This is a genomic window from Pseudomonas sp. B111 (genome assembly GCF_026428275.1).
Lineage (GTDB): Bacteria > Pseudomonadota > Gammaproteobacteria > Pseudomonadales > Pseudomonadaceae > Pseudomonas > Pseudomonas aeruginosa.
Genome location: NZ_CP097857.1, coordinates 2643706 through 2756558 on the forward strand (window position 1 = coordinate 2643706; position 112853 = coordinate 2756558).

At 68.4% G+C, this 112853-nt stretch carries 96 protein-coding genes and 1 pseudogene (2 of these 97 only partly in view); 44 read left to right on the forward strand and 53 right to left on the reverse strand.

Features of this window, described 5'->3' with window-relative positions:
* From M6E97_RS12265 to M6E97_RS12280, 4 genes are all read right to left on the reverse strand, one after another.
* Positions 1 to 366, reverse strand: the start of a protein-coding gene (locus M6E97_RS12265) for an aldehyde dehydrogenase family protein (protein ID WP_034005583.1). 1083 nt of this gene lie to the left of the window's left edge; only the first 366 of its 1449 coding nucleotides appear in the window; the start codon lies at positions 364 to 366; the stop codon falls past the left edge of the window.
* A 21-nt stretch (positions 367 to 387) separates the two neighbouring features.
* Positions 388 to 2025, reverse strand: a complete 1638-nt coding sequence (locus M6E97_RS12270) for a GMC family oxidoreductase (protein WP_033955833.1) — start codon at positions 2023 to 2025, stop codon at positions 388 to 390.
* Positions 2026 to 2129: 104 nt separating this feature from the next.
* Positions 2130 to 3062, reverse strand: a complete 933-nt coding sequence (locus tag M6E97_RS12275; RefSeq protein WP_003088848.1) for a LysR family transcriptional regulator — start codon at positions 3060 to 3062, stop codon at positions 2130 to 2132.
* Positions 3063 to 3098: 36 nt separating this feature from the next.
* The gene (locus M6E97_RS12280; RefSeq protein ID WP_079385790.1) at positions 3099 to 4235 is read right to left on the reverse strand and encodes an SRPBCC family protein; all 1137 of its coding nucleotides are present in this window, start codon (positions 4233 to 4235) and stop codon (positions 3099 to 3101) included.
* A gap of 125 nt (positions 4236 to 4360) precedes the next feature.
* Between M6E97_RS12280 and M6E97_RS12285 the strand changes: the two genes are divergently transcribed.
* The 4 genes from M6E97_RS12285 (at position 4361) to M6E97_RS12300 (ending at position 7339) form a co-directional block, all read left to right on the forward strand.
* Complete coding sequence (locus M6E97_RS12285; protein WP_003122789.1) at positions 4361 to 5266, forward strand: LysR family transcriptional regulator; 906 nt, start codon at positions 4361 to 4363, stop codon at positions 5264 to 5266.
* A gap of 147 nt (positions 5267 to 5413) precedes the next feature.
* On the forward strand, positions 5414 to 5842 hold the full coding sequence (locus M6E97_RS12290; RefSeq protein WP_003088837.1) for a nuclear transport factor 2 family protein: 429 nt from the start codon (positions 5414 to 5416) through the stop codon (positions 5840 to 5842).
* Between the two features lie 16 nt (positions 5843 to 5858).
* The gene (locus M6E97_RS12295; RefSeq protein ID WP_023099625.1) at positions 5859 to 6971 is read left to right on the forward strand and encodes a DUF2855 family protein; all 1113 of its coding nucleotides are present in this window, start codon (positions 5859 to 5861) and stop codon (positions 6969 to 6971) included.
* A gap of 125 nt (positions 6972 to 7096) precedes the next feature.
* On the forward strand, positions 7097 to 7339 hold the full coding sequence (locus tag M6E97_RS12300) for a DUF2790 domain-containing protein (RefSeq protein WP_034005580.1): 243 nt from the start codon (positions 7097 to 7099) through the stop codon (positions 7337 to 7339).
* A gap of 166 nt (positions 7340 to 7505) precedes the next feature.
* On the opposite strand, the gene ada is transcribed toward M6E97_RS12300, so the two are convergent.
* The gene (ada, locus tag M6E97_RS12305; protein ID WP_003132212.1) at positions 7506 to 8582 is read right to left on the reverse strand and encodes a bifunctional DNA-binding transcriptional regulator/O6-methylguanine-DNA methyltransferase Ada; all 1077 of its coding nucleotides are present in this window, start codon (positions 8580 to 8582) and stop codon (positions 7506 to 7508) included.
* Positions 8583 to 8773: 191 nt separating this feature from the next.
* On the opposite strand from ada, the gene M6E97_RS12310 reads away from it, so the two are divergent.
* Positions 8774 to 9757, forward strand: a complete 984-nt coding sequence (locus M6E97_RS12310) for a hypothetical protein (RefSeq protein WP_003132220.1) — start codon at positions 8774 to 8776, stop codon at positions 9755 to 9757.
* Here M6E97_RS12310 and M6E97_RS12315 read toward each other — a convergent pair.
* Together M6E97_RS12315 and M6E97_RS12320 are read right to left on the reverse strand one after the other, a co-directional pair.
* Positions 9742 to 10539, reverse strand: coding sequence for a putative hydro-lyase (locus tag M6E97_RS12315; protein ID WP_003132222.1), 798 nt, complete (start codon positions 10537 to 10539; stop codon positions 9742 to 9744). The genes M6E97_RS12310 and M6E97_RS12315 overlap by 16 nt on opposite strands.
* Positions 10540 to 10645: 106 nt before the next feature.
* Positions 10646 to 11599 carry a LysR family transcriptional regulator gene (locus tag M6E97_RS12320; protein ID WP_003088829.1) on the reverse strand — a complete coding sequence of 318 codons (954 nt, stop codon included), beginning with the start codon at positions 11597 to 11599 and terminating at the stop codon, positions 10646 to 10648.
* Between the two features lie 254 nt (positions 11600 to 11853).
* Between M6E97_RS12320 and M6E97_RS12325 the strand changes: the two genes are divergently transcribed.
* From M6E97_RS12325 to M6E97_RS12350, 6 genes are all read left to right on the forward strand, one after another.
* The gene (locus M6E97_RS12325) at positions 11854 to 13125 is read left to right on the forward strand and encodes an MFS transporter (RefSeq protein WP_003088828.1); all 1272 of its coding nucleotides are present in this window, start codon (positions 11854 to 11856) and stop codon (positions 13123 to 13125) included.
* A 24-nt stretch (positions 13126 to 13149) separates the two neighbouring features.
* Positions 13150 to 14379 (forward strand): OprD family porin, encoded by a 1230-nt coding sequence (locus M6E97_RS12330; protein ID WP_003132224.1) that lies wholly within the window; start codon positions 13150 to 13152, stop codon positions 14377 to 14379.
* Positions 14380 to 14411: 32 nt separating this feature from the next.
* A complete protein-coding gene (locus tag M6E97_RS12335; protein ID WP_003088826.1) occupies positions 14412 to 15155 on the forward strand; it encodes a 5-oxoprolinase subunit PxpA in 744 nt (247 codons plus the stop codon).
* A complete protein-coding gene (locus M6E97_RS12340) occupies positions 15152 to 15865 on the forward strand; it encodes a 5-oxoprolinase subunit B family protein (protein ID WP_003132226.1) in 714 nt (237 codons plus the stop codon). The genes M6E97_RS12335 and M6E97_RS12340 overlap by 4 nt, the downstream gene beginning before the upstream one ends.
* A complete protein-coding gene (locus M6E97_RS12345; RefSeq protein WP_023094076.1) occupies positions 15862 to 16803 on the forward strand; it encodes a biotin-dependent carboxyltransferase family protein in 942 nt (313 codons plus the stop codon). Before M6E97_RS12340 ends, M6E97_RS12345 begins: the two co-directional genes overlap by 4 nt.
* A 67-nt stretch (positions 16804 to 16870) precedes the next feature.
* Positions 16871 to 17347 (forward strand): DUF4142 domain-containing protein, encoded by a 477-nt coding sequence (locus M6E97_RS12350; protein ID WP_003121670.1) that lies wholly within the window; start codon positions 16871 to 16873, stop codon positions 17345 to 17347.
* Between the two features lie 18 nt (positions 17348 to 17365).
* On the opposite strand, the gene M6E97_RS12355 is transcribed toward M6E97_RS12350, so the two are convergent.
* Complete coding sequence (locus M6E97_RS12355) at positions 17366 to 19138, reverse strand: thiamine pyrophosphate-requiring protein (protein ID WP_003088823.1); 1773 nt, start codon at positions 19136 to 19138, stop codon at positions 17366 to 17368.
* Positions 19139 to 19308: 170 nt separating this feature from the next.
* Between M6E97_RS12355 and M6E97_RS12360 the strand changes: the two genes are divergently transcribed.
* Positions 19309 to 19707 carry a four-helix bundle copper-binding protein gene (locus M6E97_RS12360; RefSeq protein WP_003088822.1) on the forward strand — a complete coding sequence of 133 codons (399 nt, stop codon included), beginning with the start codon at positions 19309 to 19311 and terminating at the stop codon, positions 19705 to 19707.
* A 403-nt stretch (positions 19708 to 20110) separates the two neighbouring features.
* Here M6E97_RS12360 and M6E97_RS12365 read toward each other — a convergent pair whose 3' ends face one another.
* Genes M6E97_RS12365 through M6E97_RS12375 form a run of 3 tightly spaced genes read right to left on the reverse strand, consistent with a single transcriptional unit; the run spans position 20111 to position 23269 of the window.
* The gene (locus M6E97_RS12365; protein ID WP_003128610.1) at positions 20111 to 20869 is read right to left on the reverse strand and encodes an SDR family oxidoreductase; all 759 of its coding nucleotides are present in this window, start codon (positions 20867 to 20869) and stop codon (positions 20111 to 20113) included.
* Positions 20854 to 21810 (reverse strand): alpha/beta hydrolase, encoded by a 957-nt coding sequence (locus M6E97_RS12370; RefSeq protein ID WP_003128611.1) that lies wholly within the window; start codon positions 21808 to 21810, stop codon positions 20854 to 20856. The genes M6E97_RS12365 and M6E97_RS12370 overlap by 16 nt, the downstream gene beginning before the upstream one ends.
* Positions 21794 to 23269: a flavin-containing monooxygenase gene (locus M6E97_RS12375; protein WP_003128613.1), complete on the reverse strand. Its 1476-nt coding sequence runs from the start codon at positions 23267 to 23269 to the stop codon at positions 21794 to 21796. The genes M6E97_RS12370 and M6E97_RS12375 overlap by 17 nt, the downstream gene beginning before the upstream one ends.
* A 146-nt stretch (positions 23270 to 23415) precedes the next feature.
* Between M6E97_RS12375 and M6E97_RS12380 the strand changes: the two genes are divergently transcribed.
* Both M6E97_RS12380 and M6E97_RS12385 read left to right on the forward strand, forming a co-directional pair.
* On the forward strand, positions 23416 to 24450 hold the full coding sequence (locus M6E97_RS12380; protein WP_009315681.1) for an AraC family transcriptional regulator: 1035 nt from the start codon (positions 23416 to 23418) through the stop codon (positions 24448 to 24450).
* 148 nt (positions 24451 to 24598) lie between these two features.
* Positions 24599 to 25444 (forward strand): CmcJ/NvfI family oxidoreductase, encoded by an 846-nt coding sequence (locus M6E97_RS12385; protein WP_033938876.1) that lies wholly within the window; start codon positions 24599 to 24601, stop codon positions 25442 to 25444.
* Position 25445: 1 nt separating this feature from the next.
* On the opposite strand, the gene M6E97_RS12390 is transcribed toward M6E97_RS12385, so the two are convergent.
* The 13 genes from M6E97_RS12390 to kynR form a co-directional block, all read right to left on the reverse strand.
* Entirely contained in the window at positions 25446 to 26402 is a 957-nt protein-coding gene (locus M6E97_RS12390; RefSeq protein ID WP_003118512.1) for a FecR family protein, read from the reverse strand.
* Positions 26399 to 26908 carry a sigma-70 family RNA polymerase sigma factor gene (locus M6E97_RS12395; protein WP_003107976.1) on the reverse strand — a complete coding sequence of 170 codons (510 nt, stop codon included), beginning with the start codon at positions 26906 to 26908 and terminating at the stop codon, positions 26399 to 26401. The genes M6E97_RS12390 and M6E97_RS12395 overlap by 4 nt, the downstream gene beginning before the upstream one ends.
* Before the next feature lie 102 nt (positions 26909 to 27010).
* Positions 27011 to 28207, reverse strand: a complete 1197-nt coding sequence (locus tag M6E97_RS12400) for an MFS transporter (RefSeq protein WP_003121674.1) — start codon at positions 28205 to 28207, stop codon at positions 27011 to 27013.
* The gene (locus M6E97_RS12405) at positions 28194 to 29477 is read right to left on the reverse strand and encodes an MFS transporter (protein WP_003128631.1); all 1284 of its coding nucleotides are present in this window, start codon (positions 29475 to 29477) and stop codon (positions 28194 to 28196) included. The genes M6E97_RS12400 and M6E97_RS12405 overlap by 14 nt, the downstream gene beginning before the upstream one ends.
* Positions 29474 to 30553 carry an LLM class flavin-dependent oxidoreductase gene (locus M6E97_RS12410; RefSeq protein ID WP_023094750.1) on the reverse strand — a complete coding sequence of 360 codons (1080 nt, stop codon included), beginning with the start codon at positions 30551 to 30553 and terminating at the stop codon, positions 29474 to 29476. The genes M6E97_RS12405 and M6E97_RS12410 overlap by 4 nt, the downstream gene beginning before the upstream one ends.
* A gap of 12 nt (positions 30554 to 30565) precedes the next feature.
* Entirely contained in the window at positions 30566 to 33217 is a 2652-nt protein-coding gene (locus tag M6E97_RS12415; protein ID WP_033938878.1) for a TonB-dependent receptor, read from the reverse strand.
* 91 nt (positions 33218 to 33308) lie between these two features.
* Entirely contained in the window at positions 33309 to 34157 is an 849-nt protein-coding gene (locus tag M6E97_RS12420) for a class I SAM-dependent methyltransferase (protein ID WP_003128648.1), read from the reverse strand.
* Positions 34141 to 34797, reverse strand: a complete 657-nt coding sequence (locus M6E97_RS12425; protein WP_003128649.1) for a hypothetical protein — start codon at positions 34795 to 34797, stop codon at positions 34141 to 34143. The genes M6E97_RS12420 and M6E97_RS12425 overlap by 17 nt, the downstream gene beginning before the upstream one ends.
* Positions 34794 to 35696, reverse strand: a complete 903-nt coding sequence (locus M6E97_RS12430) for an alpha/beta fold hydrolase (protein WP_003088786.1) — start codon at positions 35694 to 35696, stop codon at positions 34794 to 34796. Before M6E97_RS12430 ends, M6E97_RS12425 begins: the two co-directional genes overlap by 4 nt.
* A gap of 10 nt (positions 35697 to 35706) precedes the next feature.
* The gene (locus tag M6E97_RS12435; RefSeq protein WP_003088783.1) at positions 35707 to 36216 is read right to left on the reverse strand and encodes an aromatic-ring-hydroxylating dioxygenase subunit beta; all 510 of its coding nucleotides are present in this window, start codon (positions 36214 to 36216) and stop codon (positions 35707 to 35709) included.
* Positions 36217 to 36243: 27 nt separating this feature from the next.
* Positions 36244 to 38076 carry an asparagine synthase (glutamine-hydrolyzing) gene (asnB, locus tag M6E97_RS12440; protein ID WP_033938879.1) on the reverse strand — a complete coding sequence of 611 codons (1833 nt, stop codon included), beginning with the start codon at positions 38074 to 38076 and terminating at the stop codon, positions 36244 to 36246.
* Between the two features lie 87 nt (positions 38077 to 38163).
* On the reverse strand, positions 38164 to 39438 hold the full coding sequence (locus M6E97_RS12445) for an aromatic ring-hydroxylating oxygenase subunit alpha (RefSeq protein WP_003088779.1): 1275 nt from the start codon (positions 39436 to 39438) through the stop codon (positions 38164 to 38166).
* A gap of 201 nt (positions 39439 to 39639) precedes the next feature.
* The gene (kynR, locus tag M6E97_RS12450) at positions 39640 to 40116 is read right to left on the reverse strand and encodes a kynurenine pathway transcriptional regulator KynR (protein WP_003088777.1); all 477 of its coding nucleotides are present in this window, start codon (positions 40114 to 40116) and stop codon (positions 39640 to 39642) included.
* 132 nt (positions 40117 to 40248) lie between these two features.
* Here kynR and kynB point away from each other — a divergent pair, with 132 nt between their 5' ends.
* From kynB to M6E97_RS12475, 5 genes are all read left to right on the forward strand, one after another.
* Entirely contained in the window at positions 40249 to 40890 is a 642-nt protein-coding gene (gene kynB / locus M6E97_RS12455; protein ID WP_003088775.1) for a kynurenine formamidase KynB, read from the forward strand.
* Between the two features lie 3 nt (positions 40891 to 40893).
* A complete protein-coding gene (kynU, locus tag M6E97_RS12460) occupies positions 40894 to 42144 on the forward strand; it encodes a kynureninase (protein WP_034005577.1) in 1251 nt (416 codons plus the stop codon).
* 155 nt (positions 42145 to 42299) lie between these two features.
* Entirely contained in the window at positions 42300 to 43706 is a 1407-nt protein-coding gene (locus tag M6E97_RS12465; RefSeq protein WP_003088769.1) for an amino acid permease, read from the forward strand.
* A gap of 285 nt (positions 43707 to 43991) precedes the next feature.
* Positions 43992 to 45866, forward strand: a complete 1875-nt coding sequence (locus M6E97_RS12470; protein ID WP_003088765.1) for a (7S,10S)-hydroperoxide diol synthase — start codon at positions 43992 to 43994, stop codon at positions 45864 to 45866.
* A gap of 39 nt (positions 45867 to 45905) precedes the next feature.
* The gene (locus M6E97_RS12475) at positions 45906 to 47810 is read left to right on the forward strand and encodes a 10S-dioxygenase (RefSeq protein WP_023101307.1); all 1905 of its coding nucleotides are present in this window, start codon (positions 45906 to 45908) and stop codon (positions 47808 to 47810) included.
* A gap of 36 nt (positions 47811 to 47846) precedes the next feature.
* Here the strand turns inward: M6E97_RS12475 and M6E97_RS12480 are convergent, their stop codons facing one another.
* Complete coding sequence (locus tag M6E97_RS12480; RefSeq protein ID WP_079381503.1) at positions 47847 to 48749, reverse strand: LysR family transcriptional regulator; 903 nt, start codon at positions 48747 to 48749, stop codon at positions 47847 to 47849.
* A 513-nt stretch (positions 48750 to 49262) separates the two neighbouring features.
* Here M6E97_RS12480 and M6E97_RS12485 point away from each other — a divergent pair.
* Both M6E97_RS12485 and M6E97_RS12490 read left to right on the forward strand, forming a co-directional pair.
* Complete coding sequence (locus M6E97_RS12485) at positions 49263 to 49472, forward strand: hypothetical protein (protein ID WP_003088759.1); 210 nt, start codon at positions 49263 to 49265, stop codon at positions 49470 to 49472.
* Between the two features lie 176 nt (positions 49473 to 49648).
* On the forward strand, positions 49649 to 51316 hold the full coding sequence (locus M6E97_RS12490; protein WP_033938883.1) for a hypothetical protein: 1668 nt from the start codon (positions 49649 to 49651) through the stop codon (positions 51314 to 51316).
* Positions 51317 to 51369: 53 nt separating this feature from the next.
* Here M6E97_RS12490 and M6E97_RS12495 read toward each other — a convergent pair.
* The 3 genes and pseudogenes from M6E97_RS12495 to fusA all read right to left on the reverse strand — a co-directional run.
* Positions 51370 to 51558: pseudogene (locus tag M6E97_RS12495) on the reverse strand (nitrilase-related carbon-nitrogen hydrolase); the annotation flags it as partial.
* Between the two features lie 159 nt (positions 51559 to 51717).
* Positions 51718 to 54312, reverse strand: coding sequence for a bifunctional diguanylate cyclase/phosphodiesterase (locus M6E97_RS12500; protein ID WP_033938885.1), 2595 nt, complete (start codon positions 54310 to 54312; stop codon positions 51718 to 51720).
* Between the two features lie 171 nt (positions 54313 to 54483).
* Entirely contained in the window at positions 54484 to 56592 is a 2109-nt protein-coding gene (fusA, locus tag M6E97_RS12505) for an elongation factor G (RefSeq protein WP_003088751.1), read from the reverse strand.
* A 275-nt stretch (positions 56593 to 56867) separates the two neighbouring features.
* On the opposite strand from fusA, the gene M6E97_RS12510 reads away from it, so the two are divergent.
* The 7 genes from M6E97_RS12510 to M6E97_RS12540 all read left to right on the forward strand — a co-directional run bounded on the left by M6E97_RS12510 (position 56868) and on the right by M6E97_RS12540 (position 66986).
* Complete coding sequence (locus tag M6E97_RS12510; RefSeq protein WP_033938886.1) at positions 56868 to 59510, forward strand: TonB-dependent receptor; 2643 nt, start codon at positions 56868 to 56870, stop codon at positions 59508 to 59510.
* Between the two features lie 179 nt (positions 59511 to 59689).
* The gene (locus M6E97_RS12515; protein ID WP_004349586.1) at positions 59690 to 61414 is read left to right on the forward strand and encodes a carbamoyltransferase; all 1725 of its coding nucleotides are present in this window, start codon (positions 59690 to 59692) and stop codon (positions 61412 to 61414) included.
* Positions 61415 to 61457: 43 nt separating this feature from the next.
* A complete protein-coding gene (locus M6E97_RS12520; protein ID WP_003109654.1) occupies positions 61458 to 62621 on the forward strand; it encodes an MFS transporter in 1164 nt (387 codons plus the stop codon).
* A 1-nt stretch (position 62622) separates the two neighbouring features.
* Positions 62623 to 63291 carry an HAD family hydrolase gene (locus tag M6E97_RS12525; RefSeq protein WP_003139646.1) on the forward strand — a complete coding sequence of 223 codons (669 nt, stop codon included), beginning with the start codon at positions 62623 to 62625 and terminating at the stop codon, positions 63289 to 63291.
* Positions 63288 to 63926 (forward strand): YdcF family protein, encoded by a 639-nt coding sequence (locus M6E97_RS12530; RefSeq protein WP_003088740.1) that lies wholly within the window; start codon positions 63288 to 63290, stop codon positions 63924 to 63926. The genes M6E97_RS12525 and M6E97_RS12530 overlap by 4 nt, the downstream gene beginning before the upstream one ends.
* Positions 63927 to 64074: 148 nt before the next feature.
* On the forward strand, positions 64075 to 65934 hold the full coding sequence (locus M6E97_RS12535) for a copper resistance system multicopper oxidase (RefSeq protein WP_034005053.1): 1860 nt from the start codon (positions 64075 to 64077) through the stop codon (positions 65932 to 65934).
* Positions 65931 to 66986 carry a copper resistance protein B gene (locus M6E97_RS12540; protein ID WP_079381502.1) on the forward strand — a complete coding sequence of 352 codons (1056 nt, stop codon included), beginning with the start codon at positions 65931 to 65933 and terminating at the stop codon, positions 66984 to 66986. Before M6E97_RS12535 ends, M6E97_RS12540 begins: the two co-directional genes overlap by 4 nt.
* 19 nt (positions 66987 to 67005) lie before the next feature.
* Here the strand turns inward: M6E97_RS12540 and M6E97_RS12545 are convergent, their stop codons facing one another.
* From M6E97_RS12545 to M6E97_RS12580, 8 genes are all read right to left on the reverse strand, one after another.
* Positions 67006 to 68229, reverse strand: a complete 1224-nt coding sequence (locus M6E97_RS12545; RefSeq protein WP_033938889.1) for a DUF2235 domain-containing protein — start codon at positions 68227 to 68229, stop codon at positions 67006 to 67008.
* Between the two features lie 202 nt (positions 68230 to 68431).
* The gene (locus M6E97_RS12550; protein ID WP_023095727.1) at positions 68432 to 69613 is read right to left on the reverse strand and encodes an aminotransferase class V-fold PLP-dependent enzyme; all 1182 of its coding nucleotides are present in this window, start codon (positions 69611 to 69613) and stop codon (positions 68432 to 68434) included.
* 145 nt (positions 69614 to 69758) lie between these two features.
* Complete coding sequence (locus M6E97_RS12555) at positions 69759 to 71369, reverse strand: ABC transporter ATP-binding protein (protein WP_033938890.1); 1611 nt, start codon at positions 71367 to 71369, stop codon at positions 69759 to 69761.
* 1 nt (position 71370) lies between these two features.
* Positions 71371 to 72387: an ABC transporter permease gene (locus tag M6E97_RS12560; RefSeq protein ID WP_079385776.1), complete on the reverse strand. Its 1017-nt coding sequence runs from the start codon at positions 72385 to 72387 to the stop codon at positions 71371 to 71373.
* Position 72388: 1 nt separating this feature from the next.
* Positions 72389 to 73462, reverse strand: a complete 1074-nt coding sequence (locus M6E97_RS12565) for a microcin C ABC transporter permease YejB (RefSeq protein WP_003139663.1) — start codon at positions 73460 to 73462, stop codon at positions 72389 to 72391.
* A 1-nt stretch (position 73463) separates the two neighbouring features.
* Positions 73464 to 75272 (reverse strand): extracellular solute-binding protein, encoded by a 1809-nt coding sequence (locus tag M6E97_RS12570; protein ID WP_015503012.1) that lies wholly within the window; start codon positions 75270 to 75272, stop codon positions 73464 to 73466.
* 3 nt (positions 75273 to 75275) lie between these two features.
* Complete coding sequence (locus M6E97_RS12575) at positions 75276 to 78233, reverse strand: TonB-dependent receptor (RefSeq protein ID WP_023084317.1); 2958 nt, start codon at positions 78231 to 78233, stop codon at positions 75276 to 75278.
* Between the two features lie 261 nt (positions 78234 to 78494).
* Complete coding sequence (locus tag M6E97_RS12580; protein WP_023094081.1) at positions 78495 to 79397, reverse strand: LysR family transcriptional regulator; 903 nt, start codon at positions 79395 to 79397, stop codon at positions 78495 to 78497.
* 140 nt (positions 79398 to 79537) lie between these two features.
* On the opposite strand from M6E97_RS12580, the gene M6E97_RS12585 reads away from it, so the two are divergent.
* Positions 79538 to 80923 carry an MFS transporter gene (locus tag M6E97_RS12585; RefSeq protein ID WP_044069207.1) on the forward strand — a complete coding sequence of 462 codons (1386 nt, stop codon included), beginning with the start codon at positions 79538 to 79540 and terminating at the stop codon, positions 80921 to 80923.
* Between the two features lie 6 nt (positions 80924 to 80929).
* On the opposite strand, the gene cynR is transcribed toward M6E97_RS12585, so the two are convergent.
* Positions 80930 to 81817, reverse strand: coding sequence for a transcriptional regulator CynR (gene cynR / locus M6E97_RS12590; RefSeq protein WP_003114874.1), 888 nt, complete (start codon positions 81815 to 81817; stop codon positions 80930 to 80932).
* A 114-nt stretch (positions 81818 to 81931) separates the two neighbouring features.
* Here cynR and cynT point away from each other — a divergent pair, with 114 nt between their 5' ends.
* Both cynT and cynS read left to right on the forward strand, forming a co-directional pair.
* Complete coding sequence (gene cynT / locus M6E97_RS12595; RefSeq protein WP_034005055.1) at positions 81932 to 82594, forward strand: carbonic anhydrase CynT; 663 nt, start codon at positions 81932 to 81934, stop codon at positions 82592 to 82594.
* A gap of 39 nt (positions 82595 to 82633) precedes the next feature.
* Positions 82634 to 83104 (forward strand): cyanase, encoded by a 471-nt coding sequence (cynS, locus tag M6E97_RS12600; RefSeq protein ID WP_003128725.1) that lies wholly within the window; start codon positions 82634 to 82636, stop codon positions 83102 to 83104.
* Positions 83105 to 83141: 37 nt separating this feature from the next.
* On the opposite strand, the gene M6E97_RS12605 is transcribed toward cynS, so the two are convergent.
* Together M6E97_RS12605 and M6E97_RS12610 are read right to left on the reverse strand one after the other, a co-directional pair.
* On the reverse strand, positions 83142 to 84095 hold the full coding sequence (locus tag M6E97_RS12605; protein WP_003088702.1) for a FecR family protein: 954 nt from the start codon (positions 84093 to 84095) through the stop codon (positions 83142 to 83144).
* The gene (locus M6E97_RS12610; protein WP_003088700.1) at positions 84092 to 84598 is read right to left on the reverse strand and encodes a sigma-70 family RNA polymerase sigma factor; all 507 of its coding nucleotides are present in this window, start codon (positions 84596 to 84598) and stop codon (positions 84092 to 84094) included. The genes M6E97_RS12605 and M6E97_RS12610 overlap by 4 nt, the downstream gene beginning before the upstream one ends.
* A gap of 328 nt (positions 84599 to 84926) precedes the next feature.
* Between M6E97_RS12610 and M6E97_RS12615 the strand changes: the two genes are divergently transcribed.
* Positions 84927 to 86921, forward strand: a complete 1995-nt coding sequence (locus M6E97_RS12615; protein WP_003111897.1) for an alkaline phosphatase D family protein — start codon at positions 84927 to 84929, stop codon at positions 86919 to 86921.
* Between the two features lie 57 nt (positions 86922 to 86978).
* Here the strand turns inward: M6E97_RS12615 and M6E97_RS12620 are convergent, their stop codons facing one another.
* Positions 86979 to 87275, reverse strand: coding sequence for an antibiotic biosynthesis monooxygenase family protein (locus M6E97_RS12620; protein ID WP_003088696.1), 297 nt, complete (start codon positions 87273 to 87275; stop codon positions 86979 to 86981).
* 581 nt (positions 87276 to 87856) lie between these two features.
* Between M6E97_RS12620 and cmrA the strand changes: the two genes are divergently transcribed.
* The 4 genes from cmrA (at position 87857) to M6E97_RS12640 (ending at position 92600) form a co-directional block, all read left to right on the forward strand.
* Positions 87857 to 88789: an AraC family transcriptional regulator CmrA gene (cmrA, locus tag M6E97_RS12625; protein ID WP_003088694.1), complete on the forward strand. Its 933-nt coding sequence runs from the start codon at positions 87857 to 87859 to the stop codon at positions 88787 to 88789.
* Between the two features lie 87 nt (positions 88790 to 88876).
* Positions 88877 to 90232 (forward strand): hypothetical protein, encoded by a 1356-nt coding sequence (locus tag M6E97_RS12630; protein WP_015503020.1) that lies wholly within the window; start codon positions 88877 to 88879, stop codon positions 90230 to 90232.
* Between the two features lie 58 nt (positions 90233 to 90290).
* On the forward strand, positions 90291 to 90551 hold the full coding sequence (yidD, locus tag M6E97_RS12635) for a membrane protein insertion efficiency factor YidD (RefSeq protein ID WP_023112455.1): 261 nt from the start codon (positions 90291 to 90293) through the stop codon (positions 90549 to 90551).
* Positions 90552 to 90725: 174 nt separating this feature from the next.
* The gene (locus M6E97_RS12640) at positions 90726 to 92600 is read left to right on the forward strand and encodes a DUF3857 domain-containing transglutaminase family protein (RefSeq protein WP_003088690.1); all 1875 of its coding nucleotides are present in this window, start codon (positions 90726 to 90728) and stop codon (positions 92598 to 92600) included.
* Between the two features lie 157 nt (positions 92601 to 92757).
* On the opposite strand, the gene M6E97_RS12645 is transcribed toward M6E97_RS12640, so the two are convergent.
* The 4 genes from M6E97_RS12645 to M6E97_RS12660 all read right to left on the reverse strand — a co-directional run bounded on the left by M6E97_RS12645 (position 92758) and on the right by M6E97_RS12660 (position 98401).
* The gene (locus tag M6E97_RS12645) at positions 92758 to 93660 is read right to left on the reverse strand and encodes an RluA family pseudouridine synthase (RefSeq protein WP_023095738.1); all 903 of its coding nucleotides are present in this window, start codon (positions 93658 to 93660) and stop codon (positions 92758 to 92760) included.
* Between the two features lie 120 nt (positions 93661 to 93780).
* Positions 93781 to 95010, reverse strand: coding sequence for a serine/threonine transporter SstT (gene sstT, locus M6E97_RS12650; RefSeq protein WP_003088680.1), 1230 nt, complete (start codon positions 95008 to 95010; stop codon positions 93781 to 93783).
* Positions 95011 to 95497: 487 nt separating this feature from the next.
* A complete protein-coding gene (locus M6E97_RS12655) occupies positions 95498 to 96868 on the reverse strand; it encodes an APC family permease (protein WP_003088677.1) in 1371 nt (456 codons plus the stop codon).
* A gap of 156 nt (positions 96869 to 97024) precedes the next feature.
* A complete protein-coding gene (locus tag M6E97_RS12660) occupies positions 97025 to 98401 on the reverse strand; it encodes a glutamine synthetase family protein (protein WP_003118546.1) in 1377 nt (458 codons plus the stop codon).
* A 553-nt stretch (positions 98402 to 98954) separates the two neighbouring features.
* On the opposite strand from M6E97_RS12660, the gene M6E97_RS12665 reads away from it, so the two are divergent.
* On the forward strand, positions 98955 to 99665 hold the full coding sequence (locus M6E97_RS12665) for an AzlC family ABC transporter permease (RefSeq protein WP_009315631.1): 711 nt from the start codon (positions 98955 to 98957) through the stop codon (positions 99663 to 99665).
* Positions 99650 to 99964, forward strand: a complete 315-nt coding sequence (locus tag M6E97_RS12670; RefSeq protein WP_033939467.1) for an AzlD domain-containing protein — start codon at positions 99650 to 99652, stop codon at positions 99962 to 99964. Before M6E97_RS12665 ends, M6E97_RS12670 begins: the two co-directional genes overlap by 16 nt.
* A 234-nt stretch (positions 99965 to 100198) precedes the next feature.
* Here M6E97_RS12670 and M6E97_RS12675 read toward each other — a convergent pair whose 3' ends face one another.
* Entirely contained in the window at positions 100199 to 100720 is a 522-nt protein-coding gene (locus M6E97_RS12675; RefSeq protein ID WP_031670850.1) for a class I SAM-dependent methyltransferase, read from the reverse strand.
* Positions 100721 to 101453: 733 nt separating this feature from the next.
* Between M6E97_RS12675 and M6E97_RS12680 the strand changes: the two genes are divergently transcribed.
* Positions 101454 to 103112, forward strand: a complete 1659-nt coding sequence (locus tag M6E97_RS12680; protein WP_003110678.1) for a thiamine pyrophosphate-binding protein — start codon at positions 101454 to 101456, stop codon at positions 103110 to 103112.
* Between the two features lie 7 nt (positions 103113 to 103119).
* Here M6E97_RS12680 and M6E97_RS12685 read toward each other — a convergent pair whose 3' ends face one another.
* From M6E97_RS12685 to M6E97_RS12695, 3 genes are all read right to left on the reverse strand, one after another.
* Positions 103120 to 103794 (reverse strand): class I SAM-dependent methyltransferase, encoded by a 675-nt coding sequence (locus M6E97_RS12685; protein WP_003100350.1) that lies wholly within the window; start codon positions 103792 to 103794, stop codon positions 103120 to 103122.
* On the reverse strand, positions 103794 to 104702 hold the full coding sequence (locus tag M6E97_RS12690) for a siderophore-interacting protein (RefSeq protein WP_003139694.1): 909 nt from the start codon (positions 104700 to 104702) through the stop codon (positions 103794 to 103796). Before M6E97_RS12690 ends, M6E97_RS12685 begins: the two co-directional genes overlap by 1 nt.
* A 134-nt stretch (positions 104703 to 104836) precedes the next feature.
* A complete protein-coding gene (locus M6E97_RS12695) occupies positions 104837 to 106261 on the reverse strand; it encodes a PLP-dependent aminotransferase family protein (protein WP_003100354.1) in 1425 nt (474 codons plus the stop codon).
* Between the two features lie 179 nt (positions 106262 to 106440).
* Between M6E97_RS12695 and M6E97_RS12700 the strand changes: the two genes are divergently transcribed.
* Together M6E97_RS12700 and M6E97_RS12705 are read left to right on the forward strand one after the other, a co-directional pair.
* The gene (locus tag M6E97_RS12700; protein WP_033939470.1) at positions 106441 to 106695 is read left to right on the forward strand and encodes a DUF1127 domain-containing protein; all 255 of its coding nucleotides are present in this window, start codon (positions 106441 to 106443) and stop codon (positions 106693 to 106695) included.
* On the forward strand, positions 106692 to 106949 hold the full coding sequence (locus M6E97_RS12705; protein ID WP_003088653.1) for a hypothetical protein: 258 nt from the start codon (positions 106692 to 106694) through the stop codon (positions 106947 to 106949). The genes M6E97_RS12700 and M6E97_RS12705 overlap by 4 nt, the downstream gene beginning before the upstream one ends.
* 74 nt (positions 106950 to 107023) lie before the next feature.
* Here M6E97_RS12705 and M6E97_RS12710 read toward each other — a convergent pair whose 3' ends face one another.
* Both M6E97_RS12710 and M6E97_RS12715 read right to left on the reverse strand, forming a co-directional pair.
* A complete protein-coding gene (locus M6E97_RS12710; RefSeq protein WP_003118549.1) occupies positions 107024 to 107323 on the reverse strand; it encodes a winged helix-turn-helix domain-containing protein in 300 nt (99 codons plus the stop codon).
* Positions 107324 to 107346: 23 nt separating this feature from the next.
* A complete protein-coding gene (locus tag M6E97_RS12715; RefSeq protein ID WP_003088649.1) occupies positions 107347 to 107820 on the reverse strand; it encodes an Lrp/AsnC family transcriptional regulator in 474 nt (157 codons plus the stop codon).
* Positions 107821 to 107952: 132 nt separating this feature from the next.
* Here M6E97_RS12715 and M6E97_RS12720 point away from each other — a divergent pair, with 132 nt between their 5' ends.
* Together M6E97_RS12720 and M6E97_RS12725 are read left to right on the forward strand one after the other, a co-directional pair.
* Positions 107953 to 108345 carry a hypothetical protein gene (locus M6E97_RS12720; protein WP_003088646.1) on the forward strand — a complete coding sequence of 131 codons (393 nt, stop codon included), beginning with the start codon at positions 107953 to 107955 and terminating at the stop codon, positions 108343 to 108345.
* Between the two features lie 152 nt (positions 108346 to 108497).
* On the forward strand, positions 108498 to 109499 hold the full coding sequence (locus tag M6E97_RS12725; protein WP_003128792.1) for a bile acid:sodium symporter family protein: 1002 nt from the start codon (positions 108498 to 108500) through the stop codon (positions 109497 to 109499).
* A 54-nt stretch (positions 109500 to 109553) separates the two neighbouring features.
* Here the strand turns inward: M6E97_RS12725 and gorA are convergent, their stop codons facing one another.
* Entirely contained in the window at positions 109554 to 110909 is a 1356-nt protein-coding gene (gorA, locus tag M6E97_RS12730) for a glutathione-disulfide reductase (RefSeq protein WP_003128794.1), read from the reverse strand.
* A gap of 144 nt (positions 110910 to 111053) precedes the next feature.
* On the opposite strand from gorA, the gene M6E97_RS12735 reads away from it, so the two are divergent.
* Positions 111054 to 111476: a VOC family protein gene (locus M6E97_RS12735; protein ID WP_003100368.1), complete on the forward strand. Its 423-nt coding sequence runs from the start codon at positions 111054 to 111056 to the stop codon at positions 111474 to 111476.
* 178 nt (positions 111477 to 111654) lie between these two features.
* On the opposite strand, the gene galU is transcribed toward M6E97_RS12735, so the two are convergent.
* Positions 111655 to 112494, reverse strand: a complete 840-nt coding sequence (gene galU / locus M6E97_RS12740) for a UTP--glucose-1-phosphate uridylyltransferase GalU (RefSeq protein WP_003088639.1) — start codon at positions 112492 to 112494, stop codon at positions 111655 to 111657.
* Positions 112495 to 112541: 47 nt separating this feature from the next.
* Positions 112542 to 112853: the final stretch of a UDP-glucose 6-dehydrogenase gene (locus tag M6E97_RS12745; RefSeq protein ID WP_033939472.1), read on the reverse strand. It continues 1050 nt past the right edge of the window; 312 of the gene's 1362 nt are visible here — the last part of the coding sequence; the start codon falls outside the window, past its right edge; it ends in the stop codon at positions 112542 to 112544.

The window sequence follows — 112853 nt, forward strand, 5'->3', positions numbered from 1 at the left end:
GGCGCCCCGTTCGCTGCGCGCCAGGCCGGCGTAGTAGCGCAGCTTGCCCGGCACCATGCCGACCTCGTAGGCAGCCTCGGGCTTGATCTTGCCGTTCTCCAGGGCAAGCAGGTCGATGAGCGCATCGGCATGCCGCTCGAAGGCCGCGGCGATTTCCTCCAGGGCTGTCGCGCGCAGCGCGTGGTCGTCCTTCCAGGGACCATCTTCGAAGGCGCGCACAGCGGCGGCGATCGCCGCATCGGCCTCGGCCCGCCCGCCGTCGGCGTAGGTGCCGATCGGCTGGCCGCTGGCCGGGTCGAAAGATTGTCCCCGCTGCGCGGAATCGAGCCATGCGCCATCGATCCAGTGTCTGGCGTGTCCGTTCATCTGCAAGTTCTCCTGGGTCGGTCAGGCGATGCGCTGCGCGAGGTGCTCGGCAACGGCGATGGTGGTGATGTTGGTGGCCACCGAAATGGCATCGGGGAAGATCGAGGCGTCGATCACCCGCAATCCTTGCAGGCCATGCACCCTGCCCTCCAGGTCGACCACCGCCCAGCGCTCGCCGGCGCGGCCCATTGGCGCGCTGGAGGTCGGGTGGTGGTAGGTATCGAGGGTGGCGCGGATCGCCGCTTCGATCTGCGCATCGCTGCGTGCCTCGGGCCCCGGCCCGAGTTCGGCGTGGATCAGCCCGGCGAGCGGTTCGCTGCGGCCTATCCGGCGCGCCAGCTTGACCCCTTCCAGCAACCGCGCGCGGTCTTCGGCCTCGGCGAGGAAGTTCAGGTCGATCAGCGGCGCGACGGCCGGGTCGCGGCTGGCCAGGCGCACACTGCCCAGCGATTGCGGCCGGGTCAGGGCCACGGCGAGGACGAAGCCGACCCCGGTTGGGCTCATCTCGGCGGGGAACAGGTGGGTGGCGGTGATGTGCAGGTCCAGCTCGCCGTTCTGCGCCCGCGAGCTATGGGTCCAGAGCTTGGCGCCGATCACCGGCGACTGCGCGCCGATGCGCTCCGGCCGGGCGGCATAGGCGTTGTAGTAGAACGGATGGTCCTTGAGCCGGCGGCCCACCGGCAAGTCGGCAAGCAACGGGATCGACAGCGCCTTCAGCTCGTCGGCCGGGCCGACACCGGAGCGCAGCAGGATCGCCGGGCTGCCGTAGGCGCCGGCGCTGAGGATCACTTCGCCGGCGTGGATTTCCTCGCCGGAGGCCAGGCGCACGCCCACCGCGCGCTTACCTTCGAAGAGCACCCGGTCGACCAGCGCGTCGCCGCGGATCGACAGGTTGGCGCGGCCGCGCACGGCGTTGTCGAGATAGGCCATGCCGGTGTTGACGCGCACACCGTTGACGACATTCATCGGGTACGGCCCGACGCCGTTGGCGTCGGCGCCGTCGAAATCGGCGATGGCCTTGAAACCGTTGGCCAGGGTGGCGTCGACGAAGGCCCTCTGCATCGGCGAGAGATCGGCGCGGCTCAGTTGCCGCACCGGCAGCGGTCCGTCCCCGCCGTGCAGGGCCGGGTCACCGCCCTGGCGGGTCTCCAGGCGGCGGAACGCCGGCAGCAGGTCGTCGTAGGACCAGCCCGGCAGGTTCCAGCGGGTGAAGTCTTCGCGCCGCGCGCGGATCGCCACCGCGCCATTGATCGCCGAGCTGCCGCCGAGGACCTTGCCGCGGATCGCATGGATCGGGTGCCCGATCGCCCCCGGTTGGGACTGGTAGCCCCAGTCGCTGGCGGGGTCGCCGCCGACGCTGTCGCTGCTGGCGATGATCCTGGGGTAGTCCCAGGCCGGATAGGCCTGGCCGGCTTCCAGCAACAGTACCCGGCGGTCGCCGCGCTCGCTCAGGCGCCGGGCGAGGACCGCGCCGGCGGAGCCGCCGCCGACGATCAGCACATCGATCCTGCCGCCATCGAAGGCCTTGCGGGGCGTTTCCGCCGTGGCGCTGGCCACGCCGGGCGCGCCGCCGAGCAGCGAGCCCAGGGCGAGCGCGGCGGAGCCGGCGACGGTCTGCGCCAGCAAGGTGCGGCGCGCCGGGTTTTCGGGTTGGTGCATGGGGTTCTCCCGTATCCAGATCGATTGACGGGAGCAACGCTATGCCCGGCGCGCCCTCGGCGACAGACAGCGGAAGGCGAACCGCTGGTTCGGTTTTTCCGAACTCAGCCCGGCGGCAACAGGCCACGCTCGATGAGCGCGCGGTCCCAGGGCGCCGGATCGCCGATTTCCTCTTCGAGGAACTGGCCGAGGACGAGGATCTTCCGGGGCGTCCGTTGGGTCTTGCGGTAGACCACGGAAACCTGCCCGCCGTCCGGCGAGTAGCCAGGCAGGACCGGCAGCAGCTCGCCGGCCAGCAAGGCATCGGCGGCCAGGAAGCTCGGCAGGATCGCCAGGCCGAGCCCGGCGCGCGCACCTTCGAGCAACTGGTGCCCGGAGTCGGTGCGCATCCTCACCCGGATGCGGAACGAGGCCGGTTCGCCGTCCACCGGCAGACAGAGCATGCCGCCGGGCTCGCGGTTGTAGTAGACCAGCCCGTCGTGCGCCTGTAATTCCTCGGGATGCTGCGGCACGCCATGCCGCGCCAGGTAGTCGGGACTGGCGCAGAGCAGGTGGCGGTTGGCGGTGATCGGCCGCGCCACCAGGCAGGAGTCGTCCAGCCGGCCCATGCGCAGGGCCATGTCGAAGCGCGGTTCCTGGAGGTTGACGAAACGATCGTCGGCCTGCACGTCCACCCGCAATTGCGGATGGCGCTCGGCGAAGCGCGCCAGCAGCGGCGCCAGGTAGCGCGGAGTGAAGGCCAGCGGCGCGGAGAGGCGCAACTGGCCGCGCAGGTCGTCGTCGGCGTCGAGCACCGAGGCTTCCGCCTGCTCCAGCTCCTGTAGCAGGCGGCAGGCGTGTTCGTAGTAGGTGCGACCGGGGTCGGTGAGGCTCAGCGGCCGGGTGCGGTTCAGCAGCACCCGGCCCAGGCGCCTCTCCAGTTGCTGGATACGCTGGCTGACTTGCGACTTGGTGGTGCCCAGGCGGCGGGCGGCTTCGGAGAAGCTACGGGCGTCGACCACGCTGACGAAGGTGGTCATTTCGGCAAACTTGTTCATCGGTGTCCTTCTGCGATCCGCCCCCGCGGCCCTCGATCATACGCTTTCCGCCACCGCTATCCGCGCCTCGGCGACCCGGCGCAGGCGCTGCATGGACTCCTCCGACTCGCGTTCGATGCGACGGCGCAGCAGGAACAGGTTGGCCAGGCGCATCGACCAGCCATCGAAGCGGTATTCCAGGGTGCGCACGAAGCGGGTGCCGGCCGCGCTCGGCTGGCATTCGTAGCTCAGGCGCAGGTGCAGCCCCCGGTCGCCACGGGCGTTGGCGCGCCACAGGTGTCCCGGCTGGTACTCGACCACCGTCCAGGACAAGTGCCCGGCGCGGCCGCCGGCGTGGATGTCCTCCTCGAAGCGCGCGCCGGCCGGCAGCGGGCCCGAGGCGCCGTCGACCCGCAACGACGAGGGATGCCATTCCGGCCAGAGTGCCGGGCTGGCGGCGTAGGCGAGGGTCGCCTCGGGCCCGCGGGCGATCTCGATTCGGTGCTGCATGCGGGTCATGGCGCGCTCCTCGGCGGTTTCCGCTTCCCAGTGGAGGGTGCCGTAGCACCAGTCCATCAGCGGGAAGACCAGGTTGAAGTTGTGTGTCTGCATCAGCTCGCGACGATGATGCAGTTCGTGCAGGCGGCGCATGTGGCGGATCCACGGCAGGCGGCTGAGCGGATGCTCCGGCGGCAGGTGTTCGCAGGCGTGGAAGATCTCGTAGCTGAGGTAGCCCAGCAGCAGGGTCGCGGCGAACAGCGCGGCGAGGTTGTCGTTCAGCAGGCCGAGCAGGCTCCAGGCGAGCAGCGCGCCGAGGCTGAAGACCACCACCAGCCAGGCCGGGAACAGGATCACCCGCCAGTCGCGGGCCTGTTCGTAGCGCATCTGGCCGGCGACGAAGAAGCTGTGGTGGTCGCCGGTATGGCGCTTGTAGAACATCCGTCCCAGCGGGTGCTTGTGGTGGCCGAGGGACTTGTGGATGCGGTACTCGCCCCAGTTGAAGAACACCAGCGCGGCCGGCACCGTCAGCCATTCCAGCAGGCTCGGCTGCTCGAGCCGGGAGAGGAAGAAGACGATCCAGGCGCCGCCGTAGGCGAGGACGAAACCGGCGTGCAGCCAGGGGTTGTAGCCGGGCCGGATGGCCGCGCGGTACTGCTGGCGAAAGGGTTGGGGATCGAAGGACATGGTCGGCATCTCGCGTGTGATTGTTATTGGCTGGGCCGCGAACCGGGCCGATCCGCCGGGGCGGAAGGGCTTGCATTCGAGTGTAGCGATGCCAGTCTTATCAGGGTAATGGATAAATAGAATGAGGATTATTCATGAAGCTGAACTTGCAGCAGCTCGACCTCAACCTGCTGCTGGTCTTCGATGCCCTGATGCGCGAACGCAACCTGTCGCGCGCGGCGATCCGCCTGCATCGCAGCCAGCCGGCGGTGAGCAACGCCCTCGCCCGCCTGCGCGAACAGCTCGACCAGCCGCTGTTCCGGCGCACCGCCAAGGGCCTGGAACCCACCGCCGCCGCCCTCGCCCTGTACGTGCCGGTGCGCCAGGCCCTGCATCTGCTGCAGGCCGGCCTTGGCTCCCAGGAAACCTTCGATCCGCACACTGCGCGGACCTTTCGCCTGACGATGAACGACTATGCCCAGTTGCGCCTGCTGCCGGGCCTGGTGACCCGCTTGAAGACCCTGGCCCCGCAGGTGACGCTGGAGGTGCGGCCCGACGAAGGCGCCTCGATCCCGGCGCAACTGGCCAGCGGCGAACTGGACCTGGCGATCGACTACCTGTACTTCGACGAGCCCGAGCTGGCCTACCGGCCGGTCGGCGAGGAACGCCTGGTGGTGATCGGCCGCCAGGGCCATCCGGCCTTCCGCGGCGGCCTCGACCGCGCCGCCTACGAGGCCGCGCAGCACGTCTCGATCCTGCCGCGGGTGGGTCGCGGCAGTCCGCTGGAGATCGTCCTCGGCTCGGCCAGGGTGCAGCGCCGGGTGCAATTGCTGGTGCCGCACTACCTGACCATCCCGGCCATCGTCGCCAGCACCGAGCTGCTCGGCACCGTGCCGCGCCGCCTGGCCGAGCGTTTCGCCGGCAGCCATGGTCTGCAACTGGCGGACGTCCCCTTCGAGATGGCCCCGGTGCAGGTCAACCTGATCTGGCATCGCCAGCAGGAAGCGACGCCCGGCCTGCAATGGCTGCGCGAGCAGATCGTGCAGATCGAACAGGGCTGAGTCGCAGGTTGCGCGCCAGGATCAGTCTTCCGTCACTTTCGATCATTGAGCGAGGCCTTTCCCGCGACCTATGGTGAGGCTGCGCCCCGCTGCCGGTCCCCGGCCACCCCGGGGATACAGTCCAGCACCCGCCAGAGGAGCCACCGTATGACCAGCCTGCCGCTCGAAGCCAACGCCGCCGCCACCCTCGCCGAATGGCACGGGCTGATCGCCCGCCGCGACCTCTCCGGGTTGCCGCGCCTGCTGCATCCCGACGCCGTGTTCCGCTCGCCGATGGCGCACAAGCCGTATGCCGGCGCGCCGGTGGTCTCGATGATCCTGAATACCGTGCTCACGGTCTTCGAGGATTTCGCCTATCACCGCCAGTTGGCCAGCGCCGACGGCCGCAGCGTGGTGCTGGAGTTCAGCGCGCGGGTCGGCGAACGCGAACTGAAAGGCATCGACATGATTCGCTTCGACGACGACGGCCGGATCGTCGACTTCGAAGTGATGGTCCGTCCCATGAGCGGCCTCCAGGCCCTCGGCGAGGAAATGGGCCGGCGCCTGGCGCCCTATCTGGCCGCGAGCAAGGCCTGAGGCGGAGGAACCTGCCATGACCCGCATCACCGAAGTCGTGGTCGAGCGTCGCCAGCTCGCCACCGCCGCCCTGCGTACGCGCAACCTGCCCGCCCCGGAGGCGCTGGCGGAAGGCCAGGCGCTGCTGGCGGTCGGCGAGTTCGCCCTGACCGCCAACAACGTCACCTATGCCGCCCTCGGCGATGCCCTGCGCTACTGGGAGTTCTTCCCGGCCGGCGAGGGGCTGGGCATCGTCCCGGTCTGGGGCTTCGCCGAGGTGCTTGCCTCGCGCTGCCCGGGGGTCGAACCGGGCGAGCGCTTCTATGGCTACTATCCGATGGCCAGCCACCTGCTGGTCGCGCCGGCGCAGGTCCGCGGCAGCGGCTTCGTCGACGCCAGCGAGCACCGCCGGAACCTCCCGTCGGTCTACAACCAGTACCTGCGCTGCAGCAGCGACCCGCTCTACCGGGCCTCCGACGAGGCCCTGCAGATGCTCCTGCGGCCGCTGTTCACCACCTCGTTCCTGCTCGACGACTTCCTCGCCGAGCATGCCTTCTTCGGCGCCACCGACCTGCTGCTGAGCAGTGCCTCGAGCAAGACCGCCATCGGCCTGGCCTTCCTCCTCCAGCGCAATCGTGCGCAACGCGGCCAGGACTACCGCATCGTCGGCCTGACCTCCGCGGGCAACCGCGCCTTCGTCGAAGGCCTGGGCTGCTATGACGAGGTCCTGGCCTACGACCGCCTGGACGCACTGGACACCAGCGGAGACGCGTTGAGCGTGGATTTCGCCGGCAACGGCGCCCTGCTCGGCCAGTTGCACCAGCGCCTGGGCGACCGCCTGCGCTACAGTTGCCTGGTCGGCGCCGCCCACTGGGACCAGCGCGGTGGCCTGCCGAAGGCGCTGCCGGGTCCGACGCCGAAGCTGTTCTTCGCCCCGGCGCAGGCGGAAAAACGCCTCAAGGATTGGGGCGGCGCGGCGTTCCAGGCGCGCCTGGCGGAAGTCTGGGGCGAGTTCTCGGCCTTCGTCGGCGGCTGGATCCAGGTCCGCCGCGGTGTCGGCGGCAGCGAGGTGCTGGAGGTCTACCAGGACCTGCTGGCCGGGCGCTCGGCACCGCAACTGGGCTACATCCTTTCCCTCGACGGCGGCTGAGGCCGCCGTTCTATACTGCTGGACGGAGGTGGCGAACCCGTCGCGACCGACGAAGCGGGTTCCACCCATGGCGTCGGCGGCGCCCTTGTGCCGTCGCTTCGCGGGGGGATGGAGAGATACCGTCCATGAACCGAGCCAAGCTCTACCTCTGCTGCGTTGCACTACTGCTGGTGCCGGCCATCGCCGGTGCGGCGACTGCCGACTACGTCTACGGCATGCCGCTGGACGTGGCCAGGGTGCTGAGCCTCGACGAGGCGCCCAGCGATACCTGCCAGGTGGTGCGCGCCACCCTGGTGTACCTGGACTCCCACGGCGAGCGCCAGGTGTTGCACTACCTGAAGCAAGCGCGTGCGTGCAGCGACGAATGAAACGACGGAGGAAAGGACGAACGGTCAGGGTTGTCGTTTCATTTCACGAAATTTTCACCGCTGACATGGATACTGGAACCAGCTGAAGGACCAGCGCCCCATTGCATAGAGCCCACCATCGAGTGGGCTTTTTGCATTCCGGGCCGCGTATCGCCTGGCCTTGGGCTCAATCCCGCTCTTCCCTGCGCAGCAGTTCGCGCTTGCGCTCCACGCCCCAGCGGTAGCCGGAAATGTCGCCGTCGCGACGTACCACCCGGTGGCAGGGAATCGCCACTGCGATCCGGTTCGCCGCGCAGGCCTGCGCCACCGCGCGCACCGCTCGCGGCGCGCCGATCCGTTCGGCGACCTGCGCATAGCTCGCCGTGCTGCCCGGCGGTATTTCCCGCAGCGCCTGCCAGACCCGTTCCTGGAACGCCGTACCGCGTACGTCCAGCGGCAGGTCCAGTCCCAGTTGAGGCGACTCGACGAAGCCCACCACCTGCGCCACCAGCCGTTCGAAGTCGGCGTCGCCGCCGAGCAGCTGGGCGCGCGGGAACTGGTCCTGCAACTCGCGCAGCAACGGCTCCGGCTCCTCGCCGAGGAGGATCGCGCAGATGCCGCGCTGGCTCTGCGCCACCAGGATCGCGCCCAGCGAGCACTGGCCGATGGCGAAGCGGATCGCCGCGCCGGCGCCGCCATCGCGGTAATCGCGCGGGCGCATGCCGAGGCGTTGCGACGAGGACTCGTAGAAACGGCTGTTGGAGTTGAAACCGGACTCGTAGATCGCCTCGGTCACCGAGGCGGATGCCTGGCCCAGGCGCTCGCGCAGGCGCCGGGCACGATAGGCCGAGGCGTAGGCCTTGGGCGTCAGGCCGGTTTCGGCCTTGAACAGACGATGGAAGTGGAACGGACTCATGCCCAGTCGGGCGGCCAGCGCCTCCAGTGCCAGCGGCGTCTCCGCCGTCTCGATCATCCGGCAGGCCTGCGCCACCCGCTCGGCGCGCTGCTCCGCCGCCAGGCTGCGGTCGCCGGCGGCGCGCCGGCTGGGCCGATAGCCGGCGGCCTCGGCGGCCTCGGCAGTGGCGAAGAACTCGACGTTCTCGCGCCTGGGCCGACGCGCCGAGGAACTCGGACGGCAATAGACCCCGGTGGTCTTCACCGCATAGACGAACGCCCCGTCCGCCGCCGCGTCGCGCGCCAGCACGGCGGCCCAGCGCTGTTCGTCGGTGTGGTAGGCGTTGCAAGGATCGGGCTGCTGGCTCATGGCGTTTCCCCTGTGGGAGCGGATGATGCCCGCAGACTAATTCGCCGTTCAAGCGCAAGAACTCCGGTTCTTGCGCTTGAATTCGAGCGAGGCCGTGCGCCCGGCTTCGGCAGGCGCGGGAGGCCGCCGGCTTGCCTACCCATCGCCAGGCGCCATAATGGCCCGCTCGAACCGGCGGAAGGACTGGGAACATGGCGTTCAAACGGATAGCACTGGCCTACTGCGTGCAACTGGAGCGAGTGATCTCCATCGCCAGTGCCCGCCGCGAATACTTCTCCCAGGCCGAGCCGCGCAAACGCTTCGACTTCCTCTGCTCCAGCGAAGCGTGCCGGGCACAGGGGATCAAGGTATCGGCGAGCAACTACGACAAGCTGCCGCAGGACACCCGCAAGGCCGCGCACTTCAGCAAGTTCCCGCATTCCACCCACCTGCCGGACTGCGAGTGGTTCGTCGAGGACGACGAGGACGCTCTGCGCCCGGGCGAATCCGCCGAGGAGGCCGGCCAGCGGCGCATCCGCGACAAGCTGGACGCCTACGTCGAGGAATTCGATCCGGCCATCGCCGAGGAAGCCGCGCCGCCACCAGCGGACCCGGACGCCGAGGAACAGCCGCCGGCCTCCGCCGCAGTGCGCGCCGACGCTCCCGCCGCGCCTCGGCAGAGAACGCAACGGCGGCGGCGCACCCGCGATTTCGAACAGCTCGTCGACACCTTCCGCCAGGCCCGCGCCGAACTACCGGCGGAAGAATTCAAGCAGTTGGACATCCACATCAGCGGCCTCGGCCGGATAGCGCTGCGCGCCTATTTCCAGCACATCGGCTATGCCACCCCGGGCAGCGCCGGCAAGGTGTTCTACGGCGGCGCCGACCTGCTGCCCAAGCGCTACGGCTCGCCGAACCGGCCGCAAGGCTTCCGCTTCAAGTTCCGCGACCGCATCGACGGCAAGCCGGTATTCCTCTACGTCGCCCCGGAAACCTTGCAGGCCTATCCGCATCGGCGCTACCTCGAAGACATCCTCGGCTGCGCCGAAACGGTGCGCTACTTCACCCTCTACGCCCTCGGCCGGCTCGTCGAGGCGCCGAGCGGCAAGAGCTACAGCCTGGAGCCGGACGCCCTGCGCCACCTGGCGATCATCCCCGGTCCGGCGAAGGACGACGCCTCTCAGAGTTCGTCGTAGAGTCGGTCGCTGACCAGCATGTGCCCCGGCGCGTGGCTGATGTACAGCTCCGGCTGGGCTTCGGCGAGTACCGCCTGGGGCGTGACCCCGCAGGCCCAGAACAGCGGGATCTCGTCCGCCGCGAGCGGCACCGGGTCGCCGTAGTCGGGTCGCGCCAGGTCGCGGATGCCGATCAGTGCCGGATCGCCCAGGTGCAGCGGTGCGCCATGGGTCATCGGGAAACGGCTGGTGATCTGGATCGCCCGGATCGCCTCGGCGGCCTTCAACGGCCGCATCGATACCACCGTGGGGCCGGCCAGGCGACCGCTCGGCCGGGTGGCGATGGCAGTGCGGTACATCGCCACGTTGCGGCCCAGCTCGAGGTGGCGCAGGCCGATGCCGGCGTCGAGCAACGCCTGTTCGAAGGAGAACGAGCAGCCGATGGCGAAGGCGACGAAATCCGCCTCCCAGAACGCGCCGATGTCGTTCACCTCGACGGGCTCCTGGCCGCGCCGATGCACCCTGTAGCGCGGCAGGTCGCTGCGCACGTCGATATCCGCGCCGAGCCGGGCGAAGTGCGGCGAGCCGGGTTCGCTGACGTCGAGCAGCGGGCAGGCCCGGGGGTTCAGGGCACAGAAGCGAAGGAACTCGTCGGCCCAGGATTTCTGCAGGATCACCAGGTTGGCCTGCAAGTGGCGCTGGCCGAGGCCGCTGGTATGGCCGGCGTAGTCGCCGCGGCGGATCAGTTGGCGCAGGACCGGCGGCGGCAGTTGCGCGAGTTCGTGGAAGGTCGGTTCGGGCATGGCGGCTCCGTGCGCTGGCGGACGTGGTTGTTGGCGGGTTTGTAGAAGCGGACGGCGGTCAGCGTCCAACGAGATTTTTCCGCCGGGGGCGATCGGAAAATCCGAATCAGCGCGAACGCAGCCGCCCCACTCCTTTCTTCAGCGGCGCCAGGAGCATGCACTCCGGGCCGACGTTGGCCGCGTAGTCGGCCAGCACCGTCTTGCTCAGCTCCACCACTTCGTCCACCAGCTCCAGGCCGGTGCCGCCGCGCCAGGACACCACCACCGGCAGGTTCGGCGGCGGCGGGCCGAGGCGCAGCAGGGTCAGTTCGCCGCGTTCCAGTTCCTGGCTGACCAGCGCCGGCGGCAAGGCGCCGACGCCGAAGCCGTCGCGCAGCAGGCGGGTCATCGCCGCCACCGAGTTCACGCAGTTCAGGCGCGGTGCCGCGACGCCGTTGGCGTGCAGCAGGCCGAGCACGTCCTGGTGCGGCCGCGAGTGCTTGGAGAAGGTCACCACCCGCTCCCGCGCCAGGTCCGCCAGCGAGGCGTAGTCGCGGTGGTAGATCGAGCCGGTGGAGACGATCCAGCGCAGCGGGTAGCTGCCCAGTTCCAGGTTGAGCACCGACTCGTGGCGCAGCGAGTCGGTCTGGAAGATCAGGTCCAGGTAGCCCTTCTGCAACTGCTCGGAGAGGTTGCGCGCGGTGTCCGCCATCAGCTCGATCTCCACCGCCGGGAAGGTTTCCGTGACCCTGGCCACCAACGGGCTCAGCCAGGTGTGGATGACCGTGTCCATGGCGCCGATGCGAATCCGTCCCTGGGTGCTGGCGCCGGTGTCGAGCGACTGCTTCAGCGCGTGCATGGTGTCCATCATGCGCTCGGCGTAGGCCAGTACCTTGTCGCCTTCCGGGGTCAGGGTCACGCCGCGAGAGTCGCGGACGAACAGTTTCACGCCGAGTTCGTCCTCCAGCACGGCGATCCGGCTGGAAATGGAAGCCTGGGTGCTGAACAGCTTCTCCGCGGTGAGGCGGAAGCTCTTCAGGCGCGCGACCCAGACGAAGGTCTCGAGGAATTTCAGGTTCATGTGGCGGGCACCGACGGGCAAGGGACACAAGGTGGCAGGAGCGAGCAGCTTCCATGCCAGCGCCCGCCTTCCGGCGGCACATGATCGACGCATGACGGCCTGCTCCGCCATCGAAATTTCTTATCCCCGGCGGCCGCATAAATTAGTTGGACGCTCGCTGGCCAGCCTCGAAGAATGCGACCACCGGGTGCGACGGCGCCCACCGAATCCTCATAACACCAATAACGACGATCGGTGCCCCCATGGAAAAACACATGACCCTCGACGCCGGCCCGGACGCTTCCCGGGACGGTCATTTCGGCTGGTATCGCGCCCTCGACAAGCAGGAACGCCGGGCCTTCTGGAGCTGCAAGATCGGCTACGGCCTGGACGGCATGGACACCCAGATGCTGAGCTTCGTGATCCCCACCCTGATCGCCCTGTGGGGGATCAGCACCGGCGAAGCCGGCTTCATCCACACCATGACCCTGCTCGCCTCCGCCGCCGGCGGCTGGATCGCCGGGATCCTCTCCGACCGCATCGGCCGGGTGCTGACCCTGCAACTGACGGTGCTCTGGTTCGCCTTCTTCACCTTCCTCTGCGGCCTCGCGCAGAACTACGAGCAGTTGCTGGTCGCGCGGACCCTGATGGGCTTCGGCTTCGGTGGCGAATGGACCGCCGGCGCGGTACTCATCGGCGAAGTGATCAAGGCCCGCGACCGCGGCAAGGCGGTCGGCCTGGTGCAGTCCGGCTGGGCCATCGGCTGGGGCCTCACCGCCATCCTCTACTCGCTGATGTTCAGCCTGCTGCCGCCGGAGGAGGCCTGGCGCGCGCTGTTCATGCTCGGCCTGTTGCCGGCACTGTTCGTCCTGGTGGTGCGTCGGCTGGTCAAGGAACCGGCGATCTACCGCGAGGCCAGGCAGCGCAACCAGGGCGCCGACAAGGTCAGCTTCTACGAGATCTTCGCCCCCGGCATGCTCAGCATCACCCTGCGCGCCTCGCTGCTGACCACCGGCGCCCTCGGCGGCTACTACGCCATCACCGCCTGGCTGCCGACCTTCCTCAAGACCGAGCGCGGGCTGACCGTGCTCGGCACCAGCGGCTACCTGGCGATGGTGATCCTCGGCTCCTACGTCGGCTACGTGGTCAGTGCCTTCCTCACCGACCTGATCGGGCGCAAGAAGAACTTCGTCCTGTTCGCCGTCGGCTCCTTCACCGTGGTCCTGCTCTACACCCAGTTGCCGGTAAGCAACGGCGCCATGCTCTGGCTCGGCTTCCCGCTCGGCTTCTTCGCCTCGGGCATCTTCAGCGGCATGGGCTCGTTCCTCACCGAACTGTTCCCGACCCGCATCCGCGGCTCCGGCCAGGGCTTCTGCTACAACGCCGGGCGCGCCATCGCCGCGCTGTTCCCGATGCTGATCGGCATGCTCGGCCAGAAGCTCTCGCTGGGCCTGGGGATCGGCGCCTTCGCCGCGGTCTCCTACGGCGTGGTGATCCTCGCCGCCCTCAGCCTGCCGGAAACCCGCGGCAAACAACTGGAACTCTGAGCCGTCGACCGAGGAAACCCCAGCATGCATCCCACTCCCCGCCTGGCTGCCGCGCTGCTCGTCGGCAGCGGGCTGGGCTGGCCGCTGCTCGCCCAGGCCGACCTGGTCGAGGACAGCCACGCCAGCCTCGAACTGCGCAACTTCTACTTCAACCGCGACTTCCGCCAGAGCGGCGCGCGCAACAACGCCGACGAATGGGCGCAGGGCTTCCTCCTGCGCCTGGAGTCCGGCTTCAGCGAAGGCACCGTCGGCTTCGGCGTCGACGCCATCGGCCTGCTCGGCCTCAAGCTCGACTCCGGCGGCGGCAGCGGCGGAACCGGGCTGCTGCCGGCCGACGGCTCCGCCGGGGGTTCCCAGGACGACTACGCCAAGCTCGGCCTGACCGCCAAGGCGCGGGTCTCCAACAGCCTGCTCAAGGTCGGCGCGCTGCACTTCAAGAGCCCGCTGGTCTCGGCCAACGACACCCGCCTGCTGCCGGAACTGTTCCGCGGCGCGCTGCTCGACGTGCAGGAGATCGACGGCCTGACCCTGCGCGGCGCGCACCTGGACCGCAACAAGCTGAACAGCTCCAGCGACTACCAGGTGTTCAGCGCCAACCGCATCGGCGGGCGCAGCGATGCCTTCGACTTCGCCGGCGGCGACTATCGCCTGACCCCGGCGCTGACCGCCAGCCTGCACCAGGGTCGGCTCAAGGACATCTACCGACAGACCTTCGCCGGCCTGGTACACACCCTCGACCTCGGCGGACAGCGCTCGCTCAAGAGCGACCTGCGCTTCGCCCGGGCCAGCGAGGACGGCGGCTTCCGCGAACTGGACAACCGCGCCTTCGGCGCCCTCTTCAGCCTGCGCCTGGGCGCCCACGCGGTGGCCGCCGGCTACCAGCGGATCAGCGGCGACGATCCCTATCCCTACATCGCCGGCAGCGACCCGTACCTGGTCAACTTCATCCAGATCGGCGACTTCGGCAACGTCGACGAGCGCTCCTGGCAACTGCGCTACGACTACGATTTCGGCGCGCTCGGCCTGCCCGGCCTGAGCTTCATGAGCCGCTACGTCTCCGGCGACAACGTCGCCCGCGGCGCGGCCAACGACGGCAAGGAATGGGAACGCAACACCGACCTCGGCTACGTGGTGCAGAGCGGGCCGCTGAAGAACCTCGGAGTGAAATGGCGCAACGCCACGGTGCGTTCGAATTTCGCCAACGACCTCGACGAAAACCGCCTGATCCTCAGCTACAGCCTGGCGCTGTGGTGAGGTCCGGCGAGCAATGACCTGAAGGAACCAGCATGAACAGCCTGTTGTTGAACTGCGATATCGGCGAGAGCTTCGGTGCCTGGAGCATGGGCCTGGACGCCGAGGTGATGCCGCTGATCGATTGCGCCAACATCGCCTGCGGCTTCCACGCCGGCGATCCCGGCACCATGCGCCGCACCGTGGCCCTGGCGGTGGAGCATGGCGTGCGCATCGGCGCGCACCCCGGCTACCCCGACCTGGTCGGCTTCGGCCGGCGCTCGCTGGCCTGCTCGGCGCAGGAAGTGGAAGACCTGCTGCTCTACCAGATCGGTGCCCTCGACGGACTCTGCCGCGCCCAGGGCGAACGGGTACGCTACGTCAAGCCGCACGGCGCGCTGTACCAGGACATGATGCGCGACCCGGCGATCCTCGCCGCCGTGCTGCGCGCACTGGCGGCCTACGACCGCACCCTGCCGCTGATGCTGATGAGCACCCGCGACAACACCGCGGCGCGCGCGCTGGGCGAGGCCCACGGCATCGAGCTGTGGTTCGAGGCGTTCGCCGACCGCGCCTACGACGGCGCCGGCTACCTGGTCTCGCGCAGCCAGCCCGGCGCGGTACACCACGACGCCGAGACGGTGCTCGCCCAGGCCCTCCTGCTGGCCCGTGGCGCGCCGCTGAGAGCCAGCGACGGCAGCGCCCTGGCGCTGGAGGCGCAGACCCTCTGCGTACACGGTGACAACCCCGCCTCGCTGGCCGCGGTGCGGCGCATCCGCGACGCCCTGGAGGCGGCATGAGCCAACCGCAACCGCGCATCGAGGTGGCCGCCATCGACAGCTTCGTCCTGCGCCTGTTCGAGCGCATCGACGAAGCCAACATGCCCTGGCTGCTGGCGGCGGAGGAAAACCTGCGGGCGGCGTTCGGCGCCGCCCTGCTCGACCTGGTGCCGTCCTACACCACCCTGCTCCTGCAATACGACCTGCTCCAGCTCGACCCCGGCGAAGCCCGCGCGCGGATCGCCGCGGCGCTGTCCGACTTGCGCCCGAAACGCCAGGACGGCGGCCGCCTGCACGTCCTGCCGACCTGGTACGACCCGCGGGTCGGCCCCGACCTGGAACCCCTGGCGCGGCGCAAGCAGCTCGGCGTCGCCGAGCTGATCCGCCGCCACAGCCAGCACGAGTACCGGGTCTTCGCCCTCGGTTTCAGCCCCGGCTTCGCCTTCATGGGGCTGGTCGAGGAAGCCCTGGCGGCGCCACGCCTGGCGACTCCCCGGCAACGCATCGCCGCCGGCAGCGTCGGCATCGCCGAGCGCCAGACGGCGGTCTATCCGCAGGCCTCGCCAGGCGGCTGGAACCTGCTCGGGCGCTGCCCGGTGCGCCTGTTCGACCTCACCCTGGACGGCTACAGCCTGCTGCGCGCCGGCGACCGGGTGCGTTTCGAACCCATCGGACACGCCGAATTCGTCCGCCTCGGCGGCGACGACACGCCCCTGGAGGTCCAGGCATGAACGACTCCATCCACGGCGGACTGCGGGTGTGCCAGAGCACCCCGCTGGTCCAGTTGCAGGATCGCGGCCGCTTCGGCTGCCGCCATCTCGGCGTGACCCAGGGCGGCGCCCTCGACTGGCTGTCCATGGGCTGGGCCAACTGGCTGCTGGGCAATCCCCTGGACGCCGCGGTGATCGAGATCGCCCTCGGCGGTTTCGTCGCCGAATGCCGTGCCGACGGCTGGTTGGCCCTGGCCGGCGGCGATCTCGGCGCGACCCTCGATGGCCAGCCGCTGCCGGCCTGGGGCGCGTTCGCCGTGCGCGACGGCCAGCGCCTGGCCTTCGCCCACCCGCGCCAGGGCGCCCGCGCCTACCTGGCGGCGCCCGGCGGCTTCGCCGGCGAGCGCCAGTTGGGCAGCCTGGCCACGGTGGCCCGCGAAGGCCTGGGCGGCCCCCGCGCCGACGGCAAGGCCCTGGCCGCAGGCGACAGCCTCGGCTGGCTGGCCGATGGCGCGCGACCGCGCGCGCTGCCCCTGCCCAGCGAACGGATCATGGACTGCACCGGCGAAGCGCGCCTGGAGCTGATCCTCGGCGCGCAGATCGGCGACTTCCCGGCCATGAGCCTGTTCGATGCGTTCAACGGCGACTGGCAGGTGGATACCCGCGCCGACCGCATGGGCGTACGTCTGCTCGGCCCGCGCCTGGAATGCCGGCAGCAATCGATGATCTCCGAAGGCATCGCCCTCGGCGCGGTGCAGGTGCCGCCGGACGGCCAGCCGATCGTCCTGCTCAACGACCGCCAGACCATCGGCGGCTATCCCCGTCTCGGCGCCCTCGCCCCGCTGGCGCTGGCGCGCCTGGCGCAATGCCTGCCAGGCCAGCGGGTACGGCTGCTGCCGACGGTGCAGGAGGCGGCGCACCGCGAGCATCGACGCCTGCTGGCGGCCTGGGACGCATAGGCGGTTTTTTTGAACGGCGCGGTATGGCGAGCGTCCACCGCACACTCGTCCCGTCCGGAGGTTCGCCATGCCCAGTCGCCTGTCACTGATCGCCGCCCTGCTGTTGCCCCTGGCCGTCCAGGCCGAACCCGCTGATACCCGCGCCCTGCTCGCCGACAGCCTGGCCGACAGCCAGGCCCAGGTGGAGGCAGCCGAGCAAGCCATGCGCCGTTCCGAAAACAAGGCGGTGCAGCTCTATGCCAAGCGCGTACTCACCGAACAGCAGGAGTTCGACCATCAGTTGCGCGCCCTGGCCGGGGAAAAGGCCTTGGCGCTGCCCTCGCCGCGCCAGACCGAACGGCAGGCCGCCGCTCCCGGCGGCTTCGACGAGCGCGGTTTCCTCGACGCGCAGATTCGCCAGCAGGACCGTCTGGTCGCACGCTTCGAGGGAATCGCCCGAAACTCCGCCGATCCCGACCTGCGCCGCTTCGCCGACGAATGGCTGGCGCGCTTCTACCACCACCGCGAACTGGCCGACCAGTTGCGTAGCGGCCGCGCCGACTGAGCGCCGCGACCGCCTTGCTCAGTGCCGCGCGAGGACCTGCCGGGCGCTCTGGCGAATCACCCCCCAGCGCTTGGGATCGTCCTGCAGCATGGCGCCAAGCAGGTGCTTGGCCTGCTCGAAACTGATGTGCGGCGGCAGCGGCGGCACGTTCGGGTCGGTGACCACCTCCAGCAACACCGGGCGGTCGGCGGCGAAGGCCTCGGCCCAGGCGGCGTCGATATCCTCCGGGCGATCCACGCGGATGCCCTTGAAGCCGAGCATGTCCGCATAACGCGCGTAGGGGAAATCGATCACTTCCTGCGCCGGGCTGAACTCCGGGTCGCCGGCCAGGGCACGCTGCTCCCAGGTCACCTGGTTGAGATCGCCGTTGTTCAGCACCAGCACGATGAAGGTCGGCGAGTCCCAGCGCTGCCAGTACTGCTGCACGGTGACCAGTTCGGCGTTGCCGTTCATCTGCATGGCGCCGTCGCCGACCATCGCCACCACCGGCCGCTGCGGATAGGCGAGCTTGGCGGCGATGGCGTAGGGCACGCCGCTGCCCATGGTCGCCAGCTTGCCCGACAGCGAGCCGAGCATGCCCGGGCGCATGCGGATGTCGCGGGCGTACCAGTTGGTATGCGAGCCGCTGTCGCCGCAGAGAATCGCATCGTCCGGCAGTTGCTCCGACAAGGAACGGAATACCCGCTGCGGGTTGATCGGGTCGGCTGGCTCTTCGGCCTGGCGCCGGGCTTCCTCGCGACTGGCCGTCACCGCCCGCTCGACCCGGCGGCGCCAGGCGCCGTGCTTTTTCTGCTCGAGCAGCGGCAGCAGGCGCTCCAGGGTTTCCCCTGCATCGCCGAGCAAGGCCTGATCGATCGGATAGCGGATACCGATGTTGCGCGGATACAGGTCGATCTGCACCGCCCGCGCCTGGCCGGCCTTGGGTAGGAACTCGCTGTAGGGGAAAGTGCTGCCGACGATCAGCAGGGTGTCGCAATGCTCCATCAGCATGCTGCTGGCGCGGGTGCCGAGCAGACCGATGGAGCCGGTCACGTACGGCAGGTCGTCGGAAACCGCCGCCTTGCCCAGGAGCGCCTTGGCCACTCCGGCGGCCAGGCGCTCGGCGACCGCTTCCAGTTGCCGGTGCGCGCCCAGGGCCCCGGCACCGGCGAGGATCGCCACGCGCCGGCCGCGATTGAGGATCGCCGCGGCGGCTTCCAGGTCGGCGTCGCGCGCGTAGGGTCGCGGCTGGACGAAGCCCACCGCCGACATCACGTGGCCGTGCTCGTGGGGCTGGCGCTTCGGGGCCGCCATCTGTTGCACGTCGTTGGGCACGATCACCGTCGCCACCTGCCGCTCGCCGACCGCCACGCGCAGGGCTCGGTCCAGCACATGGAGCAGTTGTGCCGGGCTGACCACGGTCTCGACATAGGCGGAAACGTCCTTGAACAAGCTCTGCAGATCGACTTCCTGCTGGTAGTCGCTGCCCAACGCGGTAGCCGCCTGCTGGCCGACGATGGCCAGCACCGGCTGATGATCCATGCGCGCGTCGTAGAGCCCGTTCAGCAGGTGGATCGCGCCCGGCCCCGAGGTGGCGAGGCACACCCCGACCTCTCCGGTGAACTTGGCGTGGGCGCCGGCCATGAAGGCCGCCATCTCCTCGTGGCGCACGCGGATATAGTCGAATGCCTCGGCGCGCCGGCCCATGGCGCCCATGATCCCGTTGATGCCATCGCCGGGGTAGCCGAAGACGCGCTTCACCCCCCACTGGCTCAAGCGTTCGAGCAATTGATCGGCAACCGTGCTGGACATTCTCGCCTCCTGGTCGTGTCTGGGGTCGTACCAGTGAGGACTGGCGCCGCAGGCGAGGGTTCAAGGCAATCGAGCGGCGGTGCCGACGGCGAAATCGACTGAACTGTCGGCGCGGGCGACCGGCCCAAGGGACAGGGCCCGCATGGGCGCAATCGCCAGGAGGTGCCGCCATGACCCGCGCCATCAACGATCCCGGAAACGAAGACCCCGGTTCCCTGCTGGAAACCGACGCCGACGCCCTGCTCGGCGGTGCCGCCGCCCAGGCGCCGGAAGAGCGCTGCCGGCTCGCAGCCCAGGCCTGCATCCGCGCGTGCGAGCGCTACCTGGCGCTCTGCATCGAGTCCAGCAGGGAACAACGCCAGCACGCCGGCGACTGCGCCGACCTCTGCCGCCTCGCTGCCCTGCTGCTGGAGCGCCGCAGCCCATGGGCGCCGGCCGCCTGCGAGCTGGCGGCGCGCTATGCCCTGGCATGCGCGGAGCGTTGCGATGGCGACGAGCCGCTGGAGCGCGAATGTGCGGGTGCCTGCCGGCGCTTCGTCGAGGCCTGCCGGCCATTGTTGCCGGCCTGAGGCTGGCCATTTCTGCCGTCGTGGTCTTGAGTCTGAATGTGCTGGGCAAGCTGATTTCCTTGCCTGCCCCGGCTTCTCGTTTCGCCTTCCCAGGCGAGCCCCTTTTGCAAGCGTCTGTACGGACCGGAGACATAGCGGACAGGTGTGCGGAGTTGCCGGAGAAAGACCACGAGAGACGCCATGAGCCTGAGAGAGGAGTTCATTTCGAAGTCCTGATCCGTAGGGCGAATAACGCCACGGGCGTTATCCGCCGATGTCGCGGATAAGCGGCGGATAACCGCGAGCGGTTATTCGCCCTACGGAGCTGGAGCGGCAGCCGGCGTTTCCGCAGGCCTGTAGGGCGAATACCGCCACAGGCGGTATCCGCCAATACCCCGGATAAGCGGCGGATAAACGCAAGTGCCTATTCGTCCCGCGACAACCACGCCATCACCGCCCGGTTCACCCACGGCGGAGACAACTGCCCAGCCCAGTACAGCGCCGTGAACAACCCGCCCACCGGCCGGTGCACCCGCCGGCTGTGCGCCTGCCGCCAGGCCGCCTCGGCGATATCCTCGGCGTCCAGTCTCAGCCCCAGGCGACGCAACACCGGCGGTCGGTAGGTCTGCCCGGCGACCATCGGCGTGCGGACGAACGGCGGCATCAGGTCGGCGACGCGAATCCCGTGGCGGCGCCATTCCAGCTCCAGCGCCTCGGTGAGCCCGCGCACGGCGAACTTCGAAGCCGAGTAGACGGCCATCTCCGGTACGCCATAAAGCCCCGATGCCGAGCCCATGTTGAGTACCTGCGCCTGCGGCGTCGCGCGCAGGAACGGAAAGGCCGCGTGACAGCAGTTGAGGACGCCTTGCAGGTTGATCGCCAGCAACCGCGCGTGGTCCTCCAGGGCGACCTCTTCGAAGCGGCCGAAACGCAGGATGCCGGCGCAGTTGAACAGCAGGCGCAGGCGGCCATCGGCACAGAACTGCGCAAGCGCCTCGCCGACCGCGTCGGGCTCGCTGACGTCCACGGCACGCTGCCAGGCGCCCGGCAGTTCCGCGGCCAAGCCGCGCAACGCCTCGGCATCGATGTCCAGCAAACCGACCCGCCAGCCCCGGCGGTGGAACAGCCGCGCGCTGGCGGCGCCGATCCCGGAGGCGGCACCGCTGATCAGGATGTTCTGCACTGGCCGCCCTCCGCGCTGCATTCGACGACGAACGCCGCCGCCTCGTCCAACGCCCGGTCGGCGCTGGCCAGCACGCCGGCATGGGCCTGGAACACGTGCCAGCAACCGGCGTAGCGCTGCAATCGCACCGCGACGCCCTGCTCACCGGCCCGTTGCGCCAGGCGCAGGCTGTCGTCGCGCAGCAGTTCGTCCTCGCCGACCTGTACCAGCAGCGGCGGCAGCCCCGCCAGGTCGGCATGCAGCGGCGACAGGGCGGCCGAGCCTGGCTCCGCGTCGGCCGGCAGCAGCAGGCGCACCGCGCTTTCCAGCCAGGCCCGCGACAGCAGCGGGTCGCCGGCCTCCGGCGTGTGCAGGCGCTGGCAGCTGAGGTCGGTCCAGGGCGAGAACAGCAGCAACCCGGCCGGCAACGGCAAGCCGCGCGCCTTCAGCTCCAGGGCCAGGGACAGCGCCAGGTGGCCGCCCGCCGAGTCACCGGCGAGCAGCAGTCGGCGCGGCGAATGGCCGGCCTCCAGCAATGCCAGGTAGACCGCCAGGGCGTCGTCGCGGGCGGCGGGGAACGGATGTTCCGGGGCACGCCGGTAGTCCACCGCGCAAACCTCGGCGGCGCAGCGCCGGGCCAGGTGCGTGGTGATCGCCCGGTGGGTCGCCGGCGAGCCGATCAGGTAGGCGCCGCCGTGCAGGTAGAGCACCCGGCGCCGCGCCTCCACCCCGCGCGGCCGCAACCACTCGCAGGGCACGCCGGCGAGGCTGCGGCGCTCGCGAACGACGCCGCCGGCGCCCAGCGTCGCCAGGCTCAGCCCGCGCAGCACGCCGCGTTGCAGCGCCACCGGCATGGGCGGACGGACCAGCCCGCGGAACAACAGGCGCAGGCAGCCGCGCAGGAGACCGGCGCGCAGGCGTTGCGGCGGCGAGGACAGGGGCGCTTCAGCGGGCCAGGTCATAGTCGGCAAGCTCCGGCCGGCGCGTACGCCAGCGATAGACGAAGGTGTAGCCCGGCCAGTTGTTGGTGTTCTTGCCGGCGGCAGTCTTGTACCAGCTGTCGCAGCCACGCTCCCAGACGGTATGGCGCAACCCCTGTTGCACCTCCAGGTTGAAGCGCCGCTGGACCTCGGGCTTCACGTCGAGGTAGCGCAAGCCCTGCGCCTGGAGCTGGCGCAGGCAGCCGAGCACGTAGGGGAACTGGCTTTCCAGCATGTAGACGATGGAGTTGTGACCGAGGTTGGTGTTCGGCCCGTAAAGGATGAACAGGTTGGGGAAGCCGCTGACGCTGATGCCCTTGTAGGCTTCCGCGCCATCCGCCCAGGCCTGCCGCAGGTCGCGTCCGTCGAGGCCGAGGATGCGCATCGGGGCGAGGAACTCGGTGGCGGCGAAGCCGGTACCGAAGATGATCGCGTCGACCTCGTGCCGGCGGCCGTCACGGCCAACCACGGCGTCTTCGGTGACTTCGCGAATGCCCGTGTCGACCAGTTCGACATTGCTCCTGGCCAGCGCCGGGTAATAGTCGTTGCTGATCAGGATGCGCTTGCAACCCAGAGGGTAGTCGGGAACCAGCCGCGCGCGCAGTTGCGGATCGGCGATCTGCCGGTGCAGGTGACGATGGAAGCTCAGCCGCATCACCTTCATCAGCGCCGGGAAGGTCGCGAAGGCGAGCATCCGCGATTCGTGGTGCAGGTACTTGAGCCCCCGATCCAGACGTTGCAGCCACGGCCAGCGCGCCTTCAGGCGGCGTTCCCAGTCGGCGTAGGTGCGGTCCGGCTTGGCGATCACGTAGGGCGCGCTGCGCTGGAACAGCGACAGGCGTTGCACCTGCGGGGCGATCCGCGGGACGAACTGGATGGCGCTGGCTCCGGTGCCGATCACCGCGACCCGCTTGCCGGCCAGCTCGACCTCGGCGTCCCAGTTCGCCGAGTGGAACGCCGGACCCTGGAAGCGCTCCAGGCCGGGCAGGCGCGGCAGCAGCGGCCGGCTCAACTGGCCGGTGGCGCAGACCAGGGCCCGTGCGCGCAGCGTCTGGCCGTCGGCGCAGCGCACCTGCCATTCGCCGCTGCCGGCGTCGAAGCGGGCCTCCTCCACCTCGCAGTGGAAACGGATCTTCCCGCGCAGACGGTACTTGTCCGCGCAATGCCGCAGGTAGTCGAGGATTTCCGCCTGCGGGGCGAACTTGCGCGACCAGTCGGCCTTCGGCTCGAAGGAAAACGAATAAAGATGCGAGGGGACGTCGCAGGCGGCGCCCGGGTAGCGGTTTTCCCGCCAGCAACCGCCGACATCGGCGGCCTTTTCCAGCACCAGATAATCGTCGATGCCTGCCTGTCGCAGGCGGATCGCCAGGCCGAGACCGGCGAAGCCGGCGCCGACCACCAGCACCCGCAAGGGGGCTTCAGGGCGGGACTCGTTGTGCATTGTTGTGCTCCCGTTTGTTGCTTGCCACGCCGTCCGGCGCGATTCCGCCCAGCGGCGGATGGCAGCATCCTAGTTCGCCGGGGCGACTGGCGTTATGGCCGGGCCGGACATAAAGTTGTGATTTTCGGTCAACCTCGGACGCCACCATGCCCACTCCGCCCTGGTCTCCCCGCCGCAGCGCCATCAGCGCGCACCTGCTGATCCAGTTCGGCATCGACCGCGGCCTCGGCCTGGAGCAGTGCCTGGCAGGTAGCGGCCTGGATATCCGCCTGCTCGGCGATCCCTCCGGGGAAATCGACGCGGCCCAGGAACTGAGCGTCGTGCGCAACCTGGTCCGGCACCTGGGCGACGCCTGCGCGCCGGGCCTGGCGGCAGGCCTGCGCTATCACCTCAACGCCTACGGCATCTGGGGCTTCGCCCTGCTCAGCAGCCCGACCTTCCTCAGCGCCGCGCAACTGGGCCTGCGCTACCTCGACCTGACCTTCGCCTTCCATGGCATCCGCCTGGAGGTACACGACGACGAAGCGCACCTGGTGCTCGACGACGCCGGCATTCCCGAGGACCTGCGGATTTTCCTCCTCGAACGCGACGCCGGTGGCGTGCTGCGCATCCAGCGCGACCTCACCGGGCAGCGCCTGCCGATCCTCCGCGCCGGCTTCCGCCGCCCACCGCCCGCCGATCCCGCGCCCTACGTGCGCGAGCTGGGCCTGTGCCCGGCGTTCGGCCAGGCGGACAACCGGGTGGTCTTCGAACGGCGCTTCCTCGACCTCCCGCTGCCCGGCGCCAATCCAGAGGTGGCGCGCGCCTGCGAGGAGCAGTGCCGCGCCCTGCTCGCCCGCCGCCAGGTGCGCGGCGGTCTGGCCGGACGCATCCGCGACCGCTTGCTGAGGACGCCCGGCCACTTGCCGGACATGCAGACCCTGGCCATGGAACTGCACCTCACCGTGCGTACCCTGCGTCGCCGCCTGGACGACGAGGGCAGCAGCTACCGCCTGTTGCTCGACGAGGTGCGCCAGGCCCTCGCCGAAGAGCTGCTGGCCACCGGCGCGATCCGCCTGGAGGAGATCGCCGAGCGCCTCGGCTACGGCGAGGTGTCCAACTTCATCCACGCCTTCAGGCGCTGGAAAGGCATGACGCCGCGCCAGTATCGCCAGCGGCGACGACTCGGCGCGATGCCCTGAGCCGCTCCGGGCTTATTCCACGAAGGCAGGACGCCAGCGCTCGATGTTCGTTTCGCCGCCGCCTGCCAGCGGCTAGATTGGCCGTTCACGCGCGGCATCCGGCGGCGCGGCAGCGGAGGCATCTCCGCTGGCAACGGGAGAACGACACATGGGTTGCCAGCAACACGCATGGCCGGCGCACGCGCCGGAGCAGGTCGAGGCCGAGGTCAACTATATCCGCGACAACGGCCAACGGCCGGTCGCCTACACCTATCCGGCCCCCGCCGGGACGCCGCAGCGCAGCGCGCTGTTGCAGCCGACCCGGGTGGCGATCCGCAATGCGCGTCTGCTGGCGCAACCGGCCAGCCTGGAGCGCGAGGGTTTCCAACTGGTGCGCGAGGCGAGCGCGGTGGGCGATTTCGAGGATGAAGCCCAGGTTCGTGAACGCTACTACCCGGAAAGCATCGCCCTGCTCCGCCGCCTGACCGGCGCCGCCGAGGCGGTGATCTTCGACCACACGCTGCGCGTCGACCAGGCCGGGCGCGAAGAACGCGGCCTGCGCGAACCGGTGCGCTACGTGCACAACGACCAGACCCTGCGCTCGGCGCCGCGCCGGGTCCGCGACCACCTGCCGGCGGAACGCGCCGAACGGCGCCTGGCCGGACGCTTCCAGATCGTCAACCTGTGGCGTCCGTTCGGCCATCCGGTGCAGCGCGCGCCGCTGGCGTTGCTGGACGCCCGCAGCCTGGCGTTCGACGACCTGGTAGCCAGTGACCTGGTGTACCGCGACAAGGTGGGCGAAACCTACTCGGTCAAGCCCAACCCGGAGCACCGCTGGTACTACTACCCGCACCTGCTGCCGGAGGAAGCGCTGCTGCTGAAGATCTACGATTCGCGGGAGGACGCGCAGGCCCGCCTCGGCGCGCACACCGCCTTCGACGATCCCTGCACCCTGGCCGATGCGCCGCCGCGGCAGAGCATCGAACTGCGTTGCCTGCTGTTCTTCGACGAATGAGTCAGGCGGGGCGCAGGCTGATCCAGTAGTCGCTGTAGCGCAGCACGCGGATCGGCAGGCTGCGCCCGAGCATGTCCAGGGACGTGTGCATGTCGTCCAGCGGGAACAGACCGCTGACGCGGTTGCCGGCGATCTCCGCGTCGAGCTGGAGGATGCCTGGCAGATAGGGCCGGAAGGCCTCCGCGACCCAGGCCAGGGAGCGGTCGTGGACCTCCAGCCAGCCGCTGGCCCAGGCATCCTCTCCGGCCTGCATCGGGCCCTGTTCGAGCAGGCCGCCGGCATCGAACAGCAGGCTACGTCGTGCCGCCACCGCCAGCTGGCGTCCCTCACCGGTGGTCAGCCGCGCGCTGCCGCGCAGGGTCACCAGGCGGATCGCCCCGCGCTCCTCGGCCAGCAGCAGGCTGCCGCTGGCGCAGTCCACCCGTCCGGCGGCGCAGTCGAGGGCGAAGGCGCCGCGCGGGTCCTCCTTCACTTCCAGGCGCATCGCGCCGCGCCGCAGCTCCAGGCGCCGCTGGGCGCCGTCGAGCAGCGGTCGCGCCTTGCTCCGCGCGTTCAGGCGCAGGCGGCTGCCGTCGGCCAGCAACCAGTCGCGGCGCTCGCCGGTGCCGGTCGCCAGTTCGCCGGGCAGGCCCATGCCGGCCTGGACCCAGCGCTCCAGGCCGGCGCCGCCGGCGAGCAGGACAAACAGCCCGAGGGCGCCGCCGACGAAGCGCCGGCGGCTCGACGGCTGCTCCAGGGCGCGCAGCACGGTAGCGCTCGGCTGGCCGCGCCAGGGCGAGTCCTGTAGCGGCGCGAGGCTGCCAAGCAGTTGCCGGAACACCTCGGCATGCTCGCTCGACAGCGCCTTCCAGCGTTCCAGGGCATCGCCCTCGGCGGCGCTGAAGTCGCCGGATTGCAGGCGCACCATCCATTCGATGGCCTCCTCGACGATGCGTTGCCGTTCCGGCTTCTCGCTCATTCCTGGAATCCCCGGTAGCAGCAGTGCAAGGCATCCTTCATCAACTGGTGGATGCGCCCCAGGGACAATCCGAGGCGTTCGCCGATCTGCACGTAGGTCAGGCCTTCCAACTGGCTCATCAGGAACACTGCCCTGGCCTGCCCGGACAGGCCGTCGAGCAGGCGATCGATGGCTTGCAGGCTCTCGATCAGCATCCACTGCTCGTGAGGCGACGGCTGCACCGCCTCCGGCGCCTCGGCGAGGATCTGCAGGTAGGCGCGCTCCAGGTCTTTGCGCCGCCAGCTCTCGTACATCAGGCGTTGCGCGATGGTCGCGAGGAACGCCCGCGGCGAGCGGATCGACGCCGGGTCGGGGAGCATCCAGACCTGCAGGAAGGCCTCGGCGGCGAGGTCTTCGGCGCTGTGGCTACAGCCGGTCTGGTAGGACAGCTTCTTGCACAGCCAGTCGTAGTTCTGCTGGAACAACTGGGCGATCAGGGTGTTCTTGATGGAGCCTTGGCTATCCATGGTAAGCGTTCGCTGCTGGCAGGCCACGCCACGGATAGCGGTAGTGAGCCTGGAGGTTGAGGAACGGCGCCCGGGGCTGTTCCCGTGGCGCGCGGTAGGGAATCAATCGAGGCGCTCCCGGCAGTCCGCCGTGCCCGCCGCCGGCCGCTGCGCGGACAGCCAGCCGCAGGCGGCGGCGCCGAGGATCAGCGCGGCGCCCCACCAGGGGAGCGCGCGCACCGCCACCTGGTCCACCAGGATCGCGCCGATGAAGGCGCCCAGGGCCACGCCGAGCTGGATCGCGCTGGTGTTGAGGCTGATCTGGATCGCCGCGGTGTCCGGGCTGAGTTCCACCAGGTATTTCTGGATCGCCGGCCCCGGCGCCATGTTGAACACGCACCAGAACACCACCGCGCCCAGCAGCAGCGGCAGGCCGCCGGTGGCGAACGGCAGCAGGACCAGGGCCAGTGCATGCAGGAGCAGGAAGGCGACGAAGGTGGCCGGCCCCGGCCAGCGGTCGGCGGCACGTCCGCCGAGCAGCGCGCCGAGGATGCCGCCGCCCCCGTAGACCAGCAGGACCAGGCTGATGGTCGGTTTGTCGAGGGCCATGCTGCCGACCAGGAACGGCACGATGTAGGTGTAGACGGTGAACTGGCCGGTCATCTGCAACAGCGATGCCAGGTGGGCGAACGGCACCCGGCCCCGGGCCAGCGCCCGCAGTTGCTCCGCCGGGGCGATGCCGGGCGCGCCGGGGATGGCCGGCAGCAGGCGCAGGAGCAGCGGCAGGCCGAGCAACGCGACCCCGGCGAGCAGCAGGAACAGGCTACGCCAGCCCCAGAACTCGCCGATCAGGGTGCCCAGCGGTACGCCCAGCACCAGCGAGGCGACGATGCCGGCGAACACCAGACCGATCGCCCGGCCGCGCCGTTCCGGCGCGACAATGGCCACCGCCAGGGTGATCGCCACCACCACGATGACCGAGGCGCTGGCCGCCACCAGCAGCCGGCTCGCCAGCAACAGGGCGAAGCTCGGCGCGGCGGCGCTGGCCAGGTTGGCGCCGATGAACGCCAGCAGCGCGCCGGCCAGCAGGCGGCGGCGCTCGATACCGGCGCTGAGGTAGACCAGCAGCGGGCCGAGCAGCGCATAGACCAGCGCGTACAGGCTCATCAGCAACCCGGCCCGGCCCTGGCTGACGGCGAAACTGGCGGCCAGTTCGTCGAGCACCCCGGCCACCACCAGTTCCACCGTGCCGACCACGAAGGCCAGTCCGGCCAGCAGCCAGACGCCCACCTCCGCCCTGCTCCGTTCAGTCTCGCCCATGGCTGCGTGCCTCCCCGTCGATGGCGTAGCGATAGCGCCCGAGCATGACCAGCAGCCCTGCCGCCGCGCCGAACGCGCCGAGCAGGACCAGCGTCGAGCCCGCGTAGGAGCCCGCGCGGTCGTAGAAGTAACCCAGCAGCCAGGACCCCAGGCTGATGGCGATGGCGAAGGTGAAGGGCTGGATCGAGCCATAGATCACGCTGAAATGGCGCAGGCCGAAGTAGCGGCTGACGAAGTACTGGGTGGTGCCGGTCTCGCCGCCGGCGCCCAGGCCGATCAGGAACACCGCGCCCCAGAGTAGCGCCGGCGGTCCGCCGAGGAGCAGGAGCAGCAGCCCGAGCGCCGCCAGCAGGGCGAACGGCAAGGCGATGCGCGGGGTGTCGTAGCGGTCCAGCAGGTAGCCCAGCGCCGGTTGCGAAACGATCATGCCGACCCACAGCGCCGCCAGCACGTCGGTGGCGACCTCCCGCGACAGGCCGTGCTCCTGCAACAGCGGCACGCCATGCACCATCACGCCGGTGACGGCGAACACGCCGAGGATCAGGTTGCCGACGATCAGCCAGAAGTCCGCCGAGCGCCAGGCCTGGCCTGGCGTCGCTCCGGGCAGCGCGCCGGCTGGCGGGCGCCGCGCCTGCGGCAGGTCGCCGGGCCGCTCGCGGAACAACGCGTAGAGCAGTGGCAGCGCCAGCAGGCCTTCGAGCAGGCCATAGACGAGGAAGGTGGCACGCCAGCCGAAGGCGTCGATGCAGGCGCTGCCCAGGTACAGCGCCAGTGGCCCGCCGACGCCGAAGCCGAGTCCGAGGATGCCGTAGGCTGCGCCGCGACGACGCTCGAACCAGCCGCCGAGAATCCGCGCATAGGGAATGTTGCCCGGCGTCAGCAGGCCGAGCAGCGCGAACAGCAGGTATAGCTGCCAGCCGCTGCGCGCCAGCGCCAGGCTGGCCAGGCACAGGGCCAGCGCGGCGGTCAGCGGCAGGACCAGGGCGCGCGCGCCCCAGCGATCCACCAGCCAGCCCTTCAGCGGGCTGCTCAGGGCTACCGCCAGGCCCAGCAGGGTCACCGGCAGTGCCGACTGGCCACGGTCCCAGTCCAGGTCGGCGGCGATCGGCTCGATGAACAGCGAAAAGCTGCTGATCACCAGCCCGGTGGGGCCGAAGATCACCCCCACTACCGAGGCCAGCAGCACCCCACAACTGGCCACGCCGAACTCGCCGACGCCAGGCGCCGCCGGCGCGACGTCCTCCATGGCCTCGCGGGCGACGCCGCTCATGCGTCGCGCCTCAGACGCTCGATCAGTTGGCGGCGCAAGCGGATGTCCTCGGCGTTCTCGGTGGTGGCCTCGAGCTGGACGATCTCGATGCCGGCGCGATGAAAGGCCAGGATCTGTTCCGCCAGCTCGCCGACGCTGCCCACCAGCACCCCGGCGAAGCTGCGCTGCACGGTATTCGCCACCCATTCGCGCAAGGCCTCCGGCTCCAGCCGGGCGAGCCGGTCGCGCTCGCCGTCGCGGGCGACCTGCGGCGATGCCGCCAGTTCGTCGAGGGGCCGTGCCAGAAGCAGTTCGAAGGCGGCCTGGCGGTAGTGCTCGGCGATGTCCCGGGCCGCCGCCGGACTGTCGCCGAGGATCACCTGGAAGTGCTTCCAGAACTTCAGCCGCCGGCCCTGCTCCGCCGCCTCCTCGTTCAGCCTGCGCTTGAGCTCCGCGGTCTGCGTGGGGCTGGCGAAGTGGCCGGCGTAGACGTCGGCGAAGCGCACCGCCAGGCGTTGTGCCTGCGCCGAGGAGCCGCCAACGGATAGCGGCGGGCGCGGCCGCTGGATCGGCAGGAAGCCGCTGCCGGCGTCCTCCAGCCGGTAGAACTCGCCGTGGTAGTCGAAGGGGTCGCGGCTTTCCAGGGCGCGGGTGAAGACCTCCAGGTACTCCACGGCGCGCCGGTAGCGTTCGTCCTTGTCGGCGAAGTCGCCGTCGCGGCGCACGTCGGCGTCGCTGGAGCCGATCACCAGGTGTACGCCGGCGCGCCCGTTGGACAGGCCGTCGAGAGTGGCCAGGGCGCGCGCGGCAACGGTCGGCTGGGCGCTCCCCGGTCGGTGCGCGACGGTGGCGCGCAGGCGCGGCGCCGCGGCCAAAGCCCAGCCGGCGACCAGCCAGGGGTCGGGCCAGGCAGCGGAAACGGTGAACAGCGCGCCGTCGAGGCCGTCCGCCTCTTCCAGGCGGGCCTTCTGCTGGATGTCGAAGGCGCTCACCGCGCGACTGCGGGTGTCCGGCAGGAAACGCGCGGCCTGGCGGGCGAAGGCACTGTCGCCGATGACCGCGGAGGCGCGCACGCCGCCGCGCAGTTCGATGCTCATGGTTCGTCCTCCTTAGAAGGTGTAGGCCGCGCCGAGGTAGTAGAAGGCGCCGTTGAAGCTGATCTGCGAGGCATAGGTGTCGTACTGGTTGAAGCCGAGGTAGGCGCTCTCGGCCGGCAGCTTGTCGGGCTTCACGTCGAACAGATTGTTGGCCCCGGCGCTCAGGGTCAGGTTGCGGCTCGCCGCATAGCGCAGGGCAACGTCGGTGATGTACTTGGGCGAGTTCTCGAAGCGGTTGAAGACCGTGGTCGAATAGGCGTGCTCGCCGGTGTAGTAGTCCAGTTCGGAAACCGTCTTGCTGTAGCGCGTTTCGCGCAGGGTCAGGCCCCAGCGCCGGTAGCTCCAGTCGGCCTGCAGGCTGACCTGGCTGCGCGGCGTGGAACTGGTGATCCAGGCCTGCTGCTGGCCGTTGAGCAGCGGCTGGCCGTTGCGCCCGCGATGGTTCCTGACCAGCTTCGTGCGATTGACGTTGGCGCCCAGGCGCCAGTCGATCCGGCCCCACTCGCCGAGCCGGGTGAGGTAGCTGGCGGTGAGGTCGAGGCCGTGGGTACGGGTGTCGGCGCCGTTGGTCATGTAGTGGGTGCTGACCTGGGTCAGTCCGGCCGGGATGCTGATCCCGCCGGCGCGCAGCGCATCGATCGCCGGCTGTCCGGAATAGGTGGCACCGTCGACGATGCGGTCGCGGATCTCGATGCGATAGGCGTCGATGGCCAGGTTCAGGTCCGGCAAGGGATCGAGCACCAGGCCGAGGTTGTAGCTGATCGACTTTTCCGGCTCCAGGTCCTCGGCGCCGAGCAGCCTGGCCGCCGGCGAGTTGACCGCCAGCAGGCCGCTGGCGATGGTCGGCGAGACGCCCAGGCTGGTGTAGTTCTCCTGGGCCAGCGACGGCGCGCGGAAGCCGCTGCTGAGACTGGCCCGCGCCGATACCTCGGGGCTGAAGCGGTAGCGGCTGGCGAGCTTGCCGTTGGTGGTGCTGCCGAAGTCGCTGTAGTGCTCGTAGCGCGCCGCCGTCTCCAGTTGCCAACCCTCGCCGAGGGCGGTGGACAGGTCGAGATAGGCGCCGAGCACGTCGCGGCTCCACTGTCCGGCGCTGGCCGGCGCCTGCCCGGGGAGCGCCTTGGAACCGCCGTTGTAGTAGGACCAGGGATCGCCGGCCTCGACCTCGTAGAGTTCGCGGCGCTGCTCCAGGCCCCAGGAGAAATTCAGCGGCGCCGGCAGCCAGGCGAGGTCGAAGTCGCGGCGCAGGTCGAGATTATTGGTCCACTGGGTGGCCTTGTAGCGCGCCAGGTCGAAGGAGCGCGGCGAATCGCCGGTCTCGCCGTAGAGGGCGAGGTTGATCGAGTGGTCCATGCCGATCTCCGGGCGGTCGGCGCCGTAGGTCGAGCTGAGGTCCCAGTCCCAGGCGCCGAACAGCTCGCCGCCACGGGCGCCGAGGGTCAGCGAATAGTCGTCCTCGTCGCTGGTGATGCGCGGGGTGAAGCCGTTCGGATAGAGCCGCGGCGCCAAGGACGGCAACTGGTAGATCTGCGCCGAGGACACCGAGCGATGGGTATAGGTGGCGAAGCTGTACAGCTCGACGTTGTCGTCCAGCGCCACGCCGGCGTTGTAGGCCAGCGCCTGGCGGTGCAGCGAAGGGTCGCCGATGGACGGGTTGCCGTAGCGCCCGGTGCGCTGGTCGATGCCTGCGCGGATGGTCCGCGCCTGCTCGCGGAACTGCGCGCTGAGGTTGAGGAAACCGCTCTCGCCGAAACGCAGGCCGCCATTCACCCCGCCGTTCTGGGTCAGGCCGTCGCCATCGCCGTAGCGACCGTTGTCGTAGGCGAGCCGGCCGCCGTGGTCGGCCGACTTGAGGATGACGTTGATCACCCCGGCGATGGCGTCCGAGCCGTACTGCGCCGAGGCGCCGTCGCGCAGCACCTCGATGCGCTCGATGGCGGCGAGCGGGATGGTGTCCAGGTCGACCCCGGTGGAGCCGCTCTGCAGCCCGCCGCTGACATTGATATTGGCGGTCTCGTGGCGGCGCTTGCCGTTCACCAGCACCAGCACGTGGTTGGGACTCAGGCCGCGCAGCGACTGCGCGTTGGTCAGCGCCGAAGCGTTGTAGGCCTGGGCCTGGCGCGACAGCGAGGGCAGCAGGCGCACCAGGGCGTCGCGCAGGTCGCCGCTGCCACTGTCGCGCAATTGCTCGGCGCTGACCACATCGATCGGTGCCAGGCTCTCGCCGGCCTTGACATCGGCCTTGCGGGTGCCGGTGACCACCACCGTGGCCAGGGTCCCGGCGGGCTTCGCCGCCGGCAGCGCGGCATCCGGCGCCGTGGCGCGTTGCAGGCTGAGCACCCCGGCGGCGCTGCGGCTGTATTCCAGGCCGCTGCCCTGCAAGGCCCGCTGCAGCGCCTGCTCGACGCTGTAGGAGCCCTGGATCGCCGGTGCCGGCAGGCCCTCCACCAGGTGCTGGTCGAAGGCGATCGGGGTGCGACTCTGGCGGACGATGCTCAGCAGCACCTGGGCCAGTTCGCCGGCCGGGATGTCGAAGCGCTGGATCTCGGCGCGGCTGGTGGCGCGGACCTCCTCTGCCGCCGACTCGCCGGGCTGGCCGAGGCAGGCCAGGCCGACCGCGCAGAGCACGGGGACGAGTCGAAGACGTGGCGAACGCGGGTTGGGCATGGTCGGTTCATCCTTGAGCGGTTGCGGATGCCACCGAGTGCAATTGCCCGTACCGATTTTCAGCCGCGCGGCAGACCGATTGCGCATAAGGTTATGCCTCGCCCTCCCGCCCCCGGCAGCGCCAGACGCTGACCGGGATTTCGCTGACCTGTCCGTCGGCCTGCATGCGCCGCTCGGCGATCCGCCCGAGGCGGACGAAGAATTCCTCCAGGCGCGTCGCCGGCACCAGCGGTGCGAAATAGGTGCCGAAGGTGGCGGCGTGGAAACGCTGGTACTCGGCGGAGTCGGCGACACGCAGGACCGCCGGGCGGGAGACGATGGAGTCGACCCGGAAGTGTCGTTCGACGCGTTCGCGCAACGCCTCCCGGCCACGGGTGCGGGTGCCCATCGGCAGCAGCCCGGCTTCCGCGTAGAGCGCCGCCACCCGTTCCGGCGCGGCCAGGCCCATCTCGACCAGGGCCTGGGCGACCAGGTCGTCCTCGCCGCCGAGGCCATCCTCGGCGAACGGATGGTGCGAGGTGAACAGGAATACCCCCTGCGCCTCAAGGTGCCGCGCGACCCACCGGAACAGCCGCTCTTCATCGGGATACAGCCAGTGCAGCACGGCGGTCATGCTGATCAGCTCGAAGCGTTCCGCCAGCGGCGGCAGGTCGAGCAGGTCGCCCTCCAGCAGACGCGCCTCGACGCCAGCCCCGCGCAACTGCGCGCGCGCCTGCTCCAGGCGCAGAGGCGAACGCTCGATGCCCCACAACCGTTGCAGGCCGGGCCAGCGCCGGGAGGCGCCGAGCAGCAGCGAGCCGATGCCGCAGCCGAGATCGAGCAGGCTGCGCGGCTCGATGCCGGCGCGGTCGAGCACCCAGTCCTGGTCGCGACGTTGCAGCAGTTCGCTGGAATCCTGGTAGCCGTCCAGGCTGCGCGCCTGTTCAATGATCGCGTTCATGTACGCCTGCTCCTTGGTTGAGGCTGTCCGCCGTGATGGTCCATACGCAGCCGTGGCCTTGCGGCTCTTCGTAGAGCCGCCAGTCGGCGTGGCAATCGCTGGCGGCGACGAACGCCGACAGCAGCTTGGTGCAATAGGTGCAGGCCGACTCCAGGGTGATCGGCACGCCTCGGGCGCGGGCGCGCTCGCGGTAGTCCCAGATCGCGCAGTGACGGTTGTGGAATACCGCGCGCCCGCCAGCCTCGGCCTGCACCTCGAAACGCGAACCGTAGAGCGCGGCCTGGCGTGCCAGACGGTCGGCGGCGCTGGCCGGATCGCCCCGCCCCGCCGGTTCCAGCGCGCGATAGATGCGCGCGGTGGCGCGCGCCCAGTCGTCGAGCCGGTAATCCGCCGGGCGCGCGACGATGAACTGTTCGATCAGCGCCTGGGCGCGGAAGAACACCGCCTGCCAGGCTTCGGCGCGCAGGTCGTCGGTCGCCGGCAGATCGGCGAATATCCGCGCGCTGGTCGCCACCCAGTCCCCCAGGTCTTCACGCCGATGGCGCTCGGCGAGGTAGGCGGACATCGCCGCGTGCACCTCGAACACCCGCTGTCGCCAGAGCGTCGCCTGCGCCGCCGGATCGCGTTCGACGGCGCTCATCGGAGCGCCTCCCGGTGGCTGGCGAGAAACCCCAGCAGGTGCTCCAGCACCGCGTCCGGCGCGTCTTCGGGGAGCATGTGGCTGGCGCCGATGGCGGCGCCCTCGACCTGCCCGGCCCAGGTCTTCCAGATTTCCAGCGGATGCTGCCCGGCGGCGTAGGGGCGCTCCTGCCAGAGCACCTGGACCGGGCATTGCAGGCGCCGGCCGGCGTCGCGATCGGCCTGATCGGCGTCGGCATCGACGCCCACCGCGGCCCGGTAGTCCTCGCACATCGCATGGCGCACGGCGGGGTCGCGGAACGCCCGGCGGTAGCTTGCCAGCGCCTGCGGGTGGTAGATGTCGCGGCCCTGGGCCATGCGTCGCAGGGTGTAGTCGAGGAAGTGCTCCGGATCGGCGCCGATCAGGCGCTCCGGCAGGTCGTACGGCTGGGCGAGGAGGAACCAGTGGTAGGCGTTGAGGGCGAAGGCCTTGTTCACCGCCGCCCAGTTGTCGAGGATCGGCACCACGGTCAGCGAGACGAAGGCCGCGACCGCCTGCGGATGGTCCAGCGCCAGGCGATAGCCGACCCGCGCGCCGCGGTCGTGGCCGATCACCGCGAAGCGTTCGAAGCCGAGCTGGCCCATCGTTTCCAGTTGGTCGCGGGCCAGCGCGGCCTTGGAATAGTCGGCGCCCTCCTCGTCCAGCGCCCGCGATTCGCCGTAGCCACGCAGGTCGGCGAGGACCACGCTGTAGTCCTCGGCCAGGCGCGGAGCGATGCGGTGCCAGGCCAGGTGGGTCTGCGGATAGCCATGCAACAGCAGCAGCGGCGGGCCGCTGCCCTTCACGGCGACGCGGAGGCGCGCGGCGGAGGTGTGCAGGGTCAGGTAGTCGAAGCCGGGCAGCAACGGATCGGTGCTCATGGGCGGCGCCTCACAGGATGATGCTGATGCGCCGCTGGGCGCTGATGGTCTCGTGGTCCAGGCGGATCTCCCGCGAGACGATGCGCAAGCCCTCCGGACCGTCGCGCAGGACATGACTGGCTTCGCCGACGAAGTTCCAGGCCTCGCGGTTGCGGAACTGATGGACGACGAAGTTGCTGCGGCTGCTGACCAGTTCGCCCTCGACCCGCTTCAGCCGCACGTTGCCCACCAGGCGGCGGGTGCGCGAGCGCGGCTGCTCCATCCAGGTATGCCCGCCGAGGATGCTGTCGACCCGCTCGCGCAGGCGCACGTGGTCGTCGTCGATGATGTACAGGCTGTCCTCCGGCGCCTGGCCGGCCAGTTGCTCCTGCAAGGGCAGCACCCGGTAGCGTGCGGCGCGCTCGAACAGCGCGAACCAGGTATCCAGCAGGCGGTCGTCGAGCAGTTCGGCTTCGGCGACGAGGAAATCGCTGACCCGCGCCAGCAGGTCGCTGTCGGGACGGGACAAGGCAAGGCTCATGAATATCCTCCGGGAAGAAAGTGCCGCTCAGAGGCTGATGTCGACCCCGTGGCGGGTCAGCCAGCGGTCCAGGTTCAGCAGGTAGGCCAGGCCGGCGGTCGGGCTCGCCGAAGCACGCGGGCTGGGCAGCGGCGTGCCCTGTTCGAGGGCCTGGCGGACCCGCCCGGCGTCCACCAGTTCGAACAGCGGCGAGCGGCCGTCGTCGAGCAGGCGGCTGACCCGCTCGCGCAGCAGCGTCAGGTAACGTGGGTCGGGGTTGGCCGGGAAACCGCTCTTGCGCCGCTCCAGGATCGCCTGCGGCAGGTGCCCGCGCAGGGCCCGGCGCAACAGGCTCTTGCTTTCCCCGGCGACGCTCTTCAGCGCCCAGGGCAGGTTCCATACGTACTCCACCAGGCGGTGGTCGCAGAACGGCACGCGCACTTCCAGGCCGACCGCCATGCTCATCCGGTCCTTGCGTTCGAGCATCGCCGGCAGCCAGCGGCTCAGCGCCAGGTAGGCGACCTCGCGCTGGCGCCGCTGGGCGGCATCCTCGCCATCCAGTCGCGGCACTTCGGCGAGGGCCTCGCGGTAGCGCGCCCGGATGTATTCCGGCGCCGCCACCCGTTCGGCGACCTCCCGCCGCAGCAGTTGCCAGGGCCCGCTCTTGCCGGCCAGCCAGGGGAAGCCGTCGTGTGCGAGGGCGCTCGGGTCGTGGAAGAACGGGTAGCCGCCGAACACCTCGTCGGCCGACTCGCCCGACAGTGCCACCGTGGTGTGCTCGCGGACCTGGCGGAACAGCAGGTAGAGCGAGGCGTCCAGCTCGCCCCAGCCGGGCAGGTCGCGGGCCTGGAGCACCGCCTCGTCCTGTTCCAGCACCTCTTCCGGGGCGACCAGCACGGTACGGTGCGGCGTACCGAGGAAGTTCGCCGCCAGCTGCGCATAGGGTTCGTCCCAGCTGCTTTGCCAGGGCGTCGGGACGAAGCCGCGGCCTTCGCCGGGGAAGTCCACGGAGAAGGTCGGCAGGCGCCGCGCGTCGCCATCCAGCGCGGCCACCGCGAAGGCGCTGATGGCGCTGGAGTCGAGCCCGCCGGAAAGCAGGCTGCCCAGCGGGACGTCAGCCACCAGTTGCTCGGCCACTGCCTCGCGGAGCAACTGGCCGGCGCGTTCGGCGCTGTCCTCGGCGCCCTCTTCGTGACGTTCCGCGCGCAGCGCCCAGTAGACCAGCTCGCGCACACCATTGCGGTCGAAGCGCAGCGCCTGGCCCGGCCGGACCTGGCGCAGGCCCTTGTACAGGCCGTGGCCGGGAGTCGGCGCGGTGGTCAGGGCGAACAGCTCGGCGATGCCGCTGGCGTCGAGCACCGGGTTGGCCTCGGGGTTGGCGAAGATCGCCTTGGGTTCCGAGGCGAACAGCACGCCTCCGGCGGTCGGGTAGTAGTACAGCGGCTTGACCCCGAAGCGATCGCGCACCAGCCACAGGCTCTGCTCGCGCTCGTCCCACAGGGCGAAGCCGTAGATGCCGCGGAGCCGGGCGAAGGAAGCCTCGCCCCATTGCAGATAGGCGCGCAGCACCACCTCGGTGTCCGAGCGGGTGCGGAAGACCTGGCCCAGCGTCTCCAGCTCGGCGCGCAGCTCGCGGAAGTTGTAGACCTCGCCGCTGTAGGTCAGCGCCACCCGCCCGCCAGCCTCGGCAAGCATCGGCTGGGCGCCGTTCTCCAGGTCGATGATCGCCAGGCGCCGATGGCCGAGCAGCGCGTGCCGCGACAGCCACAGGCCTTCGGCGTCCGGCCCGCGCGGGGCCAGGGTACGGGTCATGCGTTCGAGGATGCTGCGCTGCTCGCCGAGGTCGCGGCTCCAGTCGGTCCAGCCGGTGATTCCACACATGGATGACGTTCCTTGCAGTGACCCTTTATTCCCCGCGTAGCCAGGGCGGCGCGCAGGGATCTGCAGGGAGCGATGGTTGAAGACGGCTCAGACGGCCACGGCGAGACGCCGCAGGGCGGCGGGCTGCTGCCCGAGCCGGCGGCTCCATTCGCGCCAGAAGCCGCGGTTCTGTTCCTCGTCGACGTGGCGGCGGGTTGCCGGTCCCATGCCGCGGGAGAAATCGCTGTAGCCGAGGGCGGCGTGGGCGTAGGCGCGCTGACAGGATTCGAGGATCTCGACGTCGTCGGGGGTGCCGAAACCGCCCGGGCCGATGAACGAGATCAACCCATTGATCCGCGCCGCCCGCTCCTCGCGGGTCTCATCGGCGAAGCCGGCGCCCCATACGGTGACGCTGACCTCATCGGCGGCGGTCGGGAAGAACGAGCGGATGTTCAGGCCGAGGATGTCGTTGATCACCAGGTTGGGAAAGATGAACAGGCTTTTGTTGGTGTGGGCGATGTCCTCTGCCCGCGCCTGCCCGAAGCGTTCCACCAGGCGTTCGAACTTGGCGGCGATGGACGGCTTGAGCGCTTCCGGGAACAGCGGGCTCCAGTAGGCGATCGGCCGTCCGGTGGACGGCGGGCCGCTGATGATCAGCGCATGGCCGTTGCCCAGCGCCTCGCCGCGACCGTGGCGCTTGTGCGACTCCGGATCGGTGCCGAGGCTATTCAGGTATTCCAGGTAGCGCTTGTGGGCGAACGGCAGGTGGTAGGCGTCCACGCCGTTTTCCGCGAGCAGCTTCCAGTTGGCCTTGATCGAATGCTCGAAGCCGCCGGGAATGATCTCCAGTTCCGCCTCGGACTGGTCGCAGATCAGGTCGATGTAGTCCTTCGCCTGGCCCAGGTAGGTTTCCAGGGACGCTTGCCGGGCGCCGTAGTGGATGAACAGGAAGTTGCGGTAGACCGCGTGTTTCACCCGTGTCAGGGAAAGCTCCGGATGGCATTGCCCGGCGTGCTGGTAGGCGGCCTTGTCCGGCAGGCCGATCAGGCTGCCGTGGCTGTCGTAGGTCCAGCCATGGTAGGGACAGGTGAAACGCTGGCTGTTGCCCTGGCGCTCGGCGCAGACCTTGGCCCCACGGTGCGCGCAGGCGTTCAGGTAGACCGCCGGCTCGCCATCGACGCGACGCTGGATGATCAGGTTGCGCCCGCCGACGTCGCGGGTGATGAAGTCGCCGGGCTCGCGCAGCTCGCTGAGGTGGGCGGCATACAGCCAGCTGTCGTCGAATATCTCGTGCAGTTCGCGCCGGTGCAGTTCCGCGGAAACATAGGCCTGGCGCCTGACCCGGAAGTAACTTGCGTCGTCGGTCTCGATATATTCACTCACCGCCTAACCTCCGTGTAACGTTGACAACCCGGCAACGGGGACGGAGGAAACCTAGCACGGGGAAAATCAATTCCGGCAGACTATTTATTCATTAGCTAATAACTCGTAACCCCATGAAAAAAGACAAAATAATTATTTCCCTCGGCGACTGAAAATTCGTCCCTCTCATTGCACTCATGCTTTTATGAGGGGTCGCCCCGTTCAACTCTTCAGGTTCACCAGGTCGAGCAGGTCGGCACCGGCCTTGATCTCCTGCAGGACGATTTCCGAGCGGATGTCGGTGACGCCGGCGGCGCGGTTCAGCTTGTTCACGATGAAGTCCGAATAGTGCTTGAGGTTGCGCGCCCGGACCCGTAGCACATAGTTGGTGGCGCCGGTCACCACATAGGCGGTGACCACCTCCGGCCAGTCCCGGACCCTGGCGATGAACGCCTCGTGCCAACCCTCGACGTCCTGGCGCAGCGACACATGGACGATGGCTTCCAGCTCCACGCCCAGTCGCTCGGCATCCAGTTCCACCGAGTAGCCGCGGATGATCCCCTCGCTTTCCAGCAGGCGCAGCCGGCGCAGGCAGGCGGATGGCGAGAGGGAGACCTTCTCCGCCAGGTCCTGGTTGCTCATCCGCCCGTCCTGCTGCAGGTGACGGAGAATGCGCAGATCGATGGCGTCCAGGGACATGTGCAGTTCCTATCAGAATGAATAGCTATCTTCGAATTTTGTGCGAATAGATTGCCATACGACCTTGCATTTCGCACGAAAATTCTCCGAAATCTCGTTCATTATCATTCGCTGGATTTCCGGAGAAAAACAATGACTTCGCTCCGCTACTGGGACATCAGTCCCGCCCTCGACCCGAACACGCCGACCTGGCCCGGCGACACGCCGTTCCAGCAGGAATGGGCGGCGCGGCTGGACGAGCAGTGCCCGGTCAACGTCGGCCGGATCACCCTTTCGCCGCATACCGGCGCCCACGTCGACGGCCCCCTGCACTACCGCGCCGACGGCCTGCCCATCGGCCAGGTGCCGCTGGACGTCTACATGGGACCGTGCCGGGTGATCCACTGTATCGGCGCTAACCCGCTGGTGACCCCCGAACACCTCGCCGGCCAGCTCGACGACCTGCCCTCGCGGGTGCTGCTGCGGACCTTCGAACGGGTCCCGGCGAACTGGCCGGAAGGCTTCTGCGCTATCGCTCCGGCCACCATCGAGTGCCTCGCCGAGCGCGGCGTCAGGCTGGTCGGCATCGACACCCCGTCGCTCGACCCCCAGCACTCCAAGACCCTCGACGCCCACCACGCGGTGGGCCGCCACGGCATGGCGATTCTCGAAGGCGTGGTTCTCGACGACGTGCCCGCCGGCGACTACGAACTGCTCGCCCTGCCGCTGAAATTCACCCACCTCGATGCCAGCCCGGTGCGTGCCGTGCTGCGCGCCCTGCCTACCGCGGAGTAACCGATGACCACTCGTGACGACTGCCTGGCGCTCGACGCCGGCGATCCCCTGGCCGACCTGCGCCAACTGTTCGCCCTGCCCGACGGCGTGATCTACCTCGACGGCAACTCCCTCGGCGCCCGCCCCCGGGCCGCCGTGGAGCGCGCCGCCGAAGTGGTCGCCGCGGAATGGGGCGAGGGCCTCATCCGCAGCTGGAACAGCGCCGACTGGCGCGGCCTGCCGGAGCGCCTCGGCGACAAGCTGGCGCCCCTGATCGGCGCGCGCGCCGGCGAAGTGGTGATCACCGACACCACCTCGATCAACCTGTTCAAGGTGCTCAGCGCCGCCCTGCGGATCCAGGAGGAAGAAGCGCCAGGGCGCAAGGTGATCGTTTCCGAATCGAGCAACTTCCCCACTGACCTGTACATCGCCGAGGGCCTTACCGACATGCTCCAGCGCGGCTACCGGCTGCGCCTGGTGGATGGCCCGGAGCAACTGCCGGCGGCGATCGACGCGGATACCGCGGTGGTGATGCTCAGCCATGTCAACTACAAGACCGGCTACCTGCACGACATGCGCGAGGTCACCCGCCTGGTCCACGAAAACGGCGCCCTGGCGATCTGGGACCTGGCCCACTCAGCCGGCGCGCTGCCGCTGGACCTGCACGCGGCCGAGGCCGACTACGCCATCGGCTGCACCTACAAGTACCTCAACGGCGGCCCCGGCTCGCCGGCCTACGTGTGGGTCGCGCCACGCCTGCGCGAGCGTGTCTGGCAACCGCTGTCCGGCTGGTTCGGTCATTCCCGCCAGTTCGCCATGGAGCCACGCTACCAGCCCGGCGAAGGCATCACCCGGTTCCTCTGCGGCACCCAGCCGATCACCTCGCTGGCCCTGGTCGAATGCGGCCTGGATATCTTCGCCCGGACCGACATGCAGCGCCTGCGCGACAAGTCGCTGGCCCTCGCCGACCTGTTCATCGAATTGGTGGAAAGCCGTTGCGAACGCTTCGGCCTGACCCTGGTGACCCCGCGCGAGCATGCCCGGCGCGGCAGTCATCTCAGCTTCGAGCATGCCCAGGGCTACGCCATCGTCCAGGCCCTGATCGACCGCGGGGTAATCGGCGACTACCGCGAGCCGGGCATCCTGCGCTTCGGCTTCACCCCGCTGTACACCCGCTTCGTCGAGGTCTGGGATGCGGTGCAGGCGTTGCTGGAAATCCTCCAGAGCGAAGCCTGGAAAGAGCCGCGCTACCAGGTCCGGCACAAGGTGACCTGAGTCCCGCCCGCGCGGACCGCGCCGGTATTCCCGGGGCGGCCCGCGAGCACCCACCGCTCTCGCGCACAGGAGCCCGCGACCGGCACCCGCACATCGCCACCGACGTTCCCTCGGCAATTCATAAGAACCCCAATAAGATTCCAGAGGACATCCAGATGAACGACCCCCAGGGCTTCGAGGCCATCTCGCGCCGCGAGCAGGGCCTGCAACGGCGGCTCTCGGCCGCGCAGATGAGCATGATCGCCATCGGCGGCGCCATCGGCACCGGCCTGTTCATGGGCAGCGCCTTCGCCATCGGTTTCGCCGGCCCCAGCGTCCTGCTCAGCTACGCCATCGGCGCGCTGATCACCCTGCTGCTGATGGGCTGCCTGGCGGAAATGACCGTGGCCCATGCCACCCCCGGCTCGTTCGGCGCCTTCGCCGAGCACTACGTCGGCCCGCTGGCCGGGTTCCTGGTGCGCTACGCCTACTGGGCGGCCATCGTCCTGGCGGTGGGCACCGAGGTCACGGCGGTGGCCATGTACATGAAGTACTGGTTCGCCGGTATCCCGGAATGGGTCTGGATCATCTCCTTCTCGACCCTGCTGATCGGCCTGAACGCCAGCAGCGTGAAAGCCTTCGGCAACTTCGAATACTGCTTCTCGACACTGAAGATCGCCGCCATCGTCGCCTTCATCCTGCTCGGCGCCTACCTGGTGTTCGGCTCCGCCAACCCGGCCTACGGCGTGCACAACTACAGCGCCCACGGCGGCTTCTTCCCGCACGGCCTGAAAGGCATGTGGATCGCCGTGGTGGTGTCGATCTTCAGCTATCTCAGCGTGGAGATGATCGCGGTCGCCGCCGCCGAGGCCGAGCATCCGGAACAGGCGGTGAAGTCGGCGTTCCGCTCGACCATCGTGCGCCTGGTGGTGTTCTACCTGCTGACCCTGGCGCTGATGCTCGCCATCGTCCCCTGGGACCAGGCCGGGCAGAGCCAGAGCCCGTTCGTCACGGTGATGCAGGCGATCGGCCTGCCCGGCGCCACCGGCGTGATGAACTTCGTGGTGCTGGTGGCCGCGCTGTCGGCGATGAACAGCCAGCTCTACATCACCACCCGGATGATGTTCAGCCTGTCGCGCGCGGGGCACGCGCCGAAGGGCCTCGGCGAACTGAGCCGCCAGGGCGTGCCGCTGAACGCGCTGCTGCTGTCGAGCGTCGGTATCGCCCTGGCGACCCTGCTCAACCTGGTCTACCCGGAGCAGTCCTTCACCCTGATGATGGCGGTGTCGATGTTCGGCGCCCTCTTCACCTGGCTGATGATCTTCTTCACCCACCTCTGCTTCCGCCGCCACCGCGCCCGCCACGGCGGCGCGCCGCTGGCCTTCCGCATGCGCCTGGCGCCCTGGTCGACATTGCTCGGCCTGGCGCTGATGGCGGCGATCCTGGTCACCACCTTCTTCACCGAGGCGTTCCGCATGACCCTGGTCTTCGGCGTGCCGTTCCTCGCGCTGCTCAGCGCACTCTACCTGGTCTTCGTCCGCAAGCCCGGCAGGGATTGTCCGATAGAACGGGCAACGCCCTAGGCGCTCTCCGCCCTGCGAACCTGGCGCGCAGGGCGAAGCCCGACCGGCGCGCCCTTTCCGGACCGGGCGGTTCCGTTTCCCATACCTTTTCCGTCGCACAAAAAGCATTACCCGCCGGCCGCCGCGACTCCGTAGCGTAGTGCCCAACCGGACGTTCCGGCCCGCGGCGCGCCGCGGCCGGCGCGCTCCCGTCAGGGACGAAGTGGCGGCACGCCCAGCCATCGAGCGCACTGCATCGCTCTGCCCTGTGGGGACGCAGACGTCGTCAGCCATGAGGGGAACACGATGCATCCGACCTTTTCGCGGATCCTGCTGGCCGCCGCGCTGGCCAGCGCCGGCAGCCCTGCCGTCGCCACCGAAATCCAGCTCGAGCAAGGCTGGAACGCCGAGCAACGCGCCTCCTGGTACGACGCCTCGCTCGGTTCGCGGCTGCTGCCGCTGGCCTGGGCCCAGGCGCTGGAGCGTCCGGACAGCGAGGAGCGCCTGTTCTCCGAAGACAACGCCCGGCGCCTCGGCTTTCCCCTGCGCAACTGGCAAGGCGGCGAACTGCGCCTGCCGCGCGGCTTCGCCCTCGACCAGCAGGACGACAGCCAGTTCTCCGACACCCGCCTGCGCTGGAAAGCCCGCCAGTCGTCCAGCGAACCCTGGGTCGGGCTGAATTGCGCCGGCTGCCACTCCACCGACATCAGTTACCGCGGCAGCGAACTGACCGTCGACGCCGGCGCCACCCTGGCCAACGTCCAGGCGATCTTCGACGAAGTGCTCGCCGCGCTGCGCCGCACCAGCGACGACGGCGACAAGTTCGCGCGCTTCGCCGGCAACGTCCTCGGCAGCGAGGACAGCCCGGCCAACCGCGACCTGCTGAAGGCCGCCCTGGCCAAGCGCGCGGCGCTGATCGATACCCTGCTGAGCATGTCCGCCACCGACCTGCAACCCGGCCCGGGGCGCCTCGACGCCACCGGCCAGTCGCTCAACCGCGCGGCGATCAACTCCGGCGCCCGTCACCTGCAAGCGAACCCGACCGACGCGCCGACCAGCTTCCCGGCACTGTGGCACACGTTGCAGATGGACAAGCTGCAATCCAGCGGATTCGTGCCCAACGTCAAGGTCCTCGACCTCAACGGCCAGGTCTTCGACCTCGGCTACCTGGCCGGCGACATCGGCGTGGTCCAGGGCGACTACGGCGACGTGGTCAGCCATCCGCTGTCCGGCCTGGAGGGCTATATATCGAGCATCCGCGTGGACAACCTGACCCGTGTCGAGGGCCTGATCCACAAGCTCAAGGCGCCGGCCTGGCCGAGCCAGCTGTTCGGCGCCCCGGACAGCGCCAGGCTGGCCCAGGGCAAGCGCCTCTACGAGGAGAACTGCGCGGCCTGCCATGCGAGCATCGGCCGCGACGACCTGCAAACCCCGATCAAGGTCCGCCAGGTGCGCCTGAAGGCCCATGGCGACGACGCGCCGATCGGCACCGACCCGTGGATGGCCTGCAACACCTTCACCTTCAGCAGCCCCAGCGGCAACTACTTCGGCCTGTTCCGACCGTCCCTCGGCACCCCCAGCGGCGTCGGCATCGTCGGGCGGACTTCGAAGATCGCCGACATGCAGGTCCCCGAGGTGTTCCAGATCATGCTCGGCAAGAAAGGCCAACTGGCCGACGGCATCGCCGAGATCATCCACGCCATCGTCACCGGGCAGCAGACCCTGCCCGGCTCCGACAGCCTGCAAGCGCTTCCCACCGGGCAACTGCTGCTGGCCGGCGGCGACCCGGCCGGCAGCCAGGCGCCGAGCCTCGCCGCCGGCGAAGTCCCCGCCGACAAGAGTGCGCGCAAGGACTACTGCCTGAACACCGAGCATCCGTTCCTCGGCTACATCGCTCGCCCGCTGAACGGCATCTGGGCCACTGCGCCCTACCTGCACAACGGTTCGGTGCCGTCGCTGTACGACCTGCTGCTGCCCCAGGAGCAACGGCCGACCACCTTCTACACGGGCAGCCACGAGTTCGATCCGAGCCGGGTCGGCTACCTCACCGGGCCCGGCCCGGACAACGCCTTCCTCTTCGACACCCACCTGGAAGGCAACTCCAACGCCGGCCACGACTTCGCCCGCGAGTACGACGAAAGCCAGCGCCTGGCGCTGCTCGAATACCTCAAGACTCTGTGAGCCGGCCCCGCCCACATGCCCAATAGAGAGAACCGCCCGATGACCCTATCGCGACTCAGCCTTGCCATCCTTTCCGTCCTCGCCGGTGCCCCGGCATTCGCCGACGACAGCGGCGTCGACCTCGACCAGGGCTGGAACCAGACCCAGAAGACCGCCTGGCTGGAAGCCGGCCAGGGCTCGCGGATGCTGCCGCTGGCCTGGCTGGTGGCGCTGGAGCAGCGCGCCAGCGAAGAACCGCTGATGTCCGACGCGCTGATCCGCCAGTACGGCTATGTCCCGCACACCCTCGGCGGTTCCAGCGTGAAGGTGGTGCAGGGCTACGCGGTCGACCGCAGCGACGACAGCGACCTGACCTTCACCAAGCTGCGCTGGAAAGCCCTGCAGGGCTCCAGGGAACCCTGGGTCGGACCGACCTGCAGCATGTGCCACACCTCGCACATCAGCTACCAGGGCACCCAGTTGACCGTCTACGGCGGGCAGACCATGGGCGACCTCGCCGGCTTCCAGCTGGAGATCCTCGGCGCCCTGCAGAGCACCCGCGCCGACACCGCCAAGTTCGAGCGCTTCGCCCGCAAGGTGCTCGGCGCCGACGGCCTGGTCAGCGGCTACAACGACGCCAACAAGGCGCGCCTGCAGGCAGCTCTGGACGCCACCATCGTGCGCCTGCGCGACGGCTCGCACTTCAACCTGCCGCACGATCCCGAGTTCGGCCCGGGCCGCCTGGACGCCATCGGTTCGATCTTCAACTCGGTGGGCTACGAACTGCACGCCGACGAGCAGATCTACGGCGCCGAGGACGCCCCCGTGAGCTATCCGTTCCTGTGGAACGTACCGCAGCTGGACCGCGTGCAGTGGACCGGCTTCAACCCGAACCACATCAACGTGGTCGACATCGACAACCGCAAGTTCGACGTCGGCGCCCTGGCGCGCAACGCCGGCGAGGCGGTCGGGGTATTCGCCGACGTCAAGGTGCTCAGCCCGATCCAGTCGGCGCTGCACATCGGCTACCCGTCGAGCATCAACGTCGACAACCTGATCCGCATCGAAGACCAGCTCGGCCAACTGAAGCCGCCGGCCTGGCCGAACCAGCTGTTCGGCGCCCCGGAGCCGACCAGGGTCGCCGAGGGCCGCGAGCTGTACCGGCAACATTGCTCCAGTTGCCACACGCCGCTGGACCGCAACGACCTGCGGACCCCGGTGAAGACCGTGCTCACCCACCTGCAGGCGCGCGGCGAGGTCGCGCCGATCGGCACCGACCCGTGGACCGCCTGCAACAGCATCGCCCAACTGAAGACCGGCTATGTGCGCGGCAAGCCCTACCTGTCCTTCGTCGGCACCGGCCAGCGCGGTTTCTACGGCAAGCAGGCCTATGCGGTGGACGTGCTCCAGGAAGTGGTGGTCCAGGCCCTGGCCGCGCGCGGCCTGAGCGTCGCCCTGGGTGCCTTCCAGACCGCCGCCCTGGGCATCTTCGACGGGCAGTTGCCGCCGCTGATCAGTCCGGTGCCGGACAGCCCCGACGCCGACAGCGTCGAAGCGACCGCCGCGGACGCGCCAGGCGCCCTGCTCCTGGCCGAAAACGTCGCGGCCGACAGCGACAAGGCCCGGCGCCTGGAGCAGTGCCTGGCGATGACCAGCGACCTGATGGCCTACAAGGCGCGCCCACTGAACGGTATCTGGGCCAGCCCGCCCTACCTGCACAACGGCTCGGTGGCGACCCTCTACGACCTGCTGCTGCCGCCGGACCTGCGGCCGCGCACCTTCTATACCGGCAGCGTCGAGTTCGACCCGGTCAACGTCGGCTACATCACCGATGCCGGAGGCGCCAACCGCTTCCTCTTCGACAGCGGCAAGCCGGGCAACGCCAATGGCGGCCACGACTACGGCAACGCGCAGTTCAACGAGCAGCAGCGCCGCGCCCTGGTCGAGTACATGAAGACCCTCTGAAGCCCCTCGCGCGGCCGGCGCTCCCGGCCGCCTCCTTCAACCGGCGGCGACCCGCCGCGCGGTCTCGACGAAGCATTCGAACTGGGTGTCGCTGGCACGAAGCCGCGAAGTCGGCGACACCGCCAGCCCCACCGGCAGGCGGAAACCTTCGTTGACCGCCGCCGGCAAGGCGGTGAAGGCCACCCCCGGATAGGCGAACTTGGTCAGCGACAACGGCAGGAAGGCGAAGCCGTCGCCGCTGGCGACCTGGGCCAGGAGAATGCTCAGGTCGTTCGGCCGCACGCTGCGCCGGGGCGCGAAGGCGGCGGCATCCATCGCATCGTTCATGAACTGGCTGTAGGCGGGAAACAGCGAGTCCTTCGGTACCAGCAGCGGCTCGCCGACCAGGTCGTTCAGCGACCAGTCGGGCGCCAGTCGCCGGTGCAGGGTTTCCGACAGGGCGATGACGTGCTCGTAGCTGCCGATCTCCATCAGCTCGTATTCACGCACCACCTTCGGCGGCGCGCCGATGATCGCCGCGTCCAGGGACGACTCGCGGACCAGGCTGAGCAGGTCCAGCGATGGCGCCCAGGATGGCGAAACGGCGCTGCACACCCGCGCTTCCTTCAACTGCCGGGCCAGCTCGCCGGACCAGCCGGGATCGAGGTAGCGACTGAAACCGATGTGCAACTGGCGGTCGTCGCCGTCGCTGATGTCGCGGGTCAGCGCCTTGGCCTCGGCGATGATCTTCACCGCGCGGCAATGCACCACCCTGCCCACCTCGGTCAGGCTCACCCCGGCCGGACCGCGGACGAACAGCGCCTCGCCGATGTGCACTTCGAGCGCCTGGATCTGCCGCGACAGCGACGGCTGCGAAACGTGCAGCACCTCGGCGGCCTGGCCGATGCTGCCGTACTCGGCGACACAGGCGAAATACATCAGCTGGCGCAACGAAGGCATCGCCTTCGACCAGTTGATGATCGGGAAACTGGCATCGGTCACGGACATTGCGTACATACCCCTCGCTGGCAACACGGGTCGGATCGGCACGGGCAGGGAAACCCCGGGACGGCGCGACGAACGACCGCCGGCAGCCTGCTTCCGAAAGCCGTTTCGCGGCAGAAGAACGAAAGATAGGTAGCGGAGATGACAGGAAGCGCGACGTTCGGGGCCGGGACGCTCTTCATGGGCGGCGTCTTGTTCCCGCGCCGCCAGTATAGCCAGGCGGCATGGGGAACTGGCCATGCGGCACGGCACGGCCGCGGGCCACCCTCGCCGTTCGGATAGGTCCCCTTGCCAGGTCGGTCCGAAGCTGCCAGGGACCGTCGCAAGCGCTGCGCCGTGGGCACCGGCCACGAACTCAGGCCACCTCGTCGGCAGCGGCTGAACCGCTTCGTCTTTTCGTGAACCGCTTCCGTGTCGGCGGAGCGCCAGGGGGTCTACGCTGAGTTTTTCAGGATCAGGAGTACCGCCATGCTGGATCACGACCTGACTGTCGCCCTGCTCTGCCGTCTCAACCAGAACCAGAGTGCCCTCGGCATGGCCCTGGAGGAGCTGGCGATCTGGGCGAAGCGCCATGAAGGCGGCGAAACCTACGATGTCGTCATGAACCACCTGCAGACCCTGGAGCGCAACGCCGACTTCGTCGCCGAGGCCATCGTCGTCCTGATGGCGGATCGCTGAAGCGCGCCGGACCCGTACGAGCGGACGAGCCTGCGCGGTGCGCTGGGCACGGTGCGCAGTAAAATCTTCAAGATTTTTCTTACAAGGCAATAGGACTCGTCCAAGTTACCTCGCCCATAGCTCCCGGTACCCTCGCCCGTTACACCTTCCAAGCACCAACGGGATCTCCAGGGCTTATGCTTCTTCGAACCATCAGTGTGGAAACTGCCGAGCAGACGGAACTGAATGCGGCCTTGTTGTGTGGTTTCGCCATTCCCGCCAGCGACCGCAACTTCATCGCCTACAGCCTCAACGAACAGGTCGACGAAAACGACTCGCGCGTCTACATCGCCTCCCTGTTCAAGACCGACGACGGCTTCCGCCTGGGCCGCCTCGACACCGACGAGGCCTGCGAGGCGGCCATCCAGGTGTTCCGCCAGCTCGTCCGCGAAGCCACCACCGGCAACCGCCGGACCAGCGACCTGGCCTACCACCTCATCGACCTGCAGGACGCGGCCATCGCCCCCTCGCGCCGGGAAGAACACCGCTCCCTGGTGCTCGAACGCGAGTGGGTGATGAAGCTCGTCACCTTCGAGTCCCCCCATGGCTACGGCCCCGCCCTGGATGGCGAGGAACCCTGCGCGGACGTCCCGCCGCTCGTCCATGAGGCCCTTTTCGAAGACGCCGCTCCCGATGTCTTCGCCGCGGACGATGCGGACGAGGCCACGGACGGGCCGGCGGAGCCCATCGACGAGCCCGAGGCGGCGGAAGACGAAACCGTCACCGAGGCCGGCTGCGTCGAGCCCGAGCCGCGGCCGGAGGCGGAAACGGCAGCGCCCGAGGGTGGGGCGCCAGCCGAGTTCGCGACGAAAGCGGAGCAGTCCGCCAAGGTAGCGGATGCCGAGGCCATCGGCGCCTTCGTCGACAACGCCAGTCATCTTCGCGAGGAGCTTGCCGACCTGGCGCAGCTGCTCCACCCCGCGCTGCACGCCGCCGACGCCACGGGCAGCGCCAACCTTCCGTCTCCAGACGCCGCCGAGGAATCCTCCATGCCCCCGAGCCCCTCCCCCCTCGCCGCTTCCGCACCCGCGCCGGAACCGGTATCGGCCAGGGTCCCCAGCCTGTCGCTGCGCCTCCGGGTGCCGCCCGCACGCCTGGCCGGCGCCGAGGGCGAGGCCGACGCCAGAGAGGCGCCCACCCAGGCCGCCGCCGTCATTCGCCAACCCGAGGATGAAGCCCACGTGGATACGGATACCGCGCTCGATATCGGCAACGATACCGAGCATCTGCTACAGGACGTGCAGGGCACCCTGGCCGACCTCGCCGGCATGGCCCAGCAACTGAGCCAGCAGAAGCAGGAAGCGCTCAAGCAGCAGGAGTCGCTGGAGTCGCTCCAGACGCAATTGCACGAGAAGGAGCGGCAATTGCAGGAAAAGGAAAAGCAGCTCCGGCAGTGGCACAAGCGCCTGCAGGACGACCGCCAGGCGCTGGAGCGGGAAACCGAGCAAAGCAACCGTCTCCTGGCCGAGCGCAGCGCGGCCCTGCAACAACTCGCGGAAAGCGTCGAAGCCCGCGAGCGCAGCAGCGCGCGGCGAGCCGAAGTACTGCAGATCGAACAGGAACGCCTCGAAGAGTTGCGCAGCCAGCAGAACCTGCGCCAGGCCGAACTGGAAAAGCGCGAAGCCAGCGTCCAGCAGCGCAGCCTGGAACTCGGCGAGCGCTTCAAGAAGCTGGAAAGCGCCCGCGAGAAGCTGGCGCAGATCGTCAAGGGTTTCAACGAGACCGTACAGTTCAATACCGCTCTGCACGCCATCAGTCATACCGGGTTGAAGCGCCAGGAAGAGAGCGCAGCCGAACTGGAATAAGGTTCTCCTCCGGCAAAAGGGCGCGGCGCCGATACTGGCCCGCGCCCTTTTTCATTCGCCCAGCCGCGCCCGGCCGCGCCCGGCCGCTCGCCCTCGGGACGCGGTGCCGCCGGCCAGTTCACCGGTGCGCAGAGCAGTTGTGCGCCGGACAGCGCCGGCAGGCGCACCCATTCGGGAAACTCCAGATCGTAGCAGACCATCACCGCGATTCGCCCGAAGCGGGTGGCGACCACCGGCGCTGGCCCTGGCACAAGGCCATGGGAAGGACGGAGTGTCGGCAAGCGAAGACGGGAAGGGAATCAGTCAGGTCAAATAATCAGTTGAGCATTCTCTGAACCATACGCAGGGCGTTCGCTGAACCGAGGGCCGCTGAGGCTCCGCGTGGTCTCTTCTGCCCCCGCTCAAGGGCGGCGCGCAGCATGGCCCTCGGCGGAAACCTGTGGCGCCTGGGTCTGCCCCGCCTCGCGCGCCAGCAGGTCGCGCAGGCCCTGCGCATCCAGCGGCCGGCTGAGCAGGAATCCTTGCAGTTCGTGGCATTGCTCGTCGCGCAGGATATGCATCTGCCCTTCGGTCTCCACCCCCTCGGCGGTGACCCGCAGGTTCAGGGCGTTGCCGAGATTGATGATGGCCTGCACGATCGAACGGTCGCGCCCGGTCTTCTCCATGCTGGCGACGAAGCGCTTGTCGATCTTGATGCTGTCGAAGGGATAGGTGCGCAGGTAGCCGAGCGAGGAATAGCCGGTACCGAAGTCGTCCATGTTGAGGCGGACGCCCAGTTCCTTGAGGGCCGTCATGGTCCGCAGCGCGCCGTCGACATCGTTGAGCATGACGTTCTCGGTGACCTCCAGCTCCAGCCGGCGGGCATCCAGGTGGGCCAGGCGCAACGCCTCGCGCACCTGCCAGACGATATCGCCGGTCATGAACTGCGCCGGCGACACGTTCACCGAGACCATCACCTCGCCCGGCCAGGAGGCGGCGGTGGCGCAGGCCTCGCGCAGCACCCAGTTGCCGATCTGCACGATCAGGTCGCTTTCTTCCGCCAGGCCGATGAACTCGTCCGGGCCGATCAGCCCGCGGCGCGGATGGTTCCAGCGGATCAGCGCCTCCGCCGAGGCGATCGTCTGTTCCTGCGCCAGGAAGCGCGGCTGGTAGTACAACTCGAACTCGCCGTTCTGCAAGGCGGCGCGCAACTCGGTCTCGCGCAGCTTCTTCTCGGCGAGATGGGAGTCCATCGCTTCCAAGTAGAAACGCCAGGTATTGCGCCCCGCGGCCTTGGCCTCGTACATCGCCACGTCGGCGCAACGCAGCAGGCCGCGCGGATCGCCGCCGTGCTCCGGCGCCAGGGCCACGCCGATGCTGGCGCCGACATGGAAGCTGTGCCCTTCGTAGGCGATCTCGCGGTTGATCACGTCGATCAGCCGGCTACAGAACTTCTCGATTTCCAGCTTCGACGATACGTGGGTACTGACCACCACGAACTCGTCGCCGCCGAGCCGGGCAACCATGTCCTGGTCGCGGGTCGAGGCGCGCAGCCGTTCGGCGATGGCGTAGAGCACCGCATCGCCGGCGGGATGGCCATGCTGGTCGTTGATCGGCTTGAAGCGGTCGAGGTCGAGCATCAGTACCGCTACCGGCGACTTGCCAGCCTTTTCCGCCAGCAGGCGTTCGAGGAACTGGAACAGCTTGTTGCGGTTCGGCAGGCCGGTCAGGGCATCGTGCAGGGACAAATGCTGGATCTTCGCATGGGCTTCGACTTCGTCGGTGATGTCGGCCGCCGTGCCGCGATAGCCGCTGGCGACGCCGTTGCGGATCGCGCTGGCGCTCAGCTTGCCGACCCGCGCCTGGCCCTGGCTGTCGCGGAAAGCGCAGACCAGGCTGGACGGTGCACCGGCATCGGGCAGCCCTTCCAGCCACTTGACGATGTTCACCGTATCGCTATCCAGCAACTCGTCCAGCCGCCGCCCGATCCAGGCCTCCGGCTGGTAGCCGGTGACGTCGCGGAAGCGCACGGAGAGATAGGTGAAGACGAAATGCCCGTCGACTTCCCAGATCCAGTCCGAGGCCGCCTCGGCTATCGACTTGAAACGTTCCTCGCTGGCCAGCAGGGCCTGGTTGCTGCGTTTCAGGACCTTCTGCTGGCGATCCACCGCGCGAGCGTTGAGCACGGCGCTGCGGCTCAGCCAGAACAGCAGCCCGGCGGCGAGCACGAAGATTCCCAGCAGCGGCAACGCGGTCTCCCGCAGCATGGCGCTACCCGGACGCGACGACACCCAGGCCAGGCGATGGGGAGTGCCCTCCAGGGCAAGGCTTTCCTTGTCGCCCGCCGCGCCGCCGGCCAGCAGGTGCAGGTTGGCGATGCCGTAGTCGCCGCCGAGCTTGGCCAGCTTCGCCGGGGTCAGCCGGTCGACGAAGACCATCACCGAGGCCTTGTCCAGGTCGATGGGCGCATGATCGCTGGTGGGCTTGATCGCCGAGGCGACCAGGATCGCCGGTGCGCCGTCGAAGTCGACGTAGCGGCTGATCGCCGCCTCGTCCACCGCGGCGCGGCGGGCGGCGCTGAGGATGTCTCCGGCATCGGCGCCCAGCGAGTCGGCCAGCGAGCGCTCGGACAGCTCGCCCTCGAGCATGGCGTAGCGAGTGCCACGGTCGTCGATGACGAAGACGCCGTCGTAGCCGTTGGTGGTGTAGAGCACCGAGCCGAGGTTGTTCTTGGTAAAGGCCCAGTCCACGTCGACCCGGTTTCCCAGATAGACGTAGGCGTCGGTCCAGAACGAATAGGTGGTGGAGAACTGCTCGGAATTTTCCCGGCGATTCTGCAGCGCCTTTTCCACGTAGAAATGGCTCTGCTCGATGGCGATGTCGTCCTGCTGCCTGGCGATGTGCAGGATCGCCCAGCCGCATGCACCGAGGGCGAGGAAAAGGGCGGCCAGGAACATTAGGAGATGCTTGGAGACCTGGGAGACTGCGGTACCGCTGGCAATCGCTGAAGCAAGCATCGATTCGCCATCCTTGTGACCGTATAGGTGCGGGCCTTGGTCACTGTCTTATAGTTAAGCATCCAGGGGGCGTCAAAAAACCCGCTTGGCAAGCGCATCGGCGCCGGAGATGCGGCTGCCGCTCCCGGAAAGACGCGCGCCGCCGCTGGCCTCGGCGGCGCGCGGCGGCTCTCAGCGGCCCTGCCTGGCGACGATCGCCTCGGCCACGCTGGCCGGTACCTCGGCATAGCGGACGAACTCCATCGAGTAGCTCGCGCGCCCCTGGGACATCGAGCGCACGTCGGTGGCATAGCCGAACATTTCGCCCAGCGGGACCTCGGCACGGATCACCTTGCCCGCCGGGGTATCCTCCATGCCCTGGATCAGGCCACGCCGGCGGTTGAGGTCGCCCATCACGTCGCCCATGTAGTCCTCCGGGGTCACCACCTCGACCTTCATCACCGGCTCCAGGAGCACCGCTCCGCCCTTCTGCGAGAGTTGCTTGGTGGCCATCGAGGCGGCGATCTTGAACGCCATCTCGCTGGAGTCGACGTCATGGTAGGAGCCGTCGTACACCGTCGCCTTCAGGCCAATCAGCGGGTAGCCGGCGAGCACGCCGTTCTGCATCTGGTCCTCGATGCCCTTCTGGATCGCCGGGATGAACTCTCGGGGAATCACCCCGCCGACCACCTCGTTGTGGAACTCCAAGCCTTCCTGCCCCTCGTCGGCCGGAGCGAAGCGGATCCAGCAATGGCCGAACTGGCCGCGGCCGCCGGACTGGCGGACGAACTTGCCCTCGATCTCGCAGGTGTTGCGGATGGTCTCGCGATAGGCCACCTGCGGCTTGCCGATATTGGCTTCGACGCCGAACTCGCGGCGCATGCGGTCGACGATGATGTCCAGGTGCAACTCGCCCATCCCGGAAATGATGGTTTGCGCGGTCTCCTCGTCGGTCTTCACGCGGAACGACGGGTCTTCCTGGGCCAGCTTGCTCAGGGCGATGCCCATCTTCTCCTGGTCGGCCTTGGTCTTCGGTTCCACCGCCACCGAGATCACCGGATCGGGGAAGTCCATGCGTTCGAGGATGATCGGCTTGTCGATGGCGCACAGGGTGTCGCCGGTGGTCACGTCCTTCATGCCGATCAGCGCGGCGATGTCGCCGGCGCGCACTTCCTTGATCTCGTCGCGCTGGTTGGCGTGCATCTGCACCATCCGCCCGACCCGCTCCTTCTTGCCTTTCACCGAGTTGAGCACCGCATCGCCGGAAGTCAGCACCCCGGAATACACACGGGCGAAGGTCAGGGTGCCGACGAAGGGGTCGGTGGCGATCTTGAACGCCAGCGCCGAGAACGGCTCGTCGTCGTCCGCATGGCGCTCGTCGTGCTTCTCTTCGTCGTCCGGGTCGGTGCCCCTGATCGCCGGGATTTCCGACGGAGCCGGGAGATAGTCGATCACCGCGTCGAGCACCAGAGGCACGCCCTTGTTCTTGAACGAGGAGCCGAGCACCGCCGGTACGATCTGGTTGGCCAGGGTCCGCTGGCGCAGCCCGGCCTTGATCTCCTCGATGCTCAGTTCCTCGCCTTCCAGATACTTGTTCATCAGTTCGTCGTTGGCCTCGGCGGCGGCCTCGACCATGTGCGCCCGCCACTCCTCGGCCAGCGCCCGCAACTCCGCCGGGATCTCCTCCTCGCGGTAGCTGGTGCCCTGGTCGTCATCGTTCCAGTAGATGGCCTTCATCTTCACCAGGTCGATCTGCCCGCTGAAGTTTTCCTCCGCGCCGATCGCCAGCTGGATCGGCACCGGGACATGGCCCAGGCGTTGCTTGATCTGCGCGACCACGCGGAGGAAATCGGCGCCCTGGCGGTCCATCTTGTTCACGTAGGCCAGGCGCGGCACATGGTACTTGTTGGCCTGGCGCCAGACCGTCTCGGACTGCGGCTCGACCCCGTCGGCGCCGCTGAACACCACCACCGCGCCATCGAGCACGCGCAGCGAGCGCTCCACCTCGATGGTGAAGTCGACGTGGCCGGGGGTGTCGATGATGTTGAAGCGATAGCGGTGCGGGAACTGCTTGGTCGAGCCCTGCCAGAAGGCCGTGGTCGCCGCCGAGGTGATGGTGATGCCGCGCTCCTGCTCCTGGACCATCCAGTCCATGGTCGCCGCGCCGTCATGGACCTCGCCCATCTTGTGGTTGACGCCGGTGTAGAAGAGGATCCGCTCGGTCGTCGTGGTCTTGCCGGCGTCGACGTGGGCGACGATGCCGATGTTGCGATAAAGCTCGATGGGAGTGGTGCGAGCCATGATCTGCCCCTTGGGTGCTGCCCTGGATGATGGGAACGACTGCTGAAAGAAAAATGTAGCTGAAGAAAGGACGCCACAGCACCGCCGCGACGCCTGCTTTTCGACCTCGGCAGAGGGGACTGGTTCTGCCGCTCCGGCCCGCCGATGAAAGGCGCAACGGCAGGGCTTGTTCCCAGCGGACATAAACTCATGGCGCAAAGGTCTAAGCCGTCCCTGGAAAATCCCCCGGCTCGACGGACATCCCTGGACACACCGGAACAAGGGATGCCCCGACCATGCACCGATCGCTCCACACCGACCCGCCGCTGGGCGCCGCCCTGCTGCTGGCCCTCCAGCTCGCTCCCGGCAGCGCCGCCGCGGCGGAGGGACAGGCGCCTGTCGACCCGCCCACGGTCCAGTTGCAACGAATCGAGGTGACCGGTAGCGCGATCCGCCGGGTCGATGCGGAAACCGCGGTGCCGATCAGCGTCCTGCGCGCCGAGGAGCTGCGCCAACAGGGCGTGACCAGCACCGAGGAACTGATCGGCCGGCTTTCCGGCAACCAGGGCGTATACAACTCCAGTCGCTCGGTCGGCAGCGCCACCGGCGGCGCCTCGTTCGCCGACCTGCGCGGGATCGGCGCGAACAAGACCCTGGTGCTGCTCAACGGCCGGCGCCTGGCGAACAATGCCATCGACGGCTCCGCCGTGGATCTCAACACCATTCCCTTCGCCGCCATCGACCGGGTCGAGGTGCTGCGCGACGGCGCCTCCGCACTGTACGGCACCGATGCCATCGGCGGGGTGATCAACTTCATCACCCGCAAGAGCCTGAACGAAGGCCGCGTCGACAGCGGCTACGCCTCCCCCACCCACGACGGCGGCGGCAACCAGCGCAACGTCAGCGCTAGCTGGGGCTTCGGCGAGCTGGAGGAGGATCGCTTCAATGTCTTCGCGGTGGCCAACTACGACAAGCAGGAACGCCTCGGCGCCAAGGACCGCGGCTACACCTACAACTACCAGCCGGGACGCGGCCTCGACTACAGCTCCGGCACCGCCTTCCCCGGCAACTGGAGCCAGGGCGCCAACGCCAGCAATCCGCTGGCCGCCGGCGGTTGCAAGGGCGCCGACCTGATCCCGCGCAACGGCATCTGCCGGCAGAGCCTGTGGCGCTACCTCGACCTGGTGCCGGAAACCGAGAAGACCTCGGTGTTCAGCCGCGCCACCGGCAAGCTGGCCGACGAGCACAACGTCAGCCTGGAGTACTTCTGGTCGCGCAACGACAACGCTACCCAGGTCGGCCCAGGGACCCTCACCGGCCTGCAGATCGATCCCGGCACCGCCTTCTATCCCGGCAACGGCATCACTCCCGGTCCCGGCGGCTTCGTCCTCGACCCGAGCCGGCCGGTGGAGGTCAACTGGCGGCAGAGCGTGCTCGGGCCGCGCCTGCAATCCTCGCAGAACACCGGCCAGCGCCTGCTGCTCGGCTTCGACGGCCAGTTCGCCGGCTGGGACTACGATATCGGCGCCTCGTACAACCAGAACAAGGTGGTCGACCACATCCACAGTGGCTACGTCGATGATCGCGCCGCCGCCCTCGGCATCGCCAACGGGACGCTGAACCCGTTCGGGCCGCAGACCGACGCCGGCCTCGCCTACCTCGGCAGCCATGCCCTGAGCGGCGACTTCCGTACCTCGGTCGGCCGCGTCAAGGGCCTGGACGCCCGCGCCAGCCGGGAGATCGGCGACTGGTTCGGCGCCGGGCCGGCGGCCCTGGCGCTGGGCGGCGAATTCCGCAAGGAGGCGTTCCACCAGGACATCCAGGACTTCGCCGGCAACGTGCAGAGCCTCGGCGTCGATCCCGCCGCCACGGTCAGCGGCGAGCGCAACCTGAAGGCGCAGTACGCCGAACTCAACGTGCCGGTGCTGGACAGCCTGGAACTCAGCGCGGCGATCCGCCACGACAAGTACAGCGACTTCGGCAGCACTACCAACCCGAAATATTCGTTCCGCTTCCAGCCGTTCCGCCAGTTGGTCCTGCGCGGCGCCTACAGCGAAGGTTTCCGCGCGCCGTCGCTGTACGAACTGTACAACCCGACCTTCACCACCTATACCAGCGCCAACTACGACGACCCACGCCTGTGCGCCGGCGGCCAGCCGAGCCAGGGCGGCATCGCCAACCGCGACTGCACCCAGCAGTTCTACAACGCCACCGGCGGCAATACCGACCTGCGACCGGAAACCGCGCGCAACGTTACCCTGGGCCTGGTCTACCAGCCGCTGCGCGACCTTTCCGTCGGCCTGGACTTCTGGTGGATCAGGATCGCCAACCAGATCGCCGAGTTTCCCGAAGCGGCGATCTTCGCCGACCCGCAGGCCTACGCCGGACGCATCGTGCGCAAGGCCGACGGCTCGATCGATCACGTCGTCACCGGACTGGCCAACCTCGGCAAAGTGAAGACCAGCGGCGTCGACCTGAGCCTCGACTATCGTTTCCCGGCCAGCCGCTACGGGCAGTTCGGGCTCGACCTGCAAGGCACCTACGTGTCCCGCTACGACTTCCAGCAGCAGATCGGCGGCCAGTACCTGGACAACGTCGGCGACTTCCAGGGCGTCGGCGTGATCGCCCGCTGGAAGCACGTCGCCAACGCCACCTGGAGCCGCGACGCCTGGCAGGCCACCCTGAGCAACCGCTACACCAGCGGCTACAACGACTACGACCGCGCCAGCCACGGCAAGGTCGGCTCGTGGAACCTCTGGGACCTGGCCGGCAGCTACCGCCTCAGCCACGCGCTGGGGCTGACCCTCGGGGTGAAGAACCTGTTCGACCGCGAACCGCCGTTCAGCAACCAGACCTACACCTTCCAGAGCGGCTACGACCCGCGCTACACCGATCCCTACGGGCGCATCCTGTTCGGCCGCCTCAGCTACAGCTTCTGATGCCGGCGCGGGCGCCCGGCCGGTATGGCCGGCAAGCCCGTCGACGGCTGTCCAGCTACCAGATCCGGTAGCCCTGCCAGATTTCGCAGGCGACCAGATCTGGCAGGTTGTTGGGCTCCCGGTGCCATGCAACCTATTACGCCTCTCGCCCCCCACCCGTTCGCGCAAGAGGACACCGCATGATCATTCTCGGGATCACCAACAACGACCTGGCCGGCGCCTGCCTGGTGCGCGACGGCGGGATCGTCGCCGCCGCCAGCGAGGAGCGCTTCACCCGCCAGAAGGACCACAAGGCCTGGCCGAGCCGCTCCATCGACTATGTGCTCGGCGAGGCCGGCATCGACCTGGCCGACATCGACCGCATCGCCTACGGCTGGAACGCCGGGTTCGACGCCGGGCGGCACCTCGACCTCTACCTGGACCGGGTCCTCGAGGAAGCCCGCGAGCGTCCCGAGGGCCTGCCGCACCTGCGCAAGCGGATCGCCGACGAGATGGCCAACGACAAGGCCAAGCGCGGCGAATTCGATGCCTTCGTCCGCGCCAACGGCCTGCGCGGCAAGGTCGAGTACATCGACCATCACGAATGCCACGCCCTCGGCGCATTCGTCTGCTCGCCGTTCGACGAGGCGCTGACCCTCACCTGCGACGGCCGCGGCGACTTCCAGTCGCTCACCGTCACCCACTACCGCGCCGACGGCGGCGAGACGGTCCTGCAACGCGAGACCAGCGTCGACAGCCTGGGCTACTTCTACGGGCGCATCACCCGCCTGCTCGGCTTCAAGCCGAACCGCCACGAAGGCAAGATCACCGGCCTGGCGGCGTTCGGCGACGCGGAAAAGCTGCTGCCGCTGATGAACGACATGATCCGCCTGGAGAACGGCCGCCTGCGCGCCCGCTGCGGCGAACTGTACCTGCCCTCCTACGACGGCTACAGCGATCCGCTGCTGCAACGCTGCGCGGCGGAACGCCCGGCGGATGTCGCCGCCGCCGCGCAACGGCACTCCGAAGACCTGCTGGTGGCCATCGCCCGGCAGCACGTGGCGCGCACCGGTTGCGCCAACCTGTGCCTGGCCGGCGGGGTGTTCGGCAACGTCAAGCTGAACCAGCGCCTGCGCGAGATCCCCGGGGTCCGCGATGTCTACGTGCTGCCCTGCATGGGCGACGGCGGCCTGGCCCTGGCCGCGGCGGTGGCGGTGGCCTATCGCGAGAACGGTACGCGCTTCCCGGCGCCGAGCATGGCCCTCGGGCCGGACGCGCGCAGCGCCGCGCAGAATGCCGAGCTGATCGCCAGCCAATACCCGCAGCTGGCCTACAGCCGGCCAGCCAACCTGATCGAGACGCTGGTCGAAGCGCTGCGGGAAAACCAGGTGCTGGGCATGTTCAAGGGCCGCATGGAGTTCGGTCCGCGCGCCTTGTGCAACCGCAGCATCGTCTACCATCCCGGCGATGCCAGCGCCAACGACTGGCTCAATCAGCGCATGGAACGCACCGAGTTCATGCCATTCGCCCCGGTCACCGCGGTCGAGCACGCCGAGGGCTGCTACATCGGCTGGCGCGAAGACCAGGTGGCGGCCGACTACATGACCATGACCTACGACTGCCATGCGGATTTCCGCGAGCGCTGCCCGGCGGTGGTGCATGTCGACGGCACCGCCCGGCCGCAGATCATCCGGCCGCAGGCCGATCCGTTCATGCACGCCCTGCTGCATGCCTGGCATGCCCGCAGCGGCCAGCCGGCGCTGATCAACACCTCCTTCAACCGCCACGAGGAACCGATCGTCTGCGCCCCGCAGGACGCCCTCGGCGCGCTGGAGGACGGCATGGTCGACCTGGTGGTGCTGGGCGAGTCCCTGCTGGTCTGGCGCAAGGGCGAGAACGCCTTCGCCAGGGCGCGCTTCGAGTGAGGCGCAAACCGCAGCGAACCGGCACGGCGACGCGTGAACCGGCATGTACCTGATCTTTTCCGGCTACTTCGCCGCCGAGGGGCTGATCTATCCGTTCTGGCCGACCTGGCTGGCCAGCCTGGGCTTCGGCGCCAGCCAGATCGGCCTGTTGATCGCCGCGGCCTACTGGCCGCAGGTGATCGCCGGGGTGGCGCTGACCTACGTGGCCGACTGGCGCATCGACCAGTTGCGCCTGGCGACCCTGCTGGCGGCCCTGGCCGGCGCCTGCGCCCTGCTGTTCCAGCTGGCCGAGGGCCTGCCGCTGTTCATCGCCCTGAGCGTGCTCTACGGCGCGTTCTGGACCAGCGTGCTGCCGCTCACCGAATCCTACCTGCTCAAGCGCGACAAAGCCGCCCTGCAGAACTACGGGCGGGTACGCGCAGTCGGTTCGCTGGCCTTCATCCTCACCGCGACCCTGGGCGGCCTGCTGCTCGGTCGGTTCGGCCAGCAACTGGTGCCCGCCCTGGTCGGCCTGACGATGCTGCTCACCGCCCTCGCCTGCCTGTTCCTCCGTCGCCGCAGCCTGCGCCGTCCGGACTCGCCGCTGCCGGGCGCCAGGCGCCGTCCCGACCTGCGCGGGATCCTCCGGCAACGCCCCCTGCTGCTGGCCATCGCCGCGGCGGGAATGATCCAGCTGAGCCACTCGCTGTACTTCACCACCGCCTCGCTGGGCTGGCAGGCGCTGGGCTACTCGTCGTTCTCGGTCGGCGCCTTCTGGGGCCTGGCGGTGATCGCCGAGATCAGCTTCTTCGCCGTCTCCAACCGCATCCTGGACCGCCACCCGGCGCTCCAGGTGATGCTCTTCTCCAGCCTTTGCGCGGCGCTGCGCTGGGGCCTGCTGGCCGGCAGCGAACATCTCGCCGCGATCCTCCTCGGCCAGTGCTTGCACGCCCTCAGCTTCGCCGCCTACCACGCCGCGGTGATGCGCTACATCCGCGACCACGCGCCGGAAAGCGCGCGGGTACTGACCCAGGGAATCTACTACTCTCTGGCGGTAGCGCTGCCCATGGGCCTCGCCAGTCCGGCCGCCGGCTGGCTGTACGAAGGCCTGCCGCAGTGGTCCTATCTGATCATGGCGCTGTTCGCCCTCGGCGGCGCGGTCCTGGTCTGGCTTGCCCTACAGAGTGCCCGAGATGCATCGACTAGCGTTTTCAGCCGTTCTGTTTGACATGGACGGCGTCCTGATCAGCTCCCGCGAAGCCATCGCCGCGGCCTGGAGCCGGGTTGCCGGCGAACAGGGCGTGGCGCTCGGCCCGGACTGCCTGCGCGACCACGTGCACGGTCGTCCGGGCGGCTACACCCTGGACTATCTGTTCGGCCACCTGCCGATGGAGCGCCGGCGGATCCTCAAGCAACGGGTCGATGCGCTGGAGGAAGGCGCCGACTGTCCCCTGCTGCCCGGCGTCGCCGCGGTGATCCGCCAGCTGCGTTGGCTGGACGTGCCCTTGGCGCTGGTCACCAGCAGTTGGCCGGCACGCATCGACCACGTGCTGCGCCAGCACGACCTGCAGGCGGCGTTCCGCACCCTGGTCAGCCGCGACGACGTGGTCCACGGCAAGCCGGCTCCGGATGGCTACCGCCTGGCCGCGGCCAGGCTCGGCGTGGCACCGTCGCGCTGCCTGGTGTTCGAAGACTCCCTCAGCGGCGTGCAGGCCGCCTGCGCCGCCGGCGCGACCTGCGTGGCGATCGGCGAGGAGAGCGGCCTGCTCGCCGCCGGCGCGCGCTGGTCGGTCCGGGATTTCCGCGAGCTGCGGATCGTCCGCGAAGACGACCGGCTGTACTGCCAGCATCGGCACCCCGCCACGACCGACAGCGAGAGGAGCGTTGGCGTCCCATGAGCCCGACCCTGCAAGATGCCCGGCTGCTCTGGGACTTCCTCGGCCAGGGCCGCTGCCATGTGCCCTGCGAACTGCTGGTGGTATGCGGCTCCTACGACCTGCGGGTCTGCGACCACGCCTGCGAACTGCTCGAACGCGGCCTCGCCGAACGCCTGCTATTCACCGGCAACACCGGGCACTGGACGCGCCATCTCTGGGTCGAGCCGGAAGCCGAGCTGTTCGCCCGCCACGCCAGGGCACGCGGGGTAAGCGACAGCCTCATCGTGATCGAGCCGCGGGCGACCAACTTCGCCGAGAACATCGCCTTCGCCCGCGAGCTGTTCCCCGACCTGCGCCGCGCGACCTTCGTCACCAAGCCCAACTCGATCCGCCGCGTGGCGCTGACCCTGCCGGTCCGCTGGCCGGGGCTGGAGGGACACGTGGATGCGCCCGACTACGCATTTCCCGACGGCATCTCGAACCTGGTCGGCGTACTCGGGGTGATCGACGAGATGGTTGGCGACCTCGACCGCATCATGCGTTACCCGGCGCTGGGCTTCCAGGTCGCCTGCCCGATCCCGGCGCAGGTCATGGACGCCTGGGAACGCCTGGTGGCGCGGGGTTTCGACCGCCACCTGGTGAACCCGCCGCGCTGAGCTGACAGCTCTGTAATCTTCCCCACAGCTTGCCGACAGGCGCGCGCCGCTAGGGTGTCCGCATCGCCGCACCGCCCTGGCGGGGCCGCGACCTCCCGGCTGCGCAGGCTCGCGCAGTCCGTCCTGCCACCTGCGTGGAAACCAGCGGATGCACAGAACTTCGCGACGCACCTTCGTCAAAGGCCTCGCCGCCACCGGTCTGCTCGGCGGACTGGGTCTCTGGCGCGCCCCGGCCTGGGCCCTGGCCGGGCCGGGCCAGCAGAACCTGCTCGCCGGCGACAGTTTCGACCTGTTCATCGGCGAGACCCCGGTGAACCTCAGCGGCTCGCCGGCCACCGCCATGACCATCAACGGTTCGCTGCCCGGCCCGACCCTGCGCTGGCGCGAAGGCGACAACGTGACCCTGCGGGTGCGCAACCGCCTCGCCGAGGACACCTCGATCCACTGGCACGGCATCATCCTGCCGGCCAACATGGATGGCGTGCCGGGCCTCAGCTTCGAGGGCATCGCTCCCGGCGGTCTCTACGAATACCGCTTCAAGGTCCGGCAGAACGGTACCTACTGGTACCACAGCCACTCGGGGCTACAGGAGCAGGCCGGGGTCTACGGCGCCCTGGTGATCGACGCCCGCGAGCCGGAACCGTTCAGCTACGACCGCGACTACGTGGTGCTGCTCAGCGACTGGTCGGACGAGAAGCCGCAGCGCATCCTCGCCAAGCTGAAGAAGCAGTCCGACTACTACAACTTCCACAAGCGCACCGTCGGCGACTTCATCGACGACGTCAGCGCCAACGGCTGGGCCGCGACCCTGGCCGACCGCAAGATGTGGGCCGAGATGAAGATGAGTCCCACCGATCTCGCCGACGTCAGCGGCTACACCTATACCTACCTGCTCAACGGACAGCCGCCGGACGGCAACTGGACCGGCCTGTTCCGCCCCGGCGAAAAGCTCCGCCTGCGCTTCGTCAACGCCTCGGCGATGAGCTATTTCGACGTCCGCATTCCCGGCCTGAAGATGACCGTGGTGGCCGCCGACGGACAGCACGTCGAGCCGGTCAGCGTCGACGAGTTGCGCATCGCCGTGGCCGAAACCTACGACGTGATCGTCGAACCGGGCGGCGAGCGCGCCTATACCCTCTTCGCCCAGTCCATGGACCGCAGCGGCTACGCCCGCGGCACCCTGGCGCTGGCCGAAGGGCTTAGCGCGCCGGTGCCGACGCCCGATCCGCGCCCGCTGATCGGCATGGACGACATGGGCATGGGCGGCATGGACCACGGCGCCATGGGGCATGGCGCGGCGACGAGGCCCGCCAGCGAGATGGACCATTCGAAGATGTCGGGCATGGACATGAACGGCATGGACCACTCGAAGATGGCCGGCATGGACATGAGCGGCATGGACCCCTCCAAGATGGCCGGCATGGACATGAACGGCATGGACCATTCCAGGATGGGCATGGGCGCCATGCCGATGCAGTCCCATCCGGCTTCGGAGGACGGCAACCCGCTGGTCGACATGCAGACCATGACCCCGACACCGAAGCTCGCCGACCCCGGCCTCGGCCTGCGCGACAACGGGCGGCGGGTGCTGACCTACGCCGACCTGCGCAGCCGCTTCGCCGACCCGGACGGCCGCGAGCCGGGGCGCACCATCGAGCTGCACCTGACCGGGCACATGGAGAAGTTCGCCTGGTCCTTCGACGGCATCAAGTTCTCCGACGCCGAGCCGCTGCGCCTGTCCTACGGCGAGCGCCTGCGGATCGTCCTGGTCAACGACACCATGATGACCCACCCGATCCACCTGCACGGCATGTGGAGCGACCTGGAGGACGAGCAAGGCAACTTCCTGGTGCGCAAGCACACCATCGACATGCCGCCGGGCACCCGCCGCAGCTACCGGGTCACCGCCGACGCCCTGGGGCGCTGGGCCTACCACTGCCACCTGCTGTTCCACATGGAGATGGGCATGTTCCGCGAAGTGCGGGTAGACGAAGGAGACAACGCATGAGCCGCCAGCCGAAACCCGCCCGCCTGGCCGGCGGTGCCCTCGCCCTGGGTCTGCTGCTGGGCCTGCCGAATCCCGTCGAGGCCGCGCAGGACAATGGCATGGAGCACTCGGCCATGGACCACGGCGCGATGCCTGGCATGGACCACGGCCAGAGGACCTCCGCCCCGGCGAAACCCATGGACCACCAGGGGATGGGGCATGGCCGGATGCCGGGGATGGACCACGGCGCCGCATCGCCCGCCCCGGCACAGCCCATGGAGCACCAGGGAATGGGCCATGGCCGGATGCCGGGGATGAGCCACGCTGCGCGGCAACCTCCGGGGCAGGCCGCGCCCAGCCAGAGCCGTACGCCGATCCCGGTGCCGACCGAGGCCGACCGCCGTGCCGCCTTTCCGCCGCTGGAGGGGCACAAAGTGCACGACAGCGCGCTGAACAGCTTCTTCCTGCTCGACCAGTTGGAATACCAGGACGCCGACGACGGCAGCGCGCTGGCCTGGGACGCCAGCGGCTGGATCGGCGGCGACATCAACCGCCTGTGGCTGCGCAGCGAAGGCGAACGGCTCGACGGCAAGACCGAGGACGCCGAGGTCCAGGCGCTGTTCGGGCACGCCATCGGTCCCTGGTGGGACCTGGTCGCCGGCGTGCGCCAGGATTTCAAGCCCGGCTCGCCGCAGACCTGGGCGGCGTTCGGCGTGCAGGGCCTGGCGCTCTACGACTTCGAGGCGGAAGTCACCGCCTTCCTCGGCGAGAACGGCCAGAGCGCGCTGCGCCTGGAGGGCGAGTACGACATCCTGTTGACCAACCGGCTGATCCTCCAGCCCAGCGCCGAGGTCAACCTGTACGGCAGGAACGATCCCGCCCGCGGCATCGGTTCGGGCCTTGCCGATAGCGAGCTGGGCCTGCGCCTGCGCTATGAGATCCGTCGCGAGTTCGCGCCCTACATCGGGGTGACCTGGAACCGCTCCTACGGCAACAGCGCCGACCTGGCCCGCGCCGAGGGCGAGGACGACGACGAGGCGCGCTTCGTCGCCGGTATCCGCATGTGGTTCTGAACGCGATCGCGGCCAGCCGCTAGCGGTAGCCGTCAAGCAACGGCGAATCGTCGATGAGGTCGCAGCGTTCCAGCACTGGCAGGTTGCACGGCCGGTAGTCGGGGCATTCGTCCAGCCGCCGCTGCACCGAACGGTGCAGCTTGACCCGGGTTTCCTGCCCGACCGGTTCCAGCGGCCGCGAGCGCGGCCGGCCACGCGACCAGCGCCAGGCGCGGTTGCCGCTGCGGCGGTCCCAGACCAGCAGCGGCAGCCACTCGGCCAGGCGCCAGGGCCGGGTCATCACCGGCAGGATCGGCGCGGTCGGGTCCGGGCCCTGCTTCGAACGTGCGCGCAACTGGTCGCGGCTGCGCGCCGGGTCGACATGCAGGCCGGCCTCCAGCGCCTCGCCGAGCATCCAGGTAAAGGCCACCAGGGCCAGCCGCGAGTCCTTCGGCGCATAGCCACCGCCGACATCGGAGTGCATGCCGGGGAACCACACCTGCAACACGTCGGACTTGCGGTCCTTCTCGCCGAACCAGAGGTTCTGCCGGAAGAAGCAGCGGCATTCGTCGATGGCCAGGGCCTGGCGGACCACGTCGACCATTTCGTTGTTCGAGGAATACGGCACGGTCAGCGGGTCGTAGACCCAGCCCACCGAGGTCACGGTGTCGAAAAGGCCGAGGAAGTGCACCTTCACCTGCCGGCCGAAGACCTTGCGGAAGCGTCCCAGCAGGCCGAAGTCCGGCCCGCGGCGACGCGTGCCGGCCCGCTTGTCTTCGTCGCGGGGCGGCATGCGGGTGGTGAGCAGGGTCCAGGCGTAGTCGAAGAGGTGCGGCTGGTGCGCATCGATCAGGCCCACCGCGCGCAGCATCGCGGCCAGCACGCGCACCGCGTAGGCCCCGCGGGAAAAGCCGAAGAGGAATATCTGGTCGCCGGGCCGGTAGTGCTCGGCGAGGAAGCGATAGGCGCCCTCGACGTTGCGCTTGAGCCCCCAGCCGAAGGCCAGGCCGGCGATCCGCGAGGGAAACTTCTGCCACTCGAACAGGGTTTCCTTCAGGCCGAAGGTGCCGACGCCCTGGTCGTAGTAGGCCAGCACCCTGCGCGGATCGCGCGACAGCGAGCGGTACAGGCGCACCACGTTGGTCGGCTGGTCGCCGAAGCGGTTCGAGGTTCCGTCGATGCAGACCACCAACTGGCGCGGCGCGTCGTTGTCCTGGGCACTGCCGGCAGGCGGCAAGGCGGAATCGGGGGAAAGATCGTCCATTGGGCTCACGCAGGCAAAGCCTGACTTCCGTCGGCGGTGGATGGGAATGGCGACGCATGATACCCAACCTGGATGATCCGCCAAGCGCGCATTGCCGGGAAACGGCGGCAAAGACGAAAAGCCCCTGGAGCCGCAGGGCGAATAACCGCTTCGCGGTTATCCGCCGCCCCTGGCTTCGGCGAGGGCGGGTCGAGCCGGCCGCTCAGCCTGCCCTGGATACCCCGAGGAACGGCTGCCACGCCGGCGCGCCACTATCCGCCGCGGCCTTGAGGGCGGCTACCGCCGCGTCGACGTCGGCCTCGCGGGTGTAGCGACCGAGGCTCAGGCGCACGCTGCGGCCGGCGCTGGCGGCGTCGTGGCCGAGGGCGAGAAGCACGTGGGACGGCGCCGGCCGCGCCGAGTTGCAGGCCGAGGTGCTGGACACCGCCAGGCTGGACTCCAGCGCCTGGGGGACGAAGGCCGGGTTGTCGAAGGTCAGGTTCAGGGTATGCGCGATGCGTGCGTCGGCGCTGCCGTTCAGGCGCCAGCCGTCGATCTGCGCCAGCCCCTCCAGCAGACGCCGCTGGAGTCCGGCGATGCGCTTGCCCTCCTCCTCGAAAAGCTCGCCGGCGAGGGCGAAGGCCTCGCCCATGCCGACGATCTGGTGGGTCGCCAGGGTCCCGGAGCGCAGGCCCTGCTCGTGTCCGCCGCCGTGGATCTGCGCCTTCAGCCGGCGCTCGGCGCGCGGCCCGACGTACAACGCGCCGATGCCCTTGGGCCCGTAGGTCTTGTGTGCGGAGAACGACATCAGGTCCACCGCCAGGCGGCCCAGGTCGATCGCCACCTTGCCGCTGGCCTGCGCCGCGTCGACGTGGAACAGCGCACCGCGCTCGCGCACCCGTTCGCCGATGGCGGCGATGTCGGTCAGGGTGCCGAGTTCGTTGTTGACCCGCATCAGCGACACCAGGCGGGTATCGGCGCGCCAGGCCGCCTCCACCTGTTCCGGCCGGATCAGGCCATCGGCGCCGGGCGCCAGCCAGGTCACGCTCCAGCCGTCATCGGCGAGTTGCTGCACGGTGTCCAGCACCGCCTTGTGCTCCAGGCGACTGGTGATCAGGTGGCCGGGCGTGTCCAGCGCCTGGGCCACGCCCTTGAGGGCCAGGTTGTTGGATTCGGTGGCGCCGGAAGTCCAGACGATCTGCCCGGCGCTGGCGCCGACCAGCGCGGCCACCTGCTCCCTGGCCCGCTCCACCGCCCGCCGCGCCTGGCGGCCGTAGGCATGGGAGTTCGACGCGGGATTGCCAAAACACGCCTGGTAGCCGAGACACTCCACCATGGCCCGGATCACGCGCTCGTCCACGGGCGTGGTGGCGGCGTAATCGAAGTACAACGGTAACGAACTCATCGCATTCCCCCAATCGATCGAACGGCCCCGGAAGCCGACATGGCTCCTTGTCCCTGACGGGCCCGCAGGCCGATCTTAAGAAAAGCGCCGGGGCGTCTGGAAAGAACCTTTCGGAACATCCTTAGAGTCTGCATGGTTTCCCGCCTCAGATTCCCAGCCCGGCCACCCGCAGGTGCTCTTCCAGGCGCAGCGCGGGTATCGCTCCGAGCAACTCGCGGGTATAGGGGTGGCGCGGCTGGCTGAACAGCGCAGCGGCGCTGCCCTGCTCCACCACCCGGCCGTCCTTGAGTACCAGGATGTCGTGGGCCAGGGCGCGTACCACGGCCAGGTCGTGGCTGATGAACAGGTAGCTCAGCCCGTGGCGACGCTGCAACCGACGCAGCAGCTCGACCACCTGGCACTGCACGCTGCGGTCGAGCGCCGAGGTCGGTTCGTCGAGCAGGATCAGCGCCGGCTTCAGCACCAGCGCGCGGGCGATGGCGATGCGCTGGCGCTGGCCGCCGGAAAACTCGTGGGGATAGCGTTCCAGGCAAGGCTCGTCGAGACCGACCTCGCGCAGTGCCTCCAGCACCCGCGCGCGGCGTTCGCCGGCATCGCCGATGCCATGGATACGCAGGCCTTCGCCGACGATCTGTTCCACGCTCAGGCGCGGGTTGAGGCTGCCGTAGGGGTCCTGGAACACCGCCTGGAACTGCCGGCGCAATGGCAACAGGCGCTTGCCGTGCAGCCGGTCGAGGCGCTCGCCCTGGAACAGGATCTGCCCTTCGGCCGGCAACAGGCGCAGCAGCGCCTGGCCGAGGGAGGACTTGCCCGAACCGCTTTCGCCGACGATCCCCAGGGTGCTGCCACGGCGCAGCCGCAGGCTGACCTCGTGCACCGCGCGCAGTCCCGCGCGCCGGCGCAGCCAGCCGCCGGGCGCGGCGTAGTCGAGGCTCAGCGCGCGCACCTCCAGGCAGGTCTCGCGGCACGCCACCGGCTCCGCCAGGCCACCCGGCTCGGCCTCGATCAGCAGCCGCGTGTAGGGATGCCGGGGCGAACGGAACAGCGTCTCGCAGGCGTTCTCCTCAACGATCCGGCCATCGTGCATCACGCAGACCCGGTCGGCGACCCGACGCACCAGGTTGAGATCGTGACTGATCAGCAGGATCGCCATGCCCAGCCGTCGCTGCAAGCTTTGCAGCAGCTCCAGGAGGCGTTTCTGCACGGTGACGTCGAGAGCCGTGGTCGGTTCGTCGGCGATCAGCAGTTGCGGCTCGCAGGCCAGCGCCATGGCCAGCATCACCCGCTGCCGCTGGCCGCCGGAGAGCTGGTGCGGATAGGCCTCGAACAGACGTCGCGGCTGTTCCAGGCCGGCCAGTTCGAGCAGTTCCAGCACCCGCTCGCGCAGCGCGGCGCCACGCAGGCAACGATGCAGGCGCAGGCCCTCGCCGACCTGGCGGCCGATGCGCTGCAATGGATTGAGCGAGGTCATCGGCTCCTGGAACACCATGCCGATGCGCTGCCCACGAATCGTCAGCAATGCCTGCGGCGACAGGGCGAGCAGTTCCTCGCCGTCCAGGCGCACGCTGCCGCCCAGGCGCGCCGCGCCCGGCAGCAGGCGCAGCAGGGCGTGGGCGGTCTGCGACTTGCCGGAGCCGGACTCGCCGACCAGGGCCAGGGTCTCGCCGGCGCGCAGGCTGAAGTCGATCCCCTTCACGACCTGCGTGTCGCCATAGGCGACGCTCAGGTTTTCCACTCGCAACAGTTCCCGGTTCATCTCATGTCCTCGGATCGAAGGCGTCGCGCACCGCTTCGCCGATGAACACCAGCAGGCTGAGCAAGGTCGCCAGGACCACGAACACGGTCAGCCCGAGCCAGGGCGCCTGGAGGTTGTCACGGCCCTGCCCGACCAGTTCGCCAAGGCTCGGCGAGCCGGGCGGCAGGCCGAAACCGAGGAAGTCCAGGGCGGTCAGGGTGGTCACCGCGCCACAGAGCAGGAACGGCAGGAAGGTCAGGGTCGCAACCATGGCGTTGGGCAGGATGTGCCGGAACATCACCCCGGCGTCGCCGAGGCCGAGGGTTCGCGCCGCCTTGACGTACTCCAGGTGACGACCGCGCAGGAACTCGGCGCGAACCACGTCGACCAGGCTGGTCCAGGAGAACAGCAGCATGATCGCCAGCAGCCAGCCGACCCCGGGCTGCACCAGGCTGGCGAGGATGATCAGCAGGTAAAGCATCGGCAGACCCGACCAGACCTCGATGAAGCGCTGGCCGAACAGGTCGATCCAGCCGCCGTAGTAGCCCTGCACCGCGCCGGCGCAGATTCCCAGCAACGACGAGGCCAGGGTCAGGCCGAGGGCGAAGAGGATCGACAGGCGCAGGCCGTAGATCACCCGCGCGAGCACATCGCGGCCCTGGTCGTCGGTGCCCAGCCAGTTCTCCGCCGAGGGTGGCGCCGGTGCCGGGCGCGCGTAGTTGATGCTGCGGGCGTCGAAGCGGATCGGTGGCCACAGCGCCCAGCCGTCGCGAGCGATGCGTTCGCTCATGAAGCGACCGCGGTAGTCCGGCGGGAACGGCAGCTCGCCGCCGAAGGCGGTTTCCGGATAGTCCCGCAGCACCGGCAGGAACCACTGCCCACGGTATTCCAGCAGCAGCGGGCGGTCGTTGGCGATCAGCTCGGCGAACAGGCAGGCGACGAACAGCGCGATGAACAGCCGCAGCGCCAGGCGCCCGCGGCGGTTGGCGCGGAACGCGGCGAGGCGGCGGCGGTGCAGCGGGGAAAGGACGATGGCCATCTCACTGTTTCCTCGCGGCGAAGTCGATGCGCGGGTCGACCAGGCTGTAGGCCAGGTCGCCGGCCAGCTTCACCAGCAACCCGAGCAGGGTGAAGATGAACAGGCTGCCGAACACCACCGGGTAGTCGCGGCCGAGCGCCGCTTCGTAGCCCATCAGGCCGAGGCCGTCGAGGGAGAACAGCACCTCGATCAGCAGCGACCCGGTGAAGAACACCGAGACCAGCGCCGCCGGCAGCCCGGCCACCACCAGCAACATGGCGTTGCGGAACACATGGCCGTAGAGCACCCGGCGCTCGCTGAGGCCCTTGGCGCGAGCGGTGGCGACGTACTGCCTGGATATCTCGTCGAGGAAGCTGTTCTTGGTCAGCAGGGTCAGGCTGGCGAAACCGCCGACCACCAGCGAACCCACCGGCAGCGCCAGGTGCCAGAGGTAATCGGCGAAACGCGCCAACGGGCCGAGGCGCTCGGCGCCCTCGGAAGCCAGGCCGCGCAGGGGGAACCAGTCCAGGTAGCTGCCGCCGGCGAACAGCACGATCAGGACGATGGCGAAGAGGAAGCCGGGCACCGCATAGCCGACCACCACCAACGCGCTGCTCCACAGGTCGAAGGCGCTGCCGTGGCGCACCGCCTTGGCCACCCCCAGGGGAATCGACACCAGGTAGGTGATCAACGTCGCCCACAAGCCCAGGGACAGCGAGACCGGCAGCTTCTCGGCGATCAGGTCGACGACCCGCGCGTCGCGGTAGAAGCTCTCGCCGAAATCCAGCCGGGCGTAGCTCGACAGCATCAGCCAGAGCCGTTGCAGCGGCGGCTTGTCGAAGCCGTACTGGCGCTCCAGGGCGGCCACCAGCTGCGGGTCGATGCCGGTCTCGCCGTGGCGCTGCGGTTCCAGCGCGCCATGCCCGCCCTCCCCGCCACGCCCCAGCGGGCCGCCGCCGTCGACGCCCTGCAGGCGCGCGATGGCCTGTTCCACCGGCCCGCCGGGTGCGGCCTGGACGATGGCGAAGTTGATCAGCAGGATGCCCAGCAGGGTCGGCAGGATCAGCGCCAGGCGGCGCAACAGGTAGCCGCCCATGTCACTGCGCCTCCCGGCTCGGCGCGGCCCGCTCGCGGACTTCCCACCAGGTGTTCAGCCCCAGGCTGTAGCGCGGCGCCTGCGGCGGTCGGCCGAAGCGATTCCAGCTGGCGATCCAAACCTCGTCGGAATACCAGGTCGGGATCAGGTAGTAGCCCCATTGCAGCACCCGGTCGAGGGCGCGCACGGCGGTTTCCAGGGCGGCCCGCGAGTCGGCCTCGACCACCGCCTGCACCAGCCGGTCGATGGCCGGGTCCTTCAGGCCGATGCGGTTGTAGCCGCCGGGATCGGCGTAGCTGGAGGAATGCCAGAAGCTGTACTGCTCGTTGCCCGGCGAATTGGACTGGGAGAAGCTCGAAACGATCATGTCGTAGTCCCGCGCACGTATGCGCTCGATGTATTGCGAAGCGTCCACCTGGCGCAGGCGCATATCGATGCCGATCCGCGCCAGGTTGCGCTGGAACGGCAGCAGCGCGCGCTCCAGGCCCTTGCCCTGGAGCAGGAGTTCGAAGCGCAGCGGCCGTCCGGCGGTATCCAGCAGGCGTCCGTCGACGGCATGCCAGCCGGCCTCGCCGAGCAGGCGGTAGGCCTGCACCAGGCGCTCATGGATATCGCCGCTGCCGTCGTTCACCGGCGGAGCGTAGGCCTGGCCGAAGACCTCCTCGGGGATCTGCCCGCGCAGCGGCTCCAGCAAGGCCAGCTCGTCGGCGCCGGGCAGGCCGCGAGCGGCCATCTCCGAGTTGTCGAAATAGCTGCGCAGGCGCTTGTAGCGACCGCCGAAGAGCTGCCGGTTGGTCCATTCGAAGTCGAACAGCAGGCTCAGCGCCTGGCGTACCCGGCGGTCCTCGAACAGCGGCCGGCGCAGGTTGAACACCAGGCCCTGGAGGCTGGCCGGGTACGGGTAGGGAAAGCTCTCCTGGCGCAACCGGCCATCGCGCAGGGCCGGCGAGTCGTAGCCGCTGCTCCAGGCCTTGACGCTGGTCTCGACATTGATGTCGGCCTGCCCGGCCTTGAACGCCTGCAAGGCCACGCCGCTGTCGCGGTAGTAGTCGAAACGGATCCGCTCGAAGTTGTACAGGCCACGCCCGACCGGCAGGTCGCGAGCCCACCAGTCGGGGTTGCGCCGGTAGCTCACCGAACGCCCCGCCTCGGCCTTCTCCAGCCGGTAAGGTCCGCTGCCCAGCGGCGGCTGCATGCTGCTGCGGTTGAAGTCGCGTCCCTGCCACCAATGCCTGGGCAGCACGTAGAGCTGGGCCAGCACCAGCGGCAGTTCGCGGTTGCCGGCATGACGGAAGTCGAAGCGGATGCGCAGGCGGTCCTCCACCACCGGCTCGAGGACCTCCTTGTAGTAGGCGCGCCAGAACGGGCTGCCCTGCTCGACCAGGCTGTCGAAGGAAAACTTCACGTCCTCGGCGGTGACCGCCACGCCGTCGCTGAAGCGCGCCCGCGGATCGATATGGAAACGCACCCAGCTGTTGTCCGGGGCTTTCTCGATGTAGCGCGCCAGGTAGCCGTATTCGGTGAACGGCTCGTCCAGCGACTGGAAGCCGAGGGTTTCGTAGATCAGCGCGGCCTGGGTCATGCTGATCGGCGTGCCGCGGTTGGCGAAGGGGTTCAGCGTGTCGAAGCTGCCGCTTTCCATCCGCCGCAGGCTGCCGCCCTTGGGCGCCTGCGGGTCGACGAAGTCGAAGTGCTGGAAACCCGGCGGGTATTTCGCCGGCTCGTCGTAGAGCGTGATGGCATGGCGCGGCTCGCTGCGGGCCAGGCTGGCGAGCAGGCAGCAGGCGAAGACCAGGATGCGTCCGGGCATGGCTCAACCACCGAAGTGATAGCTGAAGTCCAGCCACCATTGGCGGCCCATGGCGTCGTAGTTGCCGGTGGGATAGTACGGCCAGCCATCGGAGTCGTCCTCCTTGATCTGGTCGAGCAGGTTGTTCACCGTCAGGCCGACGCTGGCGCGTTCGTTGAGCCGGTAGCGGGCGCTGGCGTTGAACACCGTCCACGGGCTCAGGCGCCCGCTGCCAGCGGCGTTGGTAACGCTGCCGTAGCGCACCGCGAAGAGCGTCGAGGTGAACTGTGCGTAGTCCCAGGTCAGGCTGGCGTTGAGTTTGCTGCGCCAGTCGTGGGAGTCGAGGCTGTCGCGCTGGTTCTCGCTGGGGTAGTCGTCGGACTGCTGGTAGTCGTGGGACAACACCAGGGTGTAGCCGAGGGTCGAGGAGAAGGCGCCGTAGTCACCGGCGCCCCAGCGGATGTTGCTGCGCAGGTCGATGCCGCTGGTGCGCTCCTTGGCCGCGTTGATGGCATTGACGTAGACCTTGTTCAGGCGATTCGGATCGACGCTGGCGTCGCCGGCGTTGCGCTCGACCCGCGCCAGGGTGTCGCGGCACTGCGCCGAGTCCGGATCGAGCCCGCCGCTGCGGCAGGCCGCCTCGTCGCGCAGCAGTTTGTCCGGATCGAGGGTGGTCAGCAGGTCGTCGATCTGGATGTGGTAGTAGTCGGCGGAAAAGTCGAACCTGCTCGACGGCGACCAGACGAAGCCGTAGCTCCAGTAGCGCCCGCGCTCGGACTTCAGGTCGGGCGTGCCGCTCTGCACGTAGTCGACCCGGCCGTTCTTGCAAGCGCCGTCGACGCCTTTCTCGCAACCGTAGTAGTCCTTCTGCGCCGGGTAGTAGCCGTTGGCGTCGGCCTGGTAGATGTAGTTCAGGTCCGGCGCGCGGAAGCTGGTGCCGTAGCTGCCGCGGAGCAGCAGGCTGGTCAGCGGGCGCCACTCCAGCCCCAGGTTGTAGGTGGTCTGCTCCTCGGTGCGACCGCTGAACCTGTACTGGTCCCAGCGGCCGGCGGCGGACGCCAGCAGCGTGTCGTGCAGCGGGATGCTGAATTCGCCGCCGGCGGCGTAACGGTCGCGCGAGCCGCCGGAGCTGCTGGCCTTGGAGACGTTGTAGAGAGAGCCGTCGTTGTATTGCGAGTCGGGACGGATCCTGTAGCCCTGCTTGCCCACCTCCAGCACGCCGGCGAAGGCCACCGGGCCGGCCGGCAGGTCGAACAGCTCGCCGTTGCCGGTGAAGCTGTAGGTCTGCGAGTAGGACTCGCTGTGCTGGGTCACGTTGCGCCGCAGGCTGCGCCATTCTTCCTCGCTCAGCGGACGTCCGAGGCGCGCCGGATCGGGATCGTAGACCGGGTAGCCGTCGCGTTCGCCGAGCTTGCGGCCCAGGTACAGGTCGAGGATCCCGGCCGCCGGGGTGTAGCGGGTAGTGCGGTCGCTGCGGTACTCGGAGCGGGTTGCGGCCAGTTCGTATTCCCAGGAAGTATTGGCGACGCGGTCGCTGTAGCCGAGGGTGCCGGTCCAGGACACCTCGCGCCACTTGCTGTTGTTGCTGCTCTTGCCGCCGATCTCCTCGGGCGAGAACAGCCGGTACCAGCGCTCCAGGTCGCCGCTGGAGGCATTGATGAAGTCCGGCGAGGTGAAGGACGGCCCGCGGGTATTGTTCTGCAGGTGGTCGAAGCCGAACAGCAGGTCGGCGAACAGCTTGCCGCTGTCGCTCAGGTGCCAGGTGCCGCCGGCGTAGCCGTCGTAGTTTTCCTTCTTGGTCTGCAGGGTCCAGTAGTTGTTGTAGTACTGGTCGGTCATGCAGCGATAGCCACCCCTGGCGCCCGGCACCGGCGCCACGTTGCCGCCGAACAGGCCGCCGAGGCCGGCGCAGGAGGCGTCGCCGAGGTAGCGTCCGCTCTGCGGGTTCAGCCGGTAACCGACGTTGTTGCCGTCCGGGTAGCTGTCCATGAAACCGCGCTGGTTGGCCCAGACCGGCTGGCGCTGCTCGACCTGCAGGCCGAACAGGCCTTCGAAGTCGCCCGTCGCACCGCCGCCGACCAGTTGCAGGCGCTGGTTGTCGCCGCCGCCGCGCTCGGTGGTGCCGGCGCGCAGGTTGACGTCGACGCCATCGAATTTCTTCTTCAGGACGATATTGACCACCCCGGCGATGGCATCCGAGCCATAGATCGCCGAGGCGCCGCCGCTGAGGATCTCGATGCGGTCGATCATGACCGCCGGGATGTTCGCCAGGTTGGTGAAGTTTACCGAGCCGCCATAGGCGGTCGGGTAGTCGGCGACGCGCCGGCCGTTGATCAGCACCAGCGTGTGGTTGGGGCCGAGATCGCGCAGGTTGAGGGCGTTGGCCGCCGGTTGCCAGGTGTTGCCGTAGTCCTCGCCCTGGGTCATGCCGGTGTTCTGGGTCTGCGTCTGCAAGGCCTCGAAGACGTTGCGGTAGCCACGGTTCTGGATTTCCTCGCTGCTGATCACCGTGACCGGCGACGGCCCTTCCTGCTGGGCGCGGGGAATCCGCGAGCCGGTCACCACCACCCGCTCCAGGGTCTGCTCCGCTTTCGCCGCCAGCGGCTGCACCTTCGCCGCCGGTACGGCCGCGCGCAGCGGCGCGGCGGAAATCACCGCGCCGCGCTCGGAACGGCGGAACTGCAGGCCGCTACCGCGCAGGGCCTGTTCCAGGGCCTGGTCGACACTCAGCGGACCGCGCACCGCCGGCGCCTGCCGGCCGCGCACCAGCGACTGCTCGAAGGAGATCAGCAAGCCGCTCTGCCGCGAGATGCCTAGCAGCACCTGGTCCAGCGGGCCAGCGGCGACGTCGAAGGTGAGCGCCTTGGCGGCGGGCGCGGGCGTCTCCGCACGTGCCTCCGGCGGCGCGGCGTAGGCCGCCGCGAGCAGCGCGGCCAGGGCCAGGCTGGAAGGCAGGCGTGTGGATGGAGCATGGTGCGGCATCGTTCGGTTCCCCCCGAAAACATGGTTTCCAGGGGATGAGCGATGAGCGCGGGAGATTTGCAGGGCCAGCTTGGAACGCTTTGTTCTGAGCTTATAAACGCAGGCGAACAGGCGTATCGGCGGATAACGCCTCCGGCGTCATTCGCCCCACCCGACAATCTTCCCCAGCTCCGCTACCGGCCTTGCCCCGCGTAGGGCGAATAGCCGCTTGCGGCTATCCGCCGGTCCGAACACGGCGTTATCCGCCCTGCCGCCCTCGGGTCAGTACGTCAGCGCCCCGCACCAGTGCGCGCTCTTCAGTTCCTCGTAGAGCGCGCCGATCTTCAGCGAGCACTGCCGCGACGGCGGGTAGATCAGCGACACCGGGCACAGCGGCGGTTCGAACGGCTGGAGGATGCGTACCAGTCGACGCCGGCGGATCGCCTCCTCGGCCATGAAGCCCATCACCTGGACGATGCCCTGGCCGACCAGCGCCGCGTCGACCAGCGCGTCGGCCACGTCCAGCACCAGGTCGCCGCGCACCGCCAGGCTCAGCGGCTGGCCGTCGCGCTGGAACTGCCATTCCAGCAGCTTGCCGGTGTGCAGGTCGCGCACCGTCGGGCAGTTGTGCCCGGCGAGTTGCTCCAGGCGCTCCGGCGTGCCGTGACTGCGCAGGTATTCCGGCGACGCCACCGTGACCCAACGCAACGCCGCCAGCGGCCGGGCGATCAGGCGCACGTCGCCGACCCGACCGAGACGCACGGCGGCGTCGAAGCCTTCCTCGGTGAGGTCGACCAGGCGGTCGGTCATCGCCGCCTCGATCTGCAACTGCGGGTAGCGCCGGGTCAGTTCGCGCAGCGCCGGCATGATCACGATCCGCCCGAGCGCCTGCGGGGTGGTGATCTTCAGCGGACCGCTCGGCGCACACTGGCGGTCCACCAGCAACTTCTCGACTTCCTCCAGCTCCGCCAGCAAGGGTGCGCAGCGCTCGTAGAACAGCTGGCCGTCCGGGGTCAGGCTGACGCTGCGGGTGGTGCGGTGCAGCAGACGCACGCCGAGTTCGGCTTCCAGCCGGCCGATGGCGCGCGACAGGCCGGACTGGGTCAGACCGAGGGAAACGGCGGCCTGGGTGAAGCTACGGGTCTCGGCCACGCGGGCGAGCAACTTGACGGCATTCAGGTCCATGGCGATCTCATCGATGATTATTTTCATCAGTGAAAGGACGGAGAGGCTATTTATCACGATTCCAGCATGAGAAACACTGGCCGCGCCCAACCCAGACCAGGAGTCCCGCCGTGACGGACCGTGCCGCCCCTTCCAACTGGATGCTCGCCCTGCTCGCCTGCGCGCAGTTGATCATCGCCCTCGACGCCACCATCGTGTTCGTCGCCCTGCCGGAAATCAGCCGGGCGCTGGATTTCTCGGCGCAACGCCTGCAATGGGTGGTGAGCGCCTATACGGTGGCCTTCGGCGGCTTCCTCCTGCTCGGCGGGCGCGCCACCGACCTGCTCGGCCGGCGCCGCATGTACGTCCTCGGGCAAAGCCTGTACGCCCTCGCCTCCCTCGCGGGCGGCCTGGCCCAGAGCGAGTTGCCGTTGATCCTCGCCCGCGCCGTGCAGGGCCTGGGTGGCGCGCTGCTGTTCCCGGCAACCCTGGCGCTGATCGGCAATCACTTCGCCGAGGGCCCGGCGCGCAATCGTGCCCTGGCGATCTGGAGCATCGCCTCGGCGTTCGGCCTGGCCCTCGGTTCGGCGCTCGGCGGCGCGCTCACCGAGCTGTTCGGCTGGGCCTCGATCTTCCTGGTCAACGTGCCGCTGGCCGGCGCCGCGGCGCTGCTCGCCCTGCGCCTGATCCCGGCCGACGCCCGGCGCCAGCGCGGTCGGCGCTTCGACCTGGCCGGCGCGCTGACGGTCACCGCCGGCGCCACCCTGCTGGTCTTCGCCCTGGTCCAGGGCCCCGAGTCGGGCTGGGATGCGCCCTCGGTACGTTTCGGACTTTACCTTTCCGTCCCGCTGCTACTGGCGTTCCTCGCCATCGAACACTACAGCCGCGACCCGCTGATGCCGCTGCGCCTGCTGGGCAACCGCAACCTGCAGGTGGCGATGCTGCTGACCGCGATCTTCATGAGCAGCTACGGCGTGCAGTACTACTTCCTGGCCATCTACTTCCAGTCGGTGTACGGCTACAGCGTGTTGCAGACCGGCCTGGCGTTCCTCCCGGCGACTCTGCTCTGCACCCTCGGTATCCGCGTCGCCGAGCGCCTGCTGGCCCGCCACGGGGCACGCGCGACGCTGGTCGCCGGCCTGCTGCTGGGCGCACTCGGGCTCGGCCTGCTGGCAGCGTGTCTGCCGCTGGGGCGCGGCTTCCTGGCGCTGCTGCCGGCCATCGTGATCCTCAGCGTCGGCCAGGGCATGACCTGGACCGCCATGTGGGTCAGCGCCGCCAGCGGCGTCGATCCCGCCGAACAGGGCGTCGCCTCGGGGATGGCCTCGATGACCCAGCAGATCGGCGGTGCGCTCGGCCTGGCCCTGCTGGTGGCGCTGGCCAACGCCCAGGTACGCGGCGCCGATGCCGCCAGCCTGCTGGCCAGCCAGGCGCGCGGCATCGAATGGGTGACCGCGCTCAGCGCCCTGCTCGCCCTGTGCGGCGCCGCCCTGGCCCTGCGCCTGCGCCGCGAGGAGTCCGCGGCGTTGCAGCCGAGTCGCGGCTGATCCCGCTCAGGCGTCGCCCAGCTCGGCGCCGAGTTCCAGCGCCAGGGCCTGGAAGGCCAGGCGCGCGGCGCCGGGATGGCTGCCCTGGCGCCAGAACAGCGCTACCTGGCGGGTCGGCAGCGCCGGCCGCAGCGCCACGCAGCGCAACCCGGCCTGCTGGCGCGCCACCGCCTCCGGCAGGATGCTGGCCAGCCGTCCGCGGCGAACCACGTCGACGATGGCGCTGATCGAGTTCGCCTCCAGCGCCACCCGCGCCGTCACCCCTTGCTGGCGCAGGTAAGCGTCGATGTGCCGGCGCGTGGCGAAGTCGTCGCGCAACAACGCCAACGGCAACTCCGCCAGCGCTGCGGCGGCCAGCGGCGCGTCCGCCGCCGGGTGTTCCGCCCCCAGCACCAGGCCCAGGCGCTCCAGGTAGAGCGGCTGGCTGTCGATCTCCACTGAACCCGGCTCGCTGAAGGCCACGCCAAGGTCCAGGCGATCGTCGATCAGCGCCGCCTCCAGGGCGTCCTGGGGCAACTCCTCGAGGCTCAACTCGATGCCCGGATAGCGCTGATTGAACGGATCCACCAGGGCGCCCACCAGATAGCAGGTGAAGGTCGGCGTCATGCCCAGGCGCAGGCGGCCGCGACTGAGGTCGCGCACCTCGTGGATCGCCCGTTGCGCCGCTTCCAGCTCGCGCAAGGCACGCCGCGCATGAAGCAGGTACAGCTCGCCGGCATCGGTGGGACGCACGCTCCTGCCGGAGCGGTCGAGCAATTGCACGCGCAGTTGCTCTTCCAGTTGCCGCACCTGCTGCGACAGGGTCGGCTGCGAAACGTGCAGCGCCTCGGCGGCGCGGGTGAAGTTGCGATGCTCGGCGACAGCGAGCAGGTAGCGCAGGTGGCGAAGCAGCATGGAAACATCCAACTATAGGCCAGACCAATGATTGGAATAATAAACCGGTCTTGGACCCTATGGCTCAATCCGCGCATCCTGGCCCCACCATTCGACGGCCAGGAGCCCAGCGCCATGCGTGACATCATCGACGGCTTTCTCCGCTTCCAGCGCGACGCCTACCCGGCGCGCTCGCAACTGTTCAAGTCCCTGGCCACCCGGCAAGCCCCCAAGGCGCTGTTCATCGCCTGCTCGGACAGCCGGGTGGTCCCCGAGCTGCTGACCCAGCGCGAGCCCGGCGAACTCTTCGTGATCCGCAATGCCGGCAACATCGTCCCCGGCTACGGGCCGCAGCCCGGCGGGGTCAGCGCCTCGGTGGAATACGCGGTGGCGGTGCTCGGGGTCGGCGACATCGTGGTCTGCGGCCACTCGGACTGCGGCGCGATGGGCGCCATCGCGTCCTGCGCCTGTCTCGACCAGCTGCCGGCGGTGGCCGGCTGGTTGCACCACGCCGAGGCCGCACGGGCGATGAACAGCGCCCACGAACACGCCTCCGAGGCGGCGCGGCTGGACGCCCTGGTGCAGCACAACGTGATCGCCCAACTGGCCAACCTGCGCACCCACCCCTGCGTCGCCCGCGCCCTGGAACAGGGTCGGCTGAACCTGCACGGCTGGGTCTACGACATCGAAAGCGGCCGCATCGACGCCCTCGACGGCGCCAGCCGGCGCTTCGTCTCCCTCGCCGAGCATCCCGAAGTGCGCGCGGTAGGCGGCGCACCCGGGCAGGCGGTCGCCTGAATCCCTTCCCTCACAACCACCCGCAAGGAGAGTCATCCCATGCAACACAGCCAAGTGTCCCCCAACGCGCGCCAGCAACTGGCCGAGACCGTGGTCCTGAACAAGGCCCGCCTGGGCCTGTCCTGGCAGGATCTGGCCGACGGCACCGGTTTCGCCCTGACCTTCGTCACCGCCGCCCTGCTCGGCCAGCATGCCCTGCCAGAGACGGCGGCGCGCAAGATCGCCGCCCAACTCGGCCTGGACGACGACGCGGTGCTCCTGCTGCAAAGCATCCCGCTGCGCGGCAGCATTCCCGGCGGCATTCCCAGCGACCCGACCATCTATCGCTTCTACGAGATGCTGCAAGTCTACGGCAGCACCCTGAAGGCACTGGTCCACGAACAGTTCGGCGACGGCATCATCAGCGCGATCAACTTCAAGCTGGACATCAAGAAGGTCGAGGACCCGGAAGGCGGCTCGCGGGCGGTGATCACCCTCGACGGCAAGTACCTGCCGACCAAACCGTTCTGAAGCGTCGCGCCGCCCGGCTCGCCGCCGGGCGCGCGCCTCAGCGGCTGGCGATGCTGACCCAGTAGGGCCCGTGGTAGTCGATCCGGATCGGCAGGCTCTGCTCCAGCAATGCCAGCGCCACGCCGCTGTCGTCCAGCGGGTAGATACCACTGACGCGCAGCGCCGCCGCGTCGTCGGCGACGCTGACGATGCCGCGGCGATAGGCGCGCAACGCCTCCAGTACCTCCCCCAGCGGACGGTCGCGGACCTCCAGCCGGCCATCCAGCCAGGCGCTCTCGCCGCCTTCGGCAGGACCTCGGGCGAGAATCGCCGAGGCGTCGAAACGCGCGCTCTGGCCGCGCTCCAGCAGGCATTGCCGTCCGTCGGCCGTGGTGATCCGCACCCGCGACTCGAGCACCACCACCCGCGAGCTGGCACCGTCATCGCTGACCTGGAAGCGGGTTCCCTGCGCCTCGACCTGGCCGCGCCCGGTGTCGACGACGAACGGCCGCGCCGGATCCCGTGCCACGTCAACCAGCAGGCGCCCCTCGCGTAAGCGCAGGCGACGCCGGTAGCCATCGAATTCGGGGCGTACCCGGCTGCGCGCGTCCAGCACCAGTTGGCTGCCATCCTCCAGGCGGAAACTCTGGCGTTGTCCGGTGCCGGTATACAGGTCGCCGGGCCAGGGGAAGCCGACGATGCCGATCCGCCCCAGCGCCAGCGTCGCCACGCCGAACGCCGCCAGGGCGAGGCTGCGCTGGAGAAACCGGCGACGGGCGGACGGCGCCTCGAGCGCGCCGATCAATTGCTCGGCGCGCAAGCCGTGCAAGGGCTCGTCGCGAAACGACTGCAAGCCCAGGCTGAGCCGGTCGAACACCGCACCGTGCTCGGCGTCGGCCTGGCGCCACTGCTGGAACGCCAGGCGCTCCTCGGCGCCGGCATGGCCGGATTGCAGCAGCGCCATCCACTGCGCCGCTTCGTCGAGGATGCGTTCGCGCCTTCCCTGGCTCATTCGGCAAGCACCTGGTAGCACTGCTTGAAGCCCTCGACCATGTACTGGTGGATGCGGCTGACGGAAACCTCCAGCAAGCCGGCGATCTCCACGTAGGTCAGTCCGCCGATCTGGCTATGGATGAAGGCGGCGCGGGCCTTCGGCGACAGCCCGGCGAGCATGCGCTCCAGGCGCAGCAGGGTTTCCACCACCTGGGCCTGCTCCTCGGCGGACGGCGCGAGGGCCTCCGGAAGCCCGGCCAGGCTTTCCAGGTAGGCGCGTTCCAGGTCCTGGCGCCGCCAGCCGTCGTACATCAACCGGCGGGCGATGGTGGTGAGCAGCGCGCGCGGCTCGCGGATGCTTGCCGGGTCCGGCAGGGCGAGGACCTTGAGGAAGGTTTCCGAGGCGATGTCCTCGGCGCTGTGGGGGCAGCCGAGGTAGCGCCGCAGGCGCCCGCTCAGCCAGGAATAATCGTTCTGGAACATCAGGCCGACGAGGCGATTGCGTGTCTGATCCATGCCCATTCCGCACTCTCGTGCTACGGGCCTGCGCCACCGGGCGTCGGGGTGGCAGGCGAAACCTTGATCGGCGGGAGGCGGCGCCGACGTCGGATTGCACGTGTCCCTCCCGCAAACAGCGATGGCAGACCGCCGGGGCCTGCGCGGAAGGCAATATGCCGCAGAAGCCAGAACGCAAAAAAGAATATTAATTAAGGTGTACTTAACTTTTTGGCATTAGAAGATCGTCGTCCGCCGACGACTGTCGTCATTCCTTACGAAATGGCAACGCCGCGAGCCGCGGAAAGCGGCATACTCGTCAGCTTGTTTCGCCGCGTCGACAGCGCCCGCACCAATGTCCGCCTCGCTCCCCAACGACACCCCGCCCAACGACACCCTGCCCCTGGTCCTGGCCGGCCCCCTGCTGCGCCGCGCAGAGCCCGAGCGCCTGGTGTTCTGGCTGGCCACGTCATGCCCGACGACCATCGAGCTGGTCCTCGCCAGCGAAGGCGAGGCGGAGCGTCGGATCCGCCTCGCGGAAGGAACCCACTCGGCCATCCGCATCGGCACCCATGCCTGGCTGCACCTGCTGGATGTCGCGCTCGACCCGCCGTTGCCCTGCGCCCGCCTGGTCGACTACGACCTGCGTCTGGCCGCCGACGGCCGGGAGCCCGCGGGAATCGCCGAATGGGCGCCGCATCTGCTCTACCCCGGTCGCCAGCGCGCCAGCCTGGTGCTCAAGCCACGTCTCGACCAGTTGCTCCACGGCTCCTGCCGCAAGCCGCATCACCCGGCGGCCGATGGCCTGCTGCAGGTCGACCGGCTGCTGGAGGAAAACCTGCTGCAGGCCGAAAGCCGCCCGGCGTTGCTGATGATGAGCGGCGACCAGGTCTACGCCGACGACGTCGCCGGGCCGATGCTGGTGGCCATCCATGGGCTGATCCGCCGCCTCGGCCTGTACGGCGAACACCTGGAAGGCGCGCTGGTGGACGACAGCGAGGCGCTCTACGCACACCCGGCCACCTACTACCGGCGCGAGGACCTGCTGCCCGCCTTCAAGTCCAACGAAGCCCTGCGCGAGCGCTTCTTCGGCGGGGTGAAGAAGCCGATCTTCACCTCGGCCAACGCCCACAACCATCTGGTCGGCCTGGCCGAGGTGCTGGCGATGTACCTGCTGGTCTGGTCGCCGGCGCCCTGGCGCCTGGTCAGGCTGGAACCGCCGCCGGGGCTGGATGCGCGGCACGCGCAGCGCTTCGCCGACGAGCGCCGGCACATCGAAGCCTTCCGCGATGGCCTGCCCGGCGTGGCGCGGGCACTGGCGCATATCTCGTCGCTGATGATCTTCGACGACCACGACATCACCGACGACTGGAACCTTTCCGCGCGCTGGGAGCTGACCGCCTACGGCCATCCGTTCTCCCGGCGGATCATCGGCAACGCCCTGCTCGCCTACCTGCTCTGCCAGGGCTGGGGCAACGACCCGCAGCATTGCGGCGAATGGCTGGCGCCGGTCACGGCCCTGATGGAGGGTGCCGCGGCAGACGGCCGGCTGCCCTGCGCCGAGCAGGACCGCCTGCTCGATGCCCTGCTCGACTTCCAGCACTGGCACTACCGGTTGCCTGGCAGCCCGACCCTGATCGTCCTCGACACGCGCACCCGCCGCTGGCGCAGCGAACGCAACCTGGGCCGGCCCTCCGGGCTGATGGACTGGGAGGCGCTGAGTGAACTCCAGCAGGATCTGCTCGGCGAAAAGGCGGCGATCATCGTGTCGCCGGCGCCGATGTTCGGGGTCAAGCTGATCGAGGGCGTGCAGAAGCTCTTCAGCTGGATCGGCCAGCCGCTGCTGGTCGATGCGGAAAACTGGATGGCCCATCGCGGCGCGGCCTCGGTGATGATGAACATCTTCCGCCACTCGCGCACGCCGGGTAACTACCTGATCCTTTCCGGCGACGTGCATTACTCCTTCGTCTACGACATCCGGATTCGCCACCGCGAGCGCGGGCCCCGGCTCTGGCAGATCACCAGCAGCGGGATCAAGAACGAATTCCCGCGACGCCTGCTGGACTGGTTCGACCGCCTCAACCGCTGGCTCTATGCGCCCTGGTCGCCGCTGAACTGGCTGACCCAGCGGCGCAGCCTGGAAATCCGCCCGCGCGTTCCGCAGCACAGCCAGGCCGGCGAGCGCCTGTGGAACAGCGCCGGGATCGGCCAGGTATTCATTGGCGAGGACGGTCGTCCGCGCGCGGTGTTGCAGGTCAATGCCGATGGCTCGCCGGCGACCGCCTTCGAGCGACATCGCGACGTCGAAGACGAACGAGCGGACCAGTCGCCGGTCGCGCCGGATCGCTGAGACGCCAGAACAAGGGGGACGGGCGGACGCCGCGCCGCGTCATCCGCCCGCCCGGTTTCAGAACGGCCGCTCCTGCACGTCCAGGGTCGCCGCCAGCGCTTGCCAGAGCACCTCGGCGAAGACCCGCTGGGCGTCGCCGGACAGGTACGCCTGCATGGCCGCTTCATCGCTCCACTCGCTGTGCAACAGCCACAGGTCGGCGTCCCCGTCCGCCTGGCGCAGTTCGTAGCGCAGGCAACCGGGCGCGGCCTGGCCCGCCTGCGCCAGCTCTTGCAGGCGCAGGCCGAGGCGGTGCGACTGGCCGCTGCGGGCGCGAATGCTGACCAGGTGACTGGCCCGATTGAACGCTGGCATGCTCTCTGCCTCCTCGACATGGATTCGCCGCTGCGCAAGCGGCACCAGGAGTGGAAGGGCCGGCGGCGCCGAGACGCCGGCCGGCCGCTGTGGGGTGTAAGGGTGACGCATGTGCCCTGCCTCCGATTACCAGTTGCCGGGATGGGTCCGCGCCAGCGTGCCGCCCGCGGCGGGGCCGGCAGGCGAACGGGAAGGCGTGTCGGGGACCAGAGCGCCGTCGCGCGACCGCGAACGGGAGGCGCCCGGCGCGCGCTCCGGCGGCACGCCGCCCGATGACAGTCTGGCCTGTTGATTTGACATAGGTGTGTCCCCCTGCAGGTATTTCCCATCGGCATGACGGAGATTCCGCCATGCCAGCCAGATTAGGGGGACGGCGCGGGGAATCGGTAGACGGATACTGTCGGGTTCTTGCCTGAAACTGCCGCGTTCCGGTTTTTTCTCATCCGCTTGCGCCCGGTGAAACGAGCTGGCTTGCCTGTTCCTGGCGAATGCTTGCCTGATCCTGCCATCGCGCAGCGCGATGGATGCCTGTCGCCGCGACGCGCGCTAGTCTTGGGAAGGTTTCCCCCGCGAGTCCCCGCATGAGCGAAAACACCCCGCTTCTTTCCGTCGATCTCCCCGCCGAATTGCGCCAGCGCCAGAGCGAACTGGCGCAGTCGCTGCTCAGGCATTGCCCCCGCGACGGTATCTACGGCACCGCCGTCGAACCCCTCGCCCTGATCCGCGCCGACGGCCCCACCCTGCCGGCGCGCGGCATGCACAAACCTGCCCTGTGCATCATCGCCCAGGGCCGCAAGGAGGTGCAGTTGGCCGAGGAACGCTATATCTACGATCCGTTGCACTACCTGGTGGTCTCGGTCACCCTGCCGCTGGCCGGCCAGGTGATCGACGCCTCGCCGGACGCGCCCTACCTCTGCGTCCGGCTGGATATCGACCCGGCGGAAATCACCCAGTTGATCTCCGACGCCGGGCCCATGGAAGTGGCCAGCCGGCGCGGCGACCGCGGCCTCTACGTCGACCGTATCGACGCCAGCCTGCTGGATGCGGTGCTGCGCCTGATCCATCTGCTGGACAGCCCGCGCGACATCCCGATGCTGGCGCCGCTGATCCTCCGCGAGATTTTCTACCGGCTGCTGCGCAGCGGCCAGGGCCAGCGCCTGCACGAGATCGCCATCGCCGACAGCCAGGCCCACCGCATCACCCGCGCCATCGACTGGATCAACCAGAACTACGGGAAGCCGCTGCGCATCGAGCAACTGGCCCAGGTGGTCAACCTCAGCCCCTCGACCCTGCACCACCGCTTCAAGGCCGTGACCGCGATGAGCCCGTTGCAGTACCAGAAGCAGTTGCGCTTGCAGGAAGCACGCCGGCTGATCTTCAGCGAGGGCCTGGAAGTGGCCGCCGCCGGCTACCGGGTCGGCTACGAAAGCCCGTCGCAGTTCAGCCGCGAGTACAGCCGGCTGTTCGGCGCCCCGCCGCTGCGCGACCTGGCGCGGGCGCGCAACACCGCCTAGGGGAACGCGGCAGCGGCCGCGACGGTCAATCGGGAAGCGGCGGGATACCTTCGTCGCCCCGACCGACCTTGCGCAACCGTACCCGCCATGACCCGAGCCCTGCCCCTGCTCCTGCTTGCCCTGTCCCTTCCCGCCGCGGCGACGGACAGCGAGTCGTTCGCCCGCCGCTACCTGGCCTATGCCCATGCCGTCGGCCAGCACAGCGAACGACTTTGGCCCGGCTGGCGGATGGCCGACAAGGCCTTCCTCTACAGCGATGGCCGCAGTACCTGGGTCGCCGATGCCGAAGGCCGCGCGCAGCGCACCACGGCGGCGGGCGACAGCGACCCGGATCTCGACCTGAGCTATGCCTTTCCGCGTTACCGGGGCCGTCCGGCGGTGCTGCTGCAGATCAGCGCCGCGCACCTGCGGAGCAATACCGGCAATAGCGAGACGCTGGCCGCCATCGGCCCGCACGAAGCCTTCCATCGCTACGCCCAGGAAGACTGGCCGGGCCTGCGCAAGCCCGGTGGCTATCGCGGCGACCTGGCCACGCTCGACCCGCGCCCGCGGGAATACCGCTATGCCCTGTTCCAGTCGCTGCTCCAGGCCCTGCGCACGCCCGGGCAGCGCGACAGCTACCTGAGCGACGCCCAGGGCTGGCTGCGCCGCTGGCGCGAAGCTGCTCCCGAGGAAAGCCGGCTGGCGGCGCAGGTCGATCTCAGCGAAGGCACCGCGCGCTACATCGAGATGGCCGCCGCCGCGCGCTACCGCACCGATTTCGCCGAGGATCCGCAACGCTATCGGCAGGCGCTGCGGGAGTACGCGCTGGCCTTCTACGATGCCAACGAGATCGGCGTCGGCGTCGACAGCGAAGCCTACGAGATCGGCGCGCTGGCCGGAGTGCTGCTGGACCTGCGCGACGACGACGCGGACTGGAAGGAGGCCGCGATAGCCGGCACCTGGCCGCTGGACTACCTGCTGCGCGACCAGCCTCCGGCCTGGAGCGAACTTCCCGACGACGCGCGGGCGCGCGGCGAGCGCTACCGGCGTGAGATGGGCGCCACCCGCCAGCGCCTGGTCGAGTTGCAGGAGGCCTTCGCCGACCCACGGCGACCGCTGCTGGTGATCCCACAACCGCGCCGCACCATCGGCTTCACCACGGCGGCCAGCAAGGTGCGCGGGGGCTTCTACGTTCTTGCCGACGGGCCGTTCCGCCAGGCCTACCTCGGCGCGCGCTGGAATGTCGGCGAGCTGACCCTGGACGGCGTCGACTACCTGGAGGGCGACGCCGAGGCGTACTGCCCGGGCTACGGCCGTTCGGCACTGATTCCATTGCGCGGAGGCGCTTGGCGCGAGGGCACGCTGGCGCCGGAAGAACCCGGCCTGCGCGGCCGCCTGGCGACTGCTCGCAGCCTCGTCGACGGGCGGACCCTTTATTGCGCAGCGGAGAATGCTCCTTGAGGACCGACAACGGCGCTACAATGCCCGCTCGCCGCCGCAACCCCGCCGAGGGCTCGCCATGAAGTTCCTGCTGATCGGGCTGATCCGCTTCTACCAGTACGCAATCAGCCCGCTGATCGGTCCCCGCTGCCGCTTCTACCCCAGTTGCTCGCACTACACCCTGGAAGCCATCCGCGTACATGGCGCGCTGCGAGGCGGCTACCTCGGCGCGCGCCGGCTGCTGCGCTGCCACCCCTGGCACCCGGGCGGCTACGACCCGGTTCCGGAGCGCCAGGAACAGGCGTGCGCCTGCCACAAAACGGCAAAGCCCGGCAAATGAAGCCGGCGAAAAGATCGCAACGGCGACATCCCGCACATAACCGGACCCGCCGGTCGACATGCGGAATTGATAAAACCTATCATTCAGGGTCCATCTCCCCGGCTATCGCCCGGCGCCCCCTTGCGCCCGACTACGCCGGGGAGTTCCGCTCAAACGTTTCATCCTGAGGCTCCGATGCCCCGTCATCCCTTCTCCCCTTCCTTCCTCGCCGCCAGCGTCTTCTGCGCCGCCACCCCGGCCCTCGCCGCGCTGCAACCGATCGCCGAGGCGCCGCTGGCCGGCGAAACCGAGTTCCGCTGCCAGTTCAACGCCGACAACAGCACCGATTGCGTGAGCACCTACAGCTTCACCATCCTCAAGCCGAGCGGCCGCGAGATGCTCTCGCGCATCGATCGCAGCTACGCGGAGACCGACAGCCTGATCGTGGAGAAGGCCGAGCTGACCCAGCCCGGCGGCAAGCCGGTGCCGCTGGACCAGTCGCAGATCGATACGCGCACTGCGCCGAACCCGGACCAGGGCTTCCTGCGCGAACGCCAGACCTCCCTGGCGTTCCCCAACCTGCGCGTCGGCACCCGCATCAGCTACACCCTGCGCGAGCACTTCACCGCCAAGCCGCTGAGCACCCAGTTCCACTACATTCTCAGCCGCCCGCCGATGCCGGTGCGCGACGACCGCTTCGTCGCCGAGTTCAAGGCCGAGCGGCCGATCTTCGTGCGCAGCGAGCTGATGGACGCCTATCGCATCGAACAGAGCGCCGACAAGAAGACCCTCAAGGTCAGCCTGAAAAAGCCGCAATACACCAACTACATCAACGAAGCCGGCAACGCCTACCTGCGCCATACCCCGCGCCTGGAGCTGGGCAGTTCGCTGGACCTGCAGGACAACTTCGGCCCGTTCGCCGCGCGCTACAACGAGATCCTCGCCGCGGAGCTGCCCAAGGGCGCCGCGGCGGCCGTCGCCGCGGTGAAGGGCAAGCCGGCCCGCGAGCAGGTCGCCGGCCTGATGCAGTACATCAACGACACCTACCGCTACCTGGGCGACTGGCGCGCCAGCGAGCGCGGCTACGTGCCCTTCTCCCTGGCGGAGATCGAGCGCAATGGCTACGGCGACTGCAAGGACCTGGCGATCCTCCTCGCCGCCATGCTCAAGGCCGCCGGGATCAAGGCCGAACCGACCCTGGTCAGCCGCGGCGACGTGGTCTGGGACCTGCTGGTGCCCGGCATGTACGCGCCGAACCATGCCATCGTCCGCGCCGAGGTGGACGGCAAGACCTGGTGGCTGGACCCGACCAACCCGGTGTTCGCTCCCGGCCGCACCATGCCCGACATCCAGCAGCGCTGGGCGCTGGTGCTGGGCGCCGACGGCAAGGTGCGGCGCGACGAGATTCCCCTGGAAGCGCCCGGCGACACCCTGCGCGTGACCCGCAGCGAGCATTACACCCATGACGGCGAAGCCCGGGTCGAGTCGCGCGTGGAGCTTTCCAATGCGCCGCTGATGCAGCTCAGCGTCGCCGATCGCCAGCGCGGCCGCACCAGCACCGACCAGGACCTGTGCCGCAACTTCGCCAAGGAAGGCAGCGACTGCGTGCTGGAGCGCGACGACAGCCAGTTCGTGCTGCCGCCCAGCTATACGATCAGTGCCAGGCTTACCGACCGCCGCGCCCTCGACCGGCTCGGCGGAGAGTATTTCTACAACCGCCAGGACCTGGCCAGCCAGTGGGACGCGTTCGCCAAGTACCGCAGCGAAGGCCAGTTGGCCGAGCTGTACCTGGGCGAACCGCAGATCACCTCCTACGACATCAGCCTGTCCGGCGGCAAGACCGACGAGCCGGCGCACAGTTGCGAGATCCGCAGCCCCTGGTTCGACATCGACCTGCAGGCCGAACCGGCCAAGGACGGCGGCTACCACTATCGCTACCGGGAAGTGCAGAAGACCAGTTGGCTCAACCACGACGAGATCAACAGCGCCGAGTTCGGCAAGCTGATCGAGCAGAGCCGCGGTTGCGTCGAGCAACTGCGCCTGGTGGTCAAGCTGGACAAGCGTCCCTGAGCGACGCGCGCCCGCTCCGGCGGGCGCGTCCAGCCGCACAGCGGGCGATTCTTCTACTCGCCCGCGCAGCCCTCCAGGCCGAGCGCCTGCTCATAGAAACGCGCCATGCGCTCCGGGTCGGCGACGTACGCCAGCATTCCGCTGGCGAGCCTGTCGCCTACACCTGCCAATCGAGCCGCAGCCCGGATTCGAACGTACGCCTCTCCCCGCTCAGCGGGTCGTCGAAGCGCAGCCCCCTGGCCAGCAGCTTGAGCGGCCGCCGGTAATCGTCGGGGCTGTCCTCGGCGTCCAGCAGCTCGGGATAGAACCCGTCGTTCTGGATACCCGCGCCGAGTGCCGCGAGGTGCACGCGCAGCTGGTGCTTCTTGCCGGTCACCGGATGCAGCCGGTAGCGCCACCAGCGGCCGTTGCGCTCGGCGACCTCGATGCGCGTCTCGCTGTTCGGCTCGCCCTCGCCTTCGCGCATGCGGAAGAACGGCTCGCCGGGCACCAGGCGGGTCCTGCGCAGCAACGGGAAGTCCAGTCGCGGCAAGGCCGGAGCGATCGCTTCGTAGTACTTGTCGATGCGCCGCTCGCGGAACAGCGCCTGGTAGCGCCCGCGGCTGCCGGGATTGGTCGAGAACAGCACCAGCCCGGCGGTATGCCGGTCGATCCGATGCAGCGGCACCAGGTCGCGATTGCCGGTGCTGCGGGCCAGCCGCGCCAGGAGCGTCTGCTCGACATAGCCGCCGGCCGGCATCACCGGCAGGAAGTGCGGCTTGTCCGCCACCAGCAGATGCTCGTCGCGGTACAGGATGCGCGCCTCGAAAGGGATCGGCGCCTCCGCCGGCAACTCGCGGAAGTAGTGCACACGCAGGCCTTCGCGATACGCCGCCTGCGGGCCCAGCGCACGCCCCTCGGCGTCCAGCACCCGGCCCCGCTGCATGCGCGCCAGCCAGGTGTCGCGGTCGATGGCCGGGAAACGCGCGCAGAGACAATCGAGCACGGTGCTCCAGGGGCCGGCCGGCAGATGCAGGGTGCTGGCGCGGAGACTGGCGTCGGGCAAGGAAGGAGACGACATGCGGCAACTCGGGAAGGACGGGCGAACATTAGGCCGCAGCGCGGCGCACAGGTCAAAGCGCGCCGGAGCGAAACGAAGAAACCGCCCGAGGGCGGTTTCTTCCGTGATCCAGGGATCGAATCAGGCGGCGCTCGCCTTGCGCTCCTCCGCCAGGCAGGCGGCGGCGGTGAACAGCACGTCAGTCGAGGAGTTCAGCGCCGTCTCCGCGGAGTCCTGGAGAATCGCGATGATGAAGCCTACCGCTACCACCTGCATCGCCACCTCGCTGGGAATCCCGAACAGGCTGCAGGCCAGCGGGATCAACAGCAGCGAGCCGCCGGCCACGCCGGATGCGCCGCAGGCGCAGACCGACGCCACCACGCTGAGCAGGATCGCGGTCGGTACGTCCACGGCGATGCCCAGGGTATGCACCGCTGCCAGGGTCAGCACGGTGATGGTGATCGCTGCGCCGGCCATGTTGATGGTCGCGCCCAGCGGGATCGACACCGAATAGGTGTCTTCGTGCAGGCCCAGGCGCTCGCAGAGCTGCAGGTTGACCGGGATATTGGCTGCCGAGCTGCGGGTGAAGAACGCGGTCATGCCGCTTTCGCGCAGGCAGGTCAGCACCAGCGGATAGGGATTGCGGCGGATCTTCAGGAACACGATCAGCGGGTTGACCACGAAGGCCACGAACAGCATGCAGCCGAGCAACACCACCAGCAGGTGGGCATAGCCTTTCAGGGCCTCGACGCCGGACTCGGCGAAGGTCGAGGCGACCAGGCCGAAGATGCCCAGCGGGGCGAAGCGGATCACCACCTTGACGATCAGCGAGACGCCGTTGGACAGCTCGGAGAGCAGGTTGCGGGTGGTATCGCTGGCGTGGCGGAAAGCGATGCCGAGGCCGATGGCCCAGGCCAGGATGCCGATGAAGTTGGCCGAGATCAGGGCGTTGACCGGGTTGTCCACCACGCTCAGCAGCAGAGACTGGAGCACCTCGGCGATACCGCCCGGAGGCGACATCTCGCCCGGATGGCTGGCCAGCACCAGGCTCGAGGGGAAGGCGAAGCTGGCGATCACCGCCACCACCGCGGCGCTGAAGGTGCCGACCAGGTACAGCAGCAGGATCGGCCGGATATGGGTCTGCTGGCCTTGCCTGTGGTTGGCGATGGATGCCATCACCAGGACGAACACCAGTACCGGCGCGACGGCCTTCAGCGCGGAAACGAAGACCTTGCCGATGAAGCCGACCTTGAGCGCTGCGGCCGGGAAGAAGCTGGCGAGCAGCAGGCCGGCGATCAGGCCGACGATGATCTGGCCCACCAGGCTGGTACGCGTCAGCAGATGAAGCAGGGGACGTTCAGGGTATGTCATGCAGATTTCTACTCTTATAGGTGTGTCGAAGGCCGGCCCAGGCAGCTTCCATGCCGAACGACCCTGTGCCGTTCCGCCCCCGCGAAGGGATGGTTCGAGCGAGCCGGGTAGTCTAGGGAAGGACGCGCAGCACCACAGGAAACACCGACCAGCGGATACCGGGCTCCCCCGCCACGGCCATCGAACCGGATCGGGACGGCGTGGATTCTAGCCGTGTCTGCGCTTTTTGGGGGCGTCCAATTCTGTCTGGATTCGGACATGTCGTCGCAGGTGCATTGCCAGCCGGGAGGCCGGAAACCCCTGTGAAAAGGAGGGAAAACGCGGAATTCGCTGTCTGCAGATAGCCAAAGCCCGCCGTGAGGCGGGCTTCAGATGGGGGGCTAGTCCGTTAGCCATGGGTCCATGATTGACCCGTCACCGTGAAAATTTCGTGAAGATTACCAATCTTTTTCCTTCACTTTTTCGCTGAATCCATTCACCGCTCGCCTCACTGGGTCGGACTCAGTTCGCTCTCCTGGAAGCGCGGCGGCGGACGGCTGAAGCTGCGGGTCAGGTAGAACAGGTAGCCGAAGCCCAGCCCGGCCCAGATCAGCCCCATCACCAGCGAGGTGCTTTCCAGGTTGAGCCAGAGCACCGCGACGATGGCCGCGCCGAGCAGCGGCAGGACCAGGTAGTGGAAATGCTCCTTGAGGCTGCGGTTGCGCCCGCCGCGCACATAGAAATGCACGATCACCGAGAGATTGACGAAGGTGAAGGCCACCAGGGCGCCGAAATTGATCAGCGCGGTCGCCGTCACCAGGTCGAAGGAGATCGCCGAGAGCGCCACCATGCCCACGATCAGCACGTTGATCGACGGCGTACGCCATTTCGGATGGACGAAGCCGAAGATCCGCTCCGGCAGCACGTTGTCCCGCCCCATCACGTACAGCAGGCGCGACACGCTGGCCTGGGAGGCCAGGCCAGACGCCAGGGTATTGATGAAGGTGGCGCAGAGGAAGATCGACTGGAACAGCTTACCGCCGACGTACAGGGCGATTTCCGGCAACGCCGCGTCAGGCTCCTTGAAGCGGACGTTGGTCGGGAAATAGGACTGCAGGAAATACGACACGGTGATGAAGATCACCCCGCCGTACAGCGCGGTGAGGAAGATCGCCCGCGGGATCACCTTGGCGGCGTCGCGGGTTTCCTCGGACAGCGTGGTCACCGCGTCGAAACCGAGGAAGGAAAAGCAGAGGATCGTCGCCCCCGCCACCATCGCCGAGAGATGCGCGTGCTCGGAGAAGAACGGCTGGGTGCTGAGCACCGTGGCGGTCCCCTCCCCGTTGTTCAGGCCATGGATCACCAGGCCGATGAAGACCACGATGATCGCCAGCTGGACCAGCACGAAGACGGTGTTGAAATTGGCGACCAGGTTCACGCTCTTGATGTTGATGAGGGTCATGATCAGCACGAACATCACCACCCAGACCCATGGCGCGACCTCGGGGAACAGTGCGGTCAGGTAGATCTTCGCCAGCAGCGCGTTGATCATCGGCAGGAACAGGTAGTCCAGCAGCGACGACCAGCCGACCATGAAGCCGACATGGGGATTGATCGCCCGTTGCGCGTAGGTATAGGCCGAGCCTGCGGTGGGGAACTGGCGGACCAGCTTGCCGTAGCTGATTGCGGTGAACAGCACGCCGGCGAGGGCCAGCAGGTAGGCGGTGGGCACGTGTCCCTGGGAAATCCCGGATACGATGCCGAAGGTGTCGAAGACGGTCATCGGGGTCAGGTAGGCCAACCCGATCATGACGATCTGCCACAGCTTGAGGGACTTGCGAAGCTGGGTTCGTTCTGCGGTGGGGGGAGGATTCGACATGGGTATGCTTGCCTCGATTTCTTCTTTTTCTAATGCACAGCAAAGAAAGGCGGACGGGCGGAAACCGCAGGCTTGCCGCCGTCTACCTTCAGCAAGGGTGGGAACCTCGACGGAAGAACGGGCGGGCGGCGCCGGACCGGAGCCGCCCGCCCATGCTCACACGGTGTGCAGGTACCAGTTGTACTCGAGGTCGGAGATCGAGTACTCGAACTCCTCCAGCTCGCTTTCCTTGCAGGCGACGAAGATGTCGATGTACTTCGGATCGATGTACTTCGCCAGGATCTCGCTGTCGTCCAGTTCGCGCAGGGCGTCGCGCAGGTTGTTCGGCAGGCTCGGCTCCAGCTGCTCGTAGGAGTTGCCTTCGATCGGGGCACCCGGCTCGACCTTGTTGGTCAGCCCGTGGTGCACCCCGGCAAGCACCGAGGCCAGCAGCAGGTAGGGGTTGGCGTCGGCGCCGGCGACGCGATGTTCCAGGCGTACCGCGTCCGGGCTGCCGGTGGGCACACGCAGGGCCACGGTGCGGTTGTCCAGGCCCCAGCTCGGCGCGTTCGGCACGTAGAACTGCGAACCGAAGCGGCGGTAGGAGTTGACGTTCGGGCAGAGGAAGGCCATGGAGGCCGGCAGGGTCTCGAGCACGCCGCCGATCGCATGGCGCAATGCGGCGTTCTGCTCGGGATCCTCGCTGGTGAAGATGTTGTTGCCGTGCTTGTCGAGCAGCGAGATGTGTACGTGCAGTCCGTTCCCGGCCTGGCCCGGATAGGGCTTGGCCATGAAGGTGGTGTCCATCTCGTGGTCGTAGGCGATGTTCTTGATCAGGCGCTTGAGCAGCACCGCATAGTCGCAGGCCTTCATCGGGTCGGCGACGTGATGCAGGTTGACCTCGAACTGCGCCGGTGCGGATTCGGCGACGATGGCGTCGGCCGGGATGCCCTGGGCGCGGGCGCCGTCGATGATGTCCTGGAGGCACTCGACGTATTCGTCGAGGTCGTCGATGGAGTACACCTGCACCGACTGCGGACGCTTGCCGGAGATCGGCGAGCGCGGCGGCTGCGGCCGGCCGTTCACGTTCTCCTGGTCGATCAGGTAGAACTCCAGCTCGAAGGCGGCGACGATGGTCAGTTCCATCTCGGTGAACCTGGCCACCACCTGGCGCAGGACTTCGCGGGGGTCGGCGAAGAAGGGATCACCTTCCAGCTCATGCATGGTCATCAGCAGTTGCGCGGTCGGGCGCTTCTGCCAGGGTTCCATGGAGAGGGTGCCGGGGATCGGGTAGCAGATCCGGTCGGCGTCGCCGATGTCGAGACCCAGGCCGGTACTCTCTACGGTGGAGCCGGTGATATCGAGGGCGAACAGGGAAGCGGGAAGGTTGATACCTTTTTCGAAGACTTTGGGCAGACTGTTGCGTTCGATTCGCTTGCCGCGAACCACGCCATTCATGTCTGAAATCAGAAGGTCGACGAACTGGACCTCGGGATGTTCCTGAAGGAACAGGCTCGGCTCAGTGAGCTGAACGGCACGCAGGGGTACCGACATGATGCAACACCTTTTTTGTTAAAAATTTCAATCATGCGGGGGCTGGAGCCAGAGTCAATCGGAAAGCCAATTTGTTGTCAATAGCCCTCTCGTCGCCCTCGCGGACGGCGAAATGGCCGTAGACAGGGCCTTCCAGAGCATCGCGAAAGCGGCCAAAGCCAGGCCAGGCAAGGTGTTCAACCTGGTGCAGCAGATATTTTACAGGCTCCGTTGTACGAAAAATTGAACAAGGCTAAGCTGTGCCAACCCTACAACAGCAATAAACCGGGTGTTCCATGTCCTACCAGCCGTCCCTCGGCGCCAAGTTCTGCGGCCACAAGATCGGTCAGCATCCGCGTTAGCTCCGCTCCGGTTCTTCTCTCCCTCGATTCTTCGCAGCGCCCTCGAGCGGCCCTCGCTCGTCCGCCGCCTGCCCTGCCCGTCCTCCTTATATAAGGAAGGACACCGGCCGCTTTCGCCTGCGTGGATAACGGATACGAAGAGCAAGATCGTTCAAGCCAGCCCGATGCGCCTGCTGGCATGCTGGACCGACGTTCACCACCGCCATGCCCCCATGACTGCCCACGACCTGCCCCGCCAAGCCTTTCTCCGCGGCGCCGTCGCCATCCTCCCATTGTCCCTGGCCGTCGCGCCCTGGGGGCTGCTGGCGGGATCGATGGCCATCGAAGCCAACCTCACCCCGGCCGAGGGCCAGGGCCTGTCCGCCATCGTCTTCGCCGGCGCCGCCCAGTTGGTGGCGATCGGCATGCTCAAGGGCGGTGCCGGGTTCTTTTCGATCATCTTCACCACCCTCCTCCTGACCTCGCAGCACCTGCTCTACGGCATGAGCTTGCGGCCGGTCCTGTCGCCTCTGCCGGGACGCTGGCGGATCGGCCTGGGCTTCCTGCTCACCGACGAGTTCTTCGCCCTCGCCAGCCAGCACGACCGGCGCAACTTCAACCGCTGGTACGCCCTCGGCGTCGGCCTGACCTTCTATATCGCCTGGAACCTGTTCACCCTCGCCGGCATCCTGCTTGGCCGCAGCATTCCCGGTCTCGAACACCTGGGCCTGGATTTCTCCATCGCCGCCACCTTCATCGCCCTGGTCGCGCCGCTGGTGCGCAACGTACCGACGCTGGTCTGCGTGGCCACCTCGCTGTTCTGCTCGGTGCTGTTCAGCCACTGGCAATGGAGTTCGGCGCTGGTCCTCGCCGGCCTCGCCGGGATGGCCGCCGGTTTCGTCTGCAACAAGCTGTATCGGGAGGCGCCATGGTCTGGGCAGTGATCTTCGGCATGGGCGCGATCGTCTTCCTCAACCGCTACCTGTTCCTCGAACCGCGCCTGCCGATCCGCCTCGGCAGCAACCTGCGGCAGTTCCTCGGTTTCGCCGTGCCCGGCATGCTCACCGCCATCTGCGGCCCCATCGTGTTCATGTCCGAGGGCCGCATCGACCTCGGCTACGACAATCCCTACCTGGTCAGCGGCGCAGTCACCGTGGCGCTGGTGCTCTATACCCGCAATACCCTGGCGAGCATGCTGCTGGGCATGGCGTTCTTCTTCCTGTTCAAGTGGTGGCTGATTTGATCGATGTCAGTCGCTGACGGCATGACCTCTGCATGCAGCCCCTTGCAGGGTTCATACAAACTCGCGGCTGGCGGCTATATGGCCCACCAGATGCTCCGGAGCAGCCGCTATCCGGCTGACAGCCAGGCTACTATCGATGCAGTACCTGATAGCAACCATCTCCCTTCTATCTAGCCTGGATAAACACGCGTAAACCTGGCGCCCGCCCAGGCAAAGCAATTGACGGGGAGCACTTTAGAAAATCACCCGAAAATAATGACGATAGTCACAGTGACCGCCATCCTCCCGCTCGACGGCTTTCACCTTGAACTGCTTTGCCCCCAGCAACTCCAAGACACGAACCAGTTGATCATGGCTGAATATCTGTGTATGCCCGATTGCTGGAACTCCGCGAGAGTCAGTCACCAACAGTAGCTCACCGCCCGTCCTCAACCTGCCCACACAGTCAATCAGGAACTGGATCCAGTCGGCCGTATGGTCAAGCACATTTGAGCAAACGACGAAATCGAAAGCACTCTCTATATCGGCAACACCATCCCTTATATAACAAGAAGAACCTCTTTCCCCGAGAATCGAGAATGGAAGGTTCTCTGCATACAGCCCCATCAATGAGTCCTGGGCAGTCACTGTCACGCCTTCGACCTTCTCGAAAAAGCCGATCGGCCCACTACCTACTTCCAAAACCTTACCTTCAAAACCTTCGTAGCGATAATGCGAGGAGCCGTACGTGAACCCCATCTTCCCAAGAAACCACATTGCATCCTTATGCCGGGCCTCTTGTAGTTCCTCGACAGACAGATGGCGATAGGGCCATTTATCCTTCCAGAAAGAAAGCTCGTACTCCTGGGAATGTATCCACTGCTCCGGATCTGCAGACGCAACGCTGCGTACGTCAGGAGCAGTTTCAACCCTACGGGACACCGACGAGAATTCGCCTGCACCACTGCCACGCTCTTCGATACACACTAGAGGAGTGCCACTCGAACGACGGCGTTCCCAGAAACCGGATAAAAATTTCACCCTAAAAACCTCCCTGCTCATTGATACCCTTGCCCATCGGACTAAAAGATAAAAGCCGAAACTTGCCGACAACCAAACAACAACTCGCCCTCTATCTCAGCGCCCCAGCAAAAATCTTCCCCTCAGGAAGCCGCCAAACAGCACTGCCCGAGGAAAAACTAACAAAGAAAATTTATAAATAATGTAAGAACAATCCTTTTTGCTAGAGGAAATAGTTACATAGACATAATTGAGGAGAAGATGGAGAAACGAGCGGAAAACCGCGCTCTCCGATCCGCCTAGAGGAGACCCGTTGCGATGACGCTCCAGTCCCCTTCTCGTCCAGATGAAGCGCTGAAAGGGGCCTCCTCCGCAACGAAGAACGAGGGTTCATGCGCCACGGGAATGAACTCGCGAAGAAAGGTCGCTTGGCGCGGACGTGCTTTGGGCCGAAGATCGGGGCAACCACAACGTGCGCAGCGAGGCCCTCATGTCCGACTCCCTTCCCCAGCGCAACGGCGGGCAAATCCTGGTAGAGGCATTGCGGCGCAATGCCGTCGATACCGTCTACTGCATCCCCGGGGAAAGCTACCTGCCGGTGCTCGACGCGCTGCACGACGCCGACGGCATCCGCACCGTCGTCACCCGCCACGAGGGTGCCGCCTCGAACATGGCCGATGCCTACGGCAAGCTGACCGGCCGACCAGGCATCTGCTTCGTCACCCGCGGCCCCGGTGCCACCCATGCGGCGAATGGCGTGCACACGGCGCAGCAGGACTCGACGCCGATGATCCTGTTCGTCGGCCAGGTGGAAAGCGCCTTCAAGGGCCGCGAGGCGTTCCAGGAAGTCGACTACGTGCAGATGTTCTCGGGCCTGGCCAAGTGGGCCGTGGAAATCGACCGTATCGAACGCATCCCGGAGATCGTCGGCCGCGCCTTCAGCGTCGCCACCTCGGGCCGACCGGGTCCGGTCGTGGTCGCCCTGCCCGAGGAAATCCTCTTCGGTTCCGCGCAGGTCGCCGATGCGCCGGAGCCAAGGGTGCTTCCGGGGCGGCCGGGCGCCACGGCGATGGCGGAACTGCGCGAACTGCTGGCGAACGCCAGGCGCCCCCTGCTGGTACTTGGCGGCAGCGGCTGGGACAGTGCCGCCAGGAAACGGCTAGGCGCCTTCGTCGAGGCCAATGGCCTGCCGGTGGCCACCTCGTTCCGTCGCCAGGACCTGTTCGACAACCGTGACCCGCACTACGCCGGACAACTGGGCTTCGGCGCGGCGCCGGCGCTATTGGAGCGGCTGCGCCAGGCCGACCTGCTGCTGGTGGTCGGGGCGCGCCTGGGCGAAACGCCGAGCGCTGGCTACAGCCTGGTGCGTAGTCCGGCCCCCGCGCAGACGCTGATCCACGTGCATCCGGACAGCGCGGAACTGAACCGCGTCTACCTGGCGCGACTGCCGATCCAGGCCACCCCGTGTGCCTTCGCCGAGGCCCTGGCCGACCTCGCGCCGTTGCCCTCGAGCACTTGGCAGGACTGGCGCGAAGCCGCCCATGCCGATTACCTGGCCTACTCGACCCCGGCCGCGAGCGACCCCGCCATCCAGGGCGTCGACCTGGCGTCCGTGGTCGCGTACCTCAGCGAAAACCTGCCGGACGACGCGGTGATCGCCAACGGTGCCGGCAACTATGCCGTCTGGGTGCATCGCTTCTACCGCTATCGCCAGGCCCGCACGCAGTTGGCGCCGACCAACGGCGCCATGGGCTACGGCCTGCCCGCCGCGATCGCCGCCAGCCTGCGCGATCCGCAGCGCAGCGTGGTGTGCTTCGCCGGCGACGGCTGTTTCATGATGTATCCGCAGGAGCTGGCGACCGCCGCGCAGTTCGGCGCGACGCCGGTGGTGATCGTGGTCAACAACGGCATGCTCGGCACCATCCGCATGCATCAGGAACGCGAATATCCCGGGCGGGTATCCGCCACCCGCCTGGACAACCCCGACTTCGTCGCCCTGGCGCGAGCCTTCGGCGCCCACGCCGAACGAGTGGAATGCAGCGCCGACTTCCCCGCCGCGTTCCGCCGCGCCCGCGAAAGCGGACGCCCGGCGCTGCTGGAGCTGCTGACCGACCCACGCCAGATCACGCCGCAGGCGCGCCTCGCCTGAGGCGTCCTCAGCCGGCGCGGAAGGCGATCCAGGCCTGGTAGCCCACGGCCTGGAAATAGCGGCTGGGCAGGACGAAGCCGGTGTCTTCCAGCAGTTCGCCGAGGCGCTGCTCGGACAACGGATCGAAATCCTCGCGCAAGCGTTGCAGCATGCCGTCGCTGTCCTCCGGGGAAAGCCCGGCCAAACGGCAGGCCTCGGCCTGCACCGGGCGTTCGAAGGCGTCCCGGGCTTCCATCAGGTTGGCCAGCAGCAACGGCGCCGCTGGCGCCAGACGCTCGGCGACCGCCTCGAGGAAGCGCCGCTTGGCCTGGTCGCCGCGCAGGAAATGCAGCACCAGCAGGACCAGCGCCGCATCGCAAGGCGGCGCAGGCGGTAGCCCGGCGACGTCGCCGCAGTGCAGCTCGATCCGCTCCAGCAGGCCGAGCCTGGCGCAGCGCTGGCGGGCCAGGGCGAGCATGTCGGCCGACAGGTCCGCCGCGACGAAACGCCAGCCTGGACGCAACCCGGCCAGCTCCGCCAGTTCGCCGCCGGCGCCGCAGCCGACGCTGAGCAGGCGCGCCCGTTCCGGCAGACGGGCCAGCAACTGCGCGCGACTGAGCAGGTGCAGCAACTCGTAGCCCGGCAACAGGCGGCCGATCCGCGTCTCGTAGCCGTCCGCCTGTTTCCCGACGAAGCGGCCCATCAGTCGAACACCTTGCCCAGGCGCCAATAGCCCATCAGGGTCAGATGACGCTTGTCGATACCGCGCTCCTGCACCAGGTAGCGCCGGATCGCCATCACCGCCGCCGACTCGCCGGCGACCCAGGCGTAGAAACTGCCGCTCTCGGGGCTCGCCAGTTCCCAGAGGATCTCCTCGTCGATATCGATGTCCTCCAGCTCCTGGGCCGCACCACCCGCCACCTCGCGCTCCGGCAGCCGCGCCTGGCGCGCCGCCTCGATCATCCGCTCGCCGTTGCGCGAATGGATGCCGGCCTGGTGGCGCGGCAGCCAGTGCAGGCGCGCACCGGGAATCGCCGGCAGGTCGAGGATATCGGCTTCTCCCGGCACTTCGAGAAAGGCCTCGACCACCGGCGGCTCGGCTTCGCCGGCCAGCTCCTCGAGAATTCCCGCCACCGCGGGCAAGGCGGTTTCGTCGGCGATCAGCAGGATATGGCGGACGCCAGCCGGCGGCTTCCATTCGTAGCCGCCGGGGTCATCGCCGTATTGCCGGTTGGGCGCGGCCAGTTGCAGGCGGTCGCCGATCCGCGCGTGGGTCGCCCAGGCCGAGGCCGGGCCGTTCTCGCCGTGGAGGACGAACTCCACGTCGACCTCCTCCTGCTCGGCGCGCAGCGCACGGATGGTGTAGGTACGCATCGGCGGCCGGCGAGCCGGCTCGACGCTGCGATAGGCCTGGTACCACTCGCTGCCACCGGGCAGGCTGGGCGGCTGGCCGCTGGCATCGGGGAAGAAGATCTTGATCCGCTGGTCGGCGGCCAGGGTCTTCATCTCGGCGACCTCCGGGCCGCCGAAGACGAAGCGGGTCAGCGCCGGGCTGAGTTGCTCGCGGCGCTTGAGTTCGACATTGAACAGACGATAGGCGGGTTGCGACATGACGATGGTCTCCTGGTGACCGGCGCCCAGCGGCGCCGGCGGATGCATGCATCAGGCAACTCTAGCAAACAATGCGAATGATTAGCATTTGCTATTTGTGCAATCGTCGACTGCGTCGAAAGCACGACTGCCGCTCAGGCCTCGCAAGGCTCCAGCAGCTCGCAAGCGCTCTCCCCTACTCGCCTGACCGCCTGCTCGATGGCCGGGGTCGGCAACGCCGCGTAGTTCATCCGCAGGCAGTTCCGGTACTTGCCGGAAGCGGAGAAGATGCAGCCCACCGCGACTTGTACGCCGCGGTTGCGCAAGGCCTTGTCCAGGCGCAGGGTGTCGAACGCCTCGTCCAGTTCGACCCAGAGCAGGAAACCGCCCTGGGGCCGGCTGGCGCGGGTGCCCTCCGGGAAATAGCGCGCCACCCAGTCGATCATCAGGTCGCGTCCGCGCTGGTACTGGGCGCGCATGCGCCGCAAGTGCGGCTCGTAGTGGCCGTTGCCGATGAATTCGGCGATCGCCAGTTGCGGTTGCAGGGCGCTGGCGCCGGTACTGATGTACTTCATGTGCAGCACGCGGTCGGCGTAGCGCCCGGGTACCATCCAGCCGATCCGCAGGCCCGGCGCCAGGACCTTGGAGAACGACCCGCAGAGCAGCACCCGGCCATCGTCGTCGTACGACTTGATGGTGCGCGGGCGCGGATAGGTGTAGGCCAGGTCGCCATAGACATCGTCCTCGATGATCGCCACGTCGTAGCGCTGGGCCAGGGCCAGCAGCGCCCGCTTGCGCGACTCGGGCATGATGTAGCCGAGCGGGTTGTTGCAGTTCGGGGTCACCTGGATGGCCTTGATCGGCCACTGTTCCAGCGCCAGTTCGAGGGCTTCCAGGCTGATGCCGTTGACCGGATCGGTGGGGATCTCCAGGGCCTTCATGCCGAGGCCTTTCAGCGATTGCATGGCGCCATGGAAGCTCGGCGACTCCACCGCGACGATGTCGCCCGGTTCGCACACCGCGCGGATGCTCACCGACAGGGCCTCGTGGCAGCCGGTGGTGATCACCACGTCGCTGGCGGTGGCCCGACAGCCGGAGTCCACCAACAGGCGGGCGACTTCCTCGCGCAGCAACGGCGAGCCGTGGATCCCGTCGTAGGCCAGCGCACGGGCGTCGGCGTGGCGGTTGAGCCGGGCCAGGCTGCGGGTCAGCGGTTTCAGCGAAGGGCTGGAGATGTCCGGCATGCCACGGCCGAGCTGGACCACGTCCGGCCGCGGTACCGTGCTGACCAGGGCCAGCACCTGCTCCCATTGCGAGATTTCCACCGGCCGCTGGGCCAGGCGGGCGATCGCCGGCAGCGGCGGCATCTGTCGCGCGACCGGTACGAAATAGCCGGACTTCGGCCGCGGCTCGGCCAGCCCGCGATCTTCCAGCAGCCTGTATGCCTGTTGCACGGTGCTCAGGCTGACGCCGTGCTCGATGCTCATGGCCCGCACCGAGGGCAGCCGGTCGCCCGGACGGTAGAGGCCCTGTTCGATGCGCGAACCGAGGGTCTCGGCGAGTTGCAGATAAAGGGTCATGAGCGGGACTCCAGGGTGAGCGAAAGCGGGACCGGTACAGATGGTGGCGAAATCCACCATTCAGGCCGGGGAGCGCTTGATCTGTATGCAGTCAACCCACCTTTTCTGGACCTGTACGGAACAGCGCGCGATGGCCATTCTATCTCCGTCGTCCAGCCGATCAATATGGAGTACGCAGCATGACGCGACTCAGTGCGAAATCCGAGCGCCGCCAACGCCTCGATGGCCCCTTCCCACTCACCGCGATGGACAACCTGGCGCAGGCCCTGCGTCGCGGCTATCGCCTGGCCCGGCAACGCCAGTTGACCCGGCGCGCGCTGCTGGACCTGGAAGCGGCGGAACTGAAGGATATCGGCCTGAGCGCCGAGCAGGCCCGCGAGGAAGCCTCGCTGGCGTTCTGGCAGGCGGGAAAATCCGGCGGGAGGAAGGCATGATCCGCTGTCGCAACTGTGGCGAACACCCAGCCAGCGAAGGGCATATCTGTATGGTCTGCAAGCGCCGATCCGACATCGACCCATACAAGGCGCTGATCGCCATGGCCCTGCTGGTCTACTGCGGCGTCAGCCTGGCGGCCTACCTCAAGCCGCATATGCCGTCACCGCCGCCTACCGCCGGCAGCAGCGTCCAGCCCGCCGAGGAGCTGGCCCAGCGCGCCCGCCAGGCCACCCTGGAACAGCGCGGCATCTGAAGAACGCATGCTCGGGAGGGGAGGCAGTTTGAGCCCCTCCTTCTTTTATATGCATGTGGCCGCCAGCGCGTGGCTCATTCCGCCGGATACTCCAGCGCCGCCGCGATTCGCCGATGCTGCTCGACCACCCACTCCCGCCGTACCGCCCCCCAGTCGCGGATGACATAGCCGCCCTGGTGGTTGCGCGCGCCCTCCCGCTGCTCGAACTCGCAGACGATGTCCAGTTCCTCCAGCGCGGCGATGGTGTCCTGGGCGGTACGCCGGGGCATGCCGGTGGCGGCCATGATCTCCGGCACGCTGGCGGTGCCGCTGTCGATCAGGTAGGCGACGTAGAGGCGGCGGTAGAAGCTGGACTTGGTCTTGCTGATGGTCATGGGCAGGCGTTCTCCGGGAAGGCTCAGGGAGCGAGCAGGGGCAAGGTAGTGGTGGATTTGATTTCCGACAAGGCGACGATGGAGTTCACTTCCTGGATGCCCGGCACCGCCGACAGCTTCTCGAAGAAAAAGCGTTCGTAGGATTCGATATCGCGGGTGACGATACGCAGCATGAAGTCCACCGCGCCCATCAGTACGTGGCACTCCAGCACCTCGGGAAACTGGTGCATCGCCTCGGCGAAGTCGGTGAGGTTCTTGCGCCCATGGGCGTTGAGCTTGATCTGGGCGAATACCTGGGTATTCAGGCCGATCTTCTTGCGGTCGAGCAGGGTCACCTGCTTGCGGATCACCCCCTCCTCCTTCAGGCGTTGGATGCGCCGCCAGCAGGGCGATTGGGAAAGTCCGATGCGCTCGGCGATCTCGGCGGTGGAAAGCGAGGATTCCTCCTGCAGCAAAGCGAGAATACGCTGATCGTACATATCCAGTGGAATGGACATAAATATTCCCTACAAAGAAAAATATAGGGATCAAGTATGCACGGATAGCGCAAAATCACGCAAAAACAGGAGAAAAAATCCGGCACGCCTCTGGGAGAATTTCTCTCGTCGAAACACTGCCTGGAGCGTCACATGTCAACCCTCGCCCCCCTTTTCCTGGCCAAACACCCTGACGGCGAAGAACGCCAGGTGATCCGCCCGAACGTCTGGGAAACCTCCTGCGCAGATACCGAGACCCTGTCGATCTTCCATATCGAGGGCATGGCCGACCCGGACCTGCTGTGCCGGGTGCTCAACCTGTTCGCCGTGCAGTCCTTCACCCCGGAGCGGGTTCGTGCCGACCGCGAGGACCACAAGATCCGCCTGCTGCTGACCTTCCCCGGCCTCAGCCAGCACCGCGCCAGCGTGATCGCGGAGAAACTGCGCTCGCTGGTCACCGTGCTCGCCGTCCGCCTGGAGTTCTCTCCCCATGCCGGCAAGGTCCGTCCCAGCGTCAGCGAGCCGCTGCTGGCCAGCGTCGTCTGAGCCCCTCGGGGCGGCGCGGCGGCCGCCCTGTCCACTCAGCGTCATCGGCTGGCCTTCTGGCGTTAGCCGGTCGCCCAGCCCATGGCTACAGTGCAGGTTCGCCAGGCAGCCAGAAGACTGCCGTGTGTTCCCCGATCCTGCAGAGCGTGCCCATGTCCCGACCGCGTTTCCTTCCGGATAACTTCACCCTGGCGCTGATCGCCACCGTCCTTCTCGCCACTTTCCTGCCCTGCAGCGGCCAGACCGCCGTGGTCTTCGAATGGGTGACCAACATCGGCATCGGCCTGCTGTTCTTCCTCCACGGCGCCAAGCTGTCGCGCCAGGCGATCGTCGCCGGCATGACCCACTGGCGCCTGCACCTGCTGGTGTTCGCCTGCACCTTCGTGATGTTCCCGCTGCTCGGCCTGGCGCTGAAACCGGCGCTGTCGCCGATGGTCACCCCGGAGCTGTACCTCGGCATCCTGTTCCTCTGCGCCCTGCCGGCCACGGTGCAATCCTCCATCGCCTTCACCTCGCTGGCGCGCGGCAACGTGCCGGCAGCGGTATGCAGCGCTTCCGTGTCGAGCCTGCTCGGCGTATTCCTCACCCCGCTGCTGGTCAAGCTGCTGCTCGGCGCCGAAGGCGAGACCGGCAACGCGCTGGACGCCATCGGCAAGATCACCCTGCAACTGCTGGTACCCTTCATCGCCGGCCAGGTCCTGCGGCGCTGGATCGGCGCCTGGGTGGAGCGCAACAAGCCGGTGCTGCGCTATGTCGACCAGGGCTCGATCCTGCTGGTGGTCTACACCGCCTTCAGCGCCGCGGTGATCCAGGGTCTGTGGCACGAAGTACCCTGGCTGGCGCTGCTCGGCCTGACCGTCGCCTGCTGCGTGATCCTCGCCCTGGCCCTGGTGCTGACCACAGTGCTGGCGCGACGCCTGGGCTTCAGCAAGGAAGACGAGATCACCATCGTCTTCTGCGGTTCGAAGAAGAGCCTGGCCACCGGCGTGCCCATGGCCAAGGTGCTGTTCGCCACCAGTGCGGTGGGGCCGATGGTGTTGCCGCTGATGCTGTTCCACCAGATCCAGCTGATGGTCTGCGCGGTGCTCGCGCAACGCTACGCCAGGCGCCGCGACGACGCAGCGGCGGCGCTGGCCGAGGCCCCCTCGCGCTGAGCGCGAAAATGAAAGAAGCCGGCCCTGGGGCCGGCTTCTTCGTTCAGACGCGGCTCAGCGCGTCGGCGTGCGCAGGGTGACGAACTCTTCCGCCGCGGTCGGGTGGATGCCGATGGTCTCGTCGAACGCCTGCTTGGTCGCCCCGGCCTTCATCGCCACCGCGATACCCTGGAGGATCTCGCCGGCCTCGGCGCCGACCATGTGGCAGCCCAGCACCCTGTCGTCGTGGGCATCCACGACCAGCTTCATCAGGGTCTTTTCCTGGTCGTCGGTAAGGGTCAGCTTCATCGGCCGGAAGCGGCTCTCGAAGATCTTCACCTTGTGCCCGGCGCTCAGCGCCTCCTCCTCGGTCAGGCCGACGGTGCCGATGTTGGGCAGGCTGAACACCGCGGTGGGAATCAACTTGTAGTCCACCGGACGGTACTCCTCCGGCTTGAACAGCCGCCGCGCCACCGCCATGCCCTCGGCCAGCGCCACGGGGGTCAACTGGACGCGACCGATCACGTCGCCCAGGGCGAGGATCGACGGCTCGCTGGTCTGGTAGTGCTCGTCGACCGCGATGAAGCCCTTGTCGGTCAGCTTCACTCCGGTGTTTTCCAGGCCAAGGTCATCCAGCATCGGCCGCCGCCCGGTGGCATAGAACACGCAGTCCGCCTCCAGCACCCGGCCGTCCTTGAGGGTCGCGGCCAGGCTGCCATCGGCCTGTTTGTCGATGCGGGCGATGTCGCTGTTGAACTGCAGGTCCAGGCCCTTCTTGCCCAATTCGTCGCGCAGGTGTTCGCGGACGCTGCGGTCGAAGCCGCGCAGGAACAGGTCGCGACGGTAGAGCAAGGTGGTCTCGGCGCCGAGCCCGTTGAAGATCGAGGCGAACTCGACGGCGATGTAGCCGCCGCCGACCACCAGCACACGGCGCGGCAGGCGCTCGAGGAAGAACGCCTCGTTGGAGGTGATCGCGTGTTCCTTGCCGGGAATGTCCGGCACCTGCGGCCAGCCACCGGTGGCGACGAGAATGTGCTTGGCGCTGAAACGCTGGCCGTCCACCTCGACGTTGTGCGCATCGAGCAGACGGGCGTGACCTTCGAGCAAGGTCACCCCGCTGTTCACCAGCAGGTTGCGGTAGATGCCGTTGAGCCGCTGGATCTCGCGGTTCTTGTTGCCGATCAGGGTCGCCCAGTCGAACTGCGCCTCGCCGGCGCTCCAGCCATAGGCCCGGGCCTGCTCGAAGTCCTCGCTGAAATGCGCGCCATAGACCAGCAGCTTCTTCGGCACGCAGCCGACGTTGACGCAGGTGCCACCCAGGTAGCGACTCTCCGCCACCGCGACACGGGCACCGAAGCCGGCGGCGAAGCGGGCGGCGCGTACGCCCCCTGAGCCGGCGCCGATGACGAACAGATCGAAATCGAAAGACATGTTCCTACTCCTGGATCAGATGCGTTCCAGCATAACCCATTCACCAGCGTCGGCTCCCGCCGGATCGACGCAGAAACCTGTCGAAACGGCTCAGCGCAGGGCCTGGCAGGCGATGGGCTATGCTTGTCCGTGGAGGTAAGCGCGATGTCCCCCACCCTCACCCACCTGGCGCTGCACGTCCCCGACCTCGACGCCTGCATCGCCTTCTACGAAACCTTCTGCGGCATGCGGGTGATCCACCGGCGCCCCGGCAAAGGCTCGCAGATCGTCTGGATGGCCGAACCCGGCCAGGAACAACGCTTCATCTTCGTCATCATGCCCGGCGGCCAGCCGCGCAACCTGGCCAGCGACGATTACAGTCATTTCGGCTTCGCCCTCTCCAGCCGCGCCGCGGTAGACGATCTGGCGCGCCGCGCCGAGGCCGCCGGCTGCCTGGTCTGGGCGCCGCGCGACGAGCCCTATCCGGTCGGCTACTACTGCGGCCTGCGCGATCCCGCGGGCAACTACGTGGAGTTCAGCTACGGCCAGCCGCTGGGCCCGGGTTCCGAGGCGCTGCCGATTCCCTGACCGGGCGCGGAGGCGCCGCGTGGCCCAGGCCAGGCTGGCGGGGTTATTCGCCCGACGCCAACAACGCCACGCCCGCCGACAGCTCAGGTAGGGCGGATACCCCATGGCCGTTCGCCCCATACGAAAAACGCCGCGCCCCCATCGGGGACGCGGCGTTCTTCATCGGGAACGGCGAGGCTCAGTGAGCCTTGCCGGTCTTGTAGAGGTTTTCGTAGCAGAAGTTGGTCGCCTCGATGTAACCCTCGGCGCTGCCGCAGTCGAAACGCTTGCCCTTGAACTTGTAGGCCAGCACGCAGCCGTCCTGGGCCTGCTTCATCAGGGCATCGGTGATCTGGATCTCGCCGCCCTTGCCCGGTTCGGTCTGCTCGATCAGGTCGAAGATGTCCGGGGTCAGGATGTAACGGCCGATGATCGCCAGGTTCGACGGCGCCTCTTCCGGCTTCGGCTTCTCGACCATGGTGTTCACCCGGAAGATATCGTCGCGGATCATCTCGCCGGCGATCACGCCGTACTTGTTGGTCTCTTCCGGCGGCACTTCCTGGATCGCCACGATGGAGCAGCGGAACTGGTTGTACAGCTTGACCATCTGCTTCAGCACGCTGTCGCCTTCGAGGTTCAGGCACAGGTCGTCGGCCAGGACCACGGCGAACGGCTCGTCGCCGATCAGCGGACGACCGGTGAGGATGGCGTGGCCGAGGCCCTTCATCTCCACCTGGCGGGTGTAGGCGAAGGTGCACTCGTCGATCAGCCGACGGATGCCGACCAGGTACTTTTCCTTGTCGGTGTTGCGGATCTGGTGTTCCAGCTCGTAGCTGATGTCGAAGTGGTCTTCCAGCGAACGCTTGCCGCGGCCGGTGACGATGCCGATCTCGGAAAGGCCGGCTTCCAGCGCCTCCTCCACCGCGTACTGGATCAGCGGCTTGTTCACCACCGGCAGCATTTCCTTGGGCATGGCCTTGGTGGCCGGGAGGAAACGAGTGCCGTAACCGGCGGCCGGGAAAAGACATTTCTTGATCATGAGAATCCTTCGACATGGACGAAGTATGCGGATGGCGCGCAGTCTAATCAGGCTGCGCTCGCCTTACAATGCCCGGCCCTTGAACGTCCTATGCCCTGGTAGATGAAGCCCAGTTCCGCCATCCGCGCCGGTGCGTAGAGATTCCGACCGTCGACCAACAGGGGAGTTCGCATGGATCCACGGATTTTCTGGAAGTCCGGCTGGCGGAACTGTTTCCACTCGGTCACCAGCACCAGGGCATCGGCGCCCTCGACGGCGGCGTAGGGCGAGTCGTGGAGCGTCAACTGGGCGCACGCCAGCGCGTCCGGATAGCGTGCCGCGACCCCGGCGTTGGCCACCGGGTCATGGGCCCTGACCCG

Excerpts from the sequence above, each read along its gene's own strand:
- M6E97_RS12720 (WP_003088646.1), top strand. The coding sequence starts at position 107,953 with ATGTCAACCCTCGCCCCCCTTTTCCTGGCCAAACACCCTGACGGCGAA.
- M6E97_RS12490 (WP_033938883.1), top strand. The coding sequence starts at position 49,649 with ATGCTTCTTCGAACCATCAGTGTGGAAACTGCCGAGCAGACGGAACTG.
- M6E97_RS12370 (WP_003128611.1), bottom strand. The coding sequence starts at position 21,810 with ATGACCTGGCCCGCTGAAGCGCCCCTGTCCTCGCCGCCGCAACGCCTG.
- M6E97_RS12290 (WP_003088837.1), top strand. The coding sequence starts at position 5,414 with ATGACCAGCCTGCCGCTCGAAGCCAACGCCGCCGCCACCCTCGCCGAA.
- M6E97_RS12695 (WP_003100354.1), bottom strand. The coding sequence starts at position 106,261 with ATGACCCTTTATCTGCAACTCGCCGAGACCCTCGGTTCGCGCATCGAA.
- gorA (WP_003128794.1), bottom strand. The coding sequence starts at position 110,909 with ATGTCTTTCGATTTCGATCTGTTCGTCATCGGCGCCGGCTCAGGGGGC.
- ada (WP_003132212.1), bottom strand. The coding sequence starts at position 8,582 with ATGAGCCAGCAGCCCGATCCTTGCAACGCCTACCACACCGACGAACAG.
- yidD (WP_023112455.1), top strand. The coding sequence starts at position 90,291 with ATGAAGTTCCTGCTGATCGGGCTGATCCGCTTCTACCAGTACGCAATC.
- M6E97_RS12310 (WP_003132220.1), top strand. The coding sequence starts at position 8,774 with ATGGCGTTCAAACGGATAGCACTGGCCTACTGCGTGCAACTGGAGCGA.
- kynU (WP_034005577.1), top strand. The coding sequence starts at position 40,894 with ATGACCACTCGTGACGACTGCCTGGCGCTCGACGCCGGCGATCCCCTG.
- M6E97_RS12615 (WP_003111897.1), top strand. The coding sequence starts at position 84,927 with ATGTCCGCCTCGCTCCCCAACGACACCCCGCCCAACGACACCCTGCCC.
- M6E97_RS12415 (WP_033938878.1), bottom strand. The coding sequence starts at position 33,217 with ATGCCCAACCCGCGTTCGCCACGTCTTCGACTCGTCCCCGTGCTCTGC.
- M6E97_RS12330 (WP_003132224.1), top strand. The coding sequence starts at position 13,150 with ATGCATCCCACTCCCCGCCTGGCTGCCGCGCTGCTCGTCGGCAGCGGG.
- M6E97_RS12525 (WP_003139646.1), top strand. The coding sequence starts at position 62,623 with ATGGACGGCGTCCTGATCAGCTCCCGCGAAGCCATCGCCGCGGCCTGG.
- M6E97_RS12585 (WP_044069207.1), top strand. The coding sequence starts at position 79,538 with ATGCTCGCCCTGCTCGCCTGCGCGCAGTTGATCATCGCCCTCGACGCC.
- M6E97_RS12270 (WP_033955833.1), bottom strand. The coding sequence starts at position 2,025 with ATGCACCAACCCGAAAACCCGGCGCGCCGCACCTTGCTGGCGCAGACC.
- M6E97_RS12610 (WP_003088700.1), bottom strand. The coding sequence starts at position 84,598 with ATGGGCATGGATCAGACACGCAATCGCCTCGTCGGCCTGATGTTCCAG.
- M6E97_RS12510 (WP_033938886.1), top strand. The coding sequence starts at position 56,868 with ATGCACCGATCGCTCCACACCGACCCGCCGCTGGGCGCCGCCCTGCTG.
- M6E97_RS12660 (WP_003118546.1), bottom strand. The coding sequence starts at position 98,401 with ATGTCGGTACCCCTGCGTGCCGTTCAGCTCACTGAGCCGAGCCTGTTC.
- M6E97_RS12575 (WP_023084317.1), bottom strand. The coding sequence starts at position 78,233 with ATGCCGCACCATGCTCCATCCACACGCCTGCCTTCCAGCCTGGCCCTG.
- M6E97_RS12580 (WP_023094081.1), bottom strand. The coding sequence starts at position 79,397 with ATGGACCTGAATGCCGTCAAGTTGCTCGCCCGCGTGGCCGAGACCCGT.
- M6E97_RS12285 (WP_003122789.1), top strand. The coding sequence starts at position 4,361 with ATGAAGCTGAACTTGCAGCAGCTCGACCTCAACCTGCTGCTGGTCTTC.
- M6E97_RS12565 (WP_003139663.1), bottom strand. The coding sequence starts at position 73,462 with ATGGGCGGCTACCTGTTGCGCCGCCTGGCGCTGATCCTGCCGACCCTG.
- M6E97_RS12345 (WP_023094076.1), top strand. The coding sequence starts at position 15,862 with ATGAACGACTCCATCCACGGCGGACTGCGGGTGTGCCAGAGCACCCCG.
- M6E97_RS12630 (WP_015503020.1), top strand. The coding sequence starts at position 88,877 with ATGACCCGAGCCCTGCCCCTGCTCCTGCTTGCCCTGTCCCTTCCCGCC.
- M6E97_RS12410 (WP_023094750.1), bottom strand. The coding sequence starts at position 30,553 with ATGAGCATCGAACTGCGCGGCGGCGTGCGCGCCTCCGCGGTCATCGGC.
- M6E97_RS12350 (WP_003121670.1), top strand. The coding sequence starts at position 16,871 with ATGCCCAGTCGCCTGTCACTGATCGCCGCCCTGCTGTTGCCCCTGGCC.
- M6E97_RS12315 (WP_003132222.1), bottom strand. The coding sequence starts at position 10,539 with ATGCCCGAACCGACCTTCCACGAACTCGCGCAACTGCCGCCGCCGGTC.
- M6E97_RS12540 (WP_079381502.1), top strand. The coding sequence starts at position 65,931 with ATGAGCCGCCAGCCGAAACCCGCCCGCCTGGCCGGCGGTGCCCTCGCC.
- M6E97_RS12515 (WP_004349586.1), top strand. The coding sequence starts at position 59,690 with ATGATCATTCTCGGGATCACCAACAACGACCTGGCCGGCGCCTGCCTG.
- M6E97_RS12655 (WP_003088677.1), bottom strand. The coding sequence starts at position 96,868 with ATGTCGAATCCTCCCCCCACCGCAGAACGAACCCAGCTTCGCAAGTCC.
- M6E97_RS12690 (WP_003139694.1), bottom strand. The coding sequence starts at position 104,702 with ATGTCGCAACCCGCCTATCGTCTGTTCAATGTCGAACTCAAGCGCCGC.
- M6E97_RS12385 (WP_033938876.1), top strand. The coding sequence starts at position 24,599 with ATGGGTTGCCAGCAACACGCATGGCCGGCGCACGCGCCGGAGCAGGTC.
- M6E97_RS12705 (WP_003088653.1), top strand. The coding sequence starts at position 106,692 with ATGATCCGCTGTCGCAACTGTGGCGAACACCCAGCCAGCGAAGGGCAT.
- cynR (WP_003114874.1), bottom strand. The coding sequence starts at position 81,817 with ATGCTGCTTCGCCACCTGCGCTACCTGCTCGCTGTCGCCGAGCATCGC.
- kynB (WP_003088775.1), top strand. The coding sequence starts at position 40,249 with ATGACTTCGCTCCGCTACTGGGACATCAGTCCCGCCCTCGACCCGAAC.
- M6E97_RS12700 (WP_033939470.1), top strand. The coding sequence starts at position 106,441 with ATGACGCGACTCAGTGCGAAATCCGAGCGCCGCCAACGCCTCGATGGC.
- M6E97_RS12675 (WP_031670850.1), bottom strand. The coding sequence starts at position 100,720 with ATGTGGTTTCTTGGGAAGATGGGGTTCACGTACGGCTCCTCGCATTAT.
- cmrA (WP_003088694.1), top strand. The coding sequence starts at position 87,857 with ATGAGCGAAAACACCCCGCTTCTTTCCGTCGATCTCCCCGCCGAATTG.
- M6E97_RS12500 (WP_033938885.1), bottom strand. The coding sequence starts at position 54,312 with ATGCTTGCTTCAGCGATTGCCAGCGGTACCGCAGTCTCCCAGGTCTCC.
- M6E97_RS12360 (WP_003088822.1), top strand. The coding sequence starts at position 19,309 with ATGACCCGCGCCATCAACGATCCCGGAAACGAAGACCCCGGTTCCCTG.
- M6E97_RS12275 (WP_003088848.1), bottom strand. The coding sequence starts at position 3,062 with ATGAACAAGTTTGCCGAAATGACCACCTTCGTCAGCGTGGTCGACGCC.
- M6E97_RS12680 (WP_003110678.1), top strand. The coding sequence starts at position 101,454 with ATGTCCGACTCCCTTCCCCAGCGCAACGGCGGGCAAATCCTGGTAGAG.
- M6E97_RS12475 (WP_023101307.1), top strand. The coding sequence starts at position 45,906 with ATGACCCTATCGCGACTCAGCCTTGCCATCCTTTCCGTCCTCGCCGGT.
- fusA (WP_003088751.1), bottom strand. The coding sequence starts at position 56,592 with ATGGCTCGCACCACTCCCATCGAGCTTTATCGCAACATCGGCATCGTC.
- M6E97_RS12435 (WP_003088783.1), bottom strand. The coding sequence starts at position 36,216 with ATGAGCCTTGCCTTGTCCCGTCCCGACAGCGACCTGCTGGCGCGGGTC.
- M6E97_RS12550 (WP_023095727.1), bottom strand. The coding sequence starts at position 69,613 with ATGAGTTCGTTACCGTTGTACTTCGATTACGCCGCCACCACGCCCGTG.
- M6E97_RS12665 (WP_009315631.1), top strand. The coding sequence starts at position 98,955 with ATGACTGCCCACGACCTGCCCCGCCAAGCCTTTCTCCGCGGCGCCGTC.
- galU (WP_003088639.1), bottom strand. The coding sequence starts at position 112,494 with ATGATCAAGAAATGTCTTTTCCCGGCCGCCGGTTACGGCACTCGTTTC.
- kynR (WP_003088777.1), bottom strand. The coding sequence starts at position 40,116 with ATGTCCCTGGACGCCATCGATCTGCGCATTCTCCGTCACCTGCAGCAG.
- M6E97_RS12425 (WP_003128649.1), bottom strand. The coding sequence starts at position 34,797 with ATGAGCGCCGTCGAACGCGATCCGGCGGCGCAGGCGACGCTCTGGCGA.
- cynT (WP_034005055.1), top strand. The coding sequence starts at position 81,932 with ATGCGTGACATCATCGACGGCTTTCTCCGCTTCCAGCGCGACGCCTAC.
- asnB (WP_033938879.1), bottom strand. The coding sequence starts at position 38,076 with ATGTGTGGAATCACCGGCTGGACCGACTGGAGCCGCGACCTCGGCGAG.
- M6E97_RS12380 (WP_009315681.1), top strand. The coding sequence starts at position 23,416 with ATGCCCACTCCGCCCTGGTCTCCCCGCCGCAGCGCCATCAGCGCGCAC.
- M6E97_RS12530 (WP_003088740.1), top strand. The coding sequence starts at position 63,288 with ATGAGCCCGACCCTGCAAGATGCCCGGCTGCTCTGGGACTTCCTCGGC.
- M6E97_RS12640 (WP_003088690.1), top strand. The coding sequence starts at position 90,726 with ATGCCCCGTCATCCCTTCTCCCCTTCCTTCCTCGCCGCCAGCGTCTTC.
- M6E97_RS12480 (WP_079381503.1), bottom strand. The coding sequence starts at position 48,749 with ATGCCTTCGTTGCGCCAGCTGATGTATTTCGCCTGTGTCGCCGAGTAC.
- M6E97_RS12430 (WP_003088786.1), bottom strand. The coding sequence starts at position 35,696 with ATGAGCACCGATCCGTTGCTGCCCGGCTTCGACTACCTGACCCTGCAC.
- M6E97_RS12320 (WP_003088829.1), bottom strand. The coding sequence starts at position 11,599 with ATGAACCTGAAATTCCTCGAGACCTTCGTCTGGGTCGCGCGCCTGAAG.
- M6E97_RS12670 (WP_033939467.1), top strand. The coding sequence starts at position 99,650 with ATGGTCTGGGCAGTGATCTTCGGCATGGGCGCGATCGTCTTCCTCAAC.
- M6E97_RS12560 (WP_079385776.1), bottom strand. The coding sequence starts at position 72,387 with ATGGCCATCGTCCTTTCCCCGCTGCACCGCCGCCGCCTCGCCGCGTTC.
- M6E97_RS12335 (WP_003088826.1), top strand. The coding sequence starts at position 14,412 with ATGAACAGCCTGTTGTTGAACTGCGATATCGGCGAGAGCTTCGGTGCC.
- cynS (WP_003128725.1), top strand. The coding sequence starts at position 82,634 with ATGCAACACAGCCAAGTGTCCCCCAACGCGCGCCAGCAACTGGCCGAG.
- M6E97_RS12465 (WP_003088769.1), top strand. The coding sequence starts at position 42,300 with ATGAACGACCCCCAGGGCTTCGAGGCCATCTCGCGCCGCGAGCAGGGC.
- M6E97_RS12715 (WP_003088649.1), bottom strand. The coding sequence starts at position 107,820 with ATGTCCATTCCACTGGATATGTACGATCAGCGTATTCTCGCTTTGCTG.
- M6E97_RS12545 (WP_033938889.1), bottom strand. The coding sequence starts at position 68,229 with ATGGACGATCTTTCCCCCGATTCCGCCTTGCCGCCTGCCGGCAGTGCC.
- M6E97_RS12295 (WP_023099625.1), top strand. The coding sequence starts at position 5,859 with ATGACCCGCATCACCGAAGTCGTGGTCGAGCGTCGCCAGCTCGCCACC.
- M6E97_RS12735 (WP_003100368.1), top strand. The coding sequence starts at position 111,054 with ATGTCCCCCACCCTCACCCACCTGGCGCTGCACGTCCCCGACCTCGAC.
- M6E97_RS12300 (WP_034005580.1), top strand. The coding sequence starts at position 7,097 with ATGAACCGAGCCAAGCTCTACCTCTGCTGCGTTGCACTACTGCTGGTG.
- M6E97_RS12645 (WP_023095738.1), bottom strand. The coding sequence starts at position 93,660 with ATGTCGTCTCCTTCCTTGCCCGACGCCAGTCTCCGCGCCAGCACCCTG.
- M6E97_RS12710 (WP_003118549.1), bottom strand. The coding sequence starts at position 107,323 with ATGACCATCAGCAAGACCAAGTCCAGCTTCTACCGCCGCCTCTACGTC.
- M6E97_RS12620 (WP_003088696.1), bottom strand. The coding sequence starts at position 87,275 with ATGCCAGCGTTCAATCGGGCCAGTCACCTGGTCAGCATTCGCGCCCGC.
- M6E97_RS12400 (WP_003121674.1), bottom strand. The coding sequence starts at position 28,207 with ATGGGCGAGACTGAACGGAGCAGGGCGGAGGTGGGCGTCTGGCTGCTG.
- M6E97_RS12520 (WP_003109654.1), top strand. The coding sequence starts at position 61,458 with ATGTACCTGATCTTTTCCGGCTACTTCGCCGCCGAGGGGCTGATCTAT.
- M6E97_RS12340 (WP_003132226.1), top strand. The coding sequence starts at position 15,152 with ATGAGCCAACCGCAACCGCGCATCGAGGTGGCCGCCATCGACAGCTTC.
- M6E97_RS12395 (WP_003107976.1), bottom strand. The coding sequence starts at position 26,908 with ATGGATAGCCAAGGCTCCATCAAGAACACCCTGATCGCCCAGTTGTTC.
- M6E97_RS12570 (WP_015503012.1), bottom strand. The coding sequence starts at position 75,272 with ATGCCCGGACGCATCCTGGTCTTCGCCTGCTGCCTGCTCGCCAGCCTG.
- M6E97_RS12535 (WP_034005053.1), top strand. The coding sequence starts at position 64,075 with ATGCACAGAACTTCGCGACGCACCTTCGTCAAAGGCCTCGCCGCCACC.
- M6E97_RS12725 (WP_003128792.1), top strand. The coding sequence starts at position 108,498 with ATGTCCCGACCGCGTTTCCTTCCGGATAACTTCACCCTGGCGCTGATC.
- M6E97_RS12555 (WP_033938890.1), bottom strand. The coding sequence starts at position 71,369 with ATGAACCGGGAACTGTTGCGAGTGGAAAACCTGAGCGTCGCCTATGGC.
- M6E97_RS12390 (WP_003118512.1), bottom strand. The coding sequence starts at position 26,402 with ATGAGCGAGAAGCCGGAACGGCAACGCATCGTCGAGGAGGCCATCGAA.
- M6E97_RS12470 (WP_003088765.1), top strand. The coding sequence starts at position 43,992 with ATGCATCCGACCTTTTCGCGGATCCTGCTGGCCGCCGCGCTGGCCAGC.
- M6E97_RS12405 (WP_003128631.1), bottom strand. The coding sequence starts at position 29,477 with ATGAGCGGCGTCGCCCGCGAGGCCATGGAGGACGTCGCGCCGGCGGCG.
- M6E97_RS12420 (WP_003128648.1), bottom strand. The coding sequence starts at position 34,157 with ATGAACGCGATCATTGAACAGGCGCGCAGCCTGGACGGCTACCAGGAT.
- M6E97_RS12375 (WP_003128613.1), bottom strand. The coding sequence starts at position 23,269 with ATGCACAACGAGTCCCGCCCTGAAGCCCCCTTGCGGGTGCTGGTGGTC.
- M6E97_RS12605 (WP_003088702.1), bottom strand. The coding sequence starts at position 84,095 with ATGAGCCAGGGAAGGCGCGAACGCATCCTCGACGAAGCGGCGCAGTGG.
- M6E97_RS12485 (WP_003088759.1), top strand. The coding sequence starts at position 49,263 with ATGCTGGATCACGACCTGACTGTCGCCCTGCTCTGCCGTCTCAACCAG.
- M6E97_RS12685 (WP_003100350.1), bottom strand. The coding sequence starts at position 103,794 with ATGGGCCGCTTCGTCGGGAAACAGGCGGACGGCTACGAGACGCGGATC.
- M6E97_RS12325 (WP_003088828.1), top strand. The coding sequence starts at position 11,854 with ATGACCCTCGACGCCGGCCCGGACGCTTCCCGGGACGGTCATTTCGGC.
- M6E97_RS12280 (WP_079385790.1), bottom strand. The coding sequence starts at position 4,235 with ATGCCGACCATGTCCTTCGATCCCCAACCCTTTCGCCAGCAGTACCGC.
- sstT (WP_003088680.1), bottom strand. The coding sequence starts at position 95,010 with ATGACATACCCTGAACGTCCCCTGCTTCATCTGCTGACGCGTACCAGC.
- M6E97_RS12355 (WP_003088823.1), bottom strand. The coding sequence starts at position 19,138 with ATGTCCAGCACGGTTGCCGATCAATTGCTCGAACGCTTGAGCCAGTGG.